Origin of the sequence: Nitrosospira briensis C-128, from assembly GCF_000619905.2 — a bacterium.
GTDB classification, from domain to species: Bacteria; Pseudomonadota; Gammaproteobacteria; order Burkholderiales; family Nitrosomonadaceae; genus Nitrosospira; species Nitrosospira briensis.
This window is the reverse complement of the sequence record NZ_CP012371.1, coordinates 173,014-288,356: the sequence shown is the minus strand read 5'-3', so window position 1 is coordinate 288,356 and position 115,343 is coordinate 173,014. Positions and strand designations below refer to the sequence as shown.

Here is a 115,343-nt window from a genome sequence, read left to right as displayed (position 1 = left end):
ATCGCTGGCGACGAGCTATTGAAACAACTCAGCGGCGTACTGCAAACCAAGCTCCGTAGGAACGACACCCTGGCGCGCCTTGGAGGAGACGAATTCGGCGTATTACTGGAGAGTTGCCCCACGAAGCCCGCATTGATTTTGGCTGACCAGCTGAGGCAGACAGTGCGGGACTTTCGTTTTATTTGGGAAGACAGGATATTCCGGCTTGGTGCCAGTATCGGGCTGGTTACATTCAGTGATGGCGAGGAAACGATTACAGACATTCTACGCATGGCTGATTCAGCCTGCTTTCTTGCCAAGGACAACGGACGCAACAAGATCCAGCTCTATACTTCCGAAGATGAAGGCCTTGAGAAACGCCGAGGCGAGATGGGGTGGGTTGGGCGTATTCATAAAGCACTGGAAGAACAACGATTTGTGCTGTACTCGCAAAAAATACTACGGCTCTCGGACAGTTCCGGAAATGGTAGTCACTATGAAATGCTGTTGCGCATGAAGGACGAAGACGGGATGTTGGTACCACCCATGGCATTTATCCCGGCTGCCGAACGCTACGGGGTCATGAATCAACTCGACAGGTGGGTAATCTCTACTGCCTTTGCACAATATGCGAAACAGCATCCCTCCGGCACTGCGGCCAGCATATGCTTTATTAATCTCTCCGGCGTATCCATCTGCGACGAGCTTTTATATGAATATATGGTGGAGCAATTCAATCTATATCAGATTCCACCTGGCGGAATTTGTTTCGAAATCACGGAAAGTGCGGCAATTGCAAACTTGACGCAAGCCGCCGTGTTGATTCGCAAATTAAAGGCGCTGGGGTGCCGTTTTTCTCTCGACGATTTTGGAAGCGGAATGTCCTCCTTTAATTATCTCAAGCACTTGCCGGTTGATTATTTAAAAATTGATGGTGGGTTCGTGAAAGATATGACCGAAGATCCCATCGACCATGCCATGGTCAGGGCGATAAACAACATCGGACATGTCATGCATATAGAGACAATCGCCGAGTCGGTAGAGAACGATTCGATCCTTGGGGCACTACGAAAGATGGGCGTCGACTTCGCACAGGGGTATGGAATTGAAAGACCGCATTTGAGCAGTTTATGATGTTCTTTCATTGAAGTGGTAGCAAGAGCGTAGCGTAATGGGGAGCGGAGCCTTAGAAGCAGGAACGGGAGATGGAGCACGTGGACAAACCACGCGTTCAAACGGATGAACGAGATCCTGAGTCGGGTCGGGGAAGCGCCGAGATTTCCGTTCTGGTCTCCATTCCAGCTTCCATTTTATAAAGCCAGGCGAGCAGTTCCGCTACCGCGCGGTAGAGCTGCGGTGGGATATACTGGTCCAGATCTACCTGCATCAGCAGGGATACCAGGTCGGCCGACTCGTGCACATAAATACCATGGGCTCGCGCTTCGCTGATGATGGTTTCGGCGATGAGCCCACGGCCTTTTGCGACAATTTGCGGCGCCGCCCGCCCGGCGCGATAAGCCAGCGCCACTGCCACCCCCTGCACCTTGGAAGGATCGGGTTTATTCATCCAGTTCGACCCCCATTCCGCGCAGACTGATGCCGGCGGAATCCAGCCCGTTCGCGAGCGGCGTCGCACCCGCTCGTAGCATGAACGCCGTAACAGGGCTCGTCGTGGTAAGCCGTATTTCGACTCCACGCGCGTCAAAGCGCAGGTTGGCCGAGACTCGACCCAAATTAGGCATGGTCAGATTCAGGCAGGTTTGCCAGGCAGCGTGGGCATTGCCGGATTCATCGGATTCATCAAACTCGCCGGGTTCGCCGGTATCCGCGGGTTTTTCCTCGAAAATCTCCCATTCGATCTTCTGGCCGGGCCAGGCCACGCCCTGCCAGGTGATATGGCGTGTTTCGAAAACTTCCAGTTGCTGCCGTACCAGGGCTAAAGTATCGGGATGAACCGGCACATTCGCTTCGGCGGCATTATCGCGTGTCATACCGGTCATTATGGATGCGTTGGATTGGGCGGCTGGCCCAGGCAAACGTGCTCTCAACCCGAATAGTGGCGCCTGCGGCTCCAGCAGCAATTCTTCCAGTGGCCTTTCCCCGGCTATCCATTGAGCCTGATGGGATTCGTAGAATAGACCGCTTTGGCCCAGCGTGCGAGCCAGAATCGCGGCCAATTGAACACCGTCTGCGGGCGGCGCCGCAAGTAGCGGAGCAGTGCCGGATAACGTTGTAAGGCTGCCTGAATGGGTCGAGCGGCTTAACAGATCGCTGATGAAACGACCGGTCTCACTGAGCGGCGCGGAAACCGCGGCTGAAGAAGGCTCGGCCATGAGCATGAACGTGGGCCGGGGATTCCGTGAGACGAAAACCAGGTTCAGCGCATCACCCGGGCGTATATCCGCAGGCAACCTCATGTGTAATAGTTGGGCATCCGTCATGTCTTTTGCACCTACCGTTACCAGAAACTCGCCGTTCGGAAGACGGGATTGCACTGAAGCTCGCAGATGCCGCCCTGCTTCGAGTCCCGCCAGGAATGCGGTATACCCTGGCTGCCTGTGGAAGGATGAACCACTGGCGTGGACTTGAACCACTTCGTTAAGCGGATTAATTGCGGACATATCGAGGTTTTCTCCCCTGGCCTTTATTTTTTATGTCTCTATATATGATCTGGCAGAGGTAGGTCGGGCCCTGCCCGACGATTAAATTGTATCGGGTAGGTCGGGCTTTGCCCGACGATCGTAAAAATGATGTCGGGCAGAGCCCGACCTACTGGAGCAACGCATGACCATCATCGAGCCTTTTCTTGGTCCATATCTTGACCATCTCCATAAACGCTGCGGTATCTCTGTAAAGGTCGGGTACTATTCTCATCCTTTCGTGAAAGAGGTGGCGGCAATCTGGAGCATGTTCAATTCCAGCGTGCATACTCCAACCACCGGGCCTGGCCGTCTCTACGTATGCGTGTCGTACGCTTGATGTACCCGCCGGGCCATTCCGGCGTTGCCAAGCAAAGTCTGAACGCTTTTCATCCAGGGCTCGGTGTGCGTTCGTATCTCCGCATCGTCGGCCAGTATCTTGTGGATCAGCTCTACTTTTTGTTGTTGCATATCGGCTGTAAACCGAACCGGCGGCGCCGCTCGGAGTTGCGTCACTACGGCGGCGCAGCGATGCTCCAGCATTTCCAGTTTTTCCCAGTCGCTGGCGCGGGCAGCTTTCACCATTTCGCCGGTAAGATTGGAAATCGATTGATACGCGGCGATTTTTTCTGCGCTGTTCATCACGCTTGACCGAAATCGGTGGCGGCTCCGAAACTTGGCGGAACTGAGGGATTGATCTGGTCGGCGCTCTCATCGGGCGGTATGCGCGAACCAATCGCTTCCCAAGCCTCACTCAACTCGCCAAGGAGGCGGGCCACTTCTTCGATGTATTCAGGTTTGTTATGCAGATTGGCCTCCAACAGGCGGCGGCTCATATACTCATACAGCGCATTTAGCTGTTGGGCCAGTTCGCCGCCGGCTTCAATATCGAGGCTGGCTTGCAGGCCGGAACTGATAATAGCGATTGCCTTGGAAACGGCCTCTCCCTTGGCAGTGATCTGGCCGGTTTTCATATGCGCAAGGGCAGAAGACAATGCAACGTGCGCGCCCTGAAACAGCATCAGGATGAGTTTGTGCGGATTGGCTGCGATGACTCCGGTCTCGAGGCCAACGCGGGCATAGGCATTTACGCCGCAGCGGGATGCTGGATACATATCGAATGCCTCCTTCGGCAATTATTTTTCGTTCAGGAATTGTTTTTTGGCAAAGTGGCCAGTTGCTGGGTTAGAAACTGGCTGGTCTGATTCAGGCTGCTAAGCATCGTATCCAGCGCAGTAAATTGCGCCCGGTAACGCGCCTCGATTGCATCCAGGCGCCGAAGGAACGTTTCCTGGCGGCGATCAATAGTCTTGATGCTTTCGGTGAGCCCATCGACACGGCTCGCAAGGATGCCGTCGGTGGTCAGCAGATCTCCCGCAAGCTTGTTCAAGCGGTCGGCGGAACCGCGTGAGAAATCCACTATTCCACGCGCGCCCAACAGGCCGCCTTTGATGATGAGGCTCAAGCCTTCCGACGCCGTGCCGGCTGTTGCCGTGAGTGTCTGCCCTGTTCCAAGAGCGGCCACGCCATTGATGGTGCCGGCTACATCCGCGCCTACTGTGGTTATCGGACTTGCGCCCAGAAGATTGCCGGCGCCATTGCCGCCGGTGACAGTGACACTGGATGCGGAACCGTAGCGTGCCGAAGAAATGGCAAGCACGCCGCCGGATTGCGAAACTACAACCGAGCTGCCTGCCGCTGTCAGGCTGGTGGCGCCATTCAACTTGCTTTGCACCTCGGCCGCCAGCGCATCGGCCGACGCGTAAATTCCCGCCGCAAGCGTGACGCTGGCAGCCACTCCATCGACTGTGATATCGATTCGATCATTGGCGCCGGCTGTAATGGTCAGCCCTGCTGACTGGCTGCCGGTGAGGCTGCCCATGGTAGCCAGCTGGGCGATTGTTACGGCATAATTTCCGGCGGATGTCTTGGCGGTTGCGCCACTGTATGCGATCAGGCTATCGGTCGATTTGCCATTTGCGGCGAAGAGGCTGGCGATCTGGTCGAAACCGGCATCCATTGCAGTCTGGAGCCGGGTGGAATCCAGCGCCAGGCTGCCGTCTTTCTGGAAGGCGACGCCGATTTGCGACAACGAGGTAAAACTGCCTGCTGCACCGCTCGTGCTTCCCGTTGCGGCCGATACCGTGGCGCGGAGCCAACGCTGGATGGACAATGCCGCCGAATCTCCCTGCAACACCCCGCCCTTTTTGGCCACCGTGTTATACGTACTGAGGTCTGCGAGCGTCTGATTAACGGCATTGAACGATTTGACGAATGCCTCCACCGATGCCTTGACGCCCGTTGTATTGCGCGCCACATCAAGTATGGTTGGGGTGCCTGCATTGCTCTTGAGCAGGTTGAGTGTCACACCCTCGATCGCATCGGTAATCGTGTTCGAGTTCTTGCTGATGGCGATTCCGTCGATTTGGAACTTGGCGTCCTGCGCCGCCTGGACTTGTGTGAGATTCTTTCCGGTGCCGGCTGCAGCGGTCGGATCGAAAGCAAGCTGAGACAGACCGGCATTATCCAGATCCACACCATCGTCGTCGCTCGCGATGATCCTGATGCTGCTGGCTGCGCCGGCGTCCTTGGCCGTCAACACCAGCCGGTTACTGCTGCCGTCGTTGATGATTGTCGCGCTAATGCCGATATTGGCTGCATTGATCGCATCGCGCACCCCCGAAAGCGTATTGTTGGCGGGGTCGATGGTCAGCGTCTGCGCGGGTTTTGCGTTATTCAGCGTAAAAGTGTTCAGGCCGCTATCATAGTCGCCATACTGAATGGTCAGGGTGCCGCTGCCAACTGTACTGTTGGTGCTGGCAAATCCTTCCGAGCGGATTTTCTGTTGTTGCGCCAATTGCTGCACTTCTATCGAGTAACTGCCTGGTACAGCCTTACCCGTGCTACTGGTGGTAGCAGTCAGTATGGAAGTATCTGCCACACTGGCTGTGGCAGCCCGGAATCTGGCCGGATCAGCGAGCCCTTGCATTGCGGTCTGGAATGCAGCCAATGCACCCTTCAGCGTTCCATAGGCTGACAGCTTGGCCTGATAATCGGCTTCACGGCGGTCCAGCAGCGCAAGGGGTTGCCGTTCGACCGCCATCAATTGGCTGACAATGCTGTTCACATCCAGATTCGAGCCCATGCCTGGTGCGGTGATGCCCATATCTGCCTCCCGTTTTGTGCTGTTAGTCAAATTCTGGCCTCGGAGGCCGGTTAAACTTTCGTGTTCAACAGCAGGCCTTTTAAACGGCCCAGTGCCTTGGCCAGGGCCAGCATCTCCTCCATGGGGATCTGCCGCACTAGTTCCCGTGTTGTGCTATCGATGATCTTTACCACCACCTTGTCGCTCTCGGCGTCAATGCTGAATTCCAGCGTCGAGATGGCTGGCTGGCCGATTTCCTGCGCCATTTCCTTTACCGGTTGCACATTTGCCGGCGATAGCGCACGGTCCAGGCGGTTTTGTACATCGCCGGACGCTGGCATCGGGTTGCGTTCCAGCGAATTTACGGAGACAACCGCGGCTTGACTGCCAGTTCCAATGTGCTTGATTTCCATGGGGGATTCCGAAAGGGATTGAAAAAGGAAACCCGGGGCGGGGCCCCGGATTCCTTCGCAACAAACTTTGAGTCAATTTTGCTTATCGAAAATCCGATAATTCCTGTTAGCCTCTCAGCAGCGCAAGCACGCTCTGCGGAAGTGCATTGGCCTGGGCAAGCATCGCCGTGCCTGCTTGTTGCAATACCTGGTTCCGCGAAAGAGTAGCGGTTTCGGCGGCAAAATCGGTATCGACGATACGGCTGCGGGAGGCAGCCAGATTCTCCGCGGTGGTTTGCAGGTTCGAGACTGCCGACGAGAAGCGGTTCTGATACGCACCCAGGTCGGCACGTGCTGCGTTAAGCGCGCTCAGTGCCGAATCCATCGAGGAAATGGCATTTTGAGCCCCCGCAGTGGTGCTGATGTTCACTCCCGCAAAACCAACGACGCTGGCGGTCGTGACTGCCGTAGTTGCGGCTGTCAGGCCGGTCCGCGCCGTGGTGGCTGTGCCGGTCATGGTCACAATTGTGGTGCTACCTGAAGTGTTGGTCAGCGTCACCAGGCCAGCAGCATCGGCTGTGGCGGTAACGTTGCTTGTACCCGACACCAGGTTGATGGCCGCCGCGACGGCTGCTCCCTGAGCGGGAGCGCCACCACCGGCGGTAATGGCGCCTACGCTTACACCGTTGATTTTGAGGTCGCCCGCGACGATGTTATCCGCTGGAGCCGTGAACGCGGTTGCGGCAATGCCGGTTACATTGGCGGTGGTAGTGGTGCTGGTACCCAGGGACGAGCTTTGTGCATTGACCAGGCTGGTGATGGAAATGGTTTCACCCACGTTGGCACCGACCTGGAATGCCTGATTGGTAAACGTGCCATCGAGCAGTTTGATGCCGTTGAACGCGGTCGTTGAAGCTACCCGGTCGATTTCGGATTTGAGCTGCTGCACTTCATTGTTGAGCGCTGTGCGGTCGCTTACGCTGTTGCTCGCATTGCTCGATTGCACGGCCAGCTCGCGGATGCGTTGCAGGTTATTGCCGATCTCGCCCAGTGCGCCTTCGGCGGTCTGCGACATCGAGATACCGTCGTTGGCATTGCGGACAGCCTGGTTCAGGCCACGGATCTGCGACGTCATGCGCTCGGAAATCGCCAGTCCTGCGGCATCGTCCTTGGCGCTGTTGATACGCAGGCCCGAGGACAAACGTTGCAGCGTCGTGGCAAGCGCGTTTTGTGAACTGTTAAGATTGCGTTGCGCATTCAATGCAATCACGTTGGTGTTGATAATTGCAGCCATGTGAATCTCCTTGACTAGACTATGTTATGGATTACGCCGTATGGCGTTAACTTTGGTTTGCCTCGCTTACACGAGGCTGATCAACCGCTGTTATGCTTATTAACGGAGGGTCACGAAAAACATTTAGCCGGTTCGTCAAGTTTTTCTTGGCGCGATATTTTTATTCCTGTGGATAGATTTGGAGTGAAAAAATGGATAGCCATTTTTCCCCGGGCAAGTCATTACGATCAAGGAGCGAGCAAGTCTTTCGGTATAGTCTTTCGCAAGCAGGAATCCACTGCCGAATTACACATGATAAGTGGAGGAGAGCGTGCGCGATTCGCCGATCAACGGCTGATCTATGTCTTATATCGAAACTTTACCCTGCGAGTGCAGTGTTCGGGGCGCTATAAGTCCTGATACGATGGGAGCGAGGAGTCCCTATGATAAATAGACTGGCAGATAGATGGGACAGGTGGGCCGGAAGAAATATATCTCCTGAATCCGGCCCGGATTCAGGCCAGGCCGTTCTTGATTGCGTAGTGGGTCAACTCGGCGTTGTTCTTGAGCTTCATCTTTTCCAGCAGACGGCTGCGATACACGCTGACAGTCTTGACAGACAGGCACATTTCATCAGCCGTATCGGTAAGGCTTTTACCCGAGGCGATCAGGCATAGCGTCTGATATTCCCTGTCGGACAATGCTTCATGAGGCGGCCGGTCGTGGTCGGCGCCGAGGTTGTCCGCCATCGCCTCGGCCAGGCTTGTCGTAAGATATTTGCGACCCCTCGAGACCTGGTGAATAGCAGCCATCAACTCGCTCGGGGCGCTTTGCTTGGTGATATAGCCGGATGCACCCGCTTTTAGCGCCCGAATGGCATATAAACCTTCCTCATGCATGCTGAGCATGAGCACGCGAATTCCAGGATGTTCCTTCTTGATGTGCTTCAGGACTTCGATGCCATTCCTGTCCGGCAGCGATATATCCAGCACGACAACGTTCCAGTCGCCCTCGCGTACTTGCCGCATGGCTTCCGACCCGCAATCCGCTTCCCCGATAAGCATGACCTTGCCGCTCTCCAGCAGGATCTGCCTCAGACCCTGACGTACGATGGCATGGTCATCGACGATCAGTACATTCATGACCGCCGCGCCTTCGATATCGGGATGACTGATTCCGTAACCGGGTCGCCGGGTCCCGGCACGAGCGGAATTGATAAAAGCACCGTTGTGCCTTGTTTCTGCCCCCGCCGACGGTCAGTTTTCCGTCGAGAAGGCGGGCACGCTCGATCATGCCGCGAATGCCGAACGAATCAAGCTTCATGCGATCCGGCAGCATAATGCCGCAACCGTTATCGCGCACCTCCAGTTCCAGTTGCCCCTGAGCTGCATGCAGGTTTACCCAGACACATGAAGCATGCGCATGCTTGCTGATATTGGTGAGGGCTTCCTGAAAAATACGGAACACGGCAACCGCGATATCCGGCTCCAGGTCGATATCCTGTTCAGCGCACACCACCTCGCACGGGATGCCGAGCCGTTTGGCAAATTCGCCCGATTCCCACTCGATCGCTGCAACAATGCCGAAATCCATGATACCGGGGCGCAAATCACGGCAGATGCGCTGTATCGAATGCATCGTACGATCCACCATGTGAGATACGGTACGGACTTTTGCCTGCAAGGCCGCACCTTCCTTCCTGCCGTCACTGCCGCCCTCCCCTGCATGCCGTGCCAGCCAGTCGAGGTCGATCTTGATCGCCGTGAGATTGCCGCCCAGGTCATCATGAATTTCACGGGCGATGCGGATGCGCTCGTGTTCCCGAGCCGCCATGACGTGGGATGATACTTCCTTCAGGCGTTCGTGCGATTCCTTGAGCTCCGTCTCCCTGCGCCTGCTTTGGGTAACGTTGATGATGATTCCTTCCCAAATTACACCGACTCCCGGTTCCCGGCGCGGGCTGGCTCGCAGGCTGACCCATTTTGTATCACGGTACGACTCAATCCACAGGCGGCCTTCCCAGTTCCATGTCGTCAGGCTGACGGCTGAGTGCGCCCTTGATTGGCGCAGGCTCTCGCGGTCCTCGCCCGGCAGCACAAGATCCAGCAGCAGCGCGGGGTTCGCTTGCAATTCCTTGACTGCGATATCAAGCAGATTCACACACTGGTCGCTGACGAATGGCATTGAGTGATTGCCATCCTCATGCAGAACATATTGGAATACCATGCCTGGGGCATTTGAAATGACAGCCGGCGGATACGCTTCTCCCCTTCCTGCCTGCCCCGATCCCTCTGGCTTCTTCCCTTGTACAACCTGACCGCTGATTTCGCCAGTGAAGTGCCTGGTGATATCGTTGGCAAGCATGATAAGCAACGATTTGCCGGCGCCTTGCCATAAGTGCAAACGTACCGCTACCGGAAAAGTAGCGCCGTCCTTGCGCCTGAAGTATGTCTTGCCCTTCACCTCTCGCTTTTCCCCTGTAAGCAACGGAGACTGCATGGACCATAGGCTTTCTGCTGCGAAGCCCGGGACATCATCGCGCGGCATGAGTTCGCATAATTCAGCCATCGAATATTGCAAATCTCGTTGGGCCGCTACATTGGCGTATTCGCACCTGAGCGTATCGGCATCGAGCAGATACACCGCGGCGTCGAGATGGGAAAACCGGGAAATGGGAGGACTCATGCTTGAATCAGGTTTTGAAACAGGAAGAGTGTTTAGCTGAATTATTCAAACATTATGGGAGCTTATCACTATGTGGAAAGGAAAAAAATGGAAGATATGCCGCCACAAGCTTCGGGTAGGATGGATGAAGCGTAGCGCAACCCATCAAAATGGAGTAACCATTGGTATTTTTTAGATTGAGCCGAACTGTAAGCTTACAGCATTTATCAACATTGATGGGTTGTGCTACCCAATACAGCTTGCTCCCTATCTAAATAACAATGTTACTCCCTGTCGGGGTGCGGATGACCGGGTGCACCCAGGAAAGCAGGCTTCACGATACCTTATCCAGCAGCCTGTCGGACTTAAAGGAAATCGGCTGCAAAACCCTTTAGCTGGCTCATATTTCGCCGCTTTTTCGTCCAATAGAATATTGGCCTTCAAAATCCTCAAAATCTGCCCTCACCCAGTCACTTTTTCGCTGCGATTCTTCAAGTCCGACAGGCTGCCAGCTCATCCAGGGCTTTGCTGATCGCGACAGAATCGACAGGCCGAACCAGGCGGGCGATCTCCTTCCCGTGGTGCAGAAAGATCAAAGTTGGCCAGAATTTTACTCTAAAGGAACGCCCAAGCGGACGACCCTTGCCATCTTCGATCTTGATATGACGTATGGAAGGATGGTTGGAAAAGGCCGAAGCAATCAGCGGTTGGGCGGCACGGCAGTATCTGCACCACGGAGTGCCAAACTCCATGAGAACGGGCGCTTCGAGTGAATCGATCTCGGCACGCGGCGGCTCAATGGCTGCATAGGCGTTGTTCATGCCCAAATTATAGTCCGCTTCAGGTGCACAGGCCGTCTGCCGCGCCGGATGATGCTCGGTCATCGCTACGACAATGGCAGCTCATATATCATGAATCGAATGTACAAGCACGGCATATCAATCGTGCCTGATCTTCTGCATTCCTGTGGGTGTAATTTGGCATGAATTCTTAACCTTGCATAAATTCTTCACACGATAATGACAATTTTATCACGCTCGGCATGCTAGATTACAACTGAGTAATTCCGCTGCCACCGTTTCAAGTTTCAGCATTTCTTAAACCACCCAAGGATCAGACATTAACGCCGACAATTATAAAATTCAAGCCGCAGCGAGTTTTCCAGTGCAACCGGGTCCTTTCCGGTGAGCTAGGCCAGGCAAAAGGAGGGTCCGGGGTTTCCATCCACTACACTACTGTGGAGGTTCATATGCTTACCGAGACCCGTCACTTGCAACCACATTCGTTGGAAATCGCGGCAGGAAGGAGGCGGCGGCACCCGCCGCTACACGGTAGTGAAGGTGGCGAGGGTTGCAAAGGCAGCGGTCATGCTCTTGCGCAAGAGCATCGTCATGGCGCGAAATTCAATTTGCTGCGTGCAGCTCGCTCCCGAGTCAAGCATCATTATCACTTGGGACGCACGAACCCATCCATCCTGTCCGTTCGCTCTATCGAACCTCGGCTCGAGATTTCGAGGGGGGGTGGCCGTGTCGCTTTCCGGTTGCCCCAAGCGTCGCCGACGCGCACTAACGATGCGCTTTCTATTTGCCCCTCCCCGCATAACCGCCCTGGTGTCAATGAACTGCTGATCAAGGGCATCCGTCGAGATGGTTCGACCTTTCGCCCCAGCGACTGGGCTGAACGGTTATGCGGCGTAGCAGCGATACTGCACTCGGACGCGATAACGCCCTCTCGCGAGCATTTTGCCGCCCGCCCCCGTTTTGACTGTTCTCTCCTTGTTCGGCCCGCTATCATTTCCGGCATCCTTTGCGTGATCGTCGACCTGAGCTTGCGCAGCCTCGAGCCTTGCGCCTGGGATTTCGTCCGATGTTTCGCGTGTGATAACGAGCTTATCACGCTGGACAGGTTTTCGAGTTGTCGAGGGGGGGTGAATTTGAAAAAAATAAAAGAGGGAGAGACCTGAGAAAGCGCTGGCGCTCAAAAACCAAGTGCAACATTCTGGAGAGAGAACGCTGCATGGGTCAGCAATCGGACAGGTGATCCGCGGTCGGATCCAGTATGCGAAGCATCAGTCTCCGTTCAAGCGCTCAACGAGCCTGCGCCACCATTGCTCCGTATAATACAGCTCACAATCCGCGAACCAGGATCGCGAGATTACCGGAAAGGTACCCTGCAACGTCGATTTCCAAATCGAGCCGCCCAAGGGGATTAGCCAGAACCGCCCTCACTTCCGCAGGAATATCCGCACCGCAGTGCAACCCATGAAGAATGATTCTGGGTGCGCCATTTTGTGGAAATACGGCCGCCAGCACGTTGAATACCTCGTACAGATTCGCAGCCAGGTCCTCATCAAGGCATTTTGCCTTGATGCATTCGTTCACCCGCGCTACCGGCACCACCATCAGCGCCGCCCCGAGGCTGCCGCCCAACGCCAAATCGCAGCGGATCACGACCTGCAGGCCCTGGCATTCTCCAACATATGCGGCAGCGATCTGGGTACCGGGTGCGACGGGATTGGCCGGCACCACTTTCGCTTGCACCTCTCGCCCGATCAGTTCGCCGAGCATGCGGGCGACGGCCTGCGCGGGCGGGAGTCGCATGGATAAATTTGGTGATTCTATTGGCATTATTGATTCTTCCTGTGAGCCGGACGGCGGTGTTCCTGTCACGCCTAACAGCCTATAGGACTTTAAAGGAAATCGGCTGCAAAAGCGTCTGGCTGGTTCATATTTCGCTGCTTTTTCGACCAATAGAATAACTATTGGTCTTCAAAATCCTCAAAATCTGTCCTCAGCCAGTCACTTTTTCGCTACGATTCTTCAAGTCCGACAGGCTGTTAACGGTGTCAACAAACGTATCGTTCGAGAACTTCCCTGAATGTATCTTCGTTAAACGGTTTGGCGATCAGAAACAGCGCACCTTCGGCACCCGATATTTTGCGCATCTGTGGCGTGGATTCCGATGTAACGAAGCCGAACTTCACTTTGCAACCGGCGGCGTTGATTCCCCTGAGAAGATCGATGCCCGAAAGCTTCGGCATGTTCCAGTCGGACAGCACGAGATCCGGCGGATCGGCGGTAATGGCTGCAAGTGCTTCGTCACCATCGCTCGCTTCCAGAAACGTGTGACCACGAAAACCCGCGAGCCTGAGCGTCCGTATCACGATCATTCGCATCGCTCTGCTGTCGTCTACAACCATAATTCGCATGACCACCCCATCGTTCTACAGTTTTGGTTGCATCTGCAATTCGTACCGCGGCTCAAGCAGTCCAAGCAACAGGCCATTCACTTCATCGCTACCTTAACGGTTGCCTGCAGCCCAACTTTAGATGAGCGGCGTCAATTCGTTGGCCCACACCGCAATCAGTCCGTATTCGGTACCGTAGATACTTCACAAAACCGCGTCTTATTTTCGGATTGGCGGTTGGTAGAGCGAGACCATTGCTGCCATTGGACAGTTGGCGTCACATGGTCGGGTGCATCGACGTTACGAATGTGCGACGGTGCCCACCACAATCGTCACAACGGGTCTTTATCAGCGCATCGGCAGAGTCGCCTGTAGCCGGCAAGACGACGAACCGCCGAGTCTGGCCGTTCTCTTCAAGTTTCGCCAGAGTTGACCGTAGAACACGCGACGGACTGAAATCACGGCCTGAACTGTTTGTAATAAGGAGTGTTAAGTGGGAACAGACTACGACAATGCGGCTGTAGTCAACGTGCGGTCATTCGTGCTGCGATATATGCAGGCGCATGGCGCGGAGACGAGCGGCGTGCGTGCTGAACTCGATCAACTCCAGGCAATACTGAGCGAGGCGGTGACCCGCCTGATGTCGAGCTTTGAAGCAATTCGTGCATATTCCGCACGTCACTTGCAGCCTGCGGCTGACGACGTATTCGACAGCGCGAAGACCGCCCCTGCTGCCGCGCTCGGCGCTACTCACGCAGGTCAGTGCAAACCGGCTGGGTTCACCGCAGATATTGAAGACAGTATCAACGAGGCGATGACGGCGCTACAGTTTCACGACATTGCATCACAGATTCTCGCGCACACGCGGCGGCGCATCGAATTTCTCGAGCGAATGGCTGAGCAGCTCGAACAATTGCCCGACACCACGATAAAGGACCTGGATCATGCAATACGGAAAGCTTGTACCGACCGGGGCCATAACCCGGTGGGCCAGGCAGTAATGACAGTCGGCGCGGTGGAACTTTTCTAGGCCCAAGGAGTAAAAGGGATGGCAAAAACGATACTCGCCGTGGATGACTCGGCATCGATCCGGAAAATGGTCTTGTTCACCCTACGAGGCGGGGGTTACGACGTGGTCGAGGCAGTGGATGGCCAGGACGGATTGGAGAAAGCGCTCAAGTACCAGGTGAACCTCGTGCTCACCGACCAAAACATGCCGCGCATGGACGGACTCGCGCTTATCCATTCCCTGCGCGAGTTGGCAAACTATCAGACGGTGCCAATTCTAATGCTCACCACAGAGTCGAGCGACGAAATGAAATCGAAGGGACGCGCCGCCGGTGCGACGGGATGGCTGGTAAAGCCCTTTGACCCCACCCGATTGCTCGATGTAGTACGAAAGGTCATAGGGTAGCCCATGGACGATCTCTCCGAGTTTCATGATGTGTTCTTCGACGAGGCTACCGAGCACCTTGACGGAATGGAGTCATTGCTGCTCGGCATCAATGCGAACGCACCCGACACAGAGCAATTGAATGCTGTCTTTCGCGCTGCCCACTCGATCAAGGGCGGCGCGGCGATGTTCGGCTTCAAGGACATTACGGAACTCACCCACGAAATGGAGACGGTTTTTGACCGGGTGCGCAAGGGCCAGATGCCGCTGTCCAAAGAATTGGTCGATGTTTTTCTCACTTCCGGCGATTTGCTGCGGATGATGCTGGCGGTGCGCAAGGGTGAGCGTGACGATGTACCCCAAGTAGAAGTGGCTGGTCTTTGCGTGAAGCTGCGGCTGTTTCTGGAAGTGAAAGCCCCCACTGCCGATAAAATTCCCGCAAAGACCGCCGCAAGTCGTGCCAAGGCCAGCAGTATTGAAGCCACGCCTGCAGCATCGATTGCACCATCCCAGGCAGAGGAGAAGATCAGCGCCGCGTTGCCGGAAACCGGGATCAGGAAACGCAAGACGAAAAAGAACGTCGAGAAGAATTCATCAGCCATTACCGCCGGGATTTCCATCCAGACGTCGGCGGGCCGGTTCCAGACCGGCGACAGCGAAGCTCCGCCAGCAGTATTGGTCCCGCCATCCTCGACGATGGAGGAAAATGATTTCGGCCTTTTTGTTCCTGCCGAGATGCTTCCGGCAAACCTGCCTGAAGCCGCAGCAGCGAGCTCAAGCGAAACAAAGGTCAGCGAATCGAAGAACGGAACCAGGCCCGAAGGCACTCACGCCGCGCCCGATGCCTCGTCGATTCGCGTCAGCGTGCAGAAGGTGGATCAGCTTATCAATCTCGTCGGGGAACTCGTCATCACGCAGGCGATGGTCGCGCAGGCCGCATCCCGCTCCGATCCGAGGCTCCATCAAGCGCTATCCCAGCTTGAACGTAATACCCGCGATTTGCAGGAATCGGCGATGTCGATCCGGATGCTGCCGATGTCGTTCGTCTTCGGGCGTTTTCCGCGCGTGGTTCGCGATCTTGCGGACAAGCTCGGCAAGCAGGTGGAATTGAAAACCGAGGGCGAGGGAACCGAACTCGACAAGGGACTGATCGAGCGCATTGTAGATCCGCTTACGCACCTTGTGCGCAACAGCCTGGACCATGGCATCGAACTGCCTGCGGCACGCGAAGCCGTCGGCAAGCCGGCAAAGGGAACGATCACGTTACGCGCGTTTCATCGAGGTGGAAGTGTCATGATCGAGGTCAGCGATGATGGCGCCGGACTCGATCGGGAGCGCCTGCTTTCGAAGGCGCGCGAGCGTGGCGCGAGCGCATCCGACTCGATGACCGACCAGGAAGTTTTTCAATTGATTTTCGATGCCGGCTTTTCAACGGCGGAAAAAATCACCGATGTTTCCGGACGCGGGGTCGGCATGGATGTTGTGCGCCGTAATATCCGCGAGATGAGCGGAAACGTGGAAATCAATTCCAGGCTGGGCGCCGGAACCTGCATTTCAATCCGCCTGCCGCTGACGCTCGCCATACTTGACGGCATGTCGGTGGCAGTGGGGAAGGAAGTGTTCATTATTCCCCTGGCCTACATCATCGAATCGTTGCGGCCAACAGCCGCCGATGTCAAGACTGTCGGTGGCAAAGGGAAGGTGGTCCGGGTACGCGGCGAATACCTGCCGCTGCTCTCGCTGCATGAAGTATTCAACCTGCGGCCGGAGGCAGCCGACGTGCATCAGGGCATGGTCGTGATTCTTGAAAACGAGGGGCGAAAATCGGCAATGTTTGTCGATGCGCTGGTAGGCCAGCATCAAGTCGTCATCAAAAGCCTCGAGAGCAACTTTCGCAAGGTACAGGGCGTATCAGGGGCCACCATCATGGGCGACGGCAAAGTGGCGCTGATACTCGACGTCGCGGCCCTCGTCGGCTTTACGGCAAAATAATACGCCAGCACTGCTGAAGTGCCAGCCTGGTGTAACCGTAAGACCATTAATCAATCCAACAACGGGAGTATGAAAAAATGCCGAAACCGCCAACCGAAGCACCCATAAAGCCGGACGGCGCAAGCGCCGGCCGGATGGCCAACGAATTTCTCACCTTCCGGCTCGGCAAAGAAGAATACGGTATCGAGATACTCAAGGTGCAGGAGATCCGCGGTTATGACGCCGTCACCCACATCGCCAATGCGCCCGAGTTCATCAAGGGTGTCGTCAATCTACGTGGCATCATCGTGCCGATCATCGACATGCGCATTAAATTCAATCTTGGCACCGTTGAATACAACGAGTTCACGGTGGTGATCATACTGAACGTATCGGGGCGGGTGATGGGGATCGTGGTCGACGGCGTTTCAGACGTGATCACGCTTGCCGCCGAACAGATCAAGCCGGCACCGGACTTTGCCGCCAATCTGGATACCGATTACATCATCGGCCTGGGAACAGTCGATGAACGCATGCTCATCCTGATGGATATCGAGGCGCTCATGTGCAGCGCTGAAATCGGCCTGACCGACCAAAATATTATTCACTAATTCACCAACAGACTCCATTCAACTTTTCTCGAGAGCATCTCATGTTCAAGAATATGACGATTAAATTACAACTGATTATTATCTCAAGTGTTGCATCGTTGCTGCTCATTGCAATCGGCAGCTATGGTCTCTATGGGATCGGTCAATCGAACAGCAGGTTGCAAAGCGTCTACCTCGATCGTACTGAGCCGCTGGCGGACATAGCGACGATACTGGATCGTATGCAGCGTTCACGCCTCAACGCAGTGATGGCCACCACTTACGAGAGTATCGAGGAAGCGAAAAAGCGTACTGCGATGACTGCGGAGCGGGATTCGGAAATACGCGAGAGCATGAAGAAATACCTGACGACGAAGATCACACCTGAAGAGAGGGTACTTATCGATCGTTTCGAGGCGCAATGGAAGCCTTATCAAGCGATACGAGATACGGTTCTCGGCCTGGCAGTCCAGGGAAATTTTGCAAGCGCAAAGGAAATGACGACGAAAGAGGCCACGCCAAAATTCGAGGCGGCGCACGATACCATCTTCCAGTTGATCGAATTGCAGGCAAAGGTTGCCGCCGAAGAATACGCACTTGCACAAAGTGACTCCACAACCCTTTCCTCCGTAACGATTACCGTAATCGTACTGGGTGTTTTATTCATTATCGCCCTGAGCACGCTACTGATCAGAAGCATCATGCGCTCGATAGGTTCCTCCGTTAAAACGATGGAGCAGGTTGCAGCCGGTAATCTGGACACCAAAATCGATCTCACAGGTAACGATGAATTGTCGGCCTTGACCCGATCGATGCAAAAGACGATTACAACACTGAAAGAATTCATTGGCGAGGAACATAAAATGCAGCAGCAGCATAACGCCGGAATGATCAGTTACCGTATTCCGGTTGACAAATTTTCAGGAAGTTATGCCGACGCGGCCAAAACCGCCAATGACCTGGTTGCAGAGCATATTGCAGTCAATACGCAAGTGGTGGACGTGGTTACGCGCTACGCCCTTGGCGATTTGTCCGTGGACATGGAGCGTCTGCCGGGAGATAAAGCCAGGATTACACAGGCCATAGACGGGGTCAAAGCCAGTTTGCAGGCGATCAGCGGAGACATCAAACTCCTGGTGGATGGGGCGGTTGCCGGCGACTTTACCCGGCGCGGCGATGCAACGAGGTATCAGTATGAATTCAAGCATATGATCGATGAACTGAACCAGTTGATGCAGGTCAACGAAACCGCCCTGGGCGACGTGGTTCGGGTGCTGGATGCATTATCGACAGGAGATCTGACGGAAAAGATCACCAACGACTATAGAGGCATGTTCGGGCGGTTGAAAGACGATACGAACAAGACGGTCATGCAACTTCATCAGATCATCGGGCAGATCAACGAAGCGACAGAATCGATCGCCACCGCATCGAAAGAAATCGCGCAAGGCAACACCGATCTGTCGCAGCGCACTGAAGAGCAGGCATCCAGCCTGCAGGAGACAGCGAGTTCCATGGAACAGCTGACCAGCACGGTGCAGCAAAATGCGGAGAACGCAAAGCAAGCCAACCAACTCGCAGCGTCGGCTTCCGAAGTTGCGGTCAAGGGTGGCTTGGTGGTGGATCAAGTGGTGGACACGATGGGTTCGATCAACGAGGCTTCGAAGAAGATCGTCGACATCATCAGTGTCATTGACGGCATTGCGTTCCAGACTAATATCCTGGCGTTGAACGCGGCCGTTGAGGCGGCCCGCGCCGGGGAACAGGGTCGGGGTTTTGCGGTGGTGGCGTCGGAAGTGAGAAATCTCGCACAAAGAAGCGCGGAAGCGGCCAAAGAGATCAAGACGTTGATCAGCAATTCGGTGGAGAAAGTCGATTCGGGCACCAAGCTGGTTGACCAGGCAGGCAAGACGATGGAAGAAATCGTCGGTTCGATCAAGCGTGTGACCGATATTATGTCGGAGATCACTGCGGCGAGCCAGGAACAGAGCGTCGGCATCAAGCAGGTCAACCAGGCGATTACCCAGATGGACGAAGTGACGCAGCAGAATGCGGCATTAGTCGAAGAAGCAGCGGCAGCGGCCGAATCGCTACAGGAGCAGACGCAATCCCTGAGCGGTGCAGTAGGCATTTTCCGGCTGGATCACGCGCAATCACCGGTTGCGGTAGAGCGGCGCGGGCCGAACCGTGCCGATAATGTCGAACGGTTGGCGAGTGCCAGAGCGCCTGTCAAAGTCCGTGAACGGCACGCGCTTCCCAAGGCGCCGGCTACGCGCAAGGCCAAGACCGGCACCGACGACGATTGGACCGAGTTTTAATCTCCTCGGGTTTAATTCCCCGCCTCTTGGGGCGAAGGTTGGCTGAAGCCAGCGAATTGTAAGAGCGCAGTTAATACCTCGCTGCTTGTGGCGGGGTGCCTCATCGGCTTTCCTGCACGGGGCGGGTGACGAACACACTGTTCGAATTTTTCCACTAAAGCCCCATGCGGTCGCCATTCGAAAGAAGTCTTGGACACCAGGCACAAACGATATGGCTAATTTGAACGCCGTAGAACGCAAGGTCCGCGAATACAGTTTCACCGATCGTGATTTCGAGCGCGTCAGAAAATTGATCCACGAGCGGGCCGGCATCTCGCTATCCGCAAGCAAGCAGGACATGGTTTACAGCCGGCTCGCCCGGCGCCTGCGCGAAAAGGGCCTGACGACGTTTGCCGATTACCTGCGGCAACTGGAAGCGGGTGATGCCCACGAGTGGCAGGCGTTTACCAATGCGCTTACCACCAACCTTACGTCGTTCTACCGCGAAGCGCACCATTTTCCAATACTCGCCAAACATCTGGCGCAGCGACGGCGCGTGTGCCGCGAGCCGTTCACGGTCTGGTGCTGTGCCGCGTCGACCGGCGAGGAACCCTATACCATCGCCATGACCGTTGTTGAAGCGCTGAATGACGACGCGCCATCGGCACGTATTCTTGCCACCGACGTGGATACCAACGTGCTGGCCACGGCGGACGCGGGCATCTACGACCTCGAGCGGATCGAATCGCTGACGCCGGAGCGCACACGGCGCTTTTTTCTGCGCGGTGATGGCAACCACGCCGGCAACGTCAAGGTGCGTCCCGCATTGCGCAAGCTGATCACGTTTCGGCAGTTGAATCTGCTCGATGCGCAATGGCCCGTGCGCGGTCCATTCGATGCGATCATGTGCCGCAATGTGATGATCTATTTTGACAAGGATACGCAACGCCGGATACTCGAGAAATTCGCGCCGCTATTGAGGAGTGATGGTTTGCTGTTTGTCGGCCACTCGGAAAGTCTCCTCAAGCATACCGACCTGTTCAAGCTGCGCGGCAAGACCGTATACGAGCTGGCAGCAAGAACACAGGTGCGGCATGGATGAAAGAAGCAACGCAGCGCTGGCTACCCATCTGTATTTCGACCGGAAATATGAGACTGAAGCAGCCAGGGTATTGCCTGGCGAATACTACGCAACGGACCAGAACATGCTGCTGGCAACGGTGCTGGGTTCGTGCGTGACTGCCTGCATACGCGACAGGCAAAATGGTATCGGGGGCATGAACCACTTTATGCTGCCGGATGGCCGCATAGACGAAAACGACCCGTCAAGCATGTCGGCCCGCTACGGGATCTACGCGATGGAAATACTGATCAATCACATCATCAAGATAGGCGCGCGGCGAGCCAATCTCGAAGCTAAAGTTTTCGGCGGGGGCAACGTAATGCCGGGGCTGATCGAGGCAAACGTGGGCGAACGCAACGCCGAGTTCGTACTCGGGTTTCTGGAAACGGAAAACATTCCCATCGTCGCACGCGATCTGGTGGATATCTATCCACGCAAGGTTCACTACTTCCCGAGCACCGGCAAAGTGTTAGTCAAGAAGCTGCGCGATCTCCCCGACAGTGCGATCATCGAGCGTGAAAAGAACTATAGTTTGCGCCTGCCAAAAGCAAGCATCGGCGGAGTTATCGAGCTGTTTAGTTGATTCAGGTCTAATTGACATGGCTGAGGCAAGCGGTATATCAACCTCCAATAGGCATCAACAAATACCATGAAACCAATCGAGGTTTTGATCATAGACGATTCGGCGCTGGTCCGGAAAATGCTGACCAGGATTATCGACAGTCAATCGGACATGCGCGTCGTGGGAACCGCCGGGGATCCCATCGCTGCGCGCGAGATGATTCGCAGCCTCGAACCCGACGTATTGACGCTCGATGTCGAGATGCCAAAAATGGATGGTCTCGATTTCCTGGAGCGGCTGATGCGGCTGCGGCCAATGCCGGTCATCATGGTGTCGACATTGACCCACCAGGGCTCGGATGCGGCATTGCGCGCGCTTGAGCTCGGCGCGGTCGACTTCGTCTCGAAGCCCCAGCTCGACATCGTGGCAGGGTTACAGGATTACGCACTTGAAATTACCGGTAAAATCCGCGCCGCATCCATCGCCCGCATTCAAAAGCGCCCGACGTGCGCAATCATGCCGAAGCAGAACACCGGGGCGCTGCTGCCGAAGCCGTCCAGCCGCATGGTGCTGACGGATAAGCTGATCATCATTGGCGCCTCGACAGGCGGTACCGAAGCGATCAAGGAGGTGCTGATGCAGATGCCGCCCGACTGCCCGGCGATTCTGATCACCCAACACATGCCCGAGGGGTTCACCAAATTGTTCGCAGCGCGGCTCGACAGCCTGTGCCGGATCCACGTCAAGGAGGCTGAGCACGGTGAGCGAGCGATCCTGGGGCACGCCTACATTGCTCCAGGTAATCGGCACCTTTCGGTGCGCAAGAGCGGTGCGAAGTATGTCGTCATGCTCTCCGACGAGCCTCCGGTGAACCACCACCGTCCTTCGGTCGAGGTGCTGTTTCGCTCTGCCGCGCAATATGTGGGCGTCAACGCCATCGGTATCATGCTGACCGGCATGGGCAAGGATGGCGCGACAGCAATGCTCGAGATGAAGCACGCGGGCGCGCGAAACATTGCGCAGGACGAAGCGACGTGTGTCGTATACGGTATGCCGAAGGAAGCAATTGCCGCCGGTGGCGTTCACGAAGAGCTGCCGTTAGGCGCCATCGCCGGCCGCGTGCTCACGTTGCTGGGCATCGGCGCGGCGGCGCGGCGGCGTAGTAACGCAGCTTCATAAACCTTGGTTGCCTCTTCAAAGTAAAGAAAATCAGTGGCAAAAACTTGTGAGGTTCGCAACCGATGCGCAACAACGCTGAATGCGACCGCGCAGAGCGGAGCCGTGCTTTTCGCAGAACGGTGCAGCCTTGCCCGCGCAAGCTGGGGTTTAGGGCGCAATGGAACGTAAAACCCGGTTAAGGCACTTTGGTATCCTGCAGAGGACGCAGACCCGGTAGCGGGATGGACGTTGAATAGTCTGGAGGCATCTGAGCTTAGCGTGCTTTAAAGCGCGAATCATGTCTTTACCTCCATTAGGCTAGGAAAATTCCGGCCATTGCGGCCGCTGCCATCAGCTTAACGTACTTTGCGTTTTCTGAGACGACCTCCACCAGCGCATCTTGACTAAGGCTTGAGTCGCTAAAATGGTGTGTTGGCGCCGTCGGCTGCTCTCTGGCAGATCATGGACAGGCGTAAGGATTGGGGTCTCCTCGTTTTCAGTGCAATAAGTGACGGCACGCAAAGCCAGCAACGACGCGGGGGTGACTCGGTAAGGTATTGATAATGCAGGCTTGCTGTTTATTCTGTAATGCGAATTTTAGGGCATAAATACGTGGTCTATCTCAGCTAACGACAGTAGTTTCCTTCTCGAAACTCATATTCAGCTTGAATATTTATAAAAATTATTTCGAGAAAAGACCTCTGTACAATTGAACTGAGGATTTTGATTCTTCAGATACATATTCCTCTTCTACCAACTTCCTGATGATCTCCACCAGACGTCTCGCCCCGGGACCGGCAAAGTCCGGATTGGCCAGAACCAAGTAGAGCGGTACCTCGCGCGTCCCACCTTCCCGCAACGGCAGTGGCCGGAGCATCCCTGTTCGCAATTCCTCGTGAATATGCTCCTCCGGCAGCCAGGCAAAGCCATATCCCATGCAGACTGCCTGAATCGACGTGGCGACCTGACCCACCGTCCAGCGCTGATCCACCTCGACGGTTACCGCACGTTGATCGCGCTTGGCACCCGAATCCCGTACTACCAGATGGCGATAGGCGCGCAGGTCCCGATAGGTCAATTCCCGGCCATGATGATGCAAGGGATGATCGGCATGAGCCACTGCGAGCAATCGTATCCGCATCAAGAGATCGCCAAGAAATCCGGGTGGCAGCTGCGGCAGAATCGCCAGATCCGCCTCCCCCTTGAGTAGCGCATCCGAAGTGCCGCCAATCACGGATTCGATCAGCTCGACCCGCGTACGGGGGCTTTCCTGGCCAAAACGCTCTAGACAAGCCAATAACAGGCGAGAGGGAAAGAGGATTTCAGCGGCGATGTGTATGACCGCTTCCCAGCCGGCCGACAGCGTGTGGGCCGCCCGCTCCAGATCATTTGCCTCATCCACCAGCGCCAGTGCACGCCGGTAGAGCATCTGTCCGGTCGGCGTGAGGATCGCCTTGCGCCCTTGAATCTCGAACGCCTTCACCCCAAGCAGGGATTCTATTTTTTGCACCGCATAGGTAACGGCGGATTGACTTTTGAACAGCGTTTCCGCCGCTTGGGCGTATCCGCCAGCGTCCACGACCGCGATCAATGATCGCCATTGCTCCAGGGTGATATGAGGCGCCATCGTAACCTATCTAATAAATAGATGATCTATACCAGATTATTGTACTTTTTTATCTGATCGATAAGAAGTTAAATATCATTACTTTCATTGATGGCAAGCGCAGCGCTGATACATTCAGATTATCAATGTAGAAATCATAGATTGTTCCGGTAATGTCATGTTTATAAATATTATATCTACCACTGATTGCTTCGGAACGCGCCGGGACTGGTGACGGGTACCGATCGGCATGACGTATCGGTGGTGGACCAGAAGTAACGGATGCGAAGGTTACATATTGAAGGGGATGCAACCTGCTCCCTATAACTGAACCAAGAGAGGGTGGAATTTCATGCTTAATCAATCCCGTTTTGATGATATAGGTAAGCTGATCGTGCGCATGATGGTCGGCGTCCTGATACTGCTTCATGGTGTACACAAGATTCTGAATCCTGGATCTCTCGACTCAATCCGCAACATGCTCGTATCCATCAGCTTGCCGTCATTGCTGGCCTATGGCGTTTATTTTGGCGAAGTAGTGGGCGCCATGATGATTATCCTTGGTGTCTATTCGCGGGTTGGAGGCTTGCTCATTGCCGGCAATATGCTATTTGCGCTTGCGTTGGCTCATCGCGCCGAACTGTTCACGCTAACAGCAATGGGTGGCTGGGCATTGGAGTTGCAGGGATTTTTCCTTTTTTCAGGGCTTGCAATCATATTTTTTGGCAGCGGCCGGTTCGCCTTGAAACCAGACTAACCGAGCGCTGACTGAGATACGCCCCATCAGGGACATCGGTCTCGAACAGGAATCGGCAAGCCAAGAAAACCGTCATCACCTGTTCGAAATGGAATAATATTAGGCCTCGGTTGAGGTATCCAATATGCTTATAGCGAGCGTGATTTGATAGGCGATTGTTCTGACTCTACCCCAAAAGGCGCATTCATGACAAAGCCGAATATCAAGCGAAGACAATGCCTACTTGGAGCGTGCGGTTTAGGTCTGGGGATGGCCCTTAATGTGGGAGCTGAAGCGCCATCATCTAAATCAATCGGCAAAGAACCTTATCCACGTAATGTCGATGAGGCACTGGCACGATTGAAAGCGGGCAACCAGCGGTTTATGGATGATAAACCACTACATGATCGCCAGGAGTCTTCCTGGCGCAGCCTCCTTGTCGAGACCCAGAAACCATTCGCCACCATTCTGGGTTGCGCCGATTCGCGGGTGCCGCCCGAACTCATCTTCGATGTTGGATTTGGCGAACTTTTCACAATTCGTGTCGCCGGCAATGTTATTGCGGAAGATGTGGTCGGCTCGTTGCAATATGCCGTGCGCCATCTGCACACTCCTTTAATTGTCGTGTTGGGTCATGAAAAATGTGGCGCCGTCTCTGCAACTGTGGAGGAAATGATTAACAAGCCCACTGAACCCGAGCACATCGGTGCGCTGATCCAGTTGATCAAGCCCGGCCTGACCAACCTCAATCTGAAAGCGGACAAGGAGACATTGATCAGTTCCGCGGTGGAAGCAAATGTCCGATGGTCCTTGCATCAACTCGTCACGCTACCCGCAGCGGCGCGGGCTATGCGAGAAGGACGCGTGACCCATGTGGGAGGTATTTATGAATTGAGCACGGGGCGCGTTCGTTTCATATAAGCTTATTGGCTTCAGGGCCTTCAAATCGTTTGAATGGCGCTATCCACCGGGCGACATCATTTCCGATACCCTGAAAAAAAGCGAATCCCTATCGCTGGTAGGCTTTGGTACGTTCGAGGTGCGCAGTCGTGTGGCGCGCACCGGTCGCAATCCCAAGACAGGTGAAGAACTGAAGATTGGGGCTTCCAAGGGGTGCCGGCGTTCAAGGCGGGTGCCACACTCAAAGCAGCGGTGAATGGCGGCAAGAAGTGAACTTCCGCGTGAGATTTTCCGTTCCATGAGCTGATCCGTTTAGACTGCGAGTTCTTTGTCTAATTTATGTATCTTCTTTGATCATCAGAGGGAAAAATGCACATAGAATTTGCACATGTGAACGAAAAATACATCAAGAACAGCGTAAAGAATGGCTACTACCGCAGCGAAGCGGAAGCTGTCAGGGATGCGGTGCGCAGGATGCGGGAGCAGGAAGAGGCAAACGCACGCGCCTGCTGGATGCCTTGCAACAGGGGGTAGATGTCATTGAAGCGGGCCGGGTAACTCCCTATACCTCAGACTTTCTTGAGCAATGCGAGGTCCGTGCCCGGCAAAACCTGGCTGCGGGTAAAAAACCGAATCCTGATGTCATGCCCTGAATTTCATCTGGTATTTGCTGCACTTGCCCAACGCGACACGGATGACATTCTGGCCCATACCATCGAACACTGGGGCGCGACGCAGCTTGAGAAATACAGTTTTGCCGGTTGAGAGAAGTCCATAGCCTGGTCTATGCACGCCGCGCAGGTAGCAAAAATGGCGGCGAAAATGGCCGCAAACTGACCGCCAGCACTCGCATAGGCTCGCAGAGCCGCCTAATGAATTATCCGGGTTAAAACTACCGAATATAATCGAACAGCGACAACCCCTGCACTTTCAAGAATGCTTTCTGCGTCGCCTCCAGATAGGTCTGCTGCTGGGTCAAATCGCTGATGACCTTGGCGTAATCGACCCCCCGCAGGTCGGATAGCTGTTGTTTGTACTGAATATCCAACTCCTCGCCGCTGTTGTTGAGCGTATCCACCTCTTTCATGCGCGTGCCTACCGATGCGTGGACTCGCAGCACATTGTCCAGCGCGTTAGAGAGGTTGCTTTGGGCGGTGCTCAAGCCGTTGGCGAGCGCGGTCTTGCTGGCGTCATCGGTCACGGGGGTTTCAAGCACATCGATCAGATCGGAGAGTGTCTTGAACATGCTCTGGTACCCTCCTCCGTCGGCCGGAATCCGCTCGAATACTTCTCGCCCCGATTCGTTCACGGCAAGCTGTCGGGATGAGCTGGCCTGGATCATGCGGAGGCCTTCGTCACCGTGATATTGTATGCCGCTGCCCGTGTCGGTGAATGGCTTGGTCGCGCCCTGGAAGCCTGAAAACAGGTATTGCCCGTTCCCGTCGGTGCGATTTGCAAGGCCCTGCAGTTCTTCAAGATTCCCGCGTAATTCCGTTGCGATGGCGCTGCGTCCGCTGTCGGTAAGCGTGCCGTTAACCGCATACACGGCCAATCCCTGCGCGTTCTGCAATAAACTCGTTACATCTCCGAGTGTGGCTTCCAGCATCCCGAAACTGGCGGCGGCGTTCTGCCGGTTTATTGCGTATTGCATATTGGCTGAATCGGCCTGGGATACTTCAAGCGCCCGGACATAGGCTGCGGGATTCTCGGAAGGCGTCAGTGCGCGCTGTCCGCTGCTTATCTGTTGCAGGGCTTTTACCTGCGCGGCCTGCTGCCGGTTGAGGGCGGCAATGCCGAGTTCATAGCTGGTATTACTGCTGATACGCATGAGGACTCCTTTTTGGTGATTCTATCTCTATCCGGCCTTATCGCAGGTTATCCATCAGTCCGATGGCGCATGCCTGCATCCGCTCGTTACCTTGTAATATCAAGCAGTGCGTCGAACATCTGGTTGGCCGTCTGTATCACCTTGCTGGCGGCGAGATACGCCTGCTGGTAGCGCATCAGATTGGCGGCTTCTTCATCCAGATTCACGCCCGATTCGGATTGCTGCAAAGCTTGCGCCTGGCTCAGGAGTGCCGACTGGGCGCTACTGGTGACGTCCAGTTCACGGGTCTTGTTACCTATCAGGCTGACCACCTGACTATAGGCGCCCTGATAATTCGCCGTACCACCCGCCAAAGTGCGGCTACTCTGCAATGCACCCAGCAGCAACCCATTGCGATTGTCCGTCGTTCCGTTGTCATTGGGCCCAATGCTGAACGTATCTCCCGGCTTGGGTATTCCCGTGAGGGTCACGGTCCATCCGTTGAAACTGATCGGGCTGCCGGAAGTGAACGTCATGCCGCTCGGGTTACCGGTTCCGTTCCCGCTCACGTCGAAGGTCGTGGCGCTAGTGAAGGTAAAGGTGACCGGTTCTTTCAGATTGGGGTTGGGGGGTGGCGGGGCATCGACACTGCCGGCGCTGATGCGCCCGGTGCCGGTGTTGGCAAGCGGCGCGTCGGTCCGGATCGGCGCGGCCACGGCGATCAGATCGGTATCCTGGATGGCTACCTCAATTTGCCCCGCGCCATTTATCGTGGGCCGGATCAGAAATTCGTCGCCTGCGGCAGCGGTGCCGGAAGCAATATTCAAACGTACGCCATCCACAGTCTGCGGGAGTGTTGCAAAGGTTTGCGCGACGCCGTCGTTAAGCCGCGTGAGGGTGTAATTGGCGCCATCGTACCGCAGCCGATAATCGCTGGTGGTAAGGGCGCTGTAGCCCGTGATATCAGCGGCAACGACCGCGCTGCCGGTATTCTTTGCCGACGCCGCGACCAACGGGCTCGGTATCGTAAAGAATTCGCCGCCCAGGTTGCCGTGCAAATCCTGCCCCAGCCGGTGCTGGTCGTTGAATGTGCCCGCCAGACCGATAGCAACACGCCCCAGACCGTTGCGGGCGGCATTGAGTTCGCCATTGCGAAATTGCAGCAGCCCGCCCAGCTTGCCGCCATCCAGGCTCGATTCCTTGATTGGTAAAGTATTACCACCGGTAACATAACCTATTTCGAGGCGTTGCGGATCCGCCGGAGAAGCTGTCGTAGCGAGCTGGAAGGCGGTTGAACCCACGACCAGGGACTGGCCCGTGCCGATGAAGATGCTGTAACTGCCATCGCTCTGTTCAACGACCTTGGCGCGAACTTCATTGTTGAGTTGCATGACCAGTTCGTCGCGCTGGTCTCGCAAGTCATTTGCCGGTTGGCCGCCTGCGCTGCCTTCGGCCAGGCTGATGGTTGCATTCAGCTCGCCAATTTTCGCACCCAGCGTATTGATGAGCGAGACGCTATTCTCGATCTGTGCGTTCACCCCGTCCTGGATCTTGTCCAGGCTGTCGTTCAACGACTGGAAACGCCGTACCAGCACCTCGGCGTTGGACAGCATGGATTGCCGGGAGGCTACGTCGGATGGATTGGTGGCAACGTCTTGCACGCCACCGAAAAAATCTTGCAGCGCCGGTGCCAGGCCCAGCCGGCCGGTTGGGTCCGCCAGTAGCGCATCTATCTGGCTCATCTGCGCAAAATAGGTGTCGAGCTGGGCCGATTCCGTTTTTGCCTGTGCAACCTGGCTGACCAGCAACTGGTTATACACGCGCTTTACCGTATCGACCTGCACGCCCCGGCCGATGAATCCGCTACCGGTGGCTTGCGCGCCGCTGGCCGACTGTACGATTTGCTGGCGAGTGTAGCCGGGCGTGGCCGCATTGCTGACGTTGTGGCCGGAAACAAGCAATCCTTGTTGAGCCGCGTTGAGCGCACTGAGACCGATACCAAAAATGCCGTTAGCCATATTGTCTCCAAATCTTCCTATCGGTATGCATGCGATATTAACGGTTCAGGATAAAAAATATTTAATCCGGCCCGGCAGTATGCAGGGCAGCGAGGGGAAATATCGGCGGTGGCGCTTACAGTGGTGCTTCGCCGGACCACTGGGTGGTCCTGATGATCTGGCTCAGTTTGTCCGCATAACCCGGGTCGGTCGCATATCCCGCCTGTTGCAGGCCTTGCGCGAAACTTTCCGCATCAAGGCCTTGCACCGCCTGTGCCAGCACTTGCGCATAGCGCGGGTTGCTGCGCAGCAGGTTTGCATAGTCGCCGAAGGCATCCGCATAAGAACTGTAAGCGCGGAATTTTTCCACGCTCTTGCGAGCCACCCCGTTGACGTATTCCGTCGTTACGGATTCCACTACAGGGCCTTTCCAATTGGCGCCGGCCTTTACGCCGAACAGGTTATAGCTGGGTGCGCCATCCGGCCCGCGAAGCTCGCGTTTGCCCCATCCGCTTTCCAGCGCAGCCTGTCCCAGCATGAATAGCGCGGGTATGCCAGTCGCCTGGCTGGCCTGCTGCGCGTACGGCATAAGCCTGGCCTGAAACTCCATTACATGTGAATGCGCTCCGGGGTGAGGCACTACCGGAGTGAGCGATTCCGCTCGAGGATTTGCCGACGGTGCCAATAGACCCGATGGACTCGATAATCGCGGTTCGGCTGCGGAGGCAGGTGGCTGCGCACGCTGCGGGGTAAGCAGATGAGGTTGCAATCGCGCCAAGGGCGGAAAGCTCCCGACAGACTGCTGACCAGTGACAGCGGAAGCCAAGGCAGGTGTTTCCTGTTCCGGTTCCGGCGGCAATCCGCCACGCAATTGCCGTATCATGACATCGGCCAAACCCACGCCACGGGAAGCCATGCTCTGCGAAAGCTGCTGGTCGAGCATCGACGTGTATAGGCGGCTCTGCTCGCTGTCCATCAAATCATCCTGGGGCGTGGCATCGCGCATGGCCTTCAGCATCATGTTCATGAACAGGGCTTCAAACTGCCGGGCTGCGGCTTCAAGACCGGCCTGACCGTCTTTTTTCGACGCAATGCGTAACCCGTTGACCGCCTGTACATCCAGGGCGAATTTGGTGGACAGATCAGCCGAAGCAACCATCAGATGACCTCCAGTTCCGCCCTTAGCGCGCCAGCCGACTTCATCGCCTGAAGAATCGACAGCAGGTCTTGCGGCGTCGCGCCGATAGCATTCAATGCCTTCACCACTTCGGCCAGCGATGCACCTTCAACCATTGTCAGCATCCCCGACTCCTGCTTGATCTCGATCGTCGAGCGCTGCGCCTGTACGGTCTGCCCGCTGGAAAACGGTCCGGGCTGGCTGATCACCGGTTCGGTGCTGATGACTACCGATAAATTCCCGTGGGCAATGGCGCAGGCGTCAACCGTGGCCGACTGGTTCATGACCACCGAGCCGGTACGGCTGTTGACGATAACCCTCGCCTGAGCCGGCGTGGTGCTGATATTCATGCTTTCCACTTCCGCGATAAATGCCACGCGCTGATCGCTGGCTTCTGGTGCGCGCACCTGGATTGCGCGGCCATCCAGCGCGGAAGCGGTACCCTCGCCGAAGCGGGCGTTGATCGCTTCCACTATTCGCCGGGTATTGGAAAAATCGGAGGTGTTGAGGTCGAGCCGTATGCCATTGCCCTGGGTCAGCACCACGGGTACCGCCCGTTCGACCGTTGCACCCCCAGCGATACGTCCGGCATTCAAATGGTTTACCTGTACCTTGCTGCCGCTGGCGGCGGCACCGATTCCACCCACCAGCAAGTTACCCTGAGCCATTCCATAGACTTCGCCGTCAGCACCCTTGAGCGGCGTCATCAGCAATGTACCGCCGCGCAGGCTTCTGGCATTGCCCATGCTGGAAACCGTCACGTCGATAATCTGGCCGGGCTGAGCAAACGACGGCAGCACGGCCGTTACCATTACGGCAGCCACGTTTCTCAAGCGCATGTTGGTGCCGGGCGGGACATTGATGCCCATCTGCATCAGCATGCTGTTGAGCGTCTGTATGGTAAAAGGCGTCTGGATAGTCTGATCGCCGGTGCCATCCAGTCCCACAACCAGTCCGTAGCCGACAAGCTGGTTTGTGCGCATGCCCTGGACCGAGGCAAGATCCTTGATGCGCTCGGCGTGTGCCGGGCCCGCCATGGCGCAGCATCCGATCCACAGAATAGACAGTAAGTGAACGACAGACTTGAAGAATGGAGGGATCATGGAATCGCTGGGACCACGGTAATCATTCAATTTTTGGCGCAATAATTCATGCGTTTATTAAAACGGTGAGACGGTCAGGAAAAAGCGCGAGAGCCAGCCCATGGTCTGTGCCTCATCGATGTAGCCGTTGGCCTTGTACTCGATTTTTGCGTCAGCCACCTGCACGGACGAAACCATGTTATTGATGACGGTCTCGGGACGGACTACGCCGGAGAAACGGATGTACTCGGTGCCCTGCGTCATGGACAGTTGTTTTTCGCCACTTACCACGAGGTTGCGGTTCGGCAGCACTTCAAGCACGGTAACGGTAATCGTGCCGGTAAAATTGTTGGCGGAAGCCGCTTCGCCTTTACCCGCGAAATCATTGGCGGTAGAGGCGCCCATATCCACTTTTTTAGTGATGGGAACGCCAAATACAATAGGCGGGATACCCACATTTACCTCGCCGTTCTTATTGACACTACTATTGGATTTCTTGCTTGCGTTGGTTTTTTCGTTGAGGACGATCACTATCGTATCGCCCACCTGGCGCGCGCGGCGATCTTCAAATAACGGCCGATGCTGAATGCCCGCCTGATAAATCGCGCCATTAGCGGGCGGTATCCCTGCCTGCGCCGCGCGGGAAGACAGCGGCTGCTGCACGATCGATGCGGGGGCCGGAAGGGTTATGCACCCTGACAGCCCGAACAGAATGGCAACCATAAACACGAGGGATGCCGCCAACCGTTCGCTTCGCGCGGCGAAAATATTTGCAGTCATCGGACTGCCCGCATGCTCACGGCATATTGCCGCTCGCCAGTCATCGTTTCTATAATTTGCCACATTACATTTGCGACAGGCGCTGCAGCATCTGATCCGAAGTCTGGATCGCCTTGCTGTTAATTTCGTAAGCACGCTGGGTCTGTATCATATTGACCAGTTCCTCCACTACGTTGACGTTGGAAGTTTCCACGTAGCCCTGGTTCAGCAATCCGGTGCCATCCGCACCAGGCGTGTTGAGGTTGGGGGTGCCGCTGGAACCGGTTTCGATAAAGAGATTCTCACCGACGGCCTGCAAACCCACCGGATTGATGAAAGTAACAAGCTGTAACGAACCTACCTGGGCCGGGAGAGGAGAATTCTGCTGGGTTATGGTGACAACGCCATCGCGGCCAATGGTAACGCTCTGAGCATTGGGAGGAATAGTGATGGCGGGCTGAATCTGATATCCGCTCGACGTGACGAGCTGTCCCTCGGCGTCAATCTGAAATGAGCCATCACGCGTATAGGCTGTCGAACCATCCGGCCGCAATACCTGGAAGAATCCCTGGCCGTTAATCGCCACGTCCTTCCAGTTGCCGGTCTGCTGCAGGTTGCCCTGGGTATACACGCGCTCGGTGGCGACCGGCCTTACGCCGGTACCGATCTGCAGGCCGGACGGCAATTGCGTCTGCTGCGATGATTGCGCGCCAGGCTGGCGCAACGTCTGGTATATCAGGTCCTCGAACACGGCGCGCGAGCGCTTGAACCCATTAGTGCTGACATTTGCCAGATTGTTGGCGATGACATCCATCTGGGTCTGTTGTGCATCCAGACCGGTCTTTGAAATCCAGAGTGAGCGAATCAAGTGTTTCTCCTGAAGGTTGAGCGGTAAGGGCCTGTGCAGCCGTTGGCTGCGGTGGCGATATTTGCGACATCGTATAACAGCGCCGAGATGGCCAGCGCGTGGAAAAGAGGGTCAATTCCGTGTTTCTTCCCGGTTTCATCTTGATTCGATACGACGAAATTGTTCTGTGGATAACGCAAATTGATCGATGTTGGATTAGGCGTAATGCGCTATGCGCAAGTAGGTCGGGCTCCGCCCAACAATCAAAAACGATGTCGGGCGGAGCCCGACCTACATGTGGATGACGCAAGGATTACAGCGGAGTCTGGTGTTCGGATATCAGCCGTTTACAGACAAGAGGACACTGGCGCGCTGGGCATTACCCTCGGCATTCTTCAGCATCTTCATGTGCATTTCAAACTGGCGGGAAAGCGAGATCATGTCGACCAAAGCCTCGACCACATTGACATTGCTGCCCTCCAGCGCGCCGCTGCTGAGCGTGACCTCGACGTCGGCCTCGGCCTCGCCGCCGGCCGCCAGCCGGAATAGTCCATCCAGGCCGCGCGTGAGTTGGGCCTCGGGAGGATTGACCAGCTTGATGCGGCCAATTGTCGAGGAGATACTCGGTTCGTTCGCGCCGGCTCCTGCCGGCACTGTAGAGACTGTCCCGTCCCTACCGATGGTGACGACAGTATTTGGTGGAATGGAAATCGGCCCGCCGTCGCCCCGTATATTCAGGCCGTTGCGAGTCTGCAAGATCCCGTTGGAGCTGATATGCAGGCTGCCATTGCGTGTGTACGCTTCGCTCCCATCTTCCAGTTGCACGGCGATCCATCCCGATCCCTGTACTGCTACGTCGAGTTCACGTCCGGTATGCTGCTCGGTACCGGGGCGGAAATCCGCGCCAGCGCTGGAATCCACCACGAATGCCCGTGTTGCCAGCGTATTACCGAGGATCGGCACGGCCCGTAATACACTGGTCTCGGCACGGTAGCCAGTCGTGTTTGCGTTCGCGAGATTGTGCGACATGGCGGCTTGCTGCCCCAGCGTATGTTTTGCGCCGGTCATGGAAACATAGATCATTCGATCCATGGTTACTCCTGTGATAGTGGATATTTTAAATCGGGGTTGAGAGATTCATGCAACAGGTTGAACGGTCTCTGGAACATGCCTCGATTGCGGATATCGCCGCGCATCACGTTCTTACAACGGTTAAATACGAAATCGAGGTCTAGCAGCCTGTCGGGGTTTAAAGGAAATCGGCTGCAAAAGCGTCTGGCCATATTTCGCTGCTTTTTCGACCAATAGAATAACTATTGGCCTTCAAAATCCGCAAAATCTACCCTCACCCAGTCAGCTTTTCGCTGCGATTCTTCAAGCCCGACAGGCTGCTAGCAGTTGCGGTTTCTTATGTTTTCATGCTTTCCATCACTTCAGGTTCACTATCGTCTGTAATAGCTGATCTTGTGTCTTGATGGTCTGGGCATTGGCCTGGTAGATGCGCTGTGCAGTAATCATATTGACGAGCTCCGAGGTAAGCTCCACGTTCGAATCCTCAACTGCGCCGGATTGCAATACACCTAACCCTCCGGTGTTGGGCACGCCCACCAATGCGGCGCCAGAGGCGGCGCTTTCTTTCCAGGTATTATTACCGTGCGGTTCCAAACCCTGGGGATTGGCGAAATTGGCCAACGCCACTTGGCCCAGGGTTAAGAATTTTCCGCTCGAATAGCTGCCACGGATTATGCCGTCAGCGCCGACGGCAAACCCGGTGAGTCGACCTGAGGTATAACCGTCCTGCTCCAGCGCGTTGATACTGAAGCTGGATCCAAACTGGGTGGTGCCGGTGAAATCAAGATTAAAGGCCAGAGGATTGGCGCCGGTGCCGACCGGAGCCGCTACACTGAATATGTTGGAACTTAGCGGGTCGAGCGCGCCGTTGGACAAGAAATTCAACGCGCCTACCGATGCGCCACCATTGAGCAGAGTGCCATCATTGGCCGCAAAAACATCCCAACTATTGGTGCCTGTCTTGAGGAAATAGGCCGACAGTGTGCTCGGGTTGCCCAGGCTGTCGTGAATCGGTAAAAAGGTTGAACCATGGTACGTTGTCGGATCAGCCAGGTTGAAGGCAGCGGAACTGAGTGCCGGTTCGCGTGAATCCAGGTTAACGAGGGCGCTCACCAGCGTGGTTGCCGCGGGTGGCAGGTCGGCCGTCGAGATCTGTAGATCGGTGGGCGCGGCGGTACTGACCACACCGGCTGCGTTCGCCGTATATCCGGTGAGTCGCTGGCCGCTGCTGTTAACGATGAACCCATCCTTATCCGGATGGAATTGACCGTTGCGCGAATAGCTGACGGTGCCCTGATCGCTTAGGCGAAAAAAGCCGCCGCCGTTGATTGCAACATCGAGCGGATTACTGGATGCAGTAATGCTGCCCTGATTGAACTGTTGCGCGATTGCGGCAACCTTGACGCCGATGCCGGACTGAACGCTACTGCCGCCCGAAAGTGAATTGGCAAACACATCCGCAAACTGGGCCTGAGACTGCTTGAACCCCACCGTATTGGCATTGGCCACGTTGTTGCCGATCACGTCGAGATTTTTCGACGCTGCGTTCAAACCACTCAAGCCTTGCTGAAAACTCATGATAACTCCTTGGATAGCGCCTCATCCATGAGGCGGAATACTCGATAATGCCCGGTTTAAAAAATCTGTTTGATGTCGGTCAACCCTACCATTCCAAGTGTTCCGACATTCAGCCGCACACCTTCATTTCCCTGGGAAACGCTCTGAACAGAGCCGAAGGCCAACGGTTGCGCATCGACCTTCTGGTCACCACGCGACGCTGCGATACTGAAGCTGTACGTACCATCGGCAGCCTGGACACCCTCGGTGGTCTTGCCGTCCCACGCCAGTGCCAGGGGACCCGCCGGTAGCGCATCCAGATCCATAACCCGGATTGCGCGGCCTGAGGCATCGTGTATCGTTACTTTCACCTGATCCGCCGCTTGCGCCAGTTCCACGCCGAATATTCCGCCGCCGCCCGACAACCTTAGATCGGACCCGGGCACGAGCACGTCTTTACCGATCATGGTGGCAGCCTGTAGAGATTGCCCCGCGTTAATATTGCTCGCCATGGCCTGGATAGTGGCGTTAAGCTTTTCGATACCGTTGACCGTACTGATTTGCGCGAGCTGCGAAGTCACTTGAGCGTTATCAAGTGGATTGAGAGGATCCTGATTCTTCATCTGCGTAACCAGCAGTTTGAGAAACCGGTCCTGGGGATCCTCAGCAGCGGGTTTGGCCGTATTTTTTGCGCCATACGTTGCAAAAAGATTGGAGGCTGATTGCGTATCCTGGATTGTGCTCATGGTTTTTCCTTGTTGTTGCGATGTTTATTGTCCGATGCTTAGAGTCTTCAGCAGCAGGGTCTTCGCGGTATTCATCATATCCACGTTGTTCTGATACGAACGTGAGGCCGAGATCATATCGACCATTTCTTCCACCACATTCACATTCGGCATGGTTACGAAGCCTTCCTCGTTCGCCATCGGATGGGTGGGTTCGTATATCAGCTTCATTGGTGATTGATCCTCGACTACTCCCGACACTTTTACCCCACTGGATGCATTGTTGGGATCGGTGCCGGCTGCTGACGGGATACTCATGAACAGCACCTGTTTGGCCCTGTATGGCTGGCCATTGGAACTCACCGCGCTATCGGCGTTGGCGAGGTTGCTCGCCACCACGTTCAGGCGTTGATTCTGGGCTGTCATCGCCGAACCGGCGACGGTAAAAATATTGAACAGGGACATGATGCAAGCTCTCCTTAACCTTGAATAGCAGACCGCATGATTTTGATCTGGTCGCTGATGAATGTGAGGTTGGCTTCGTAGTGGATAGCGTTGTCGGCAAACTGACTGCGCTCGATATCCATATCTACCGTATTGCCATCCACGCTTCCCTGTATGGCGGCGCGATACATCAACGGCGCGCCGGCTGCGGCTGCCCCGCCGCCACTGCCTGGCGACGCAATATGATTCGGAACATTTGTTGCCAGTTTGACGACCTTGTTGCCGCCGGTATTCTCCAGCGCGTCCTTGAAACTGATATCGCGCGCCTTGAAGTTCGGCGTATCCACGTTGGCGATGTTGGACGCGATCAATTGCTGGCGATGGGCCCGCAGATTGGCTGCATCCTCGTAAAAGCGAAATGTCGCATCAAGTTTGTTTATCATGAATTCTCCTCAAGTACATGCTTCCGATACCGGTATTGATTGGAAATTGCGCTGCTGCCATAGTATTTCACTCCTGATCGGTCCAAAAGAAAGATCAGCAGGGTTAAAACCCTTTATCTTCGGGTTTAAGCGATCTTTCGCTTCCTGAGTCCTTTCCAGTAATGGGTCTTCCCCTGTGATGCGAGGCTGCCTCGCCAACTATTCCGCAGCCACAGGACCACAGGTCCAGTCTGCTTGCCGAAAGGAAGAAATGGGAGGAGGCAATCAATGCCGTTTTCCTGCAGCATCAAAAGGTCCGGATCAGGTTGATTGCGGCAAACATGATGCGTTGTCATGCATGCGGGCAATTCATCAAATAACGGCCCAAACCCGCCTCAGTTCGACATGCTGCCAAGGCGGCCCGCAGACTAGAATTGCGGCCAACCCCGGTTCACCCTGATCTAGGACATTTTTTTCGAGGAATCCGCCATGCCCATCGTGTCTCGCCATGTACTTTCCTGCGGCCTGAGCTTTGTCGCCCTTCTCTCCCTGTCCGCTGCGGCATCGGCATCGGCATCGGCGAACGCGAGGCAGGATCCGCGTCTTGTCCAGGATATCGTCTTGAACTTCCTGCATACCCAGTCGGCCGGTCTGCCCGGTCAGCCTGAAATCACGCTGGGTGCAATCGATCCCCGGATCAACCTGCCCGCCTGCGCCGCACTTGAGCCGTCCTTGCCGCCCGGCAGCCGGCCGTGGGGCAATACAACTGTGATAGTACGTTGCACCGTGCCGTATCAATGGACGATTTACATACGCGCCACGGTAAAAGTCATTGCGGATTATGTTGTCAGCGCCAAGCCTCTGACGCAGGGACATATGCTCACCGCGGCGGATCTGGCCACCCGCAGCGGCGATCTGGCGCAGCTTCCGCCGGGCGTTGTCACTGACCCGAATCTGGCTTTGGGTAGAACGCTCTCCGGCAGCATTTCTTTCGGAAGCCCGTTACGCCAGGACATGCTGCGCGCACGAGCGGCAGTGATGCAGAATCAAAATGTGAAACTGGTCTCCAGCGGACGTGGATTCAGCGTAACGGCGGATGGTAGAGCGCTCAATAACGCCGCTGAGGGACAACTGGTGCAGGTTCGTATTGCGTCGGGCTCGGTGGTGAGCGGGACCGCCCGAGCCGGAGCAATAGTGGAAGTAAGTTATTAATGGGTCGTAGCAGCAGAGCGCAACCCATCGGATGCATTTGCCCTATATGGCAAACCATCGCTGGGCCGATAATGCAATTTATCACGGCTAGAAAATTGCTTTCATGAAACGAACGTGATGGGTTACGCGCTGCTCCACCCATCGTGTGAACTATTGATGGATCGTAGAACTGCAATGAGGATTTGGTCAAATGTGTGATGGTTTTTGCCACTGATATAAAAGGCTTTTCAGGTTGAACCTGTTGTGCCACAGATTCTGGCGAAAAAGCTCAAGTTTCTTCCGAGACCTCCGTTACACTGCTTACAATCAATTGTAGGAGCAGATCCGTGCAGATAGAAAATAACATCAAAACCAACGCTACCAAGCCCATCGGCGAGGCGAGCGCTGGCAAACCCGGGCAAATGGCAGTGGGCAGCGTGCCTTCAAAAAGCCAGAATGCTTCAGTGGGCGGAAAAGATAGCGTTCAACTGAGCATACAATTGCAAAGCATCGAAAAAAAATTGGGGAATGTCGAAGTTTTCGACGCCGTCAGGGTGGAGGAGATCAAACGGGCAATCAGCGAGGGCCACTTCACCGTAAACCCCGGCAAGGTCGCCGATGGTTTGCTCGACACGGTGCGCGACCTGATCCATAGGGGGAAGGGTTAACTTGACTAACAGTATTTTCGATCCCGTTGCCTGCATCAGCCGCGAGCGCGACGCGACGCGGGATTTCATCGATATTTTGCGCCGGGAGCAAGCTGCATTACAGCAGCCGGGCACATCCCTGCTGCTGTCAATCGCCAACGAAAAAGCGCACCAGGCCCAACAATTGGCTCAACTGTCGGATGCGCGCAACTACTGGTTGAGAAAGCTCGGCTATACTCAAGACCATATCGGCATGGAACGCGGTTTACGCGATTGCCCCGCTGCTGTCGATGCGTGGGAGGAACTGCTTCAATTGGCGGAAACAGCCAGTCAGCTCAACAAGATCAACGGCATCCTTGTCGGTCAGCGCCTGCGCTACATTCAGCAGGCGATATCGGTATTGCAGACCTCGACCCATGGCGGGCAAAACGCGAGACTGTATTGTTCGGATGGCCAACCCCAGTCGTTTTTCGGTGGTCGCCAGCTTGGCGAGGGCTGAGTCGATCAGTAAGCTTTCCGATACGGCGCAGTGTGCCAGGCCAACGTACCCAATCAGGTATCGATCAAGGTAGCAGGTACGGTATCGGATAGGCCAGGTATCGCATCAGGTGAAGCCCCGGTTGAAGTGTCGGATGAACCCTCAGATGAATTCCCGGATAAAATCCCGGCTGAGATATCGGGAAGGCTGGACAGGATCATGATTGTGACTCGCCGGTTTCGCATACGGCCCTCCTCCGTATCGTTCGGTCCGACAGGGCGATTTTCGCCATATCCCGCTGCCGTAAGCCGCGTGGCATCCACGCCATTGCCGATCATCAACCTCACCACGCTGCTGGCACGCACGGCCGACAGTTCCCAGTTGGAGGGAAATTTTTCGGTGATGATCGGTATATTGTCGGTATGGCCTTCAACCTGAATCGCATGTCTGTCGTTCTTCAACACCTGCGCCACTGCCTCGATCACTCTGCTCGACTCCTGCCGCAATAGCGCCTGGCCGGGTGAGAATAATACGCTGGCATTGATCTCCACGCCCAGGCCCAGGTTGCTGTGAATTACCCTTACCCGTCCATCGTCCACCAGCGAACCGAATGCAGCCATGATTTCGCGGGCGATGATATCCATCTGGTCCTTCTGCTGGCGTTGCACTTCCACAAGTCGACGTGCTTTTTTTACCGTGAGCTCATCATCCGCCGTTGGGAGGTTCGAAGCGATAATCGGAGCCGTTTTCCGCGTGCGCTTCGGCAATATGATGTCAGGTGTAAGGGCTATCTTATCGCGCCCTTCCGGTTGCGCACCGAACGCACTGACAAATGATCCCGCCAACACTTGGTCATACTGGCCGTTATTCAAGCGGGAAGCTGCATACATCACGACAAACAGTGCAAGCAGCAGGGTAATGAAGTCGGCGTAGGATACGAGCCACCGCTCATGATTTTCATGCTCTTCCGGTCTGTGTCTGCGCGGCATTTTAGTTCAAATAGGGGTTATGGATGAGCAGCTTTTTGTTATATGAAAATATGCATTACCCTGCATATCAGCCTTCTTCGACGGCAATATTCATTCATATTTTTGGTCACGCCATATACCCGTTGAGGCGTCCGGTAATCAGTCTCGGGTTCTCGCCTTTGGCAATGCCGACCAACCCGTCCACCAGCATTTCTCGCATCAGTACCTGACGGCCAATGAGCGTTTTCAGTTTATTGGCGATGGGCAGGAAAGCCAGATTTGCGAGCCCCACGCCATAGATGGTCGCCACGAACGCCACGGCTATTCCGTTACCCAAATGTGCCGGATCCGACAAGTTCTCCATGACCTGTATAAGACCTATCACCGCGCCCAGAATACCGATGGTCGGCGCGTAGCCGCCCGCCGCTTCCCATACTCTTGCACCCTGCCGATGAAAATCTTCGAATGTATCGATCTCTACTTCCAGCACGCGCTTCAATACCAGCGGATCCGTGCCGTCCAGCACCAGTTGCAATCCTTTTTTTACGAAAGGATCATCAATACCTTCCACGTGCGTGTCGAGCGACAGTAAGCCCTCCTTGCGGACAGTGGTGCTCCATATGGCGATATGCTCCACCAATGTACCCGCGTCAAGTAGCGGCGGAACAAATACCCAGCGGCTCATCTTCATGCCGAGTACGAACTGGCGCACCGGGCTTTGCAACAGTACCGCTCCCAATGTACCCCCCAGCACGATAAGAAGCGGGGTAAACTGGATAAGGGAGCCGAGATGGCCGCCTTCCAGCGCCTGCCCGCCAAAGATGGCGATCAAAGCAATGGCAATACCGATTATGCTGTTGAAGTCCATGCGCATTCCTTGAGTTTGGCGCGTAACCGCGCAACGGCCTGGCTATGTATCTGACATACCCTGGATTCGGATACCCCGAGAACTGCGCCGATCTCCTTGAAATTCAGCTCCTGCTCATAGTAGAGCCCCATCAATGTTTTTTCCCGATCGGGCAAGCCGCCTATGGCGCCGATCAGTGCTTGCCTCAGGTCGCCGTTCAACAGGCTCGCCAGTGGATCGCTGCTAGCGTCGACGCAGTTGCGTTCCAGGAAATCGTCATTTTCGCTATCGGAGAAATCTTCATAATGGATCAGCTGCGCACCCCGCGCATCGAGCAGCATCTCGTGGTAACCTTCGATTGGCACGTCGAGTTCCTGGGCTATTTCCAGTTCCGCGGGTGCACGGCCCAGGCGTTGCTGCAGCGCATTGATTGCCGTTTCGATTTGACGCATATTCCTGCGCGCCCCCCGCGGCAGCCAATCCATCTGGCGTAATTCGTCCAGCATGGCGCCGCGTATGCGCTGCTGCGCATATGTCGCAAACTGGGCTCCCGGTATTTCCTGGTAGCGATTCAGCGCATCCATCAAACCGATCATGCCGACCTGGATCAGGTCATCCGCTTCCACGCTGCCCGGCAGCCTGGACATCATGTGATGCGCGATGCGTTTGACGAGTGGGGCAAACTCGGCGAGATGCTGTTGTTTATCGATTACGCCGGCTGAGGTATACATCGTCTGGCTCATCTCGCACCTGCGGCGGTGGCGGCGGCGTCGGCACTATTGTTCCGGCTGCTTAGCAACAGGGATTTCATGAAGCGTTCCACGCCTCTCTCCTCATCATCCGGGCAGGGCCAATCGGCCAACGATTCCGCTATCCGGCGGAACGCGGCTGCTGAAGCAGTGGCGGGAATTGTGCCGGTTACACGCCGGCCCAGACAAAGCTTGCCGTCTTGCGGCACAAAACCCATGAAATCGAGTGAAACCGCAAGATGGCGCTTGGCTACGTCAGCCATGTTGTCGAAAATCATCTTCGCCTGGGTCTCGGCTCCAGCCTTGTTGACCACTATGTGAAAATGTTGCTTATCCTCATGATGGCCACAGATATGCTTGATCAACGCATAGGCCGTGGTAATCGAAGCCGGATCAGGGGAAACGACCACCACGATTTCATGAGTGGAAAGGGCAAGCGTAAGCATCTGGCTGGATCGGCCTGGTGCGGCATCGATGAGTATTACGTCAATCGGTTGAGCAAGGTGTTCGAAACAGCCGATCACATGAGCCTGGTCGTCCGCGCTCAACTTTCCCAGAACACGCATACCGCGCCCGGCCGGCAGGATGAAAAACCCTTCGGGGCCAGGAATGATCACTTCATCCAGCGTCTTGTCTCGCCGGATTACATCGAGCAAATCACGGTGGGCGCTGATACCCAGCGTAGCGCTGACGTTATTGGCGCCCGCATTCTCATCGATTACCAGTACGTGCTTGCCGCTGTGTGCAAGGGCTGCCGCCAGACTGATAACTGTGGTTGTCTTGCCTGTGTCCGTGCCACCGGAAGTGATGGTGAAAACACTCAGAAAATTCTGTACCAGCAAGCGGCGAAGTCCCTCTGCCTGGTCATGGATAGGCTCAGCCAAGGTGAACCTCGCTCATGTCCGGGTTGCCCGCGCCGATATTGCGATCTGTCAGGATCAAAGGGAAAGCATCCTCCGGCATGATGCAGGAAGATTCGGCAGGTGGATTATCCAGCGCGCGATTCACCAGAGCCCGCGAGTCAGCCATTTCCAGATCTTCCGGAACCCGCTGGCCGCCCGCTACATAATAAAGCGGCAAGCGATGCCGGATTGCGGTGTCGAGCGCGCAGCCAATGGTGACCGCTTCATCCAGTTTGGTGATGATTGCGCCCGCCAGGCCGTCCCCCTGGTAGGCGTGAGCCACCTCGTCGAGTGTATGCCGGTTGGAAGCGGCATTGAGCAGCAGCAGCCGTTTGACGGGAGTGCCGCAACCCGCCAGCATCGCAACCTGTTCGGCTACCATCTGATCGCGCTGACCCATGCCCACGGTGTCGATCAGAACCATATGCTTGCCCCGCAACTCAGCCAAGGCGAGGCTCAGGTCCTGCGCGTCCCTTACGGCAAGCACGGTAACCCCAAGGATCTTGCCATAAATCCGTAATTGCTCATGCCCGCCAATGCGGTAACTGTCGGTAGTGAGCAGCGCAAGCTTATCCGCGCCGTGGCGCACCACGCAGCGCGCCGCCAGCTTTGCGGTAGTCGTTGTCTTGCCCACCCCGGTAGGGCCCACCAGTGCATAAACACCTCCCTTCTCCAGAATTTCGCGCTCGTCGCCAATGCTCTGGAGATTGGAAGTCAGCACGTTTTTTATCCAGTTCATCGTGTCTTTTTCGCCTTTTCCGGCATTTTCCGCAGGCAGTTGTTCCAGCAGACTATGCGCAAGGGAACGGCTGAAGCCTGCCGCCAATACCTGGCGCAGCAGTCCTCCGTGGACCGGGTCGCGTTTTTCCTGATTGTTCCAGTTCAGCGCGGAGAATTGCTGTTCCATAGTGCCGCGCAGCGACCTGATCTCTTTGAGCACACTCGCGGCCACCGCGTCGGCCATTTGAAGGGGATCGATTGCAGGCGGATTCTTTTTGCTGGAAATTTCATCATCGGGAATTGCCTTGCCGGGTGCCTTGCGGGTATTTCGGCTCCGTTTTGCGGAACCGGAAACGGAAACATCCGGCACGGCGGCCTCATTCGTCACGCGTGCCGGCTGGCCGGAATTAATTGTAAAGCGGTTTGTTTTTCTGCCGATTGCCGGGTCCGGCATTGGTTGTGCTACCGGTGCCGTCATTTGAGGGGTTTCAGCAGCCGGAACCGGGGTTACCCTGTCGTTTGCAATTGCCGCCGCGCCTGCCCATTGCGCTTGTTTTTCATTAGAAAGACCCGTGTCCGGTCGAGCGAGGTTTTTGAAGTCCGTATCAGCTTCTAGCGCATACTTCAGGGCGTTTTTCTTGGCGGAAGGAAGAAGCGCCTGCTTGTGATACCAGGATTCGTCCGCCTCCTGTTCCTGATGCATCGATTCTGCTTTTTCAGACTCGGGCGGCGGTATCAGGGCTGTCATGTCGTTATTGCTCAGGGCCAATATCTCGACGCCGCCATCCGCCGCACGGTTGGATAGAATTACCCCGTCGGAACCAAGTGCATCGCGAACTTTGCGCAATGCCTCACTGGTCGTTTTACCAAAAAATCGTTTGATGCTCATGCTCGGGCTCCCAGAATAGACGTGACTTTAATGTTGCTGGAATCGGGTACTTCGGCGTGTGACAATATCTTGAGCTGCGGAACGGTACGGCGCAGGAACCGGGCCAGCAGTGTTCGCAGCGGTGCGGGCACCAGCAGTACCGGCACGAGGCCTACCTGTTCCTGGCGACGGCTTGCGCCGGAGGCTTCGCGCAACAGCGTATCGGCCAGCCCCGGCTCTATGCCGGCTCCGTTCGGGCTGGCTTGCAGGGCCTGTGTCAGCAGCCTTTCCAGTCCGGAATCCAGCGCGATGACCTGCAAATCGCCCGGTTGCGGCCAAATCTGCTGAACGATTGCGCGACCTAAGGCGATGCGAACCAGCGCGGTCAGTTCGTGCGGGTCCTGAACCCGGACGGCGTGCTCCGCCAGCGCGTCGACGATAGTCCGCATGTCGCGGATGTGTACATTCTCTTCGAGCAGGTTCTGCAGGATTTTCTGAAGGGTGGAGAGCGGCAGCAGCTTCGGGATTAGATCCTCCACCAGCTTGGGCGAATCCTTCGCGAGGCGGTCCAGCAATTGCTGCACTTCCATGCGGCCCAGCAATTCCGCCGAATGGCTATGTACCAGATGGTTGAGATGCGTTGCCACGACTGTGCCAGCGTCGACTACGGTATAACCCAGGGTCTGGGCATACTCGCGCTGACTGGCGTCCACCCAGACCGAGGGCAATCCAAATGCGGGATCGCTGGTCAGGACACCAGGCAAACTGGCGGATACCGTACCCGGATTGATCGCCAGGTATTGACCGACGTTGACTTCGCCCGCGCCGATCACGACGCCTTTGAGCGTGAGCCGGTAACCGTTGGGCCGTAGTTCCAGATTGTCGCGAATGTGTACCGGGGGCGGGAGGTACCCGATTTCCTGGGCGAATTTCTTGCGTACGCCCTTGATCCGCCGCAGCAGTTCGCCATCCTGCGATTTGTCCACCAGCGGAATCAATCGATATCCTACTTCAAGTCCTAGGATGTCGACCGGCATTACGTCATCCCAACTCGCATCCTGGACTTCCGGTTGCGCAGCAGGCGCAGCCGCTGAGGGAGCCGCCGCCCGCCTGTTGCGTTGAGTCAGCAGATAGGCTCCGCCACCCAGCACAGCCGCCAGCAGCAGAAAGGCAATGTGGGGCATACCGGGTATCATGCCCATCAGGCCGATAATCGCCGCCGTCAGGATCAGCACCTGCGGTCTTGAAAAGAGCTGGCCCGCCAGTTGGCTGCTGATATTCTCGTCGGTACCCACGCGGCTTACCACTAGGCCCGCCGCCGTGGAGATGATGAGCGCGGGAATTTGTGCGACCAACCCGTCTCCGATGGCGAGCAGGGTATAGTTCTTAGCCGCGGTAGCAAGATCCAGGTCGTGCTGCAGCGTGCCGATGATCAGTCCACCGATCACGTTGATAATCAGGATCAGGATGCCTGCGATTGCATCTCCCCTCACGAATTTGCTCGCGCCGTCCATCGAACCATAGAATTCCGCTTCCTGGGCGATGGTAGTGCGACGCTTGCCGGCTTCTTCCTCGCCGATGAGGCCGGCATTCAGATCCGCGTCGATCGCCATTTGCTTGCCGGGCATGGCGTCCAGGGTGAAACGTGCGGCCACTTCGGCGATGCGCCCTGCCCCCTTGGTAATCACGATAAAATTGATCACCACGAGAATGATGAACACCACGATGCCCACCGTGTAGTTGCCGCCGACCAGATAGTGGCCAAATGCTTCGATTACCTTTCCCGCCGCATCGGGTCCGGTATGGCCTTCCATCAAGACGATACGGGTGGATGCCACGTTGAGCGACAGCCTCAATAACGTTGAAAGCAGCAAAACCGTGGGAAATACCGCGAAATCAAGCGGCTTGAGCGTATGGATGCTGACCAGCAATACCATGATGGAAAGCGCGATGTTGAAGGTAAACATCATGTCCAGCAGGAAGGCAGGCAGGGGCAGCACCATCATGCCGAGAATCATTAATATCAGCAGTGGCCCGGCCAGGCTGTGCACGTTTGCGCCACTAAAGAGGTAAGTCAGTTTTTTAATCGAGTTCATGGGTTATTCGCGTTTTTCTCATGTTTCTGCGAGGCGGCGTTTTCCGGGTCCATTTCAGCGGGTACCGGCAGCACATCGGGCGGGAGCGGCGCCTTGCCGCCCGATTGGCCGTTTTCATGGTGGCGGCGCAACTGGTAGATATAGGCCAGCACCTCGGCAACGGCGTTATAAAGGGCCTGGGGAATCTCATCGCCCAGCTCGGCGTGATGATATAAAGCGCGGGCCAGTGGCGGCGCTTCGAGTACCGGCACATGATGCTGCTCGCCGATTTCGCGGATTTTCCGGGCCAGCAGGTGCGCGCCCTTGGCAACGACTTTCGGCGCGCGCATCTTGCCGTCTTCGTACCTCAGCGCAACCGCGTAGTGAGTCGGATTCGTCACGATCACGTCAGCCTTGGGGATCTCGCTCATCATTCGTTTTCTGGCCATGGCGTGTTGCTGGGCACGGATGCGGGCTTTGACGTGCGGGTCGCCTTCGGTTTCCTTGTTTTCCTGGCGCAGCTCTTCCTTGGTCATCTTGAGCTTGCGGTAGTGATCCCAGAGCTTGAACGGCACGTCTACCGCCGCGATCAGCACCATGGTTCCCGCGATGGCCATAAAACTCATGATGGTCAGTTCGGCGATGTGGCCGGCGCTTGCCGCAAGCGGCGCTGAAATCAGCGACAGCACTGCTTCTTTTTGATGCCAGACGGTCCAGATCGCCATCGTGCCGATCAACGTGGCTTTAAGGAGCGCCTTGACCAGTTCGACCAGACTGTTCAGCGAAAACATGCGAGCCAGGCCTTTCAGGGGATTAAGCCGGCTGATATCGGGGGTAAGGGATTTCCAGGTAAAAAGCCAGCCGGAAAGCAGCATGGGCGCGAGCAGCGCCACGAGGAACATCAGGATCAGAAATGGGGATAATGCAAAGAGGGCGTGCAAAGACTGGTCGAGCATACGCTCGGTGAGCAAGCCGGAATTGAAACCGATCTCGGGCGGCACCATCATCCCGCCTTTCATCAGGCTTGAGAGTTCCCGCCCAAGGTGACCGCCCATCAACAACAGGCCAGCGCCGGCGGCGATCAAGGCCATGAATGTGGACAATTCCGTGGAGCGCGGTACCTGTCCATCGTCGCGGGCTTTCTCAAGCCGCTTCTGCGACGCAGGTTCCGTCCGTTCAAGATCGCTATCTTCGCTCACCGCTGACTCCCTGAGGCACATCCATAATCGTGCATATGCCAATTATCGGGTGCTTCAGGAATAGGTCATCGGCGGAAAAGAGCGAGCTTCCGCCCGCAATTCCGTTTTAACCTGATCCACGTGGAGGCTGGATTCAGATTAAAGCATTCGGCTGATTTCTATTGGCGTCGGGCCCGGAGGATAATTTATCGGATTATGCCGAGGTAGGTCGGGCGCAGCCCGACCTACTAGCGTAACCATCATCGAGCCTTTTCTTGAAAGAGCGATTAACTACCGGATTCAGGTTTAACTGCTGGCAACCAGGCGTAGCGCTTGCGAATTCAATACCGTGCCGCTTTTGATTTTTTTGGTTTCACCACCTTCCTTGTCAAGAGCCGCCGCGGCTTTTTTACTCATTACAATAATGCTGATGCGGCGGTTGATGGGATTAACGGGGTCATCCTTATCGAAAAGCGCAGCGGAACTTAAACCGACCACCCGCATGATCTTTTGCTCGCTCATGCCGCCCGCGACAAGTTCACGCCGCGAGGCATTGGCCCGGTCCGCCGACAGTTCCCAATTGCTGTAGTACTTCTCGCCGCTCGCATAGGGGGTTGCATCCGTATGACCCGAGAGGCTGACCTTGTTCGGCATCTCATTCAGCACGTCGCCGAGCTTTTGCAGGATATCCCTGGTATGAGGTTCCAGTTCAGCTCTGGCGAGCGCGAACATCGGGCGGTTTCGGTCGTCAACAATCTGAATACGCAGCCCTTCAGTGGTAATGTCGACCAGCAGCTGCTTCCTGAATTGGCGCATGGTCGCGTTGGATTCTATCAACCGTTCCAGCCGGTCCTTCAAATCTTCGAGCCTGCGCGCATCGAGACGCTCCAGTTCGGCCTGCGCCGTCTTGAGACTGAGAGGCTTCGCGTCAGCATCTGAATTGTGTTTCCTGAGTTGCCCCCTGTGCTGCGCCAGGTCCTGGCCGCCACCCTGAATTATGCTTGTGCCATTGTGGGTGCCAGCACCCTTCGAGGGCATGATCTGCAGTGGCGTCTGAAAATATTCGGAAATGCCTTGCAGTTCGGCTTTGCTGGAGGAGCTCAGTAGCCACATGAGCAGGAAGAATGCCATCATTGCGGTAACGAAGTCCGCATAGGCGATTTTCCATTGCCCGCTGTGATGGCGGCTGGGTCTCCTGATTTTACGAATTATGATGGGACGGCGTTGGTCGGCCATGACCGCTTCCTGTTATTTGTTTCTGGTTTGCCTGACACAATCTTCCAGCTCGCTGAAGCTGGGCCGTTCGGTCGAGTAGAGTACCTTGCGGCCAAACTCGACCGCCAGCGCTGGTGCATAGCCGTTAATACTCGAAAGTAGCGTCACCCGGATACATTGCAATATCTTGGTGGACTCCCCGAGTTTCTGCTCCAGCACGCCGGCAAGCGGACCTACCAAGCCGTAGCCAAGCAGGATGCCGAGAAAGGTGCCAACCAACGCCTGGGCAATCAATATGCCCAATTCCGACGGGGGAAGGCCCACCGAGGCCATGGTATGCACTACACCCATCACTGCCGCGATGATCCCGAAGGCGGGCATGCTGTCGGCTATCTTGTTGATGCACTGTACTGGTATTTCGCCTTCCTGATGATGGGTCTCGATCTCGTTATCCATCAGGTTTTCAAGCTCGAATGCGTTAAGATTACCGCCCACCATCAGGCGCAGATAATCTGTCATGAACTCCAGCACCTGCTTATCCGCCAGGATATTCGGATAGTTCGCAAAAATCGCGCTTTCGTGGGGTTCATCTACATCGTGTTCTATTGACATCAACCCTTCCTTGCGCGCCCGGGCAAGAAGATCGTAGAGCAGACCCATGAGATCCATATACATGGCTTTGGTGTACTTCGGGCGCTCCACGATTTTCGGCAGCGCCTTGAGCGTGGCTTTCTGCGCCTTGCCTGTATTGCCCAGTACAAAGGCGCCCAATGCGGCGCCACCGATAATCAGCAGTTCGACCGGCTGGAACAGCGCGGCAAGGTGTCCGCCCGCAAGAGCATAGCCGCCGAATACGGATCCGAGAACGACGAGAGTTCCGATTATTATTAGCATATTCCCCTACACTTCTCCAGTTCGAATTGTTGTGCTGATTGCATAATCAGCGCTGCCGGTGTCGGCAGCCATTGCCCAGCCATTGCCGGTTATTGCGTGCAGTACGTGGCCTGATTCACCGGCATTGGAGCAAAGGCAGTCACACTGAAATACTCCACCTTTGTAACGGCCGGAACCCGGTAAACTTTAGGAGAGGAAATAGCGAAAAACCGGAAGAGAAGTGAGAGAGAAGCGCGGGGAAAGAAAAGATTTCAACCAGAGGAGAAAAGGAACCTCCCGGATCGATGACGCCGGGAGGTTGGTTGCCAGCAGCCTGTCGAACTTACAGGAAATCGGCTGGCCAGTTCATTTTTTGCTGCGATTCTTCAAGCCCGGCAGAATGCTAGGCGAGCACCGCAGTGAACGTTTGTGCCCGTGGTTTATTGGTTTTACCGGCGCGTGACGGCGTGTTGCATAATCCGCACACGTAGCGGTGATGAAGGTCATTGGCATGTACGACGAAGTGTCCGCCGCACTGTACGCACGGTGCGGTTTGCAGAATCTTGCCCTCGAAGAAGCGCACCAGTGTCCAGGCACGAGTCAGGCTCAACACCGGTTCCATTTCGCTTATCTCGCAATGCTCCAGGTAGAGTTTGTAGCTTTTGATGATGGCTTTGATACCACGGCAATCAGCGTGCGTGATCAGGTAGCGGTAAATATCGGCAAATACCGAAGAATGAATGTTGGGCTGCCAGGTCAGAAACCAGTCGGCGGAAAAGGGCAGCATCCCTTTAGGAGGGGAAACGCCTTTCAATTCCTTGTAGAGCTTGATAAGACGCTCCCGGCTCAGGCTGGTTTCGCTCTCCAGCAATTGCAGGCGGGCACCCAGGTCGATCATCTCGATTGAGGCCTGAATCTCGCGGGCTTCCGATACGACGCTCTTTTTACGCATGATGACGCTCCAATGTCCAGTATCCGGTAATTCGGGAAATATCTTCGATCGGGGAATTTTCCTGATGCCAGGAATTGACCCGATGTCAGGAAATTTCTTCTACAGGCTGACCCGCCAACAGAATCGTCGCATGGGACTGGGCCATGGTCTTGCCTTTACTGTAATTGGCGAGCATGCCAAAGATCAGGCTGTCATCGAAACGTATACGGCACAGCATCATATTGGAATTGGAGAGCTTGAGTATCTGTCCGGGTGTCAAAACCTCCAGTATTTCAGCGATATCCTTGCTTATCCCCAACCGGAAGATCGCCATATCCTTATCCGCGATGACCATCTGCTGGGCCAGCATCAGGTAGGTCAGGTTGAGCTCCTTGATTTCGGACGTCAGTTCGTAAGCTTTCATTTTTCCTCCATCGTTGTAATGCATGAATTGTGCAGGGTTGCACGATGTGGAAAAACCCGAATCCATCCGATTTGCATGTAGGAAACTGCTGAGGATTCATGTAGGAAATTTTCCTACATGAATCCTTTTCCTACATGAATCCTTGAGAGAGGAATGATCAGTATTCAGGCTGAATGGAACAGAAACAGTTGTCAAATCTCCGCGATGCCATACCACTTAATAGTTACATAACGTGCATCTCAGACAGATCTTTAGACGCAAACAAAAATATTTTTTGCGCTTGTAAAGCTTGCTAGGATAGCGCAGGTAGCGAAGACGGATCGTAAAATAAAATACTAAGATTTTGGTAGAACTTCGTTCTTTACACCAAAAATCATTTCAAATACCGACAAAAGCACGGAATGCAATTTACATAACAATAAAACGATATGTTTAACCTCTGCGGGTTTAAGTCCCCACCCCTTGGGGCGAAGGCTGGCTGAAGGCCAGCGGATTGTAAGAGCGCAGTTAATACCCCGCTGCTTGCGGCGGGGTGCTTTATTTCGTGACTAAATTCTCCTGGAGCAAGCGGCAAAACGTGCGGAATTGACTTCCTAAGGAACTCTCCGGACTGTCGCGATAACACCGCATTTTACATGTTTCTGACAGAACCCATATCACAGGATCAGCATATCGTTGGCAGCGTCCCGATCGGAAAATTATGGCTAAGCCATAATCTTTACTGATATACAGCTCGCTAATTATTGAGGTGGAAGATAAATATCTACACACATCGCCTCTCTGTCGAACAGACTCTTTCACGTCCCACGATAGCTGCTCTGACGTTTGCGTTTTTCTTGGCACTTACCTTGGCAAGTTGGTTGGTTGTGAAAGATCTACAGGAGAAAAATGCGAATAATCGATTTGACGCGGCCTTGACCCAGGCAACCGCAAAAATCAAGCACCATTTTTCCGGCTATGAACAGGTTTTGAAAGGTGGCTTGGGATTGCTGCGTGTCTCCCACTCCGTTTCGCGCGATGATTGGCGTATATATGTGGAAACCCTGCGGATAGATGAGAATTATCCAGGAATCCATGGAGTGGGCTTCGCCGAACATATCCTCCCTTCAAGGCTCCCTGACCATACTGCTGCAATACGCTCGCAGGGGTTCCCTGAATATCAGGTCTGGCCATCCGATCCTCGGGAGGAGTATACAGCTATCATATATCTGGAACCGTTCGTGGGAACGAATTTGCGCGCCATGGGTTATGACATGTATACGAATCCTGTTCGGCGCAAAGCTATGTCGCATGCGCGGGATTCCGGCGAAGCCACTCTCTCGGGCAAGATAACACTCGTCCAGGAAACGAGTGAGGATATTCAGGCCGGTGTGCTTATGTATATTCCCTATTACGGAGTGGAACAACTCCCGGACATGCTGGAACAAAGACGTTCATCTCTTGTCGGTTATGTCTATGCGCCATTCAGGATGAAGGATTTCATATGTGCCGTTCTCGGCACTGACCTTGAAATCTTCCATTTGAAGATTTTTGATGGCAAAGAACTGATCGAGAGTTCTCTCCTTTTCGATAGTGACGAAAAGTCGGGACAGGTTACCTCAAGCCGTTTCCGAAGAATAATCCCTGTATCTGTTTATGGACAGACCTGGACGCTCGAAGCGGCTTCACGTCCGGTCTTTGAAAAAGCCATAGACAGTTATGAAGCGCTTTTTGTTTTGCTTGGCGGAATTACGGTTAGCTTTCTGGCGGCTATCGTATCTTTTATTCTTTCGGTAAATAAAGAAAAGGCTGCTGCGCTGGGGAGAGCAAATAAAAAACTGTTGTCCGCTATCGAGGAGCAACAGGCGGTAACACTTGAGCTCTCAAACTCGAAGCTTGGGACAGAAAGGATACTGGAAAGCATTACCGATGCTTTTTACACGCTCGACCGAGAATGGCGATTTACATACGTAAACAAGGAAGCGGAAAATCTGCTACGGCGTGCCCGCTCCGATCTTCTGGGCAAAGTAATTTGGGAAGAATTCAAGGAGGCAACCGGTACGATTTTCGATCGCGAGTTTCATCGGGCGATGATTGAAAATTCTACGGGGACATTTGAGGATTTCTACGTACCGCTCGGCAAATGGTTCGAAGTCCACGCCTACCCTTCCGAGAAAGGCCTGGCTATCTATTTCCGTGATATTACTGCGCGAAAACGAGCTAAACAGGCACGGTTGGAAGCTGACGCGCGTATTCGCCAGCTGGCGTCCCTGCTTGACAAAGCAACAGACGCCATTATTGTCTGTGGGATCGATCATCGTATTCAGTTTTGGAATCAAGGCGCTCAGCGGCTGTATGGATGGACGTCGGAAGAAGTGGTCGGCAAATCAATAGCGGAGGTATCACATGACCATGATATTGAGTTCTTTGAAGCGATCGAATCAGTGCTGAATGCGGGGGAATGGAGGGGCGAAATTACACAGCGGTGCAAGGATGGCAGTGTGTTGATAGCTGAAGCCCACTGGACTTTGGTTAGAGACGATAAAGGACAATCGCAGTCGATCCTGGCGATCAACACCGATATCACGCAACGCAAGATAGCGGAGAATGAAATCCAGTATCTCGCCTTCTACGATTCCTTGACCGGTCTACCCAACAGACAATTGCTACTCGACCGATTGCGGCAAGCTCTGGCGGCCAGCGCCCGCACCCGGCGCATGGGGGCGCTGCTGTTCATCGACCTGGACAACTTTAAATTGCTCAATGACACCCTCGGCCATGACATGGGTGATGTGCTGCTACAGCAGGTCGGCCCCCGCCTGATCTCTTGTGTACGAGAAAGCGACACTGTAGCTCGCCTGGGTGGCGACGAGTTTGTAGTCGTGCTGGTGGCTGACTTTAGTAAAAATCACAACGAAGCCGTTGCTCAAATAAAAACCATTTCCGAAAGAATTCTTGCTGCGTTCAATCGGCCTTTTAATTTGGGTGCCTCCAAACACCACAGCACACCAAGCATCGGCATTGCGTTGTTCAATGATCAGTCGTTGACAACGGATCAGCTGCTGAAACATGCGGATCTGGCAATGTATCAGGCCAAGGCATCAGGTCGCAACACCATGTGTTTTTTTGATCCTTGTATGCAAGCGGTAATGGATGCTCGCGTCGTGCTGGAATCGGACCTGCACAAAAGCTGGGAAAGAAATGAGTTTGTGCTCCACTATCAACCCCAGGTGGACTGCTATGGAGTAATAGGTGTAGAAGCACTCATACGATGGCAGCACCCCCGGCGCGGTCTGTTGCCTCCGGCTGAATTCATTCCTCAAACCGAGGAAAACGGCTTGATTCTTCCCTTGGGGAATTGGATTCTGGAAACCGCGTGTACTCAATTGGCGACTTGGTCGGCCCGGCCCGAGACAGCCGGGCTCCATCTTGCGGTGAATATCAGCCCGCGGCAATTTTGCCAACCGGATTTTGTCGAACTGGTAATCTTGATGCTCGATCGAACCGGCGCAAATCCCCAGAGGCTAAAGCTTGAGCTTACCGAAAACATATTGGTACATAATATGGATGACGCCATTGCTAAAATGACGACGCTCAAAGCCAAGGGCGTGGGTTTTGCGCTGGATGACTTCGGCGTTGGTTATTCCTCGCTCTACTATCTGAAACACCTCCCCCTGGATTGGGTAAAGCTAGACCAGTCTTTCGTGAGAGACGTGTTGACCGATGCGAATAGCGCAACCATTGTTCGCGCCATCCTGCTTCTTACGAAAAGTATGGGGTTGTCGGTGATTGCAGAGGGGGTTGAAACCGGAGCACAGCAAGATTTCCTCGCTAAACATGGCTGCACTGCTTATCAGGGTTACCTGTTCAGTCCACCGCTGCCGCTGAATCAGTTCGATGAATTTATGCAGCGGCAATAGGCGGAACAATAGCAGGGAAGCAACCAGAATGTACTCAGTTGGCAGCGAGGTTTAGGGAGACACGGGCGCCGCTGGTTGGCCATCTCGGTTGCTTCATCCCTTTGTGCCTATCCAATTGAAGATTCATAAATACTCGTCCGATGAAAGGCTAACGAAATCTTCTATCCAACGCATTGTAAAAAGATTTGATCTGTTCTTTTATGCTTCTTGCTCCACTTTGATCTTCGTTGGCCAAATCATCCACCAAGGCCTCGATATCAGAGCGTTTTTCCTTGAACTCGGCCACGACCACGGAAATATCCGCCGGCTTGTAAAAATTGTTATCGAAACTGGGCAATTCCGGAGGAGAATTATCCAACTTCACCCAAGCGGCCAAATCATAGTCATAAGGAAAAACGATCCATTTATGGTCGGTTTCGACAACTTTAATATTCCAGAGGCTACCGGAGTCATCGGAATCATCACGAGAAATACGCAAATGCCAATCGTAATTCCCGACCAGCGCCTGGAACAACATGATACGGATGATAGCTTTGGGATCAATAGGATCGATCACCAAACCGGCGGCGCGCGCATCTCTTGGAGCATCGACAATGCTTGTGAAAATATATAGCTTGTCCGTATCCTTAAAGCGGGAGTCTGCAGACCGAATTTCCTTCCCATCCGCATACTTCACAAAAGTATTGATATTCTCCAGAAAAAAAGCGGGCATCGGGCGATTTACGGCAAATCCGCTGGGCTGCGGCTCAACCGGCCCCTTACCGGTGTTGCGGTCGATATAGCTGAAGGTTGTCGCTGAAGCTTGATAACCCGGAATGGAAAGGAGTTCCTGTACTTTATATACCAGGGCTTCCCGATGCGGCGACTGGCCTCCCCAAACGCGGCGAAATCGCACTGAAGCGCCGGGTTTGCCGCCACAATGGGTACCTATTCCGATAGATTTCAGACCATCGAACAGCGTCCCTTTCGAGACTCTTTCGTCTGTCGCCTGATCTTTTTCAAAATTCAGGGTCATCTTCGGAAATGGACATTGCAATTCGGACTGGCTGGTATTGCCTCGCAATTGCACGAGTACCGGAAGATCATGCTTGCCGGTCCTGTCTTCCCAAGTGAGACGTCCAGGCGTTTCAAACTCTTTTATTTCCTCTGGTACTTCCGCGTTGGCGGGTGCGCGGTGCTTCCATAAATCAACAAAGTCCGTTTCCAGATTAAAGACGATTTTTTCCTTGTTTGAAAAAATCGGGGCCTTGCTATGGCCGATAGCTGAATTCGCAGCCGTATCGGCCAGTGCCGGATAAGAAGACCAAACGGCTAAAGCGGCGAACATAACCCAGTTGATGAGATATTTTTTCATGCAACCTCCCCGGAAATATTAGCCAAAAACGGTAAAGAGCCAGCTATTGCGGAACTCGCCGACAACGGCAAGGTCAACTGCCGATTCATAGGTGGCCGATTGCTCAGTCGCCTTGGTTGAGCGGTTGGGATCCGAACACGCGGTGCAAGCGTAAGACTGATAGAAGAAATATAGACGAGAATTACAAGAGATGCTTCAACAGGAGAAAATGCCGGCGAGAATTACAACAAATCGTTTATTCCCAATTTTGATCCGACGCAAAGTCCTGACGGTTTACAGCCCGGTATACATCTATTGGGCGGTAAATTATTCGGCAAATGGAAAATAATTTTGCCGAAAAGATAAAAAAACGGATGGGGAGATAAAGCCATCGGGTATCGCTGGTTGCACCGGCGGCATCTAGTTCGGCAATCTCGAGTAAGTGCCCGCATGAAATAGTATGCTCCATAGGCCTTGGGTACGATAATTGCTTGATGCTTATCGCAAAGACAGTCTGCTTCTGTGCTGGAAAATTCAAAAAGGAGTGATAAAAGGAGCGATATTAAGGATGGTTTTGAGGCGGCAATGGATGGCCTTTAGCAATTCCCTATTTTTTAGAAGCAGCCGATATGCCCGCCTATTCCTGAGCTCGGTGCGTGGTTTATGCGATGTAACGCACAGATGCAATTGGGAAAAATCAAAATGATGACGTTTTGATCGACCTCAGAAGGAGGGGCAGACCATGGAGAAGAAAAATCAAAATAATGACGTTTTGATCGACCTTCAGAAGAACGGACAGACCATGGAGAAGAAAGAGGGGCAGACCGTGGAGAAGATTTTATTATTTTGTTACAACTCTGTTCTTTTATACTGGACTGGTTGGGTAGCATACGGACTGGCAACCAATCTGGCAACCTATCTGGGACCTTAAAAAACAGTACAAGCAGGGCAATAAAAGCCCGAGGAAGTCGGTTTCTGGATTGGCCATCAGAGGTGTGTAATACGCTTTAGCTATAGCAAAGTTTTAATGTAAGGTGTTTCCCGGTTTCCTGCGTTAATTCATTGGGCCTTGCTGAGCCCAACGCTAATAACGCTTGCCGCGTGGCTGGCCATATGACGGGATGGTCAAGTGCCGGGCGCATCATCTCCTTCAGAAACAACCTCCACGAAAAGCAGAGAGCGCCGGCCAGATTAAGAAACATCCCCACGGGCGTGGGGAAGACGAGCTGATATCCTTGAAACTACTATTGAGTCCGGAAACATCCCCATGGGCGTGAGCTTCGAAGACAATGCCTATTGGACTTTGATACACCTGTCAGACTAGGTGTGTAAGGATAATGTCGACTTGCGAGCTAAACTGACGGAGTAGGAGGCTTGGTATTGCTATTGCGCGAGGTAAGCGCAAGGTAAGGATCTAATTCATACTCAAGGTAACCGACAAAATCAACACTTGAAATGGTAGCCGAGAGGATCATTTTCTGGATGTAGTTTAAGCAAACCCAGCCAATACAATGATTTTTGGGTGTGATAAAATCAACCCCGTTTTCAGCTGAAGACTTTACTTTTGTATCGCTTTATTGCCGGACACAGGGAAGTTCACCCGAACTTTGTCTGAAAATAATGAATAAGATCAATTGCCCGGATGGTGAAATTGGTAGACACAAGGGACTTAAAATCCCTCGGGCTTAATCGCCCATGCCGGTTCGATTCCGGCTCCGGGCACCAATAAAAACAATAGCTTAGATTACTTTTCTTCTGCCTGGTTTTGGCGCTACTGATTTGACTAGCGCGCATTTTTTTGCCACAGGAAGGCGTAAAACAAGCTCTTTGACGCGCTCGGGGTACAGGTGGGAATATCGCTCTGTGGATTGCGCGGATTTGTGATTAAGCGCCCTCCCCACCTCGGCTAAAGATGCTCCATTGGACAGAAGAGCTGATGCGAACGAGTGACGCTCATCATGTATTCTCAGATGATCAAGGCCGGCTGCAGACCTGGCTTTCCACCAGCGAGCGTAATAGTAGGAGTTCTTCCACTTGAACGGTATGTACGCAAGTGCCCAGGCGGCGTTCGGATGTATCGGTATCATGTGTGGGGCGCCGTTCTTGGTGTCGGGTAGGCTGATCCACTTCTGCCGCTTTGCTGTGACTATTTGATCGGGTTTTAGAATGAGTATTTCTGATCTCCACCTAGGCCGGTATAGAATGCCAGGGTAAAAATAGCCTTGGCCTCATCGTCTTCGCAGTGCGTAAGAAGATTCTCGTGCAATTCGTCCTGTTTGATGTAGACGTGCCGTTTATTATTGACTCCCGGCATAATCATCTTATCCGTGTAGTCTCGATCGCCGATATCATGATTTTTGTATGCGTACCGCACAGCAGCTTTAAGATAGGCCAAGCGGTTGTGCAGCGTTGCCGGAGCTAGATGGGGATGATCTTCTCTATCACAAGCATAAGGGGCGTCATCCAGAAGCGCCTTGATGGACAACCCTGCTGCGCAACCCAACTTGAGCATTTTTTCATCAGGCTCAACCGGCACCAATTTCCAATTCTCTGGAATCATCATCAGCCTTTCATCCTGTGAACCAATACGCCCGTCTTTGATTCTGGTAACCGATGAGAGGCGGTATCCTCCGGAAAGGACTGGGCCTATTCCAGCGCCTCGTCTTTCGTGTTGATCGTTACCGTGTCTCTCTTCGTGCATGACAGCAGGAAGCAGGGCAGAAAGACGATGAAGAGTATCCCGGTAAAGAACGTCCACCACGCGCTATCGTGACTCACATAGATGCACAGCAAGAGCATGGAAAATACGAACAGCGTGCCGATCAGACGGTGTACCAGCGACGCTTGTTTAACGACGATTGTTTTATGGAAGCGAAATTGCTGGTGGCGCGGAAGTTGGTACTACTTGGCTACGAAGAGATTAAATCGACGGACAAGCTCACGCTCGGCCTTGATCCGTGGCACTCGGATCAATCGACCGAGGGGGCTTTTAGACAGAGAGCGGTGGAAGTAATTGATGAAGTACGCGGGAAATGGTTGCCCGCGTACGAGGAACAACAGAGGCGGAAGGAAGAATTCTTCCGTCGGTTTTCAGAGGAGATGGCTCGTTCGGAAACGCCTAGGTTTGTAGAGGGAATCCCGTAACCAACATCTTAAGCAGTTTCGCGTCTTTCGCTTTAACCGGGTCGAGTGTGCGCAAATGCTGCTCACAGATTGAAAAAAATTCTCCTCTATCTAATACGCCTTTTGCCTCAAGTGCGTTAGCTACCACACGAAAACACATAGCAACTTCAGAATATAAATCGTCGATCTCTTTCATAGGACTCCCTCTTGTTAAGTTTATTGATGTGGAAATCAAATCTTAACATGCAGGGGTTCCTTTTTTTGTCTACCCCGTTGGCCTTGCGCATGAGCTAATAAGTCAGAGTGCCGGTTTGGTTATTATTAACCCGGAAACGCTTCAGGCCCAGATCCGCTAATGTTGGCGGCAGGAAGGCATAAAAAAACCCGCTCGGGGCGGGTTGAGGAGGTTAAGATGGTGACGCTAGAAAGGCTTCAACAACAGCTTGAAGTTGTCAAGTTAATGAGGAAACAGAATTTAATAAAATCCGCCCTGGATCAGCGTGAAATTTGCACCTGCGTATTGTGTACGGCGAGAATCCGCACGGGTGAGTCAATAAGTATTTCACATTCTGGTGTTATTTCTGTTAACCCTTGCCAGTATTCAGTAGCCAATGTCATTAAATAAGGTATAGCGGGCGCTTTCTCGTAGGGGAAATTCAGGCAATTAATGGTGCTCATTGATGCAAGAAAATAGGAAGCATTTTCGTTTACCGGCTCAACCCGATAAATAATTCCAGTGAAATGATGCCTTGAAACATAATTGATGGCATGTTCCAGCGAGGGAGTAAGAAAAATGCAGTTGAGCCTACTTGGTTTATCGGAGAAATGTTTTAGACGAATAATTTCATAACATAATTCGCGGACAGCCAATGCATTCAAGTCCGCGGGCCGATACATTGTGATTACTCTGCCCCAGTTACCGGGCTTGATAATCGACCCCACTTCTAAAACCACGGAGCATACGTGAAAGAAAGTTTTTTTCATTATTGCTCCTCACAGTTGATGTGAAGATTTTACCGAATTCAGAAATGCCGCCCATTGGACCAAGGTACATCAGTGTGGGTATTTTAGACACGCTCAGACTGAAGGTTGATTGGTATAGAAGATTGCTTACTTATCAAATGTGTGTATAACTACACACATGAAGAGCAAAGACATAATCAAGAAATTGCAAAGCGAAGGCTGGAATCTGGATCGCATCACCAGTTCACGCATTTTGAAAAAGCGGGATTGGTAACAGTGAAACACCCCGATTCAGACATTACCAATCGGAACGCTACGCAATATCTACCGGCAAGCTGGATGGAAATGGAGGTAATAAATGAAATTTATATTGGCACTACATACGGACGATGGGATTAAGTACGGCGTGACTATCCCCGATCTTCCCGGTTGCCTCTCAGTTGGGGATACCCTGGATGAGGCTTTGGAGATGGCGAAAGAGGCCATTGATGCCCATTACGAGTTGATGGTGGAGAAAGGTATTGAAATACCTAAAGCAGGCACGTTAGCTGAGCATAAGGCCGATCCAGATCTCGCTGATGCCGTATGGGCTATCGTGGATGTGGATGTGGAAAAGTATTCCAAGGCTGTCAGGCTGAACATTTCGCTACCAGAGGGCCTAGTGCGTAACATTGATGAATACGCCAGTACTCACCATATGACCAGGTCAGGGTTTCTCGCCAAGGCGGCGCAGGAGGCTATGAAGGAAGAATAGAACGCGTCGGATGAGGGCGGGGGAAGGGGGTGTAAGGGGGCGCCTGTTGTGCCCCACCGTAGCTGTAACAGCTATGAAAATATTAGCTTAACAAATTACTATTTCTTCGTTAGGCCGTTGATCTTTTAAGTTAAAGTCGTGGCGGCAGAAGTTTTTGTGACAGTTTAACGATTAGAGATCAGGGGGTGTGCCATGAGTGATTTTCTTGTATTTTGGGGGATATATATTCTTGTGTTTGTCGCCGGTCTGGGAATGGTCGTCGCTAGTTGAAACGCAACAATTAAATGGCCCGGAGCTAGATCGCTACCGGGCCATTTTTATGGTGAGACAACATAAACTCGCCGAAGCGGGTTTACGAGGGTTGCATTGCTTTTTCCATTTCTAGCCCATACGATAATCGAACTCCTCCATAGCCGATCATGCTAAGCAACTCAGACGACCTCATCATAGCAAGGGGATAAAGCTCATTGGCAATTCTCGCAATCAATGGTTCTGTCAAGTCGCTCTCACTCAATTCTGTATCGGCGTCGTCTAAGCGGTAAAACCCCTCCATTTCAAAGGAAATTGAGAAGGGAGCAGCCTCATCACCGACAACACTTTTTCCGTTTAGGACTAAACTTAATAGGCCTATTACACCTTTCGCTCCCCTATTGCCCTCGGCAAAATAAACGTTGAGGTTCAATTCTGATTCGATTTTTCCGCGCGGAGCCGCAAATCTCGGAAGCCTGCGTTCTATGCTACATTTTTTTATCTCAACTGTTTGAAGCACTAACGACACGGGTGTCTTTACTGTATGAACCCGAGATTTGGTTTTTGAGATTTTTCTGACCATGCAGTACCTTCCTCGACATCGTATGAATCATGATTACTAATAATGTTTACGACATGGCTGTGATTGTGAATGACTGGCCCTGTAACCCTGCTTTCTGCTCCTACTTTTTCAGAAAGGGCTTCGTTTACTATTTCGTTAAGACTTACGTCCTTCCTTCTTGCCAAAAAGGCTAATTTCTTATGGAGGGTCGGATCAATTCTGACATTAAAGACCCCTTTATATGGCTTGCAGGGCTGATGCCCTTGCTCTTTGCAGAACTCAATATAATCGTCCACAGCGGCCCGAAAAGACTTTTCAAGCTCTTTAGGAGAATTTGCTTCATATGTAACTACATCATTGATATGCAGGATACGACCAAATAAACAGTTATCCTCGACGCTAATTTCAGCAGAACCCTGAAACTCATTATAAGACAGCAGTTCGCGAAATTTTGTCACTGTTGATCCTCCTCTTCTGGAATCAGACCATTTTCAATCAGAGTAGCAATAACCTCATCAATGACGTACCGCTTAACTACGTTTTCAGGATGAGGCTTATGAAATGCTAACTTATGGTCTGTAATACTATTTATGAACTTTCTGCTCGAACCACTTCCTGCTTTTTCGTGATAAGCAAAGTGCTTCAACAGGGACGTCAATTCTTCCCATGTAAAGTCCTTTGGCCGGCTTCGCAGGCGCGCAACTAGTTTGCTGTTTTTTGACAAAGTATTATGGTGAAATGTTCCATAATTTGCAACTGAAAATCAGTTTCAAATTTTAATAAGCGCTGACGCTATAAATTACTTCCTTAACTATAAAGTTACACAATCACAAATTATCGATGAGATTGTCACAGAACTCAGCAGTATTGGCTACTGTCCTGAGGTACACCAGAGCGTCAATGTGGGTAATTCACAGAGCTGAATTGGAGATAAAGAAGAGGCCCGTTTGGGAGGATGCGGGCCTTTAAAGAGGGATCGGCTATCTAATAGGGGAAAAAGACCCGCCGAAGCGGGTTGTGTGTGGTGGAGCGGTTCAGTTTGAAATTATTCGGTCAATTTCGGCCTTATCGCATCTCTTAATTCCTTGATTCTCCTTTTCCCCTCTTCTGCTGAAATTGCTTTTTTGGGTAAATTTCCTTTAGATTTTGATCTTGAATGACTTAACGCTAGTTGAACTGAGAAGCCCTTATCAAATGATGTTTTGGCGCAATCCTCTACCCCTCGTATATCGCATTGATCTATTTCTTCTGACGCCAACGCCTCGGCAAGCCCAATGGCTGCTATTGATGACCTTTTTGCGTGGTCCCGAATATTTACCTTCTTAGGTAAATCAGGGTTTTTTTCTCGTATATCCTTTTCAATCTCTGCCTTGTCTTTATTAAAAAGACCTTTGTATATTTTATTTGTGCAGATACCTATTTCATAATTTGGTTTTACGTCATGTTCTAGCAATGTATTAATGTAAATTTTACGAGTATCTAAATGATGCTCTCTATCTGCTATCCATTTTTCATCACGCCCCTGGCGCTCCCATCTTTTTACAGCCCTTGCTCTGCTTCTGTTTATTCCTAGCTCTGGATCTGCCGTTTCTTCCAGTCTTTCTTTGAATATTTGATTAACAATCAGATGCAATTCTGGCGAAAGATATTGCGCGTAAGATAATGCGAGTTGCCAATGTGCCCATGTTCCGCCGCCCATCCCGCGCTTAGTTTTTAAAACGGGGGATTTTCCCCCATTAATTGATTCTATTATGTTTTTTGTACTGGGAAGCTTAACCCATTCCTTTGGCGCTTTCCCTCTAACCGTCCCCGAGAGTTCATGTAATTTATTCAAATTAACCATGTTTCCATCGGCAATATCAATTAGAAACTTTTCCCCGTTGTATGAAATTTCAATGCGAGACGGCGTCACAAAACCTCCAGATGTTTATTAATTTTTTTGCTTTTAATTTGATTTAACTGATTCAACCCCTTTCCTTAGCCCACCGCATTCGAATGATCCCCTGGCGCTATGGCATATTTCTTTGTTGCTGTCATGGGGCTCGCCTCAACTCCTTCAATTCCCCCTCCAACTCCTTAATCCCCCTCTTCGGCTCATCACATTCTGCATTGCAAAATCACTGTAAAACGCTGTAACCTCGACCACGCATATCACTTCTTTTCATTCATCCGCACAACTATCCTGACCAGTCGGGCCAGCAAGACGGTGAGAGCGCCAATAGCGTAGGTGAGGAAGTTTTTCAGTCTTAATCCCTCTTTAAACGATGTGATCGGTCCAATGGTTCTCTGCGATAATTGCGAGTGGCACTCCTGATTCCCTATAGCTCACGGCCTTTGCAATCTTTAGCCCAAAACTGGTGTGTTTCCATACCTCTGATCCTACATTTCCAATCACCAAATAGTGTAGTTTCTTGGTTACACCTTTTATAGGAATACCCCCATGTCTCACCACAGCCTCTTGGCATTCAGCACGGGAACCGAAGTCAAAAACACCTGTAAGGCAAAAATTGCGGCCTTCAAAGATGATGTCTGGCACTGGATCATCAATGGGTAATGAAGACGGAATAACAGAGCCATCAATTGCGCGCGGACTCGCTACTCTCATAATTAGAGTCAGCAGATCAGCTTGTTCATCAGAATCCAAAGCACCGTCTGCCAAGATACGTCTCAGTCGATCATATAGTACGTTAGCAGGCCATGTGTCTAGGCAGGCTTTATGATTGTTTAACCAACCCAGAATTGCCTCTGCTTCGGATTGATCAACATGTCCGTCTTGTAGGGCGAATTCGCAGATTCCGGTTAACTGATCTATATCTCTATTAATCAGCCGGTTTGCGTGAATCTTGAGAAGACGAGGATCTTCTGGGTCGTTAATTTTGTTATCCTCGCTGCTTCGCGAACCAAACAAATTCCTAAACCAGCTCATCTCTACGCTTTCCCCTGCTTTCTGATAACGCTCTTAATTAGATGATCTAAAAGCATAACTACCATTCCAATCGCGAATGTTGGGCTTTTGTAGGCCTCCCCCGCTGTGTTCACGGTGTAATTCCCATGTCTGTACATCGCGGTAATTGCGAAACCAATGCAATCTCCACTCTCCGCATCTGCCACGATGGTTTTGGCGGGTTGGACGGTGTCGTGCGATATTTTGTTCTGAACAAGCTTAAATGGAGTTTCCATCTTTTTTCCTTTTCTCCGTAGAATAATTGTCCGGAAGTAGGTCGCCGCTCCTTATCGTTTCGCCCATGCCATACCCTTGCGCGCGCGCCTTGGGGCCCTTCCCCGGCCCCAGTGCGACGCTCAGGCGTCTTCAATTCTGATAGCCGAGCTGGAATAGTGTCAACGGTGTTGGAAATAGGGTTAACCGATGCGAGGAATGTACCGATGGCTATCCAATTTTCCCTGGCCCCATCTTCCATGTGCTCGGCTATCTGGAGGATTCTCACCTGACCTTGGGTCAACATTTTTTTCTTAACCCCTTTTCCTTCATACAGAAACCTCGCTTTCATATCTCCGAGGGATAACCCCCTCTTCCAGTCGTAAATAGCCTGAACGGTAACCCCTACCCTCTTAGCTAATGCAGGCACCGGCAGGTTTGTTGCCTCAATTGCCTCCAAGACTCGTTCTTCTAATGTACTCATAACCGTAATCATACGACTGATCCATTAAAGCGTACTTGACACCTAGAATTAAAGCATACTTTAATTCTGCCTATGAAAACTACTTTTGCCATTTCACTCTTTGGGAGCGTTGCTGAGTTAGCCGCTGCACTCGGTATAACTGTACAGGCCGTGTATCTGTGGGGCGACGAAGTTCCCAAGCTTCGTCAGTACGAAATTCGCGAGCTTCGCCCCGAAGCATTCATCAAAGCAAGAGATTTGGTAGATGACCTCATTGAACTCGCGGAGGAGGGAGAAGTGTATTTCGACAAAACCAGATATCAATATTCGCTTGATGACATCGAGAAAAGCGCCGTTAAGGCGCATCCCGAATTTTCCGCGTTTATGGCGACCACGCTGGCCATGGGGAAGGCTGCCCTGTAGCCAAGTTACAGCCACCTCTAGCCTGACGGGGCGAAAAGCGGAAACCTTCACCGCCTGGGGTGGCATCCTTATTGAAGGATACGCTTCGAAGGAGCGCTATGAAATACCCACATTGGGCGCCTGCGACTGTAGCGCAAATACATTCAGAATTATGTAAATCAAGGAATAATTTCCAGCCACAAGACCATGCTAAAAGCGATCTGGAGAGATATGCAAAAAAGGAGGGTTACCGATGCTGGGCAGATTTTGAAAAATCTTTAACACTATAAATCAACATTCTCGAAAGAATTTTGGTTCGTCGGGAAATGATATCCGTTTGGGAATGGATAGAGGAACAAAATTACCCAACCCCAATCGCAGCTCGAGGGGGGATTATCGGTAATTTCTTGATGGATATTCAAAACTGGGATAAATCATCAAAATCCGCCTCTGCGGACAGGTATGAAGACTTTAAAGAAATCGTAAACCACGCAAAAAAGCTTTCCCGGTTGCTACAGAAATACCAAGGGGAAAAGAGACAAGCTTTTAATTATTACAGCGCGTTAATTCCCAGAGAATACGATCTAGAGTTGAAGAGATTCTTACATCCTGATTTAAAAGCAAGAATAGAAACTAGATCAGAAATTCTCCGATCAATATGGCATCAATTATTACCGCCAATTGAAGAAATAATCAGTGGTATTGCTCGTTCCCTAGATGAAGATGATAGTAAATTAACCCGCGATTTTCCGAGAAAGATGGCGGCCCCTATTTTACCCGTCATGGTCTCTGAGCTCTTATCCGCTATTGAAATCCGCAACGCGAAATCAGGGGACAAGCCGCAAGTTGCGCGATGGAAACGGTTTAAACCCGCTGGTGCAAGGCCGATGCGGCCCGTGCCGTGGGGGGTGTTTACCGTATCATTGTCGAGGTCCTGCAAAAAGGGCAATTCCCTCTCGCTGCTGGGATTCGGCACCTTCGAAGTGCGCAGCTGCGCCGCGCGCATCGGCCGTAATCCAAAGACCGGCGAAGAACTGAAGATTGCCGCAGCAAAAGTGCCGGATTCAAGCCAGGCGCCGCGCTTAAAGCAGCTGTCAATGGTGGATAAAATGGATCGCTTCTCTTCCTCGCCCGTCCCTGCGCCTGGGTATTATTAGCGGTGCTTCCTTTCCCCTACGTCATTCTTGACCTGGAAACCACGGGCACCACGCCCCTGCATGACCGCATTATCGAAATTGCGCTCATCCGCTTCGAAGAGGGAATGGAAAGCGACCGCTGGGAAACGCTGGTCAATCCAGGCATGCCCATTCCACCTTTCATCACTCGCCTAACCGGCATCAGCAATGGAATGGTGCAGGATGCACCGTCATTTGAAGAAGTCGCGCACAAACTCTACAGTTTTCTTGAGGGGGCGGTGCTGGCCGCGCATAACGTCCGCTTCGACTACGGTTTCCTCAAGAACGAATACCGGCGCATGGGCGCCCTGCTCCAGCATCGGGTATTATGCACCGTCCGGCTCTCGCGCAAGCTCTATCCCCAACACAAGGGTCACGGGCTGGATGCCATTGTGCAGCGTCATGGGCTCCATACCGATGTGCGCCACCGGGCGATGGGTGATGTGGAACTGGTGGTGGCCTATTTGGAGGTAGCCCGGCGCGAACTGGGTTCAAGGCAGTTGCTTGACGCGGCCAGTGCGTTGCTGAAAGATCCCAGCCTACCCGCAAGACTGGATGCGGCGATGGTTGACCGTATTCCCGACAGCCCCGGCGTCTATTTCTTCTACGGTAAAAATGACCTTCCCCTCTATATCGGCAAGAGCGTTACGCTAAGATCCCGGGTGATGTCCCATTTCAGCAATGATCATGCCTCTTCCGGCGATATGCGCATTGCTCAGGAGGTCGAGCGGGTCGAATGGACGGAAACAGCCGGAGAGCTGGGGGCCCTTCTCCTGGAATCAAGATTGATCAAGGAACACCAGCCGATACACAACAAACGGCTGCGACGTTCCTGCACGCTCTTTTCCCTGGCGGTGGCCGATGGGCCGGGCAAGATCCCGCTGGTCAATATCGTAACGGAAGAGGACATCCGCCCCGAAGTGTTCGAACATTTATATGGGCTGTTCCGCTCGAAAACGAAGGCGGTCGATGCGCTGCGCGAAATGATCCGAGAAAACAGGCTGTGTCCCCGGCTCGTGGGCCTGGAAAAAGGGCATGGGGCCTGTTTTTCCCATCAGCTCAAACGCTGCAACGGAGTCTGCGCCGGTAGAGAAGCGCCTGAGCTGCATTTTCTGCGGCTGAAACAGGCGCTGATTTCGCTCAGGCTCAAGTCATGGCCTTATCCGGGACAGATCGGCATTCGCGAATACTGCAAATCGTCCGGACGCGCACAACTGCATGTCTTTAACTACTGGTGCCACCTGGGAACAGTGGACAACGAATGCGATCTGGATGAGATGCTGAATGTCCGCTCCGCCATGAAGTTCGATCTGGATACCTACAAATTGCTGCTAAAGACCCTGGGGAAGCAAGTCAGCGTCATTTTGCTTGGGCCGCAAGCAAATTAATTCATGAGTTAGAGATATTTACATTTTACGGAGGTGAAGATTCGACCCGGCAAAACTTTATGACCTCATGGAAAGGATGGGCCGAGCCCGACTGTTTCTGCAGACGATACAAGCACGCGAATCTCGGACTCCCAGTCTTTGAGTTTCTTCATGGCATGTTTTCGCTGTGCTGCGGTCGTCGCGTTATGGAGATTTGCCACAAATGCGCAGTTATAAACCCACACTTGCTCTGCGTACTTCCTGTAGTCATCACTCGGCGAGCTATAAATACGTTCCACATAAGCCCGGAGCGCCATTTGTGCCTTATCCTGGCTCGACTTATCCGCGTTCAACCGCCGCAGTAGCTGCACAAGATCCTGCTGGCGCCGATGGCGCTCGGTATTCCAGATATTGACTTCATAGGGTGAGAGTGTCACCCACCGCGTAATAAGCTCTTGTTGCGCGTTGTCGAGGTTGCCGTAGAAGAATTCAGCTCGCTCAGCTGTGCGCTTGATTGATTTCTTGAGACGCCGCGACGCATCGCCCTGAAGGTGTTCGTCGTGAAACTCCTCATTAATTTCGGCGTATCGCAGCTCTATATTCTGTATCTGCTGTGGCGTCAGCGTTAACATTATTTCAGCCGTCATTGGCAGGGCGCGATCGAAAGCGCTGTCCATAAATCCGCGCAAGTCAGTCCACAAACCACATGTACGCTCGGCCGTAATATCTTCCAGTACGAGATTCTGCGAGTTTGCAAGTAAATCGGCGTACCTAGGCAAGTGCGCACGCCGATGCCAGGCAAACCATTTCGCGAGTGCTTCACGGGCTCGCGGTTTCTGCATATCGTTGAAATCGACAAACCGGTCAAGCCACCAGTAAGTCAAATGATTTGCCTGGTTATAACCAAAACGGACTACGCTGCATCCCGCAAACGTGGATAGCACCAAAATCAGCACGGCGATAACCGGCAACTTCAAAGAAGATGTAGTCATGGCACGCGGCATTCGAGGCTCTTATCCAATAAGCATTTTGACACTACGCTGGAGCAAGCATCGGAAATAGTCCACGTAATCCGGTGGCCATCATTTCTATGGCCATCGCCGCAAGGATGAATCCGCCGACGCGCTGTATTACATCCAAAGTGGATTGGCGAATCTTCTTTTCCGCCTGACAAGCCATATAAAAAGTTATCCAGCACACGATGCCTACGATAAGGATAGGCACCACCACATGAATCAGATCGGCAGAGGTATGCCATGCACTATTTCCCATGACATAGCTGAATGCCGCCGGACCGGCCAGCAGTGGCACAGCCAGAGGAACGATTGCGGCTTCCTGAACCCCATCTTCATTAGCAATACTGGGCGATCCCTTGAAGGTTGATTCTTTCCCAAGAACCATTGCTATTGCCAGCAACAAGACAATAACTCCGCCGCCAACCTGCATCGCCCCCAGCGATACGCCGAGCAATCCTAAAATAGGCATCCCCAGAAATGTTGCCACCAGCAACGCCACCGTGACGCTCAACCCGATAGTTCTGGCAAAGCGGCCCTTGCTGCGTAAATCAAAACCCTCCGTAGCGGCGAGAAAAACCGGGATCATGGAAACAGGCCCCATCAGCACGAACAGCGTGATGGTTTTCTTGATGGTTAGAGCCAAAATTGAAAGCATTATCTAGTGGGGATAGGTGAAATATGTGCGTTCATACAAATGCGGAATGGGTGGTTTATTCTTCTCGAAGCGGGCGCTCAATGTTGATATTAGCGTATGAGTTGGGATTCTCTATTTGCTTCTGTTCTCCGTTTTATCGCATTGTACGCTTCCACTGCCCCAAGGGTTTTAGGAACCCAGCAATATTGAATAGTGTTCCAAGGCACGCCACACCGGGTCGTGTAAGATTTCTCTCGGACGACGAACGCCACTGCTTATTAAAAGCCTGCAGGAATCCAGTAATCTCTAATTGGTCGAGCTGGCGCAATGCCACCCGACAAGGACCAATATCGTAGACGAGCATGAAGTCAGGCTTGATGATGCAAAAAAAACAAGGGGCACGAAGGCCCCCTGTCAGTATGTTGCTGAAGTACGAGTTCGGGTCAAGCACGACGGCGCCGTGCGACCGCACTTATTATGGCAAGACCGGCAAGTAGCATCGCATAGGTCTCGGGTTCGGGTACGGGCGCAAGGAAACCGCGTATCTCGCCCATTGGAAACATGGTGCTATGGATATTTGAATAGGCGCCGCCGGTATTCAGCCCTGTCAGCAGCGCACTGAATGCACCATCAACGTTATTTCCATTGGCCGCGACGAAAGCAGGGTTATAATTCGATGCATCTTTCATATCAAAGGTATGGTCATAGACGCCCTCCCTCACACCAGACGGAAAATCCGGAAATGTGGGGATTGCGGTTGCCACGCCTGCGGTGCCGCTGTTTGGTGCAGTGGTGCAGCAATGGATATGTGAAACTGTGGTATCTGCCATGAGCCCACTGAAGCTTTCATGAATGTGCATTGTGCGAAGATCGGTGTCTATGCTGACCATTGCCATGCCGGTACCGGGAGAAGCATTAGGCGGAGCCTCGCTGGGGCCATCAAGCCTGGCTTGGTAAAATACCTGATCAGCGGCAGCGGGAACGGCTATTGTCGCCGCCAGAAGACCTCCTGCAAATAAGGTTTTGAGTTTCATGATTGTTACCTCCTTTAAGACGATTGAACTGCGAGGCGTTACGGATACCGCAATAGAAAGGGCGAATGTCTACGAACATGACTGTGTATCGAGGTGCGAAGAGCTAATGGAATTGTACATATCGGCAATCGTCGCTCAATAGGCCGTGTGGTAGGGGTGACGGTTGATGGACAGCTACAGCTTGAGTCGGTGCAAGCCGATTAATGGGCTATTTAAACGATGTCAGAGATTTGGAGGCTATTCTGCTTTTTTATCAAAATAATAATTTTTTAGCTCTACTCGGCCCCGTCGTTATCACTGAACAACGAGGCATTTGTTAAATTAAATTAAAAGATATTTTTCACTTTCGGCTCATACAGGTAATATCAAAGACTTCGGGACAAGACCAAAGTCTTTGGTACATGACGAAAGATAAGATGTTTTCCTTTTTGAGTAATCCGGGTCAATATGTTTAAGAACCTGACCATCAAATCGCGCTTGATCTTCATTCTTTCCTTCCTGCTGATCTTTGTATTAGGAATTCAAGTGGTCGGCTTGTTTGGTATGAGCAGCGCGATAGACGGCCTGAAAACCGTTTATCATGACAGGGCCATTCCTCTGAGCCAGGTGACGCATATCGAGTCGCTTCTGCTGCACAATCGGCTCGCCATCACGTCGGCTCTGGTCATGCCGACGCCCGAGATCATCAAGACCAAAACGGCAATGGTCGAGAAAAATATTGGGACGATTACGAGAACTTGGGAGGCTTATATTGCGACAAACTTGACCCCGATGGAAAGTAAGCTGGCCAATAAATTCACTTTAGACCACAAGAAATATGTCTCCGAAGGCATCTTGCCGGCAGTAGCCGCTTTACGTGCAAATAAAATCGGTGAAGCGAACCGGATTCTGGTCGAAAAAATCCGCCCTCTCTATCCATCTGTAGGCGAAACCATTGACGCACTTGTCTTGCTGCAAATTGATGAGACCAAAATAAAATATACGCAGGAACAAAAACGCTACGAAACCATTCGCAATATCCTCATTGCATCGATAGTCCTGGCCCTGGTGCTGGCTGCATTGTTCAGCCTCGTTTTCATCCGCGCCATTTTCCGGCCACTGGAAGATGTAGTAAGCATTGCGCGGAGTGTGGCCGCAGGCAACTTAAGGCAGGAAATCCAGGTCCGGTCGAAAGATGAAATCGGTCAGCTCATGCAGGCGCTGAAGGAGATGCGGGACAGCCTGGTAGATACCATCGGTCAGGTTCGTGACAGCGAAGCCCATACCCGCGCCTTACTGAACAACCTGATCGTCGGCGTTACATCGGTTGATGAACAGGGCGTGATCAGAACCTTCAATCCCGCCGCTGAGAGGATTTTTGGTTACCCGGAGAGCGAGATTATCGGGCAAAATATCGAGCTGCTATTCCCACAACAGGATCAGAGTCAAGGTAGGCATATCGATTATCTTGAAAATTACTTGAAAACAGGCTCCAGAGCGCTTGGTGTGACTACTGAAGTAGCAGGGCTGCGCAGGAATGGCGCAACGTTCCCATTGGACATTGCCGTAGTCGAAATGCAGGGGGGGGAGCGCCGCATGTTCGTGGTTATTTTGCGCGACATCAGCGAGCGCAAGCTCGTGGAGGAGCAAAAAGCCAGTTTAATGGCCGACCTGGAAAGCGCTAATGAAGAACTGAAAAGCTTCGCCTACGTAGTCTCTCACGATCTAAAGGCGCCGCTGCGGGCCATAGGTGCATTGGCGGATTGGCTTTCCACCGATTATGTGGACAAATTCGATGACGAAGGCAGAGAGCATATGCGCCTTCTTGTCAGCAGAGTACACCGCATGGGAAACTTGATCGATGGCATTTTGCAATATTCTCGCGTAGGCCGGGTAAGAGAGACACCGGTCGCGGTGGATGTCGGTGAGGTAGTGGAAGATGTGATCGAGCTTCTTGCCCCCCCGCCAAATATCAATATTACCGTGGAAAATCACTTGCCCACCGTAGTCATAGAGCCGACCCGTATACAGCAAATACTTCAAAACCTGATTTCAAACGCCATTAAATACATGGATAAGCCCCGGGGTGAGATTCGCATCACTTGTATTGCTGAAGGCGAGCAGTGGAAATTCAGCGTCGTCGACAATGGCCCCGGTATCGAGTCACGCCATTTCGAAAGGATCTTTCAACTATTCCAGACGCTCGCACCTCGGGATCGTATAGAAAGCACCGGCGTCGGCTTGGCCCTGGTAAAAAAAATTGTGGAAATGTATGGCGGTAGCGTCTGGGTAGAGTCCACAATGGGTAAGGGCAGCACATTTTTCTTCACCTTACCCCAAACTTCATCAATTGATAACTCAACTAAAGGAACAGCAGCGTGAAAGTAACTAACAAACCCATTCTCCTGGTGGAAGACGATCAAGTGGACACCATGACGGTTATACGCGCGCTCAAGGAAATCCACGTAACGAATCGGCTCGTACATGTGGAGAACGGTGAGGAAGCGGTAAGCTATCTTCGAGATCCGGAAAGCGAAAAACCCTGCATCATCTTGCTTGACCTGAACATGCCTATCATGAACGGGATTGAGTTTCTGCACGTGGTGAAAAGTGATGACTATTTAAGGCGTATTCCGGTAGTGGTATTGACTACATCGGAGGAACAACAGGATAAAGTGAACAGCTTCAACATGGGGGTGGCAGGCTATATGGCCAAGCCGGTCGATTATCGGCAATTCGTCGAAGTCATGCGTTCGATCGATGCCTACTGGACCATAAGCGAGATGCCATGATAAGGACTTCGGTGAAAGATTTCCAGATTTTCACCATCAGCTGATTATTCTATGATCAAACCGCTGATTCGCGTACTCCTCGTCGAAGACGACGCCGTGGATCGCATGGCCTGTCGCCGCGCCCTTGCGCGAAACCCGGACTATGATTTCGTGCTTTCCGAAGCCGAATCAGGTCGCGAGGGGCTCCAGCTTGCCCATGAGCAAAAGCCGGATTGCGTTTTGCTCGACTACCACTTGCCGGACCTGAATGGTTTGGAATTTCTGGCTGCCCTGACCGACGAGGCGGGCGACGTTGCCATCCCCGTCATGATGCTTACCGGCACGGACAATGCCGCTATCGCGGTCGAGGCCATGAAACGTGGCGCCAGGGATTATCTCATCAAGGATATGGAGCACCAGTACCTGGAATTGCTGCCTGCCATCATCCAACGCGTACTGAGCGAGCGGCGGATGAGGATGGAAAAGAAGCTGGCTGAAGACAAGCTGGCCCAGGCGGAAGCCAAATATCGCTCGCTGGTGGAGACAATTCCGGCAATCGTATATATCGCTACGCTGGATGGCACTAATCGCTTTCTTTACGTTAGCTCCCGGATTAAAACACTGGGATTTCCTTCGGACGAATGGCTGAACGATCCGGACATACTTCTTGCCCGAACTTACGCGGAGGATCGGCGGCATATGCTCGACGAACGCGCAAGAAGTCGCGCTACCGGCGCGCCCTTGCGCTGCGAATACCGCCTGCTTTCCCGTGATGGATCAGTTTTATGGTTTCGCGATGAAGCAAGCGTGGTTCGGGATGAGTCGGGACGTTCGTTATTCCTCCAGGGTATTCTGGTCGATATTACAGAGAGCAAACTGGCGGAAGCTGAACTGCGGCAACATCGTTATCGTCTCGAAGAATTGGTGGCGAAGCGGACAGATGAATTAGCAAGGCTTAACGAAGAATTACGCCGTGATATTGCCCAACGGAAGCTGATTGAAACGGAACTGACCAAAGCCAAGACTGATGCGGAAAAAGCCAATCTCGCCAAATCGGATTTCCTCTCCAGCATGAGCCATGAGTTGCGATCTCCGCTCAATGTCATGCTCGGCTTTGCGCAATTGATGGAATCCAGTTCGCCACCACCAACGTTCACCCAGATGACCATGCTCAAGGAGATCAATGCTGCGGGATGGTACTTGCTGGAGTTGATCAATAAAATCCTTGATCTGGCCACAATTGAATCGGGCAAACTCGTGGTTTCCCAAGAACCCATGTGTATGGGGGATGTCATGGTCGAATGCCGGACCATGGTGGAACCGCAAGCGCAGGAGCGCAATATCCAACTGATATTTCCGCCGGCGGATATGCATTTCTTTGTGAGAGCGGATCGAACGCGGGTAAAGCAGGTGCTGATTAACCTTCTGTCCAATGCAATCAAATATAACCGCGAGGGTGGAACGGTTGAAGTAAAGTGTAATGCGACTGCGCCGCACCGTATCCGTATCAGCGTCAAAGATACCGGCGCCGGATTGCCGCCCGAAAAGTTGACGCAGCTTTTCCAGCAATTCAATCGACTTGGCCAGGAGGACGGTTCGGTTGAAGGTACAGGCATCGGCCTCGTCGTGACCAAGCAATTGATCGAGCTGATGGGAGGCGAAATCGGTGTGGAAAGTACGGTCGGTGAAGGCAGCGTGTTCTGGTTCGAACTGACTGCGGACGATGTGCCCAAAAATTTGCAGGGAACATTGTAAGACGAGGCGTTCCGGGCTTGAACAACGCTTGTATTCATTACTTCAGCATGGTTATCTGTAACGACGGCGTGCCGGGCTCATAGTATTTTACCTCCAGTCCAAACTCTGATTCATCCGGCCTTATATCTTAATCCTGCTATATCCCCTATATCTTGCCTATCGGCAATGTCAGCAGCGGCGGTATCGCTTAATCCAATCCACCATTTTTTATTGCCTTCTCCAAAATCTATAAGCTTTTTAGATTTATTTGATCTATAAAGTTATTTCCTGGCAAATAAATTTATAAGCCACTGGCCCTGCTATATGAAGGCTACTTCAGGAAATTCGTTGCATCCCGCGGAGCGGGCGGGTAACACAATCGAAGCCCTGCGTAAAGCGGCATTGGACTGTCGCGCTTGCCCACTTTGGGAGCATGCAACCCAAACCGTTTTTGGCGAAGGTCCTTCGCATGCATCGATCATGCTCGTAGGCGAGCAGCCTGGCGACCGGGAAGATCTGACAGGCCACCCGTTCGTGGGTCCAGCCGGCCAGCTTCTGGCACGAGCGTTGGCAACGGTCGAGATACCGCATGAAGATGTTTATATTACCAACGCTGTTAAGCACTTCAAATTCGAGGTTCGCGGGAAGCGTCGTATGCATAAAAAACCCGCCGATGCAGAAATTGCCGCGTGTTACGAGTGGCTCAGGCGCGAAATCGAGCTGGTCGCCCCTCGCCTTCTTATTGCATTGGGTGCGACAGCTACACGCTCACTGCTGGGCCGCGCAACACCGATTACGATTAATCGGGGAAAACTACATGAATATGCACCAGGTATATCGCTGCTGATTACGGTTCATCCCTCGTTCTTGTTGCGCGTGCCCGAGCGAGACAGGGATGAGGAATATGACCGCTTTGTCGACGACCTCAAACTGGCAAGGCCTTTTCTGCGCTGACATTCCAACAGAATCAGGTGCAGGGGGTTTGATCCAGCATACTGATGAGTATGCGGGGCGTGATCTCTTTCTCTAAAGTGCGCGAAACCGTGTCACTTTCCGGCTGTCCAATTTTTTCTTTGACGCAGGAAGCGCAGATGAAAATGAAGAACCTAACATTCGAAAGGGGGTTTCGTGTGGTCTTTGGCAACGAGGGTTCTCAGGCAGCGGAGATGGTTCTGCCGCCCGGTGATGCGGAAGGCGGCCCGGAAAATCGTCATCGTGGCGCTGATCAATGGCTGTACGTACTGTCGGGAACCGGTATTGCGACAGTAAACGGCAAGCGCCATGAACTGGGCCAAGGACTGGGCCAAGGCGTGCTCATGCTCATTGAGCGCGGCGATGAGCATGAAATCCGCAATACCGGTGACGACTTGCTGCGGACGCTCAATTTCTACGTGCCGCCGGCTTATACCATCAGCGGTGAAGAACTGCCGCGCGGGCAGGACGCCTAGTACCGTGAGCGGGACATTTGTCGGGATTTCCGGTTGGCGCTACCCGCCATGGCGAGGAGTTTTCTATCCTTCTGGCCTTCCGCAGGATCGAGAGCTCGAATATGCTTCCAGAGCACTGCCGACCATAGAGATAAACGGATCGTTTTACTCGTTACAGAAACCGGAGAGCTTCCAGCATTGGTATGAAGCCACCCCTCCGGGTTTCATCTTCAGTGTCAAGGGGCCGCGCTACGTTACTCATGTGCGACGCCTCCGCGATGTTCATGGCCCACTCGCCAACTTCTTTGCTTCCGGATTATTCAACCTTCGAGAAAAACTCGGACCTATCCTCTGGCAGTTCCCGCCAAGCTTTCGCTACGATCCCGAAAGAATGAAACTTTTTTTTGAGATTTTGCCGCACGATACCCAACAGGCGCTGAGCCTTGCTCGCCGTCGTGAGCACCGCATGACAGGTCGCGCACGGCTGGCCGTCGATGCCACCCGTACCGTTCGGCACGCTATCGAGATTCGGCACGAAAGTTTCATCGACGAATCCTTTATCCAAATGCTGCGCGAGCACAACATTGCATTCGTCGTTGCCGACACCGCCGGAAAATGGCCCTATCGGGAAGACGTTACCGCGGATTTTCTCTATCTCCGCTTGCACGGCGACAAGGAACTGTATGCGAGCGGGTACACCGATGAGGCGCTGGCACGCTGGGCAGCGAGGATTCGCGCCTGGCGCGCCGGGTCCCAGCCGGACGACGCGCACCTCATCTCGGCGCAATCTTCGTTACAACTTCATACGCGTGATGTTTATTGCTACTTTGATAATGATATCAAAGTCAGGGCGCCGTTTGATGCCAAGGCCCTGATGGCGAAACTGTAAGGAATAAAGCCACAGTTGACTCGCCGTCCATGATTTGATCGTACAAATTCAACCGATGGCATTCCAGACTGGAGTCAATCCGCTGGGTAACTGTGCGGGGTGCTCCAAAAAATAGAAGAAGAGCAGACAAAAATATTCTCCAAAATCAAAAAACGGATCTCAAGGAAATTGCTCTAAAAGAAACTGACGCGAGAAGACACCGGAGAACGATATTGATGTGTAGCAGCTGTAGTCGAGACTACTACACATCAATAAAAGTTGAAGAGCAAAGACAAACTGACCCTCATCACGCTGGGCCACTATTTATTTTTATGGCTTTGGCTACCGGCTTTGGCATGTTGCTCTGATGTTCCACCACGGGTTGAATGAGAGGAGCTCTTATCATCCGAGCTGCCTTTTCCACGCGATTCTCCACCTTTCCGGCCAGCTTCGCGAGCTTCCTTCGAATCAAACTCATGCGCCGTACCCTTGTCATGAGCCGCCTTGCCACCTTTGCTGCCGGCTTCACGAGCCTCCGCCGAATCAAACTCGTGTGCCGTGCCCTTCTCATGAGCCGCTTTGCCACCCTTCCTGCCAGCTTCGCGAGCTTCTTCTGAATCAAACTCGTGTGCGGTACCCTTTTCATGAGCGGCTTTACCACCCTGGCTGGCTATTTCGCGTTGTCTAGCTTCATCCATGGAAGCAAAACCGCGCTTGCTTTCGCGGCCGCTGCTTCGGTCGTCACTTTTTACTTTATCTGAAGCCATCATGAATCTCCTATTATCGATATCTCAAAAGTTTCCCTCTGACATGCAATCCCTCAAACCCAATGTCTTCGGGGTTCTTGTCTCTGTTAATCGAGTTAAACACAACAGAGAGTGACTGCATCCTAATAGGGAAAATCGCTTCACTCTGTTCGGAAGCATACATAACCTGAGCTGTGGATATCGGATGAGATATGGCTAATTCGGGAACGCTAAGCTGCCACGAACCGCGGCGATCTGCCGATCAAGCAGTTGATCAGCCAATAACCGCTGCGTATACATGCCGAGCCGGTTTTTGCCACCCTCGCTGCCATCCTTACTTGCGGCTTGACCACATTCATGAGGATGAGCCTGGCGCCGTGGAGGACGTGAGATAAGGGGAGTATCAGGAGATTTTTTAGGTCTGCAGGGTCTGCCTCAAGGCTTGAGGGAGTCTGCCAAGGCTCAGGGAAGTCTACCCTAAGGGTTGAGCCACTACCGGTTAAGCCACTACCGGTCACTACCAAGATATCCTAAAAAGAAGCCGGTGCGCCGGACAGCACAGGCGTCACATGAGCACCGGCTCGTTGAGTATTAGCCCTGAATTCTGTATGTTGTAATCAGACAATATTCCTTTTTCAGTAGCTCTACTCAAGTATCTAATGGGTTTTATTCTTTCCGTCCGCCGTCCTTAGTCATAAAGAACCAAACAGCAACGGCACCTATACCTACTATGAGAATTGCCATTTCCATGATAACCTCCTTTAAAAATTAAGATGATTCAAGAGTTGACAACTTGACGGCCGAGTACCACAGTGCACTTCTCCCGGTTTTCGTCAGCAAGCACCTTCAGAAACATCCTGCAGTTAAAGAACTCTATCCGCGAATGAAACTCGTCGTACCATCCGCCAACTTTCGACTTAAGTACAAATAAAAAGTTCTGGCTTCAAGCATCAAAAATCGTCTCCGAAGCCATAATAATCCTACTCGCTTTGTGGACAAAAGATATGTGCGGTTTCGCACGTTAGGAGGCTTTCGGTATTTTTTTATTAGGATCCAGGCTGTGTCTCGGTCATGTCCACTGTATGAAATATAAGCGTGGCACCGGCCGCAACGTCGGCAGTAAGCAAAGGCTTGGAGCCCGTGACTTAAGGTCTGTCTGCGCGCCACTGCGCCCTTTTTAAAAAAGGGTGGAGTCTCGACCTGCGTCCAGCCAGCGGATACAATTTCTATCATCAGTTTTTGAAACATCGGATAGAAATATCGCTTATGCGATTATTTGCAATCGCCTATGCAATATCTTTTTGTATCACAATTGCGATAATGAAAAGACTTAAAGCAGTCGGCTGACGCGCAAGCCCAGGAGGCTGATGCAGAAAGATGTTACTGCTCGCGCAGGTCTCTTACAGAAACAGTTTTAATCCATGATCCGCACGGATGATCTCAACGGGCAACGATGCCAGTTGGTGATCAAGAGCATGGAAACGATAATAGGAGTGCTGAATGGGGCTGAATGACAAGACCAGTCATTAGAAAGGTAGAGCATGAGCAACGAAGATGATAAGCGGCAACGCGATGACGTTAAGTTCGATAATAATAAAATTTCAGACCTTTGGTCCAGCGAACTTAAGCGATCTCATTTCATTCTTGAGGGTGTTATGGCTTTGCTGTCTCCCTGCGCCCGGCAGGAACTTTCAGCGATACTGGAAATTCTAGCTGTAGACGGTGATTCCCAAGAATTGCATCCCATTCGGCAGCAAGCGCTACAGCTTGTAACCGAGGTTTGCAGGCAAGATGTCCCTGACGAAATTACGCAATATGGATCTGAGCGAAGAACAGGCGATAGACGGCAGCGTGATAGGAGACAGCAGTCCCGCAATCATGGCAGTCCATGGTCAACCGAAGATATTAGAATCCTGCAAACGCTCGCTGAGCAAAATGTTCCGGTGAGGCGAATCGCGCTAAAACTAGGTAGAACTTCAACTGCAGTCGAAAGCAAGGCCAAAGAGATTGGTGTCCCGCTAAGACTCATAAAAATACTGAGATCTTGACCTGCCACCTACCGCTTCAACAGTAATATTTCGATTCAATTTCCCATCACTTTCCTTGGCTTGAACGATAGCGTTGGACAAGTCTCTACCGCCTTGTTTAGCGGCAGCACGACGCTTGATGAGGATTCTACAGGGAACGGGTGCCGGGAAGTTCGGTAAGTTCTTGTGATGTCCCGGGTGTGTGTGGCGTCAGCGATAGAGATACCTTCTACACTTCCGGCGGTTCGAGACTCAGGCCCGACATTACCATGATCTCCATTGGCGCGAAATGGCTCAGGTTGGATGCTCTTGCTATCACATCCTGTTCCTGCAAAAGCTGGTACTGAAACACTTCCTCGTACATATCCTGGATCAGAAGATTCACGACCCTTTTTGGCCACCCTATCATCCACCGGTTTGCGATCTCGATCCCGATTTCCCCCGATTGCAATATCATTTCCCGGATTTGATCCGGGTATATATCCGGGTTGTACAGTAACTGCATTTTTGTTCTCCTGATTCGTTTCAGGTGTTTTAACATACTGTGTCGATTCTTGCTTAATCAGACCCTCTTCACGCTCCACCATCGCTACTTCCACCGGGCTAGCCTCAACGGATCCATTCTCGCCCGCCACAGCAACCGCAGTTCATTCAACTTCTGGTCTTCCATCGGTAACCCATCCGAGGCGGTTCAGTTCCAATACCGAGCAATTTCAAGCTCTCGCCTGATATGGTTCCCGTCATGATCAGCCATTGGATGATTTCGAGATATTACCGGCGCGCCCTGACTGAGATATGAAAGGATGATCTGAGGTTCCGTGACCTATGTCATGCTTACGGATCGTGCCGGCACCGGCTACGCGTTTCGTGAAGGCCATGCATCCGCCTTGTTCTGGATTATCCAGCTCCTCGTTGAACTCGACAAAGCCCGGTAACGAATCCTCCTTTGGCTTGCTATGCAGTTGTATAGCCGCCATCAACAGTCAAAGACTGTCCAGTTATGAATGTAGCGTCGTCCGAAAATAAGAACGCAACCACTGCAGCAATCTCTTCCGGCTTGCCAACACGTCCGAGTGGATGCATTTTTGCAAAGCCTGCTTTCATTTGATCATCATGGCCCACGAACCGATCAAGCATCTCTGTTTCAACTGCGGCTGGAGAAACGGCATTGACTCGAATGTTGTCCTTGGCTAATTCCAGAGCCGCTGATTTGGTCAAGCCAAGCACCGCATGTTTGCTGGCAACGTAGATGCTGAAATCTGCGAGTCCGACCAGTCCTGCGATCGAGCTTGTATTCACAATGACTCCACCGTCAGCCTTGCGTATCAAAGGCACCTCGTGTTTTATCGACAACAATACGCCTTTAACGTTGGTATCCATGACTCGGTTGTATTCCTCACCAGTCGCTTTTTCTATACTGCAAGCGTCTGACTCGACGCCAGCGTTGTTGAAAGCAAAATGCAGCTGCCCGAACTCCTTTTCAACCAGGCTGAATAAATCAACGAGGTTGTCTTCACGCGTCACATCCGTGACTTTGAAGATCGCTTTTATGCCTTTTTTCGCAACGCGGTCCTGAATTTCCGCACCTCTGTCTGCTCGGCGTCCAGCCAACACTAAATTGACTCCTTCTTCTGCAAGTCTCAAGGCTGTAGCCAAGCCGATTCCAGACGTTGCTCCGGTAATTACCGCAACCTTGTTCTGTAAACCGTTCATAAAAATTTCCTCGCATTTTATGGTCATGAGCAGTGACCGCTTATTTGGCGTAGTTGCTCATAGACGCCTCCTCTCTACTTACTCCAAAAGAACATCATGGGAAACGATTTTTTGAACGAGGCGAGCCCTGATCGCCGAGATGCGCGCCTCGCCCTCCCTTATTGGGACATTATTATTCTCCGAAATTGTGTGGGTTATGCGGTGATTGATCCTTAATTTGAGATCACAGAAGAGCGATGGTCAAGCGGCCTCCCATCCAAAGTTATGTTCATAGGGTAAACCCAACATACGCACCACCAAGGGCAACTGATCTTTTTATAGCACAAGAATTATTTTTTACATTTAATTCTCGGTATTCCAAAGATCGGGGACCAGCCTAGTGGCACGTGCCTTTTACCCTTGATAACCTACTTTATCAATAATATAAGATCGTTAACTTATTGCCCCAATTCGTCACGCCTCGCAACCTTGTAATTTTCTGTTTCTACTCTACAAATAGAAAAAAGAGCTGGAATTCAGATCGTGAAATTCCGCATGAAGTAACGGTGGGATCATCCATCCGAAGATAATCAGTCGAAACTTCAGCCTCCTTGAAGGCGAGACCCAGGGACACTTTGCGGCATCCAAACCAACCAACTTTGCCGTAACCAAGAGAGAGCATTCTTTATGATTGATAAGGCGATTATCGACACAGAAAAGCCTATCGTGACACTCCCGAAGGAATCCGGCGGCAAGCTGATTGTGCTGGTTGGGCCATGGACTCTGCGCACACTAGCGAAAGACCTGGCACTTCGCCAGGCCATTAAAAAGCTCGCCGCTGACATGGATAAACAATGGGATATCAGCCGAATCGAACGGCTGGACAGTGCCGCGGCTTTTCTGCTCTGGCAGGCCTGGGGCGAAAAACTGCCGGCGGATCTGATCATGCGCCCGGAGCAGCGGCGCTTATTCAAATACTGCCACGATCGTAGAGTTCCGACGCTCCATCCCATGCTACCCGATTTTGCCACGGTGCTGCGCTATGGGCGGGTGCCGCTTCAGGGATTTTATCAACACATGCGCGCCTGGCTGACCTTGTTCGGCAGGTTGACTGCTGATTTTGTTTATTTGTTTCGGCATCCCCACGCCATACCTTATAAGGAAATCTCGTTAACGATTTATAAGGCCGGTGTCAGCGCCCTGGGTGTTACGGCGTGGGTCGGCTTCCTGGTCGGCATTTCGATGAGTTATCTGTCTTCATTGCAACTGCAACGGTTTGGCGCGGAAATTTACATTATCGACCTGCTCGGGCTCAGCATCATACGGGAACTGGGGCCGATGCTTACGGCTATTCTGGTCGCTGGCCGCTCCGGTTCGGCCATGACCGCCGAAATCGGCATCATGCGCGTTACTCAGGAGCTCGACGCTTTGGCGGCGTTGGGTATTTCTCATTCCTTGCGGCTGGTTGTGCCGAAAGTGATCGCGCTGTCCATAGCCATGCCGTTGCTGATCGTCTGGACCGATGCGATGGCCTTGATCGGCGGCATGGTCTCGGCGCAATTGACGCTGGATATCGGTTACCGGCAATTTCTCGATCACCTGCCCAAGGCGGTGCCCATCGTTAATTTTTATATCGGTCTAACCAAGGGGGTTACGTTTGGCATGATGATCGCCATGATCGCCTGTTATTACGGCTTTCTGATCAAGCCCAACACAGAGAGTTTGGGAGATGAAACCACGCATTCCGTAGTAGCGACAATCACTGTGGTGATTGTGATGGATGCCATATTTTCCATTCTATTCAAAAATGTAGGGTTTCCGTGAAAAAATCTTGCGCCGTGGAGCTTGAGCACATTTGGACTTATTTCGGCGAACAATTGATTCATCGGGATATCAGTTTTCGTCTTGAAAACGGCGAAATACTCGGACTGGTGGGTGCATCCGGTAGCGGTAAAACCACCTTGCTGCGTGAAATAATTGGTCTGGAAACACCCAGCCGGGGCAGCCTCAAAGTATTGGGTGAGTCGGTTCAGGAAGCTTGCGCTATCGAATGCAGTCAGCGGCGCAATCATACCGGCGTATTATTTCAGAACGGGGCATTGTTCAGCGCTTTGAACGTTTTTGACAATATCGCATTTCCGCTGCGGGAACTGGATATCGACGACGAGGAACTGGTCTCGCAAATGGTGTACATGAAGCTGGCGATGGTAGGACTGAATGCCCGTGACGCCATGCTCAAACCGTCCGAATTGTCCGGTGGCATGGTCAAACGTGCAGCCTTGGCCCGGGCGCTGATTCTGGAGCCGGAATTATTATTGTTGGACGAGCCGACTTCAGGACTCGATCCCCTGGCCAGCGAGGCTTTCGTCACCTTGTTGCGGCAACTGCATCAAGAGCTTGATTTCACAGTGGTCATGATCACGCACGACTTGGATATTTTGCGGGATTTATGCCTCAAAATAGGGGTATTGGCAGAACATCGGCTGGTCGCGTTCGACACGCTGAATAAGGTACTCGCCTGCGATCATCCTTTTGTCCGGGAATTCTTTCATAACAATCGCGCACAACGGATATTCAGTTCATTGGAGGCAGGTCATGGGTAAAGACAGCTATGCTTTAGCGACCGGATTGTTCATGGCAGCGCTGATCGCCAGCATCGTCATCATTATCTTCTGGCTCGGCGATGTCGAGCGTCAAACGCAAACCTATGTGGCCATGACCCGCGACTCGGTGACCGGGCTCAAGGCCGGTTCCATCGTTTATTATCGTGGCATCGACGTCGGCAAGGTGAGCGCCGTACGTTTCGACACAAATGACCCCAGCGTGATCGTCGTACCAATGGAAGTGGATGACATGGTGCGATTAAACCGCGGCGTTTATGCGACATTGGAGCTTCAGGGCGTGACCGGATTGACGCAAATAGCCCTCAAAGATAGCGGCGACAATCCTGAACCGCTGCCGAGCGGCGGTTCTCCGGACACCCGCATTCCGATCAAGCCCTCCTTTATCGATCGATTGTCGGTTGCTGGTGAAGATACGGTCAAAGAAACCCATGAACTCGTACTCAGGCTGAATCAGCTCCTCGACAAAAACAATGTCCAGCAAATGAAACAGATCCTGATCAATATCGAAGCCGCCACGGGCCGGTTCAGCACATTGCAGACCAGCGCCGACAAAGCCTTGGCCCAAGTGCCGGCGTTAACGGCGGACGCGCGGCGGGCGCTGTCCGAGGTAAATGGACTGACCGATGAATTCAAGCAATTGAGCCGACAAATGCGACAAGAACTGACAGCGCTTTCCAAACAATCGGGCGACCTGATGCAAACTGGCGCTTCCGTAGGTCAGCAACTGCTGCAAACAACCATGCCGAGAGCCAATATCCTCATGCTGCAGATGCAGGCCACCATACATCGTTTCGATCGCGTGGCGACCATGCTTGAAACCGATCCGCAAGCGTTTTTGCTGGGGGCCGAACCCTTGTCGCCAGCACCCGGCGAGCCGGGTTTCAAGGCATCGCAATGAAACGATCACTTGGCTTGATAGCGATAACATTGATGGCAACGGTTTCCGGTTGCAGCATCGGTGCCAACCACGGCTTGCCGGTAAGTCACGATCTGGGTCCGATTGCAACATCTACCGTGCAAGATGCCGCGGTTACGCTCGATGCGCCAGTCTGGCTGTGGGATGAGCGGATACGCTACCGCTTGCTTTACGAAGACGCAACCGCCATCCGCTATTACAATTTGGATCGCTGGGAAGCGCCGTTCCCGGTTTTATTGGAACGTCGCTTGGCTATAAACGGTAAACGGCCGTTCACGGTACAGATAAATCTGACGCAGTTAGAACAACAATTTGAAACATCGGATCAGGCGCGCGTGGTCATGAGCCTGATGGTTAGCGTCTTCGCAGTGAGAGACTATCGGCTGATCGCCAACCGCTCGTTTAATCTGTCACAAAACACTGCTTCACCGGATGCGACCGGGGCAATCGCGGGCTTCATCACATTGACCGAACAGGCTAAAACTGATATTCAAGCCTGGCTGGAGACTTTGTCCGATGCAGAGAGGGCTGCACAGCAGCTTTGACCCGACTTGTGTAATAGGGGGCTTGACAAACCAGCACTCTTCCCTTGATCGGACTGACTATGCGCTACAGATACCGAATTGCCTTTCAATCAGGTGAATTTCTCCTGTGAGACATTGGCCCTATTTCCATATGTCCAATTGCCCTTTTTTGAACATCCGCATGAGCTCGAAACTTAATCACACCCACGCAGGACTTCCGCCGCTCGTGGACGGCGTCGAGAAAGTCGGAATTGGCGATGGCCCACCAATACAGAGCCACGACGGGTTCATGAAGATGGCGTCCCGCGGTCGTCGGCTGATACTCGGTCTTCGGTGGAACGACCGTCGCAAAACTTGGAGGCGTAGTCATCGCGCATAGCAATCGGTAGCCTGGAAGTGACATGGGAATGGGGTTTCCAGTTGCCTCCCGCCGTCTGTTCCGTAATATTGTGCTTGCGGCAATGTCGCGGATGACCGCTCCATCTGCTTCGCCTTCACGCAAAATACCAATAATCTGCTCTTCACTAAATCGCTTCTTCATGTTCGCCTCCATGTCAAAATTAACATGAAGACTCACTCAGCAGGTAGCTACAATATTCTTAGCAGATCAAGCTATTATTTGACCAGAATCCCCTGCAAGAATATCGCCTAAGCTACGCTGAGTTGGCTGTGCCATTTGCTTCCTTTAGAAATGAAAAAACCGCCCGGAGGCGGTTGGTTGTGGTTCTTGTTGGGGCGATAAAAAACCCGCCGAAGCGGGTTTGCTAGCTTGCATATAAATGCTTATTTAGCCGACGTTAGTTAACGATAGGCGTTTCTACTTAACTTAAAAAAGCTTAAGGTAACGATCAAAAACGTAGAGACGATCTCGCATCTGCCCAGTAGTTTCCTTCAAAATGTTTAGACGCTCTAGATCTAAGACAAGTGCATGGGCCGTGGGTTTAGATATAGATAACTCGCGTTCCAAATCCTTTGCGGTGATTATGGGGCGACGGTAAAGCAAACCTAAGGCAGCGCGCGCATTTGGGATCCGTCTATCTAACGATAAAACGCGCCGCTCGGCCTCTGTACGCAAAGTTAGTACCTCCCGGAACACATCTCGCCCCCTGGACGCAGTTTCCGTCACGCCTTGTAAAAAAAATCGGACCCAATGAATTATATTGTTACCAACACGCACCTCCATTAACGCGTCATAGTAGCTAGCACGGTTACGTTCAAAAAAAATCCGACAAATATAGTGAGGGTTTGGCTAATAACCCGTGCCCCACTAGATACAATGGAACGAGCAGACGCCCAATGCGGCCATTTCCGTCTAAAAAGGGATGAATTGTTTCAAACTGATAATGGCTAATAGCGATACGAATCAAATGCGGGACTGTAATTTGCTGATTGTGCCAGAACTATTCTAGATCGCCCATCAGGTGCGGGACACCTTCATGATGAGGCGGGACAAAGGCGGCATCAGTTAAGCTTGAGCCCCCAATCCAGTTTTGGCTACTACGGAACTCACCTGGCTGCTCGTTCTCGCAGCGCACGCCCTGCATCAAGACCGCATGAGTCTGCTTGAGTAAACGGTTGGACAAAGGCAGCTGCTCCAGCTCGGCAATAGCTTTATTAATTGCATTTACGTAGTTATGAACCTCGTGCCAATCATTGCGTTTTTCAGGGAGAATATGTTCCTCTGATAGAAGGGCTTCGCCGATACCTGTCTGAGTGCCCTCAATACGGCTCGACGTCTGCGCTTCTTTAACTACGTTATCTGAATGAACAAGTCCACATCAGGTACGATGAGGGAAAAGGCGTTGAGCTCTCCTAAAGCCCGATTGGCGGATTCCAATAAAAGATGAATAGTTGGGTCCTGCCATGTCCAGTCATGGTTAACGAGTGCTGGTTCAAAGCTTTTATATTGATAGCGTTGGCGCCATTGCCCAGCTTTAAAGGTTTCAAACTTCATTAGCACAACTCGAACTCAATATTAAAATACTCCTCATCTTAGAAATAAGACACAAGGCCACCTTGTTTTGGTGGCCTGTTTGGATGCTGATTTTTCTTTGTGTCGGGAGAATATGCCTTCTAAGTGGCCTCGCCGTACAAGTGCACTTGACCGGTTGAGAACTTGTTCCAATATTTCGGATCGTGAGCCGCCGCTGCTTGATATAAGGGATTGGATGAGTATTCCGCGACGCATTGAAGCCTCACCAACTCGCGCTTCTCGTTCCACGCCGCTATCTGCGATGCGCTGAAACGCTGCCCGGTTAAGGGGCACTCCCAATCGATTGAGGACTTCGCCTCGACTGAAATCGTATTTTGCATTTTTGGCGAAAAAGTTCTAAAAATAGCGAAAAACTTTTTTCTCCGTCATCACCTAAATTCATGATTTAATTGGAGGCGGGGGTCGGAATCGAACCGGCGTCCACGGCTTTGCAGGCCGCTGCATGACCACTCTGCCACCCCGCCATTGCTGCGTAACGTGAATTGGTTACGTTGCACCGTTGCAGTGCGATAGGGAAAACTAAAAAGGGAAAACGGATTTCAGCAAGGGCGCGGAATATGCAAACGATGCCTCATGCAGATGAATCCATTTTCCCACTGACTGGAGCGGGAAACGAGGCTCGAACTCGCGACCCCAACCTTGGCAAGGTTGTGCTCTACCACTGAGCTATTCCCGCAAAAAAACAATCTGGCATTATAAGGATGCTGCTGTCTTTGTCAAGAAAAGGCGATACAAGAGCAGGGTTGAGACGTTTCAGCCATGCTTCAACGCCTGGGGTATCGCGACTTTAAGGTAGTAGGCCATGGACCATAATGTCAGTACTGCCGCCAGATAGATCAGCCATGTGCCCACTTCCTGCGGGTTGAAGTTTTCACCTATTTTTTCGTGATACAACAGCAGTGGGATGGCTGCCATTTGTGAGGTGGTTTTCAGTTTCCCTAAAAAGGAAACCGCCAGATTTTTTCCTTTACCAATTTGCGCCATCCACTCGCGCAGCGCTGAAATGGTAATTTCACGACCGATAATGATGAAGGCGATAAGTGCATCAAGCCTGCTCAGGTAGACCAGAACGATCAACGCCGCCGCCACCATCAACTTATCCGCTACCGGGTCAAGAAATGCACCGAAAGCCGAAGTCTGGCGGAGCACTCTCGCAAGGTAACCATCCAGCCAATCGGTGATGGCGGCCACGGTAAAAATAATGGTGGAGATGAGGTTCTGCTCTGACGGGGACAACCACGTCGAGGGAAAGTAGAATATGCCTACGAACAGCGGAATCGCCAGGATACGCATCCACGTAAGTACGTTGGGCAGGTTAAGAGGCATAAGGATCAGTATATGCCATTAAGGTGCTGTTCTGATGAACCCGGGTTGCAAACCTTCGATTCAAATTGTATTGTTACCCTGCCTCGTCGCGACACTACTCTTTGCTCAAATAAATATTCCCTCTCATATCAGTCTATGGGGGGTCAACATTTTTGGATTACGCCTCAGCGGCAATAAGCTGTCCCAAACTCGGGACGTTTATATGACTGGAACTGAAACAAGCCCTTTGTAATCAGTGCAATTCCCTGTAAATTTTCTCCGCCAGCGCACGGCTGATGCCATCTGCTTGCTGCAATTCTTCAATACTTGCGGTCTGCACGCCTTTCAGCCCGCCAAACCGTGCCAGCAAGCTTTGACGACGCTTGGCGCCGATACCATCAATTTTCTGTAAACTTGAGCTGGTGCGTAATTTACCAAGCTTGGCGCGGTGGCCGTAAATTGCAAAACGATGAGCTTCATCCCGAATCTGCTGAATCAGATGTAATCCGGGATGGTCCCTTGGCAATTGTAGCGGCTTTTCCGCTCCCGGGAAAATCAATTGTTCCAGTCCGGGCTTGCGCGCCTCACCTTTAGCTACGCCCAAAAGATTCGCGCCATTCAACCCAAGCTCGACCAGTACATCTCGTGCAACGCTGACCTGGCCTCTGCCACCATCGATCAGAATCAGATCAGGAAGACTTCCCTCGCCTTCGGCAACTTTATGATAGCGCCGGGAAAGGACATCGCGCATTGCGGCGTAATCATCCCCTGGCGTAATGCCGGTAATGTTGTAGCGGCGATATTCGCTGTTGCGCATGGCGAAGTTGTCATAAACCACGCAGGACGCGATGGTCGCTTCCCCCAGCGTATGGCTGATGTCAAAACATTCGATGCGGCCAAGGCCGGGCATATCCAGGGCCTGTTGCAAGGCTTGCAGGCGCTCTTCCTGGCTGGCCTGCCGGCTCAGCATCTGCTCCAGCGCCAGGCGCGCATTTTCCGCCGCCATATCCAGCCATATACGCCGTTCGCCGATCGGATTACAGTTGATGACTACCTTATGGCCGGATTGCTCGGCGAGCGCCGCTTGAAGGATGTCCCGCTGAATTTTCTCACCGACGATGATAAGATTCGGCACGCTCCGATTGAAATAATGCTGGGTCAGAAAAGCCTCCACCATTTCGGGCGGGTCGTACCCTTCCGCATTTTGTGGAAAAAAACTCTTGTCTCCCAAGTGGCGCCCTCCCCTTACCATGGCAAGATTGACGCAGGCCCTTCCCCCGCCGTTAGTTTCGACAACGCAGGCAACCACATCGGCATCCAGCGCCTTGCCGCTATCGACGAACTGTTTTTCCCGAATTTTTCGCAGTGACTGAATCTGGTCGCGAAACAAGGCAGCCTGCTCATACTCCTGCAAATCCGCGGCTTCCCGCATTTTTCCGGCGATGCTTTCCAGAACCTCGGTCTGCTTGCCCTGCAAGAAAAGCTCAGCGTCTCTGGCATCCTCTTTATATGCCTGCGCTGTGATCAGATCGACGCAAGGCCCGCTGCAACGCTTGATCTGATAGAGAAGACAAGGCCGGGTGCGGTTGCTGAATACGCTATCCTCGCAAGTGCGAATCCGGAATACCTTTTGCAGAAGCTGTATGCTCTCTCTCACCATTCCCGCATTTGGAAACGGTCCAAAATAATGATGGTTCTTATCCAGTGCGCCGCGGTGAAACCCAAGCCGGGGAAAACGATGACCGCTCAATATCACGTACGGATACGATTTATCATCTCTAAACAGGATGTTAAAGCGAGGAGTTAAATTTTTTATTAAGTTGTTTTCGAGCAACAGCGCTTCCGCTTCAGAACGGGTCACTGTGGTTTCTATGCCCGTGATTTGGGAAACCATCAATTGCATGCGGGGCCCCAGGCCGCTTTTCTGAAAATACGATGAAACACGTTTTCGGAGATCGATAGCCTTGCCGACATAAATCACCTGGCCTGCCGCATTCATCATGCGATAGACTCCCGGCTGCGATGGCAGGCTCGAGTAAAATGCCTTGGGGTCGAAAGTAGACTCTACCGCCAAGGCGATCAGTCCCCCTCACCCAGCAGTTTGCCCCCGATGGCCCAACTTTCGTGAGGCAGTTCATCGAAAGCAATATAGGTATAGGATTTCGGCTTGTGCGCGACTCGCTCGAGCGTATCGGTTATTTCCTGAGCAATCTGTTTCTTCTGCTCGCGGCTGAGGGTGCCGGCAATGCGTATATTGACGTAGGGCATGGGTTAGTTAGTCTCCAGTTTGCTGATGAAAAGCCAGGTCGCTGCAAATTTTCGCGAATACCTGTTCGAACATCTCTGCAGTCAGACGCCGAGTCTGGGTATTGTAACGGCTGCAATGGTAGCTGTCATATAGTGTCAGGCTGTTGGGTTTCAAGCTATCGGATGCCGGCCCGGCAGTTAATTCATGGATGGCGCCATGGCCGAATGGATAAGCTTTTTGCTTGAGCCCCAGTGCCATGAGCACTGCCCGATGAGCAACCCCACCGAGAGCGAGCAGCGCGGTGCCGCCGTCTTTTGCGAAACCAGCGATCTCGGCCGCCAGGTATCCATTACATTGTCTGATCTCGCTTGGTTCAGGTTTGTTTTCGGGGGGAAGGCATTTGACGGCGTTGGTAATGCGGCAATGCGTGAGCTGCAAATTATCTTCCACCGAAGCTGAACCTTCATGGTTGGCGAAGCCGAATTTATATAAGGTCCGGTACAACAAAACCCCGGCAAAATCACCGGTAAAGGGGCGGCCGGTACGATTTGCGCCGTGCATTCCGGGAGCGAGACCGACAATGAGCAGCTTGGGCGTTACATCACCAAAAGCCGGCACAGGACGGGCGTGATAATCCGGATAACGAATTTTTACCTCGTCCAGGAATCGGGCCAATCGGTGGCACTGGCGGCAATCCGCCGAGAACATTGATTGCATGGGGTTATCGAGAGCTTTTTATAGTAAGATGCGCGTTTTCTTGATTCACTGGAACAATAATGGCTAAAGTTCTTGCAACGGAAATCCGCGTCGGCAACCTGATCGAATGGGACAAGCGCATCTGGCGCGTCCTGAAATGTTACCACGTTCATGTTGGAGGCCGAGGTGGGGCATTCATGCAGGTAGAGATGAAGGATATCGAAGCAGGCACCAAGACCAACCAGCGCATCCGTACCGACGACAAAGTGGAACGCGCTTTCGTCGAGCCGCGCGACATGACTTTTCTCTACCAGGAAGGTGAGAATTATATTTTCATGGATAAGGAAAACTACGAGCAATTGGGCCTGTCGCAGGAATTTCTTGAGGGTCAGTATGAATACCTGCTGCCGAATACGGACGTGCAAGTCAATTTCCACCATGATCGCGCAATTGGCGTACAGCTTCCCTCCAGCGTAGTGCTGACCATCACAGACACCGAACCCAATTTGAAAGGGGCCACCGCCACCAGTTCTTACAAGCCCGCCACGATGGAGACCGGCCTTGTTGTCATGGTTCCGCCATTCGTCCTCCAGGGCGAAAAGATCAAAATCAATACGGACAGCGGCGAATATATCGAACGGATGTAACAAGGCAACTCATCCCCGCTTCTCGCCCTGATCAAAAACTTAGCTGGGTACGGAAGGAAATAACGGAAGGGCTGTCCGTACGGTTTGGCGTGCCGGCGCCGGCGTTTCCGAGTTCCGCTTCGGTAAGATAATAATTAAGCATTAATCGTACCCCTTCCCGAACATACCAGTTAACGCCCAGCGTGAGTACCTGGACCTGGCATTTGGTTGTGCCGGTGCCGCAGGGATTCTCGGCCAGGCTTTGATCCTTGTTCTCGACTGCGTCATAACGCGCAGCCAGTTCGATTGCCCCCCATTTCCTGATCGGCTTGGGCTTGCCGAAAGCGCCGCGCTCCTTCCGGTAGATTGTTCTTTCACCGGTGACAAACCAGCTAGCCTGTACATAGTATGCCTGTATGTGAGAATCCTTCTGCGCCCCCGCCAATAGATGGGTATTGTCGAGTTTTACAGCGGCGTATTCTCCTTGCAGGTTGACAGGCCCAATCGCATAAGCTGCTTCCAGTGCCCACGTGGTCTCGCTATGATGGCCGGATAAGCCCGCAGCGGCACCGGCGGAACCGAAGGATTGGCTAAAACCGCGCCGTCCACCATAAATATCAACTACCTTTGCAGAAAGTGATCCGGCAGCTTCCGTATCGATACTGTATGAGAAACCAAAGTGGAGGGTATCACCTTCCTGCGAGCGGGGCACCCAAAATAGCCGGCCGCCATAGCTTGAACCCTTGATAGGCATACCGGTGTGCGTCAGGCTCATAATATTGACAGCATAACCGAGCTGGTCCGCAAAAATACCCTTGTAACCGACCCCCATCAGCCACTGCCGCCCCGCATAAATGCCGGTGGACGAGGTCGAGGGACGCTCCATCATCGTGGTTTCATTTGAGCTGGTCAGTTCTTCCATGCCACGATAAGCCTTGAACTGGCCGATCGTGAGTTGACCCGGGCCGATTTTGGCGGCGACCCAGGCTTCCCGAAGGCTGCCGGGAAATGTTCCGGCCGCAAAATCGTTCTGAAATTTGAAGCTGAGGTCGTAGAACCGGGCGGTCACATCGGTATAGCCGCGGCGAAAATTGAAACCACTGCGCGGCTGACCATCGGCTACCTGGCTTCCAAAAGCGGGATAGGCGGGATCAGGTTTATCGTTGTCAAACGAGTGTACGTCGAGATGAGCGCGAGCACCGAAAACCATTTCAAAATTGCCATCATTTGTCTTGATTTTAGGGCTACCTTTAGTATCAATGACAAACGGATGGGTCCAGCCGACGTTCGCGCTTATCGACACAACCAGGGCGCAACATTTCAAGACGTTATTTATCGATTCGGCTGTGAATTTAATTGGATGGCCCCGGTTTGCTTTGTCTCTTTGTCTTTGTGGTGCTGATCGCATAATTCGTATATATGCGACCCGGCCTTGGAACGCCTGCCTGCCACAGGCCCATCATATTACTTGGGTGTAAGTGTAATGAATAATAGAGGCTGGACGATGGCGCACTGAACGTTCGAGATGCGCCGTCCAATGTCGCCATGTCAGATCCATACGGCGCCCGGCATAAGAACAGTTCCCTCAACTTTTTCCAATATTATCAGTAAAAACATTGGCATTGAATTGGTGCACCGGCTTCCAGCGCAGCGAGTATCGTATGATGCCCGGTTATCATGGAATGGAGAGCGTTTTTGGTGTGGTACCGCACTGAAGCGTTGCGAGACGGCACGTAACCTTTCAAACACAGCAATATTGCTGGATAAACAAGAAGGAACAGCCATGAAATTATTCTCTATATCATCTCTTTTAACCTTGGCCAGCGCGGCGATATTCAGCATCGCGGGTATAGCGCAGGCTCAATACGGCGGTAGCACATCCGGCCAGGGAAGTTCAGCCGGACAGAGCGGTTCTACGGGTAGCAGCAGCGCTTCTGGCCAGGGTAAGTCCCGATCCACTCAAGGTGGGACTACCAACGATGGAATGGATATGGGATATGTGGATCAGCAAAAAAGAGAGGAACGGAGCAAAGATGCAGGATCGCCGAGCAAAGATACCCACGTCCCCGACTTCCCTGTGGATAAGGAAGGAAAGCCGAAAAAAGACCCAAAGTATGAACAAGGTGGATCTATAGGGCCAAATTAATCCGACGATATGGCTAAAAATCACCGTGGAATTTTCAGACGTGGATACCCTGATTGCTGCGGCCGAGTGAATTCGGGCCGCAGCGCTATTCTGCAACTCAGACTGCTTCCTGGCTGGACGTCAGCCTTGAGGTCTAAAGGTTGACGGACTCATAATTCTTATTGGTCAAGCGGTTAAGGCCCTGGAGCGATAAGCGTGCTCGTTGTCAGCCACTGATTTTCACACCCTGGCTATTCAGTTAAGAAAAAGTGAAAAAATTAATTTATATTTTTCTGACAGGGTTCAGCCTCCTTCCAAACGCATCTTTGCTTGCCGAGGAAGGTACTGCGGCCAGTGCCGTTATTATTCGCGTCGGCAGTACCGACGACAACGTGGATAACGCATCGCTGGAATTGGTCCGAAAAACGATCGGCAACGCCATTGCCTCCGATACTGTCGATACTTTCGATGTTTATTATCCCAGAGTGGGTGGCCCGACATCAACCAGGGTGGGTTTATCCGCTTGTGCGGAAGCAGGCCTTAGCTCAACACCGCGTGAATTTCGCAATTTCGTCGAGCAACTGCGTTCTATTCGTCCGAAACCCGGAACTTTTGTCAAAGTGGAATTAACGGACCGCTGCAAAGAAATTGAACCCATCGAACCATTGGACTGTGGCGGACTTCTGGGAACGTTATGCCCCGATGCGCAATACTGCGAGGTCGGTGCCGGGCAATGCAAAATTCGCGATGCGCAGGGAACGTGCAAGGCCATACCCAGCACCTGTACCAATGAGCACAGACCTGTTTGCGGTTGCGACGGCAAGACCTACGGAAACGCGTGTGAAGCGGCACGCGCAGGTGTGTCTGTGGAGCATCACCAGAAATGTGAGCTTGAAGAATTGGTGCGATGACGTTGCAGCGAGCAGATGCGATGAAACTAAAGGCAAGAGTGAATGCAGCAGCTCGTTTATAAGTTCGCTGTCATTCATACGCCGTCGCATTTACTGATTGGCTTGGAAGCGCCGACAGACTGGCGTAATTTTGCAGCCATTATACCGGCGGCCACTATCAAGCCCATGCCGAGCAGCGCCATGCCCGTCACCGGGTCGCTGAATAGCAGCACTCCATATACGTAGGACCACGCAATACTCAGGTATTGGAGGCTGGCATTGACGAGTATGCGGCCGGTAGCATAGGCGCGCGTCATCAGCAGTTGTGCGAATGTTGCCAGCAAACCGACAGCGAGCAACATGCCCAGGCTTTTGAGAGTATGGGCGTGCCAGCCGCCAGCCAGCGGCACGACTGCGGCACCGGCGCAGATACTGCACAGCGAGAAATAAAACACGACACGGGCTTCCGGTTCGCCGGCCCTGCCGAGAGCGACCACCTGCAGGTAAGCAAGCGCGGTAAGCAGACCCGAGAGCAGGCCCATCAGGCCCGCCCTTAGCTGATCCCCCGCCATTGTTGGCTGGAGGATACAGATCACACCGGCGAAACCGGCAAGCACTGTGCATATCAAACGACTATCAACCTTGCTCCCTCCACTAAGAGCGGTCCTGACGAGAAGCAGCAGCGTCATCCAGATAGGCGACATGTAGTTCAATGTCACCGCCGTGGAAAGCGGTAAAGCGCTGATTGCATAAAACCAGAGACCGAGCGCACACACGCCTGCCAGGCTCCTCCCGAAGTGCATCGCCGGCAGACGGGTGCGAAGCGTTTGGCCATGTGCGCGCGTAAGCAGCATCATGGTGGCTGCCCCTATGACGCCACGGTAGAACACGATTTCGGCCGTACTATAGTCCGCGGAAGCGAACTTCACACACATACCCATCGTTGCAAAAAGCAACGTTGCGGCAATCATCAGCATGGGCGACGACATTCTTCCTTCCTCTTCGGAGATGCGTGTTTTGACCCTCACCGCGCCGTAAACGCGGTTGGTATCGGCTAGCAGCCTGTCGGACTTAAAGAATCGCAGCGAAAAAGAGACTGGTTGAGGGCAGATTTTGCTGATTTTGAAGGCCAATAGTTATTCTATTGGTCGAAAAAGCGGCGAAATATGAACCAGCCAGACGCTTTTGCAGCCGATTTCCTTTAAGTCCGACAGGCTGCTAGCCTGTAAGATATTACAGCTATTCATACCGGCTAATCCCGAGTTAAATGGCCGTCATTGTGGAAACCGTTCACAAGTTGCAACCATTGTGGAGGTATAGTGAAGGCGGATAAGCAAGGGAATCCCCTGCGCGCTACCGCGGCCTCGAGGAATTCTCCGCAAAATGCGGGGGATGTCCCTGCGGCGCATCATCCTGGACCTGTCACCAAACGGAACAATCCAGTAGTGATGCATTATGCGGGAAAGAAACGCGCTGAAAACGAAACACTTCTGGAAGAAGCGCTGCTACTGCGGAAACAGCGGGGCGGGTGCGATCTCGATATAGCAGCCAGCCTGAGCAATCTGGCCGAGATTCACCACGCGCAGGGAAACCTTGAGCTGGCTGCGCCACTTTTTCTCCGTGCATTGAATATTCGGGAAAAGGCCCTGGAGCCGAATCATCCCGAGATTGCTATGAGCCTGCATAACCTGGCTACGCTCTACCGCGATCAAAAGTGCTATGCGCAAGCCGAGCATCTCCTTCAGCGGGCGCTGGAGATTTCGGAAAGCAGGTTCGGCCCCAATAATCCGGTGGTAGCGATCTGCCTGAACAACCTGGCTGAGATGCAGCGCGAATTGGGGCAGCTTCAAAACGCAGCAACCCTTCTTGCACGCGCATTGCAAATTGGTGAGAAAATCTTGGGCCGGCACCATCCCGATGTTGCCACGAATTTAAATAATCTTGCATTGCTGCATCTCGCGCAGCGGCAGTATGCCCAGGCCGAGCCGCTTCTTAAGCGCGCGTTGAAGATTTCAAGGAAAACCCTGGGTCCGCATCATCCCGATGTTGCCACTACCCTGCACAATCGGGGTGCGCTTTATGCTGGTCAAGCTCGATATACGCAAGCAGAGCGGCTTTATAAGCGGGCGCTGAGGATAAATGAAAAGCGCTTCGGCCCAAACCATTTGAGTGTAGCCATCACGCTGAAGAGTCTGGCCACACTATATCGGCGTACACATCAGCCAGAAAAAGCGGAGTCTTTCGAAAAGCGGGCATCGGCTATTTCATCGATACGAAGATACCCAGTTAGATAATGGCACGAATCTTCCATAAGCCGGCCGGATTTAGGTTCATGCGTCAGGAGGCGGTATCGATTCTCAGGCTATCCGTATAAAATTGTTGGTATGAATGCAATTTTGCCATCATTTATTGATTTTTCCGCCCCGTCCGTTGATGTGGCTCGGTCTCTGATAGGCGCAACCTTACTCCTCGATGGCGTCGGGGGACGCATTGTGGAGACGGAAGCATATGATCACGAAGATCCTGCGTCGCACAGTTTTGGCGGTCCCACCAAGCGTAATAGTGTGATGTTCGGCCCGCCCTGTCGAGCCTACATCTATCGCTCCTACGGAATTCACTGGTGCCTCAATTTCGTTTGCCGCACGGAAGGACATGGCGCGGGTGTCCTGATTCGCGCGATCGAACCGCTCGCAGGGCTGGAGACCATGCGGGCGCGGCGCGGTCTCAATGATGTGCGCCTCCTTTGCTCCGGACCGGGGCGTGTCTGCCAGGCGCTCGGTATAACGAGTGAGCATGGCGGTATGCCCATCGACGCACTACCATTTCAACTTACACTCCCCAATTCCGGGGAACAGATTCCAATCGTGACAGGCCCGCGCATCGGTATTTCAAAAGCCGTGGATGTGCCTTGGCGGTTCGGTCTTGCCGGGTCCCGCTTTCTGAGCCGTCCGTTTCGTTGACCGATCATGACTGCCTATCTCCCTATCTCAGGTAGTGGGAAATTCATCATCACAAAAAATCCCCTTCTAATCGCCGCTTTCTTCTCTTTTTTCTAATTGCTGGCGTTTTGGCTTAAATACTCCCCGCTTTCTGCTTGAAGTCGTGAACCTGCGCTGATAATCGCAGACTGAACAGAACCTGCCTGAATCGTGTCCTTGTCAGCCTCTTTGGCCCAATGGTAGCGATTGCGTATTGCCTCACGATACATCCGTTTCTCACGTTTACCCATGTCGATACCACCTCGATCCGTTACCGGCATTTTGCGGCAACGTATCCTCTTGGGACATTCCTTTTTTATTGAGGTAACACACTACCTGGCTTGCTATTTTAATTCTGTGATCTATAAAAAAAGGAAGGATGTTTTATACCCTTTGAAAATATAAACATGTAGTCGAAGGCGCGTGCCTGCTTGCTCCGATAGTAAAAGTAAATTTTTAACACGCCGATCAACGAGGAATCAGCCATGGCAACCAAGTACCTCAGCAATTATTACAGCTACAAAGTCGTCCCGCAGGTTTTCGGCTTCCAGGTGGCGGAAGTTGATCCGAAACTGGCGCTGGAAAAACAGGTGCAAGGGCATCTCGCGAACGGACATCGTTATTTTTTCCAGGACGAGTTCCAGAACGCCCTGAGTGAGTATCAGACAGCCTACTCCCTGTTGCACAAGTTCCTTCATCCCTATTTCCCCGTCAACGTCACTGTAATCGCTACTTCGGCGCTCAAGCAGATGCAACTGACCGACGCAATGGTCAGCGCTGCTGCTCAGGTTGCAAGATACCGCTCTGCCGTCGCAGACCGCCCGATAGTAGCGCCCGGTAATCCCCCGCGGGAAATCTCGTCCATCGTGCAGAAGTTCGGTGGCATGGGCAGCACTGTGGTGGCATCGCCAGCGGCCATCCTTTATGAACAAGCTTCTACGTATCTTCAGGCCGGGGCTACTGCTGAAGCCCGGCCCATCATTCGGCAGGCGCTCGAACTCAATGGGGGACGCGACCGTGAACTGGAATCGAATCTCCTGGTGGCCTCCGGCATAGCAGCCGTGCAGCAAAGCGAATTCGATAACGCGCGTGACAGTTTCACGAAAGCATTCCAGCTTGCGCAGCGCACGGGCGCGGGTATTGGGCCGGCGAACATACCCGGGGTACCCGGCGCGGTGGTCGCACCCGGCGCGCCTGGCGCAGCCGCAGCCGTGGCGGGACAATCGCTGCAAACCCCGGAACTCGGGGCAATCAGCAACAACCTCGGGGTGGTAGCGGCATTGACCGGGGATGCGCGCAGCTCCGGCGCCGCTTTCCAGGCGGCGGGCGACTCCGTTCCCCTGTCGTTCGGGCGCACGCTTTCGCAGCCGCTCAACCCTGGTACGGCTACCGCAATGCAGAGGCCGATGGGCAGTGAGGGACTCGGCTTCATCCTTAATTCACCGTCAGGTTCCAGCCAATATCTGGACGTATCACCCGCAGTTTCGCTCGCCAGCGGCGCTCAGCAATTCGGAGTGTTCAAAGGTGACCAGATTGTCAGCGTCGATCTTCAGGCCAATGCGGCTGCAAACCTGACGGCAAGCATCTACCAGCCGCGAATCAGCGCTAGCACACTCGCGGCACTCGCTACTTTCGAGATCATCGACACCAATTTCATCGCCTATATCCCGCACACCTACGGTTTCACCATTCCGTTGAGCCTTGGCGATTGTCATCTGGAGCTGGGCGATTATGAAGAAGCCATCAGCTGGTACGAAAAGGCCCGCGACTATCAATACCTGAACCAGGCCATTGAAGCCCCGATGATCTGGTTGAAGCTGGCCAATGCTTACACCAGGTGGGGTAATTTCCTGTTCGAATCCAGTGAGAAGGCCGAAGCCAGAACAAGGTATGAACAGATTGTCCGCCTGACCGATCCCATCCTGGATCCGGCTTCGGCGCTCTACAAGTCGCCGGTGTTCGATGGACTTACGGCGCAGGTACAGGCCATTCTCGCCGCGCCGCAGCCCTTGGATGCCAACGTGCACAACCCGTCCATCGCAGCGGTGGTATTGCTCGCCAAACTTAATATTCAGAACATCGAAGATGGGATCGATTTTCCATTGCTCAGCCTGGCGCGCGAGCAGATCCCGGTGTTTCGTTTCGACTACTTGCAAAATACCGCGCGTTATTTCGCCGAGCATGCGATTCAGGCGGAGCGGACTTACATCAATTTCAAGACCAGTGCTGAGCAGGAGCAGTTCCAGCGGTCGATGCTGGAGAATGCGGTCGACCTGGAGGCTGCGAACGAACAACTCGAGATCAAGAAGGTAGAGATAGCAAAAGAACAGAAGGAAGCGATCGAGGCGAACCAGGCTTATGCGAATACACAACTCGAAAACGCCAAAAATCTGAAAACGGAATATGCGGACGTGAGTCTCGAAGAGATGGCTTTGGACTCCGAGATCACGTATGTCGGTGCCCCTACGACCGAGTACGATTTCTCGGGCTATGAAGGATACGGAATCTCGAATGGAACCCACCGTGTCGACGAAGTGCTCCGTACGCTGACACGCCGGCGCAGCGAGATCTCACGCGAGTTCGAGCTCAATAACATGGATCGCCGGATCAGCGAGCTGGAGGCTGCGAAGAAAGTCGCGGATGAGCAGGTGGACATTGCGACCAAACAGAAGGAGGCCGCTGATATCCAGAAGAATATCGCCACGCTGCGCAAGCAGCAGGCCGAGCAGCAACTGGCGCTGTTCGACTCACAGGAGTTTACGCCTGACCTTTGGAACCGCCTGGCGAACGAGATTCGCCAGATCTCCAAGTCATATCTCAGCCAGGCTATCGTGATAGCCCGGCTGATGGAGCAGGCTTACGAGTATGAGGTGGGCAAGGCGGTGAATATCATCAAACCCGCATATAACCGGAACGATCTGGCGGGTCTTCTAGGCGGCGATTTTCTGCTCCGCGACATTGATTCGTTCACTTTCATGCGGATTATCCTGGGCGAGAAAAAACAGCCGATGAAGGAAATCATCTCTCTGGCGGATCGCTACCCGGTCCAGTTCCTCCGCGATTTTCAGCGGACGGGAACCATGGGTTTCCGTACCGAGCTGAGCGATTTCGACCGGAACTACCCTGGTGCCTACCTGCAGCGCATCAAGCGCGCCGAGGTGATTGTCGAAGGGTTGATCGGCCGCGGCGGAATACATGCGAGCCTGACCAATACCGGACTTTGCCTGTCGCGAATGCGTAACGGAGGCATCAAGATGCGGCTGCTACAGCCGGAAACGCTGCTGGTGTCGCAATACCGCATTGCTGCAGACGCCGTAATCTTCACGCCGGATGTGGAGATGCTGGCGATCTTCGAAAACAGCCCGGTCTCGACCTCATGGGTATTCGAGCTCAATCCTGCGGCAAACGACATCATCCTGAACTATATTACCGACATAAAGCTCGTGCTCTATTATGAGTCGTTTTTCGATCCGAACCTGAAGCCGAAGGTGCTGGAAGAACTCGCGGTCGAGCAGATGAATGCCGGACGCCGCACCGTCGCGCTCCGGTACGAGCTTTTCGATGAGTTCTTCGCGTTCCAGGATACCGGCGACGTGACGTTCACGCTTCGATCGACCATGCTGCCTTTCTATCATCTGGATCCGCACGTACGCGAACTTACCTTCCTGATTGAAACGGACGAGGGCGCATCACCCGAAAATCTGGTCGTCAAAGTATCCGCTGCCGATGGCACTACTGCCACCCAGACCACGACTGCGGATGGCGCGCTTTCGACGGGTGGGTCAAACTCGCTCAATGCGTTCATCGGCAAGCCGTGGTTGAAGGAGTGGAAGATTGTGATTCCGATGGCGGAGAACCAGGCGCGGTTCGATGCCGGTTTCGAGTGGTCGCAAGTTCAGAACATCATAATGACTACGGAGTACGAGTTCACCCCCCGCCGCATCCCCGGCCAGCCTTACCTGTTGCTGCTGGATCGCTTCGATGCGGACACGCTTGCGGATTTCGACATTGTCGACGATCCACAGGCCACGGTATCCGCACCGTCGGAATGGGTCTTCAATGCTGAAGCGCGTCGAATCGATCAGCTGTCGGATATACACGGGGGTGCGTTCGGAACCGGTGCGACCGGACCCGATAAGCCCGGTACCTACCTCGTTCGGAAAACAACGACCGCACTGCCAGCAGTCCAGAATTGCATCGTGGTCGTCGACGTCAGCTCGGAAGACAACGACGGTATCGGTGTCGTGTTCCGCTGGCAGGACGTGGACAATTTCTATTACTTCCTGATGGATCAGCAGCGCAACTATCGGCGGATGGGGAAGAAAGTCGCCGGCGTATTCCAGGAACTCGATACCGCCGCACTCGATGCAACTCATGGATACGAGGCTGGTATAAGCTACTCGTTGAAGATACGCATCAGTGGGACACAGTTGAACGCGTACCTGAATGACGAACTGGTATTGTCGGGGCAGGATGCGTCGTTACCCGGCGCAGGGCGTGCCGGGCTTTTCTGCTGGGGCAGCGCGGGAGCACACTTCGACAACTTCCGCATCGTCGATCTCTGACATAAGAGGATACCCTGTGGCCAACAAATCGCCTGTCAATCGTCAATCTGCGTCCAATCCGGCCGGCGGCGGCGACGTTCGCGGTCTCGGCGAGACGTTTCAGCCGGACCTGAATTCCGGTGTCGGCAACTATCGGGTTCCGCTCGATCTATTGCCGGGCATACGGAATTTCCAGCCCAGCCTGGCTCTCGGCTACAGTACAGGCGCCGGGAACGGTACCTGGGGCTTGGGTTGGTCGCTGCCTTTTGCCGCCATCAGCCGCCGTACGTTTCGAGGTACACCCGCCTACACGGATGACGACACATTCCTGTTCGCCGGACAAACGGAACTCCTCCCCGTAGGTTCCGGCAACTTCAGGGCATCAATCGAGAACGGATTCGAGCAGTTCAGCCGCACGGCGTCCGGGTGGCAGGTCACTGAGAAGTCCGGCATGCGCCACACCTTCGGGACCACGGCCGAGAGCAGGATCGAATTCGACGATAATGGGACGACTCGGGAGTTCGCATGGCTTATCGAACGCACAGAGGACACCGCGGGCAACACTATTACCTACCGGTATCGAACAGAACAAGGCCAGCGATATATCGAGGAGATACGCTACGCCGTCTATGCGGTCCGGTTCGAATATGAAGCTCGCCCCGACCCGTTCTCGGATTTTCGCAGCGGCTTTGAAATGCGCACCGCCCTGCGCTGCTCACGTATCACGCTTCACGTCGAGCCGCTGGGTCCGGCCGCTGTGCGGACATGGGCGCTGGCGTACGATACGGAGCCCTTCTCCGATTTATCGCTTCTTCGGTCGGTCACTTTTTCAGGCAACGATCCGGAAACGGGGGAGTCGGCGTCACTTCCGCCGCTGGAATTTTCCTATACTGAATTCGCTCCCTCCAGTCGCCGCCTGAGGAAGTTCCTGGCTCAGGCCGGCGCAGCACCGCCCGGCCTCGATCAGCCGAACCTGGAGTTGATCGATCTTGAGGGTCGCGGTCTCCCCGGCATTCTGTCGATTGAAAACGGCGTGGCGCGATACTGGTCCAATACGGGTGAACTCAGGTGGGGACCACCCCGTTCCTTGCCGCAGTTCCCGGCTGTTTTCTCCACAGCTGAAGATCGCGTGCAATTTGCCGACATGGACGGAAACGGCGCGGCGGATGTGCTGGTCGGCAGCGGAACGCTGAGTGGTTTCTACCGCAATGAGGGAACCGGCGCTTTCGCCGATTTCAACCAGTACGTCCGGCAACCTCAGCTCGCTTTTGAAACCGGTGGTCTGCAGTTAATGGATGTCAATGGCGATGGCCTCGTTGACGCGGTGCATGACGGCCGCACCGGTCTTCAGGTATACGACAATCTGGGGTCCGCAGGGTGGAAACCCCCGAGACTGCTGCCCAAGGACGACCTGCCGACGCCGGTTCCCAACCTATCTTCCGGCGATCCCCGCGTCCGTGTTGCCGACATCAATGGCGACGGACTTGCGGATGTGGTGTTATTCAGCAGCGGGTATTTCGAATACTGGCCCTCGCGCGGCGGAGGCCACTTCTCCGAATCGCGCAAGATGACCGCCGCGCCGAGATTCCCCTATCCGTTCGATCCGGCGCGAGTGTTCATTGTCGATATCAACGGGGATGGCCTGGCCGATGTCGTTTTTGTCGGCTATGACGAAGTAACGTACTGGATCAATCAGTCGGGGAACTCGTTCAGCGCTCCGCAGACGATTCGCTACACCCCGCCAACCTCGCACGCCGATACCTTGCGAATCGCCGACATGAGCGGAACCGGAACGGCGGGGATCTTGTGGACGAGTCCGTATCCGGACTATCGCTACCTCGACTTCACCGGCGACGTGAAGCCCGGTCTGCTCTCGCGCATCGATAACGGACTTGGTCGCATCACGACCATCGAATACACCACCTCGACCGAGGAGGCAAGGCGTGACCGCGAACAAAGGGAACCATGGGCGTCATTTCTTCCGTTTCCTGTGCAGGTGGTTTCCGCCGTTACGGTCGATGATTCGATCAGCGGCCTGCACAACGTGACCCGCTACCGCTATCATGAAGGCCACTACGACGGACATCGACGGGAATTCGACGGATTCGGCCGATCCGAGCAGATTGAAGAAGGCGATGACTCGATTCCTTCGTGTCGCACCGTCTTTCATTATCACACTGAAGCTTCCGGACGGCCGACCGTTCCCGATCCCGAGCTTCGGCGCAGCCTGAAACGCAAACTTTTTCGGGTAGAGGTATTCGGAGAGGACGGCGGTCCGCTGGCAGCGACCCCATACCGGGTGGAGGAGAGCCGATGGATCGTACGTGTCGAGCAGACGCTGCCGGATAGCCGGCGAGTTCTGTTCCCCTTCATTGAGGAGACCACCACGTCGACGTTCGAGCGCACGTCCGAGGCGCGTATCGAGCGGCGCCTGCTCACGTTCGATATATCCGGAAATGTGACAAGCGAAGAGCGTCGTGGAGAAGGAGGGGCAGGCGCACCTATCGCTATCGTTGTAACGACCCACGCCGAGTACGCGCTGGGCCCGGCAGGGCGCGTTCGCGACCGTGTCTCCCGCATTGTCCAGCGTGACGGCGACGGCAATTTGCTCAACGAAGTGCGCCAATACTATGACGGTGCTGCATTCCAGGGCCTGGCGCTCGGCCAGGTCACAAATGGACTGCTCACCCGCACCGAAAAGGTCGCGCTGCACAAGGATGTGGCCACGTCCACATACGGTGCCCATGAGCCTGACTTGTCCGCGTTGGGGTATCACGACGGAGAGGATCAGGATGGCAAGCCCGCCTGGTTGTACGATCATAGACGGGTCAGCCTTGATGAGCGCGGCAACGTTCTGGTCAGCCGGGATGCACGCGGGAACGACACGATCTACACCTTCGACGAGTTCGGTCTATTTGCTACGTCGATCACTGATGCAAAAGGTTTTGTTGCGACGGTCGAGCACGATCTTAGGGTAGCGAGGCCCCGGCGGATGGTGAATCCCAACGGCGGCGTGACCGAGTCGCGCTACGATCCCTTGTCACGTATCGCCGTGGTAGTGGCGCCCGGCGATACGCTCGCCATCCCCACCGTCACCTATTCATATGAGACAGCGACGCTGCCCGCGCTTCGTGCTGCCCATTATCGCGTCGTTTCAGGTGATACTCGTACCATCTCCGTCAACGAATATCTCGATGGAACCGGCGCCCTGTTCCAGCGCCGGACCGAGCATGACGGCAACATGGTATCCGTCAGCGGACAGGTCGTCCCCAACGCTCGAGGAAAAACAGCCGAAAAATTTGAATCCTTCTATGCCGAGGGATTGGGGTTCGAGCCGTATTCGGCTGATCCCTCCGCGCCACGGCGCAGCTTCTTCTTCGACCCATTGGGCCGCGCGATCCGTACCTTGCATCCCGATGGCGGCCAATCCGGCGCGGAATATGGAACATTCGACACGCTGTTTTCTGATGCAGGGGATAATGACCCTGCCCTGGCGGATTCGTTCGGGACACCACGACGCGAGATCTATGACACGTGGTATCGCCTGGTGGCAGTGGAAGAGCGCGACCAGGCATCGGTCCGCACCACCCGCTACGAACTTGACGCCACCGGCCGTTTGCGGCAGATCACCGATCCCCGCGGGGTGGTCCTTAGCCGCATCACTCACGATCTGACGGGACAGGAGATCTCGATCGATCACGTGGATGGGGGGCGTCGTCTGCTGGCTTATGATGCCGCCGGCAACCTCGCGTTACAGGTGGATGGAGCTGGCGAGCCGATTAATCGCCGCTACGATGAACTGAATCGCATCATCGGGACGGCTTATGGGGGAGCCGAGCCGGAAACATATTTCTACGATGCCGGGACAGGCGCAAATCTGACGGGCCGGTTGGCACGCTCGATCGATCCCGCCGGCGAGACCACCTACAGCTACGATTCCCGTGGCAATGTAGTCGAGCGCTCGCGCATGGCGCCGGGCCAGACCGAAGCCCTGGCGCTGACCTATTCATTCGACCGCATCGGCCGCATGATCCGGCTGACCTACCCCGATGAAGCCGCTGTCGATTTCGAGTATTACTCGGGATTTCTGCTTCGGGGTATCCCGGGATTTGTGGACGCAATCGAATACACGGCCGCCGGTGTGCGAACGGGGATGGATTATCAAAACGGCGTCCGCACTAAATACGGCTATGACCCGGCTTCTCTTCGCCTGCGCGAAATCCGGACGTTCCGGCCCGATACTGGAGCCGTGTACTTTCATACCCGTTACGACATCAATACGGTCGGGAACGTTGCGTCAATCGAGGATCTGAGACCCGGTACCCCGGGATTTGTGCGGACGCAGAGCTTCGGATACGATGCATTCCACAATCTGCTGGAGGCTTCCAGTCCCGATCCAGCGGCAGGGTACTCGCATGTCTATGAATATGATGCGGCGGCAAATTTTATTCGCAATCCGCTGATCAGCCCCAACCCGCTCTTTTATGAAAGTGGCGGCAACAGCAACCGGCTGAGCGGCCACCTGGACAACGGCGGCATCAATCCCGTCAGCTTGTTCGGGTACGACCTGAACGGCAATGTCGTGTCCATGCCGGGGCGCACCCTGACGTTTGACGCGAAGCAGCAGCTCGCGCGGGTGCAACTGGACAGCGGCGCCGATGTCGCTTTTTTCTACGACCATAAAGGTGTGCTGAGCCGGCGCGAAGCGACCGAAGCCGGCTCGACGGAGGTGACGCACTACGTTGACAACCTGTTCGAGTCGCGCGATGGTTCAGATATGCGCTGGGTGATGGCGGGAGACCTGCCGGTTGCCCGTATCTCCGGCGGGACGACCGTATTCATACACAATGACCATCTGGGCAGTGCAGTCATCTATACCGACGCGGATGGTAACCTTCTGACCGAGACCGCGTTCCACCCATTCGGGAGCGTGCTCATTGCACCGTCCGGTACGCTGCCCCCCGCGTTCGCGACGAAAAGACTGGATGCGGATATCGGCCTGTACTACTTCAACGCACGCTGGTACTCGCCGACGATGGGTCGCTTCATTTCACCGGACCCGCTCTACCTGTACCAGCCGGAACAAGGGCTTCAGGAACCGAGGCGCCTGAACCCTTACGCGTACGCCGGCAATAACCCGGTGCGCTATGTCGACCCGAGCGGCCTCGGCTTCTGGGATGTGCTGGGCGCAATCGTCATTGCCATTGCCGTGGTGGTAGCCGTCGTTGCCGTTTCGGTGCTGACCTTCGGCGTCGGGACCGCAATCGGGTTCGGCACGCTCCTGGCCTATGCGGCCGTTGCGGGACTTGCGGGCGCCGCAATTGGGGCTGTCGTGGGCGGCATTGCCTACGGTAGCTGGGAAGGCGCATTGCGCGGCGCGTTGATAGGATTTACCGCGGGTGCCAATGCCATGATCGGCGGCATGATCTTCGGGCCGATCATCGGCGCCGCGCTTGGCGTCATCACCTTCCTGTCGGTCATTCCGCCGGTGGCAAAGAGCGATGTCTACCAGGGTATACTCGGCTGGACCAGCTATCTGATGCCGATGAGCTGGCCGGGCCATGCGATTGGCCTTACCCTGTTCGCGCTGAATGTCATCGGTTACCTGGTCACGTTCGGGCAGGTGGATGCGCTGCGGATTCGCGACATGCAGGTCGACTGGAAAACAGGAAACATTTTCACGGTGGGCGGATGGGTCGGCCAGTTGGACGGAAGAGCGTTCAACTTCGGCGCATTCAGTTTCGTGAATACATCCCGCTATGTCGGCGGGGAAATCATACCGGCCACGTTCGAGCATGAGTCGGGCCATATGCTGAGTAACGCGGCATTCGGTTTCTTCCAGGCAACGCGCGTGTTTGAAGGAAACGGGCTGGACAGCTTCTGGGAGCGCATCGCCGAAAGTAATGTGCCGCCGGGGCTGCGCGGCAGCGACCCCGTCACGCCGGAACCCGATCGTCCCAAGATTCCGCAATGGGGTTGATTCGAGGCATCCGGGCCGTGCGCTAAGCTCAAGTGTTGGGTGCTGGGTCAGAGTCGGTTGGGGATTCTTCACTCTGACCATGAAGTTTCGGCGTCAGCGCTTGTAATACCAACGCGGATACCGTACTGATAAACTTCTCTTTTATGATGCCGATTCCATGCGAATGCCGTCATAAGAGGCATTTGCAAAGTGGTTATCATTGTTCTTTTTTTCAAAATACATGGCCTCGTCGGCATGTCTGAGAAGCTGGTGCGCCTCCTCTCCATGATCGGGGTAGAGTGCGATCCCGATGCTCGGCAGTATGCAGAGGCTGCAGCCTTCTATTTTTATGGGTTGGCTGATAACACTGCGGATTTTTTTGGCTACATTCGAGGCGTGCTCGGGCAACTCGATGTTTTCGAGCAGCACCACAAACTCATCGCCGCCCATGCGCGCGACGGTATCCAAATCGCGTACGCACTGCTGCAGGCGAATGGCGATCACCTGCAGCAGTTCATCCCCTGCAACATGACCCAAAGAGTCGTTGACTTGTTTGAAATTGTTCAAGTCCAGGTAGAGCAGGGACATTTGTCCTTGTTCCCGTCGTGTTCTTGCCAGCGCCATTTTCAGACGATCATATAAAAGTCCTCGGTTGGGCAGCCCCGTCAACCCGTCGTATTGCGCCATGTGCTTCAGTCGAGCGTGTAACTGTTTGCGCTCGATAGCGGTGGCAACCTGAGTGGAGACAAATTGCAGCAGTTCCTTGTCCTTTTCGGTGTAGCACGCACCGTTCGAGTTGCTTTTCAAAATCAGGGCCCCGATAGTGCCCTTGTGTGAGTTGAGCGGAACGACCAGCCAGCCCACCACATTGCCTTCGTTGACAGATCGTAATTCCTCGGGAAGGCTAGCCAGCGACTCAGGCCCCAGCAGCAAGGGCTGCCTAGTGCGAATGACTTCTGCGCAGAGGGTTCTTACGGCTGTTTGCTGCAGTTCGGACGCCTCGTCATAGCCGCAGGTGTAGTAGGGAAAGCTCAACTGATCATTATTCTCATCGTACATTGCCACGGAAAAATGAGTGGCTGACAGCAGCTTGCCGATTATTTGATGAATTAGCTGAAATAAAGAGAGTAGATCCTCTGCGGTATGCGCAGCTTCGGAAATGGCATAGAGCGCTGCCTGCATCGATTCGGCCTGCTTGCGCTCGGTGATGTCTCGTGCAACGGCAATCCTCAGTTGATCGGCTTCGGACCAGCGGGCGGACCACATGATGTGCACCACTCGCCCATCCTTGCGGATATAGCGGTTCTCAAAATCAAGTGTAGGATGCCCTGATATGATTTCATTGGCCGCCTGGAGAGTTCTCGCTCGATCCTCAGGTACCACCATCTCCAACATAACCTTGCCGATCATTTCTTTCGGCGTGTAGCCAAAAATACGTTCGCATGCTGCACTGACAAAGATAAAACGCCCCTCTCCATCAACAACGCAAATAGCGTCAAGCAGTTGATCTATAAATCTAGCCAAAGGTGCGTAAGTTTCTGTATTCATATGTGAAGGACACTAGCCAGGGTTTGACCAGCCTGGCTTTTTATAGACAACTCCAGAGTTACCCCCGGCTGATGGCTCCGAATCATACTGGATATATCGAATCATGACTGAAGGTCTGAAGGTGCTTAAGAGTGATAAACGCGCAATTTTCACAACGGCCAACCAAGCCCGCAAGGCATACCGCTATCACGGATTTAGGCAAAGCCACCAAAGCGAACAGAAAGCCGTTTAAAAAAGGCTGAATACCGTACTGTTTATAGTACAGTCCGCTTAAGGACAGTAACGGATGAACAAGAAGATCACCGCGTGATTTTATCATACAGAGCCCGGTGCTAGCCCCGGCTGGATTAATTCGAGACGTCCGGGCCGCGCGCCAAGCTCGAGTGTTGGGTGTTGGGTCAGAGTCGGTTGGGGATTCTTCGCTCTGACCCTGAAGTTTCGGCGTCAGCGCTTGTAATATCAAAACCACCACCTACTGAAAGTAGGTGGGTTAGCGCAGCTTTGATGCAGACGACTAAAGTCGTCTAACCACATCAAGCTAAGCGAGCATGAGTCAACATACTTTAACCAAATCTATTGAAATAAAAGGGGAAATAGATTAAACTTAGTATCTCCTGAACGAAATTCAGGAATCAAGATTCAGGAATCAAGACGATCAGATAGAAGGATGACAAGCATCGAAGCCAACCAGTTATCCGCAATCTCGCGGCTTTTCTCGTCGGGCGTCATCCGAGAAATGGCCCGCAAAGGAAAGTCGCCGCTTTTTGCGCGACTGTCGAATGAAGCACTTCTGTTTCAAAAAGTAACACCATCTGATCGCGTGCATGATCTTTTCGATGTCGCCTTCTCAATCCTCCAGAAAAAGGCTCATCGACACGAGTACGTTTATAAGGCGGCACTCACTCATAAAATATTGCTTGGTGCGCATTCGCTTCAAACAGCTTCCATGCTGACTGAATTTCGGGTCGGTGAATGCAAAGCTGATCTAGCAATCTTCAACGGCACAGCAACGGTCTATGAAATCAAATCCGAACGCGATTCTCTCGGCAGATTGGAGCGACAAATTCGCGCCTACAGACACGTGTTCGCGAAAGTTTACGTGATTGCTGGCGAAAACCATGTAGATGCTGTTTTTGACGCAGTGTCCACAGATGTCGGCGTGATGCGACTTTCGGGTCGTCATCAGATTTCTACCTTGAGAGAGGCCATAGATCAGCCGGAACGCACAAGTTGTGCCGCTATATTCGACTCAATTCGTCTAAACGAAGCAAAGCAGATTCTTGCGCGAAACGGTCTGTGTCTTCCAAACGTGCCCAACACCGAGTTGCATTCAGCGCTTCGCGACCAGTTCATCAAACTGACCCCACAAGCGGCGCATTCTGGAATGGTACATGTGCTGAAAAAGACGCGGAACTTGATGCCACTCGCCGATCTGGTCGGCCAACTTCCAGGCTCCTTGCAATCTGCTGTGCTTTCGATTCCGCTCAGAAGGATTGATCATGAACGCCTATTGCATGCAGTGAATGCGCGTCTAAGCGACGCCATAAAGTGGATATAGGGAACATGTATCATCCCTATTTTCGCGGTAAACAAAACGAGTTGATTACTATTCGTGAGACGGCTCACATATTGGCCGTGTCAGGGTTTGTCCCGATCATCGAACCCGTCAAGGAGGCGCTGAACGGGTTGAAACGAACGCTTGATGCCGTGGTCGAGGCTGGCGGGAAAGCAGTCGTCATCACTAATCCGTTTCACGGCGATTTTTCGAGTGATGGCGAGGATATCTCCATGCTCATGGCCGAGCATTTTGCCGAGGCGGAAGGCATATCGGTGGGCATTTTACTGAAGGGCAACATGACCACTACAGATGTTCAGGCGTGCTGTGACTCTCATGCGAGCCACTCACTTTCTCTTATTCACGCCGGATTTTCTGATGCCAAAGGACTAGCAGACGCTCTAGGCGAGCAGGCGCAAAGCATGCGCCATGTGTTTTTCGAGCCAGACAGTGGAAAGTTACATCAGAAGCACTTCAAAAATAACCAACGGGTACTAATCCGCGACGGTTTCCAGCGTCGAAAAAACAGAGAGCACCCTGAGGTCGAGTTATTCTCAGACCTCCATGCAACTTTCAAAGACGAAGGGATGGATGGGTTTGGCGATTTTCTCATAGTCGGCGACGACTACTCCGAGACTGGCGGCCCTGCTTACGCGATAGCGATTCATTTAACATACATCGACGACGACAAAGACGAAGCGATGTATGTTTATCACTTTGTATCTACCAGACAGGACACGCCTAAAGACCCCGCAGGAAAGTTTGCGGAGGCATTGGAAAAAATGATTCAGACGCTAGATAAGTCCGGATCAAAAGTGCTGGAATCGAAAGCAGTGCAGGAGTTCCGCAAGCTTCATGCCCGGCGCCACTTTCCCGGACTTGGCTATATTAAGAAGCTGTCGATGCAACATCACATCGAAACACTGCATACATATTTCAAGAAGTAGAATCCGCGATGAAGTGCTGCGCAAGTTGCTTCGGAGATCGAGGATTACGAAAGGAAATATCGTTTCGATCGACTGAAATGGGAACCTGTGACTATTGCCGTACTGAACAGGAAATCCTGATCGACCCATGTCAACTTTCCGACATGTTCGGTGTCCTAGTGAACGTTTACCAGTTCGACGACGATGGAAAGTCGCTAGTCCAATGGCTTAAAGAAGATTGGGCTTTGTTCATTCATCCCAAGATGGATGACGCCCACGCCAAGGAGTTACTCGGTGATATTCTCGATGACGGCCAAATTGTCCGCAGAAGCTTTATACCGTCCAAGCAGTATGAGTTTGATAGGCTTGGCCAATGGGAAGAGCTTCGCAAGGAGTTGATGCATGAGAATCGCTTTTTTCCGAAAGCGCAGATTGATTTCGACAGGCTCAAACTTCTTCTTGAGCGATTGATGCTCGACGCGAACGAAATCCCGAGCACTTGGTATCGCGCTCGAGTCCAAAGGGGTGACACGGTATTCCCAATCGCAGAAATGCAAGCGCCTCCTGCAAAGATCGCGCCACATGGGCGCGCAAATCCAGCAGGGATTCCATACTTATACTTGGGTTCTGAAACTGTGACCGCAGTTTCAGAAATCCGTCCGCATACTGGTGAGATTGTTTATGTGGCGGACTTTACCATGACGAATGACCTAAAACTTGTAGACCTTCGCACCCCCCGGCGAACGGTTTCGCCATTTCTGCTCGCGGACGAAGTAGACGTTGGTCAGATGCGTTTCGATATCACGTTTTTGGAGCGGCTTGGAGAAGAACTGATCCGTCCAGTTTTCCCCCATGCCGCAGCGTTCGATTATACCCCAAGCCAATATCTTTGCGAATTTATTAAGAAATGCGGCTACGATGGCGTCATTTATCGTAGCTCTG

109 protein-coding genes, 3 tRNA genes and 2 pseudogenes (2 of these 114 only partly in view) are annotated in these 115,343 nt (G+C 53.3%); 47 read left to right on the top strand and 67 right to left on the bottom strand.

Features of this window, described 5'->3' with window-relative positions; translation table 11 throughout:
* Nucleotides 1-1,113 carry the 3' end of a bifunctional diguanylate cyclase/phosphodiesterase gene (locus F822_RS14705; RefSeq protein ID WP_025039711.1) on the top strand. Its footprint begins 1,725 nt before the window's first position, so only the last 1,113 of its 2,838 coding nucleotides appear in the window; its start codon lies off the left edge, out of view; its stop codon occupies nt 1,111-1,113.
* 97 nt (nt 1,114-1,210) lie between these two features.
* On the opposite strand, the gene F822_RS01345 is transcribed toward F822_RS14705, so the two are convergent.
* The 10 genes from F822_RS01345 to F822_RS01300 form a co-directional block, all read right to left on the bottom strand.
* On the bottom strand, nt 1,211-1,546 hold the full coding sequence (locus F822_RS01345) for an EscU/YscU/HrcU family type III secretion system export apparatus switch protein (RefSeq protein WP_025039712.1): 336 nt from the start codon (nt 1,544-1,546) through the stop codon (nt 1,211-1,213).
* The gene (gene fliK / locus F822_RS01340; RefSeq protein WP_025039713.1) at nt 1,539-2,600 is read right to left on the bottom strand and encodes a flagellar hook-length control protein FliK; all 1,062 of its coding nucleotides are present in this window, start codon (nt 2,598-2,600) and stop codon (nt 1,539-1,541) included. Before fliK ends, F822_RS01345 begins: the two co-directional genes overlap by 8 nt.
* Nucleotides 2,601-2,933: 333 nt before the next feature.
* Nucleotides 2,934-3,260: a flagellar protein FliT gene (locus F822_RS01335; RefSeq protein ID WP_025039714.1), complete on the bottom strand. Its 327-nt coding sequence runs from the start codon at nt 3,258-3,260 to the stop codon at nt 2,934-2,936.
* The gene (gene fliS, locus F822_RS01330) at nt 3,260-3,733 is read right to left on the bottom strand and encodes a flagellar export chaperone FliS (protein WP_025039715.1); all 474 of its coding nucleotides are present in this window, start codon (nt 3,731-3,733) and stop codon (nt 3,260-3,262) included. Before fliS ends, F822_RS01335 begins: the two co-directional genes overlap by 1 nt.
* Nucleotides 3,734-3,765: 32 nt before the next feature.
* Nucleotides 3,766-5,784, bottom strand: coding sequence for a flagellar filament capping protein FliD (fliD, locus tag F822_RS01325; protein ID WP_025039716.1), 2,019 nt, complete (start codon nt 5,782-5,784; stop codon nt 3,766-3,768).
* A 50-nt stretch (nt 5,785-5,834) separates the two neighbouring features.
* Nucleotides 5,835-6,176, bottom strand: coding sequence for a flagellar protein FlaG (locus tag F822_RS01320; RefSeq protein WP_025039717.1), 342 nt, complete (start codon nt 6,174-6,176; stop codon nt 5,835-5,837).
* A gap of 106 nt (nt 6,177-6,282) precedes the next feature.
* Nucleotides 6,283-7,449: a flagellin gene (locus tag F822_RS01315; protein ID WP_025039718.1), complete on the bottom strand. Its 1,167-nt coding sequence runs from the start codon at nt 7,447-7,449 to the stop codon at nt 6,283-6,285.
* Nucleotides 7,450-7,943: 494 nt separating this feature from the next.
* Nucleotides 7,944-8,570, bottom strand: a complete 627-nt coding sequence (locus F822_RS01310) for a response regulator (protein ID WP_025039719.1) — start codon at nt 8,568-8,570, stop codon at nt 7,944-7,946.
* Nucleotides 8,548-10,113: a sensor histidine kinase gene (locus F822_RS01305; protein WP_156304315.1), complete on the bottom strand. Its 1,566-nt coding sequence runs from the start codon at nt 10,111-10,113 to the stop codon at nt 8,548-8,550. Before F822_RS01305 ends, F822_RS01310 begins: the two co-directional genes overlap by 23 nt.
* Nucleotides 10,114-10,583: 470 nt before the next feature.
* The gene (locus F822_RS01300; protein ID WP_331458269.1) at nt 10,584-10,976 is read right to left on the bottom strand and encodes a thioredoxin family protein; all 393 of its coding nucleotides are present in this window, start codon (nt 10,974-10,976) and stop codon (nt 10,584-10,586) included.
* A 365-nt stretch (nt 10,977-11,341) separates the two neighbouring features.
* Between F822_RS01300 and F822_RS14700 the strand changes: the two genes are divergently transcribed.
* A complete protein-coding gene (locus F822_RS14700; RefSeq protein WP_082204572.1) occupies nt 11,342-12,055 on the top strand; it encodes a DUF3579 domain-containing protein in 714 nt (237 codons plus the stop codon).
* 163 nt (nt 12,056-12,218) lie between these two features.
* Here the strand turns inward: F822_RS14700 and F822_RS01285 are convergent, their stop codons facing one another.
* Nucleotides 12,219-12,719, bottom strand: a complete 501-nt coding sequence (locus tag F822_RS01285) for a hypothetical protein (protein WP_025039723.1) — start codon at nt 12,717-12,719, stop codon at nt 12,219-12,221.
* A gap of 218 nt (nt 12,720-12,937) precedes the next feature.
* A complete protein-coding gene (locus F822_RS01280) occupies nt 12,938-13,300 on the bottom strand; it encodes a response regulator (RefSeq protein ID WP_025039724.1) in 363 nt (120 codons plus the stop codon).
* A gap of 472 nt (nt 13,301-13,772) precedes the next feature.
* On the opposite strand from F822_RS01280, the gene F822_RS01275 reads away from it, so the two are divergent.
* The 8 genes from F822_RS01275 (at nt 13,773) to F822_RS01240 (ending at nt 22,394) form a co-directional block, all read left to right on the top strand.
* On the top strand, nt 13,773-14,309 hold the full coding sequence (locus tag F822_RS01275) for a hypothetical protein (RefSeq protein ID WP_025039725.1): 537 nt from the start codon (nt 13,773-13,775) through the stop codon (nt 14,307-14,309).
* An 18-nt stretch (nt 14,310-14,327) separates the two neighbouring features.
* Complete coding sequence (locus tag F822_RS01270) at nt 14,328-14,693, top strand: response regulator (RefSeq protein WP_025039726.1); 366 nt, start codon at nt 14,328-14,330, stop codon at nt 14,691-14,693.
* A gap of 3 nt (nt 14,694-14,696) precedes the next feature.
* Nucleotides 14,697-16,664, top strand: a complete 1,968-nt coding sequence (locus F822_RS01265) for a chemotaxis protein CheW (RefSeq protein WP_025039727.1) — start codon at nt 14,697-14,699, stop codon at nt 16,662-16,664.
* Between the two features lie 77 nt (nt 16,665-16,741).
* The gene (locus F822_RS01260; protein WP_025039728.1) at nt 16,742-17,254 is read left to right on the top strand and encodes a chemotaxis protein CheW; all 513 of its coding nucleotides are present in this window, start codon (nt 16,742-16,744) and stop codon (nt 17,252-17,254) included.
* Between the two features lie 41 nt (nt 17,255-17,295).
* On the top strand, nt 17,296-19,551 hold the full coding sequence (locus F822_RS01255) for a methyl-accepting chemotaxis protein (RefSeq protein ID WP_025039729.1): 2,256 nt from the start codon (nt 17,296-17,298) through the stop codon (nt 19,549-19,551).
* A gap of 211 nt (nt 19,552-19,762) precedes the next feature.
* Nucleotides 19,763-20,632 (top strand): CheR family methyltransferase, encoded by an 870-nt coding sequence (locus F822_RS01250; RefSeq protein ID WP_025039730.1) that lies wholly within the window; start codon nt 19,763-19,765, stop codon nt 20,630-20,632.
* Nucleotides 20,625-21,236 (top strand): chemoreceptor glutamine deamidase CheD, encoded by a 612-nt coding sequence (gene cheD, locus F822_RS01245; protein ID WP_025039731.1) that lies wholly within the window; start codon nt 20,625-20,627, stop codon nt 21,234-21,236. Before F822_RS01250 ends, cheD begins: the two co-directional genes overlap by 8 nt.
* Before the next feature lie 66 nt (nt 21,237-21,302).
* Nucleotides 21,303-22,394: a protein-glutamate methylesterase/protein-glutamine glutaminase gene (locus F822_RS01240; RefSeq protein ID WP_025039732.1), complete on the top strand. Its 1,092-nt coding sequence runs from the start codon at nt 21,303-21,305 to the stop codon at nt 22,392-22,394.
* Between the two features lie 661 nt (nt 22,395-23,055).
* Here the strand turns inward: F822_RS01240 and F822_RS01235 are convergent.
* Complete coding sequence (locus F822_RS01235) at nt 23,056-24,000, bottom strand: LysR family transcriptional regulator (RefSeq protein ID WP_025039733.1); 945 nt, start codon at nt 23,998-24,000, stop codon at nt 23,056-23,058.
* A gap of 331 nt (nt 24,001-24,331) precedes the next feature.
* On the opposite strand from F822_RS01235, the gene F822_RS01230 reads away from it, so the two are divergent.
* The 5 genes and pseudogenes from F822_RS01230 to F822_RS15065 all read left to right on the top strand — a co-directional run bounded on the left by F822_RS01230 (nt 24,332) and on the right by F822_RS15065 (nt 26,380).
* Entirely contained in the window at nt 24,332-24,736 is a 405-nt protein-coding gene (locus F822_RS01230) for a DoxX family protein (RefSeq protein WP_025039734.1), read from the top strand.
* Between the two features lie 186 nt (nt 24,737-24,922).
* On the top strand, nt 24,923-25,636 hold the full coding sequence (locus tag F822_RS01225) for a carbonic anhydrase (protein WP_036574395.1): 714 nt from the start codon (nt 24,923-24,925) through the stop codon (nt 25,634-25,636).
* A gap of 58 nt (nt 25,637-25,694) precedes the next feature.
* Nucleotides 25,695-25,888, top strand: a pseudogene (locus F822_RS14695) (HU family DNA-binding protein); the annotation flags it as partial.
* A 96-nt stretch (nt 25,889-25,984) separates the two neighbouring features.
* Nucleotides 25,985-26,149 carry a ribbon-helix-helix domain-containing protein gene (locus F822_RS15070; RefSeq protein WP_156304314.1) on the top strand — a complete coding sequence of 55 codons (165 nt, stop codon included), beginning with the start codon at nt 25,985-25,987 and terminating at the stop codon, nt 26,147-26,149.
* 45 nt (nt 26,150-26,194) lie between these two features.
* Nucleotides 26,195-26,380 carry a hypothetical protein gene (locus tag F822_RS15065; RefSeq protein WP_156304313.1) on the top strand — a complete coding sequence of 62 codons (186 nt, stop codon included), beginning with the start codon at nt 26,195-26,197 and terminating at the stop codon, nt 26,378-26,380.
* Between the two features lie 127 nt (nt 26,381-26,507).
* Here F822_RS15065 and flgL read toward each other — a convergent pair whose 3' ends face one another.
* From flgL to flgB, 11 genes are all read right to left on the bottom strand, one after another.
* Complete coding sequence (flgL, locus tag F822_RS01220) at nt 26,508-27,443, bottom strand: flagellar hook-associated protein FlgL (RefSeq protein ID WP_025039736.1); 936 nt, start codon at nt 27,441-27,443, stop codon at nt 26,508-26,510.
* Between the two features lie 86 nt (nt 27,444-27,529).
* A complete protein-coding gene (gene flgK / locus F822_RS01215) occupies nt 27,530-29,440 on the bottom strand; it encodes a flagellar hook-associated protein FlgK (protein WP_025039737.1) in 1,911 nt (636 codons plus the stop codon).
* A 115-nt stretch (nt 29,441-29,555) separates the two neighbouring features.
* Nucleotides 29,556-30,578: a flagellar assembly peptidoglycan hydrolase FlgJ gene (gene flgJ / locus F822_RS01210; protein WP_025039738.1), complete on the bottom strand. Its 1,023-nt coding sequence runs from the start codon at nt 30,576-30,578 to the stop codon at nt 29,556-29,558.
* Nucleotides 30,578-31,633, bottom strand: a complete 1,056-nt coding sequence (locus F822_RS01205; protein ID WP_025039739.1) for a flagellar basal body P-ring protein FlgI — start codon at nt 31,631-31,633, stop codon at nt 30,578-30,580. The genes flgJ and F822_RS01205 overlap by 1 nt, the downstream gene beginning before the upstream one ends.
* 123 nt (nt 31,634-31,756) lie before the next feature.
* Nucleotides 31,757-32,521: a flagellar basal body L-ring protein FlgH gene (locus tag F822_RS01200; protein ID WP_331458268.1), complete on the bottom strand. Its 765-nt coding sequence runs from the start codon at nt 32,519-32,521 to the stop codon at nt 31,757-31,759.
* A gap of 1 nt (nt 32,522) precedes the next feature.
* Nucleotides 32,523-33,305 (bottom strand): flagellar basal-body rod protein FlgG, encoded by a 783-nt coding sequence (gene flgG / locus F822_RS01195; protein WP_025039741.1) that lies wholly within the window; start codon nt 33,303-33,305, stop codon nt 32,523-32,525.
* Between the two features lie 318 nt (nt 33,306-33,623).
* On the bottom strand, nt 33,624-34,376 hold the full coding sequence (locus tag F822_RS01190; RefSeq protein ID WP_025039742.1) for a flagellar basal body rod protein FlgF: 753 nt from the start codon (nt 34,374-34,376) through the stop codon (nt 33,624-33,626).
* A 336-nt stretch (nt 34,377-34,712) separates the two neighbouring features.
* Nucleotides 34,713-35,933: a flagellar hook protein FlgE gene (gene flgE / locus F822_RS01185; RefSeq protein WP_025039743.1), complete on the bottom strand. Its 1,221-nt coding sequence runs from the start codon at nt 35,931-35,933 to the stop codon at nt 34,713-34,715.
* Between the two features lie 56 nt (nt 35,934-35,989).
* Nucleotides 35,990-36,658 carry a flagellar hook assembly protein FlgD gene (gene flgD / locus F822_RS01180; RefSeq protein WP_025039744.1) on the bottom strand — a complete coding sequence of 223 codons (669 nt, stop codon included), beginning with the start codon at nt 36,656-36,658 and terminating at the stop codon, nt 35,990-35,992.
* A 24-nt stretch (nt 36,659-36,682) separates the two neighbouring features.
* Nucleotides 36,683-37,102, bottom strand: coding sequence for a flagellar basal body rod protein FlgC (gene flgC, locus F822_RS01175; protein ID WP_025039745.1), 420 nt, complete (start codon nt 37,100-37,102; stop codon nt 36,683-36,685).
* Nucleotides 37,103-37,116: 14 nt separating this feature from the next.
* Nucleotides 37,117-37,524 (bottom strand): flagellar basal body rod protein FlgB, encoded by a 408-nt coding sequence (flgB, locus tag F822_RS01170; protein ID WP_025039746.1) that lies wholly within the window; start codon nt 37,522-37,524, stop codon nt 37,117-37,119.
* A gap of 468 nt (nt 37,525-37,992) precedes the next feature.
* Between flgB and flgA the strand changes: the two genes are divergently transcribed.
* The 3 genes from flgA (at nt 37,993) to F822_RS01155 (ending at nt 39,840) form a co-directional block, all read left to right on the top strand.
* Nucleotides 37,993-38,715 (top strand): flagellar basal body P-ring formation chaperone FlgA, encoded by a 723-nt coding sequence (gene flgA, locus F822_RS01165; RefSeq protein WP_051536549.1) that lies wholly within the window; start codon nt 37,993-37,995, stop codon nt 38,713-38,715.
* A gap of 326 nt (nt 38,716-39,041) precedes the next feature.
* On the top strand, nt 39,042-39,362 hold the full coding sequence (gene flgM, locus F822_RS01160) for a flagellar biosynthesis anti-sigma factor FlgM (protein ID WP_025039748.1): 321 nt from the start codon (nt 39,042-39,044) through the stop codon (nt 39,360-39,362).
* Nucleotide 39,363: 1 nt separating this feature from the next.
* Entirely contained in the window at nt 39,364-39,840 is a 477-nt protein-coding gene (locus F822_RS01155; RefSeq protein WP_025039749.1) for a flagella synthesis protein FlgN, read from the top strand.
* Nucleotides 39,841-39,893: 53 nt separating this feature from the next.
* Here F822_RS01155 and motD read toward each other — a convergent pair whose 3' ends face one another.
* The 11 genes from motD to flhD form a co-directional block, all read right to left on the bottom strand.
* A complete protein-coding gene (motD, locus tag F822_RS01150; RefSeq protein ID WP_025039750.1) occupies nt 39,894-40,808 on the bottom strand; it encodes a flagellar motor protein MotD in 915 nt (304 codons plus the stop codon).
* Between the two features lie 106 nt (nt 40,809-40,914).
* On the bottom strand, nt 40,915-41,655 hold the full coding sequence (locus tag F822_RS01145; protein ID WP_025039751.1) for a flagellar motor protein: 741 nt from the start codon (nt 41,653-41,655) through the stop codon (nt 40,915-40,917).
* Nucleotides 41,637-42,365 (bottom strand): RNA polymerase sigma factor FliA, encoded by a 729-nt coding sequence (locus tag F822_RS01140; protein WP_025039752.1) that lies wholly within the window; start codon nt 42,363-42,365, stop codon nt 41,637-41,639. The genes F822_RS01145 and F822_RS01140 overlap by 19 nt, the downstream gene beginning before the upstream one ends.
* An 8-nt stretch (nt 42,366-42,373) precedes the next feature.
* Nucleotides 42,374-43,267 (bottom strand): MinD/ParA family ATP-binding protein, encoded by an 894-nt coding sequence (locus tag F822_RS01135; protein ID WP_025039753.1) that lies wholly within the window; start codon nt 43,265-43,267, stop codon nt 42,374-42,376.
* Nucleotides 43,260-44,894: a flagellar biosynthesis GTPase FlhF gene (flhF, locus tag F822_RS01130; RefSeq protein ID WP_025039754.1), complete on the bottom strand. Its 1,635-nt coding sequence runs from the start codon at nt 44,892-44,894 to the stop codon at nt 43,260-43,262. The genes F822_RS01135 and flhF overlap by 8 nt, the downstream gene beginning before the upstream one ends.
* A complete protein-coding gene (gene flhA, locus F822_RS01125; protein ID WP_025039755.1) occupies nt 44,891-46,969 on the bottom strand; it encodes a flagellar biosynthesis protein FlhA in 2,079 nt (692 codons plus the stop codon). Before flhA ends, flhF begins: the two co-directional genes overlap by 4 nt.
* A complete protein-coding gene (gene flhB / locus F822_RS01120) occupies nt 46,966-48,147 on the bottom strand; it encodes a flagellar biosynthesis protein FlhB (RefSeq protein ID WP_025039756.1) in 1,182 nt (393 codons plus the stop codon). Before flhB ends, flhA begins: the two co-directional genes overlap by 4 nt.
* Before the next feature lie 285 nt (nt 48,148-48,432).
* Complete coding sequence (gene motB / locus F822_RS01115) at nt 48,433-49,362, bottom strand: flagellar motor protein MotB (RefSeq protein WP_025039757.1); 930 nt, start codon at nt 49,360-49,362, stop codon at nt 48,433-48,435.
* A 12-nt stretch (nt 49,363-49,374) separates the two neighbouring features.
* On the bottom strand, nt 49,375-50,235 hold the full coding sequence (gene motA / locus F822_RS01110) for a flagellar motor stator protein MotA (protein WP_025039758.1): 861 nt from the start codon (nt 50,233-50,235) through the stop codon (nt 49,375-49,377).
* Nucleotides 50,236-50,617: 382 nt separating this feature from the next.
* The gene (gene flhC, locus F822_RS01105; protein ID WP_025039759.1) at nt 50,618-51,166 is read right to left on the bottom strand and encodes a flagellar transcriptional regulator FlhC; all 549 of its coding nucleotides are present in this window, start codon (nt 51,164-51,166) and stop codon (nt 50,618-50,620) included.
* An 85-nt stretch (nt 51,167-51,251) separates the two neighbouring features.
* Nucleotides 51,252-51,569, bottom strand: coding sequence for a flagellar transcriptional regulator FlhD (flhD, locus tag F822_RS01100; protein WP_025039760.1), 318 nt, complete (start codon nt 51,567-51,569; stop codon nt 51,252-51,254).
* A gap of 848 nt (nt 51,570-52,417) precedes the next feature.
* On the opposite strand from flhD, the gene F822_RS01095 reads away from it, so the two are divergent.
* Nucleotides 52,418-55,468 carry a bifunctional diguanylate cyclase/phosphodiesterase gene (locus tag F822_RS01095; protein WP_197272859.1) on the top strand — a complete coding sequence of 1,017 codons (3,051 nt, stop codon included), beginning with the start codon at nt 52,418-52,420 and terminating at the stop codon, nt 55,466-55,468.
* Between the two features lie 148 nt (nt 55,469-55,616).
* Here F822_RS01095 and F822_RS01090 read toward each other — a convergent pair whose 3' ends face one another.
* Nucleotides 55,617-56,822: a hypothetical protein gene (locus F822_RS01090; RefSeq protein WP_025039762.1), complete on the bottom strand. Its 1,206-nt coding sequence runs from the start codon at nt 56,820-56,822 to the stop codon at nt 55,617-55,619.
* Between the two features lie 721 nt (nt 56,823-57,543).
* Here F822_RS01090 and F822_RS01080 point away from each other — a divergent pair.
* Nucleotides 57,544-57,732 (top strand): hypothetical protein, encoded by a 189-nt coding sequence (locus tag F822_RS01080; RefSeq protein WP_025039764.1) that lies wholly within the window; start codon nt 57,544-57,546, stop codon nt 57,730-57,732.
* A gap of 705 nt (nt 57,733-58,437) precedes the next feature.
* Nucleotides 58,438-58,526: transfer RNA gene (locus F822_RS01075), tRNA-Leu, on the top strand.
* A gap of 14 nt (nt 58,527-58,540) precedes the next feature.
* On the opposite strand, the gene F822_RS15970 is transcribed toward F822_RS01075, so the two are convergent.
* Nucleotides 58,541-58,888: a tyrosine-type recombinase/integrase gene (locus F822_RS15970; RefSeq protein ID WP_082204570.1), complete on the bottom strand. Its 348-nt coding sequence runs from the start codon at nt 58,886-58,888 to the stop codon at nt 58,541-58,543.
* Between the two features lie 74 nt (nt 58,889-58,962).
* Complete coding sequence (locus tag F822_RS01070) at nt 58,963-59,559, bottom strand: site-specific integrase (RefSeq protein ID WP_156304312.1); 597 nt, start codon at nt 59,557-59,559, stop codon at nt 58,963-58,965.
* An 11-nt stretch (nt 59,560-59,570) separates the two neighbouring features.
* Between F822_RS01070 and F822_RS01065 the strand changes: the two genes are divergently transcribed.
* Nucleotides 59,571-59,945, top strand: a complete 375-nt coding sequence (locus tag F822_RS01065) for a hypothetical protein (protein WP_025039766.1) — start codon at nt 59,571-59,573, stop codon at nt 59,943-59,945.
* On the opposite strand, the gene F822_RS15060 is transcribed toward F822_RS01065, so the two are convergent.
* Together F822_RS15060 and F822_RS01060 are read right to left on the bottom strand one after the other, a co-directional pair.
* Nucleotides 59,920-60,120, bottom strand: a complete 201-nt coding sequence (locus F822_RS15060) for a hypothetical protein (protein WP_156304311.1) — start codon at nt 60,118-60,120, stop codon at nt 59,920-59,922. The two genes, F822_RS01065 and F822_RS15060, sit on opposite strands and share 26 nt — an antisense overlap.
* A gap of 299 nt (nt 60,121-60,419) precedes the next feature.
* On the bottom strand, nt 60,420-60,908 hold the full coding sequence (locus F822_RS01060) for a DUF2441 domain-containing protein (RefSeq protein ID WP_025039767.1): 489 nt from the start codon (nt 60,906-60,908) through the stop codon (nt 60,420-60,422).
* A gap of 337 nt (nt 60,909-61,245) precedes the next feature.
* Here F822_RS01060 and F822_RS01055 point away from each other — a divergent pair, with 337 nt between their 5' ends.
* On the top strand, nt 61,246-61,641 hold the full coding sequence (locus F822_RS01055; protein WP_025039768.1) for a type II toxin-antitoxin system HicB family antitoxin: 396 nt from the start codon (nt 61,246-61,248) through the stop codon (nt 61,639-61,641).
* A gap of 352 nt (nt 61,642-61,993) precedes the next feature.
* Here F822_RS01055 and F822_RS01050 read toward each other — a convergent pair whose 3' ends face one another.
* The 6 genes from F822_RS01050 to F822_RS01025 form a co-directional block, all read right to left on the bottom strand.
* Entirely contained in the window at nt 61,994-62,473 is a 480-nt protein-coding gene (locus F822_RS01050) for a hypothetical protein (RefSeq protein WP_197272858.1), read from the bottom strand.
* Nucleotides 62,428-62,910, bottom strand: a complete 483-nt coding sequence (locus F822_RS01045; RefSeq protein ID WP_025039770.1) for a type II toxin-antitoxin system HicB family antitoxin — start codon at nt 62,908-62,910, stop codon at nt 62,428-62,430. The genes F822_RS01050 and F822_RS01045 overlap by 46 nt, the downstream gene beginning before the upstream one ends.
* Nucleotides 62,907-63,176, bottom strand: coding sequence for a type II toxin-antitoxin system HicA family toxin (locus F822_RS01040; RefSeq protein WP_025039771.1), 270 nt, complete (start codon nt 63,174-63,176; stop codon nt 62,907-62,909). Before F822_RS01040 ends, F822_RS01045 begins: the two co-directional genes overlap by 4 nt.
* Before the next feature lie 321 nt (nt 63,177-63,497).
* Nucleotides 63,498-64,364 (bottom strand): KilA-N domain-containing protein, encoded by an 867-nt coding sequence (locus F822_RS01035; protein WP_025039772.1) that lies wholly within the window; start codon nt 64,362-64,364, stop codon nt 63,498-63,500.
* A 345-nt stretch (nt 64,365-64,709) separates the two neighbouring features.
* Nucleotides 64,710-65,378 (bottom strand): BRCT domain-containing protein, encoded by a 669-nt coding sequence (locus F822_RS01030; protein WP_025039773.1) that lies wholly within the window; start codon nt 65,376-65,378, stop codon nt 64,710-64,712.
* Between the two features lie 109 nt (nt 65,379-65,487).
* Nucleotides 65,488-66,093: a hypothetical protein gene (locus tag F822_RS01025; protein ID WP_156304310.1), complete on the bottom strand. Its 606-nt coding sequence runs from the start codon at nt 66,091-66,093 to the stop codon at nt 65,488-65,490.
* Between the two features lie 72 nt (nt 66,094-66,165).
* Between F822_RS01025 and F822_RS01020 the strand changes: the two genes are divergently transcribed.
* The 3 genes from F822_RS01020 (at nt 66,166) to F822_RS01010 (ending at nt 69,037) form a co-directional block, all read left to right on the top strand.
* Complete coding sequence (locus F822_RS01020) at nt 66,166-66,495, top strand: Cro/CI family transcriptional regulator (protein ID WP_025039775.1); 330 nt, start codon at nt 66,166-66,168, stop codon at nt 66,493-66,495.
* A gap of 290 nt (nt 66,496-66,785) precedes the next feature.
* Complete coding sequence (locus F822_RS15850) at nt 66,786-67,631, top strand: HU family DNA-binding protein (protein WP_269430522.1); 846 nt, start codon at nt 66,786-66,788, stop codon at nt 67,629-67,631.
* A gap of 2 nt (nt 67,632-67,633) precedes the next feature.
* On the top strand, nt 67,634-69,037 hold the full coding sequence (locus F822_RS01010) for an exonuclease domain-containing protein (RefSeq protein ID WP_025039776.1): 1,404 nt from the start codon (nt 67,634-67,636) through the stop codon (nt 69,035-69,037).
* A 65-nt stretch (nt 69,038-69,102) separates the two neighbouring features.
* Here the strand turns inward: F822_RS01010 and F822_RS01005 are convergent, their stop codons facing one another.
* The 3 genes from F822_RS01005 to F822_RS15700 form a co-directional block, all read right to left on the bottom strand.
* Nucleotides 69,103-70,008: a DUF6279 family lipoprotein gene (locus F822_RS01005; protein WP_156304309.1), complete on the bottom strand. Its 906-nt coding sequence runs from the start codon at nt 70,006-70,008 to the stop codon at nt 69,103-69,105.
* A 43-nt stretch (nt 70,009-70,051) separates the two neighbouring features.
* A complete protein-coding gene (locus F822_RS01000; RefSeq protein WP_197272857.1) occupies nt 70,052-70,675 on the bottom strand; it encodes a MarC family protein in 624 nt (207 codons plus the stop codon).
* 434 nt (nt 70,676-71,109) lie between these two features.
* A complete protein-coding gene (locus F822_RS15700) occupies nt 71,110-71,700 on the bottom strand; it encodes a CHRD domain-containing protein (protein ID WP_082204569.1) in 591 nt (196 codons plus the stop codon).
* Between the two features lie 447 nt (nt 71,701-72,147).
* Here F822_RS15700 and F822_RS00990 point away from each other — a divergent pair, with 447 nt between their 5' ends.
* From F822_RS00990 to F822_RS00965, 6 genes are all read left to right on the top strand, one after another.
* Nucleotides 72,148-74,061 (top strand): Tar ligand binding domain-containing protein, encoded by a 1,914-nt coding sequence (locus F822_RS00990; RefSeq protein WP_025039780.1) that lies wholly within the window; start codon nt 72,148-72,150, stop codon nt 74,059-74,061.
* Complete coding sequence (locus F822_RS00985) at nt 74,058-74,471, top strand: response regulator (protein WP_025039781.1); 414 nt, start codon at nt 74,058-74,060, stop codon at nt 74,469-74,471. Before F822_RS00990 ends, F822_RS00985 begins: the two co-directional genes overlap by 4 nt.
* Before the next feature lie 51 nt (nt 74,472-74,522).
* On the top strand, nt 74,523-76,205 hold the full coding sequence (locus F822_RS00980; RefSeq protein ID WP_025039782.1) for a hybrid sensor histidine kinase/response regulator: 1,683 nt from the start codon (nt 74,523-74,525) through the stop codon (nt 76,203-76,205).
* A 303-nt stretch (nt 76,206-76,508) separates the two neighbouring features.
* Nucleotides 76,509-77,138, top strand: a complete 630-nt coding sequence (locus tag F822_RS00975) for a UdgX family uracil-DNA binding protein (protein WP_025039783.1) — start codon at nt 76,509-76,511, stop codon at nt 77,136-77,138.
* A 143-nt stretch (nt 77,139-77,281) separates the two neighbouring features.
* On the top strand, nt 77,282-77,632 hold the full coding sequence (locus F822_RS00970; protein WP_231623539.1) for a cupin domain-containing protein: 351 nt from the start codon (nt 77,282-77,284) through the stop codon (nt 77,630-77,632).
* 4 nt (nt 77,633-77,636) lie between these two features.
* Nucleotides 77,637-78,500 carry a DUF72 domain-containing protein gene (locus F822_RS00965; protein ID WP_025039785.1) on the top strand — a complete coding sequence of 288 codons (864 nt, stop codon included), beginning with the start codon at nt 77,637-77,639 and terminating at the stop codon, nt 78,498-78,500.
* A gap of 299 nt (nt 78,501-78,799) precedes the next feature.
* Here F822_RS00965 and F822_RS00960 read toward each other — a convergent pair whose 3' ends face one another.
* Entirely contained in the window at nt 78,800-79,249 is a 450-nt protein-coding gene (locus F822_RS00960; protein WP_231623538.1) for a KGG domain-containing protein, read from the bottom strand.
* A 1,517-nt stretch (nt 79,250-80,766) separates the two neighbouring features.
* On the opposite strand from F822_RS00960, the gene F822_RS00955 reads away from it, so the two are divergent.
* Nucleotides 80,767-81,273 (top strand): hypothetical protein, encoded by a 507-nt coding sequence (locus tag F822_RS00955; RefSeq protein ID WP_025039787.1) that lies wholly within the window; start codon nt 80,767-80,769, stop codon nt 81,271-81,273.
* A 208-nt stretch (nt 81,274-81,481) separates the two neighbouring features.
* Here F822_RS00955 and F822_RS00950 read toward each other — a convergent pair whose 3' ends face one another.
* Both F822_RS00950 and F822_RS00945 read right to left on the bottom strand, forming a co-directional pair.
* Entirely contained in the window at nt 81,482-81,757 is a 276-nt protein-coding gene (locus tag F822_RS00950; protein WP_025039788.1) for a hypothetical protein, read from the bottom strand.
* A gap of 449 nt (nt 81,758-82,206) precedes the next feature.
* The gene (locus F822_RS00945) at nt 82,207-82,965 is read right to left on the bottom strand and encodes an SDR family NAD(P)-dependent oxidoreductase (RefSeq protein WP_025039789.1); all 759 of its coding nucleotides are present in this window, start codon (nt 82,963-82,965) and stop codon (nt 82,207-82,209) included.
* A 666-nt stretch (nt 82,966-83,631) separates the two neighbouring features.
* Here F822_RS00945 and F822_RS00940 point away from each other — a divergent pair.
* Genes F822_RS00940 through F822_RS00925 form a run of 4 tightly spaced genes read left to right on the top strand, consistent with a single transcriptional unit; the run spans nt 83,632 to nt 87,029 of the window.
* The gene (locus tag F822_RS00940; protein WP_025039790.1) at nt 83,632-84,768 is read left to right on the top strand and encodes an MlaE family ABC transporter permease; all 1,137 of its coding nucleotides are present in this window, start codon (nt 83,632-83,634) and stop codon (nt 84,766-84,768) included.
* The gene (locus F822_RS00935) at nt 84,765-85,547 is read left to right on the top strand and encodes an ABC transporter ATP-binding protein (RefSeq protein ID WP_025039791.1); all 783 of its coding nucleotides are present in this window, start codon (nt 84,765-84,767) and stop codon (nt 85,545-85,547) included. Before F822_RS00940 ends, F822_RS00935 begins: the two co-directional genes overlap by 4 nt.
* Nucleotides 85,540-86,466 (top strand): MlaD family protein, encoded by a 927-nt coding sequence (locus F822_RS00930; protein WP_025039792.1) that lies wholly within the window; start codon nt 85,540-85,542, stop codon nt 86,464-86,466. Before F822_RS00935 ends, F822_RS00930 begins: the two co-directional genes overlap by 8 nt.
* A gap of 32 nt (nt 86,467-86,498) precedes the next feature.
* Nucleotides 86,499-87,029: a hypothetical protein gene (locus F822_RS00925; protein ID WP_156304308.1), complete on the top strand. Its 531-nt coding sequence runs from the start codon at nt 86,499-86,501 to the stop codon at nt 87,027-87,029.
* Between the two features lie 85 nt (nt 87,030-87,114).
* On the opposite strand, the gene F822_RS00920 is transcribed toward F822_RS00925, so the two are convergent.
* From F822_RS00920 to F822_RS00880, 11 genes and pseudogenes are all read right to left on the bottom strand, one after another.
* Nucleotides 87,115-87,549, bottom strand: coding sequence for a hypothetical protein (locus F822_RS00920; protein WP_025039794.1), 435 nt, complete (start codon nt 87,547-87,549; stop codon nt 87,115-87,117).
* Nucleotides 87,550-88,222: 673 nt separating this feature from the next.
* Nucleotides 88,223-88,375, bottom strand: coding sequence for a Fic family protein (locus F822_RS15695; protein WP_231623537.1), 153 nt, complete (start codon nt 88,373-88,375; stop codon nt 88,223-88,225).
* Nucleotides 88,376-88,408: 33 nt separating this feature from the next.
* Nucleotides 88,409-88,711, bottom strand: coding sequence for a Fic family protein (locus tag F822_RS15690; RefSeq protein WP_231623612.1), 303 nt, complete (start codon nt 88,709-88,711; stop codon nt 88,409-88,411).
* 47 nt (nt 88,712-88,758) lie between these two features.
* Nucleotides 88,759-88,962 (bottom strand): hypothetical protein, encoded by a 204-nt coding sequence (locus F822_RS15685; RefSeq protein WP_025039796.1) that lies wholly within the window; start codon nt 88,960-88,962, stop codon nt 88,759-88,761.
* Nucleotides 88,963-88,995: 33 nt separating this feature from the next.
* Nucleotides 88,996-89,313: pseudogene (locus F822_RS15965) on the bottom strand (hypothetical protein); the annotation flags it as partial.
* A gap of 78 nt (nt 89,314-89,391) precedes the next feature.
* A tRNA-Cys gene (locus F822_RS00905) sits at nt 89,392-89,465 on the bottom strand.
* Between the two features lie 137 nt (nt 89,466-89,602).
* Nucleotides 89,603-89,677: transfer RNA gene (locus F822_RS00900), tRNA-Gly, on the bottom strand.
* Nucleotides 89,678-89,754: 77 nt separating this feature from the next.
* Entirely contained in the window at nt 89,755-90,327 is a 573-nt protein-coding gene (gene pgsA / locus F822_RS00895) for a CDP-diacylglycerol--glycerol-3-phosphate 3-phosphatidyltransferase (RefSeq protein ID WP_025039798.1), read from the bottom strand.
* 232 nt (nt 90,328-90,559) lie between these two features.
* Complete coding sequence (gene uvrC / locus F822_RS00890; RefSeq protein ID WP_036574402.1) at nt 90,560-92,380, bottom strand: excinuclease ABC subunit UvrC; 1,821 nt, start codon at nt 92,378-92,380, stop codon at nt 90,560-90,562.
* A 5-nt stretch (nt 92,381-92,385) separates the two neighbouring features.
* Nucleotides 92,386-92,574 carry a tautomerase family protein gene (locus tag F822_RS00885; protein WP_025039800.1) on the bottom strand — a complete coding sequence of 63 codons (189 nt, stop codon included), beginning with the start codon at nt 92,572-92,574 and terminating at the stop codon, nt 92,386-92,388.
* Between the two features lie 7 nt (nt 92,575-92,581).
* Nucleotides 92,582-93,271 carry a uracil-DNA glycosylase gene (locus F822_RS00880; RefSeq protein WP_025039801.1) on the bottom strand — a complete coding sequence of 230 codons (690 nt, stop codon included), beginning with the start codon at nt 93,269-93,271 and terminating at the stop codon, nt 92,582-92,584.
* Nucleotides 93,272-93,330: 59 nt separating this feature from the next.
* Between F822_RS00880 and efp the strand changes: the two genes are divergently transcribed.
* Nucleotides 93,331-93,897, top strand: coding sequence for an elongation factor P (gene efp / locus F822_RS00875; RefSeq protein WP_025039802.1), 567 nt, complete (start codon nt 93,331-93,333; stop codon nt 93,895-93,897).
* A gap of 31 nt (nt 93,898-93,928) precedes the next feature.
* Here the strand turns inward: efp and F822_RS00870 are convergent, their stop codons facing one another.
* Nucleotides 93,929-95,086, bottom strand: a complete 1,158-nt coding sequence (locus F822_RS00870; RefSeq protein ID WP_231623536.1) for an OprO/OprP family phosphate-selective porin — start codon at nt 95,084-95,086, stop codon at nt 93,929-93,931.
* Nucleotides 95,087-95,401: 315 nt separating this feature from the next.
* Here F822_RS00870 and F822_RS15680 point away from each other — a divergent pair, with 315 nt between their 5' ends.
* Nucleotides 95,402-96,022 (top strand): hypothetical protein, encoded by a 621-nt coding sequence (locus F822_RS15680; RefSeq protein WP_231623535.1) that lies wholly within the window; start codon nt 95,402-95,404, stop codon nt 96,020-96,022.
* Nucleotides 96,023-96,270: 248 nt separating this feature from the next.
* Complete coding sequence (locus F822_RS15560; RefSeq protein ID WP_025039805.1) at nt 96,271-96,912, top strand: Kazal-type serine protease inhibitor domain-containing protein; 642 nt, start codon at nt 96,271-96,273, stop codon at nt 96,910-96,912.
* Between the two features lie 74 nt (nt 96,913-96,986).
* Here F822_RS15560 and F822_RS00855 read toward each other — a convergent pair whose 3' ends face one another.
* A complete protein-coding gene (locus F822_RS00855; RefSeq protein WP_025039806.1) occupies nt 96,987-97,880 on the bottom strand; it encodes a DMT family transporter in 894 nt (297 codons plus the stop codon).
* A 330-nt stretch (nt 97,881-98,210) separates the two neighbouring features.
* Here F822_RS00855 and F822_RS00850 point away from each other — a divergent pair, with 330 nt between their 5' ends.
* A complete protein-coding gene (locus F822_RS00850) occupies nt 98,211-99,185 on the top strand; it encodes a tetratricopeptide repeat protein (RefSeq protein ID WP_025039807.1) in 975 nt (324 codons plus the stop codon).
* Nucleotides 99,186-99,275: 90 nt separating this feature from the next.
* Complete coding sequence (locus tag F822_RS00845) at nt 99,276-99,851, top strand: DNA-3-methyladenine glycosylase (RefSeq protein ID WP_025039808.1); 576 nt, start codon at nt 99,276-99,278, stop codon at nt 99,849-99,851.
* Between the two features lie 92 nt (nt 99,852-99,943).
* Here F822_RS00845 and F822_RS00840 read toward each other — a convergent pair whose 3' ends face one another.
* On the bottom strand, nt 99,944-100,150 hold the full coding sequence (locus tag F822_RS00840) for a hypothetical protein (protein ID WP_025039809.1): 207 nt from the start codon (nt 100,148-100,150) through the stop codon (nt 99,944-99,946).
* Between the two features lie 204 nt (nt 100,151-100,354).
* Between F822_RS00840 and F822_RS00835 the strand changes: the two genes are divergently transcribed.
* Complete coding sequence (locus F822_RS00835; protein WP_025039810.1) at nt 100,355-104,434, top strand: Tc toxin subunit A-related protein; 4,080 nt, start codon at nt 100,355-100,357, stop codon at nt 104,432-104,434.
* A gap of 16 nt (nt 104,435-104,450) precedes the next feature.
* Nucleotides 104,451-110,393, top strand: coding sequence for a toxin TcdB middle/N-terminal domain-containing protein (locus F822_RS00830; protein WP_025039811.1), 5,943 nt, complete (start codon nt 104,451-104,453; stop codon nt 110,391-110,393).
* A 141-nt stretch (nt 110,394-110,534) separates the two neighbouring features.
* Here the strand turns inward: F822_RS00830 and F822_RS00825 are convergent, their stop codons facing one another.
* Entirely contained in the window at nt 110,535-111,920 is a 1,386-nt protein-coding gene (locus tag F822_RS00825) for a sensor domain-containing protein (protein WP_025039812.1), read from the bottom strand.
* A gap of 667 nt (nt 111,921-112,587) precedes the next feature.
* Here F822_RS00825 and F822_RS00820 point away from each other — a divergent pair.
* The 3 genes from F822_RS00820 to F822_RS00810 all read left to right on the top strand — a co-directional run.
* Nucleotides 112,588-113,478 carry a sce7726 family protein gene (locus tag F822_RS00820; protein ID WP_025039813.1) on the top strand — a complete coding sequence of 297 codons (891 nt, stop codon included), beginning with the start codon at nt 112,588-112,590 and terminating at the stop codon, nt 113,476-113,478.
* A gap of 5 nt (nt 113,479-113,483) precedes the next feature.
* The gene (locus F822_RS00815) at nt 113,484-114,422 is read left to right on the top strand and encodes a sce7725 family protein (RefSeq protein WP_025039814.1); all 939 of its coding nucleotides are present in this window, start codon (nt 113,484-113,486) and stop codon (nt 114,420-114,422) included.
* Between the two features lie 77 nt (nt 114,423-114,499).
* A protein-coding gene (locus tag F822_RS00810) for an RES family NAD+ phosphorylase (protein ID WP_197272855.1) crosses the window boundary here: on the top strand, nt 114,500-115,343 show its 5' portion. It continues 110 nt past the right edge of the window; only the first 844 of its 954 coding nucleotides appear in the window; it begins with the start codon at nt 114,500-114,502; the stop codon falls past the right edge of the window.

Coding starts and splice junctions, on each gene's coding strand:
- F822_RS01345 (WP_025039712.1), bottom strand. CDS start 1,546: ATGAATAAACCCGATCCTTCCAAGGTGCAGGGGGTGGCAGTGGCGCTG.
- fliK (WP_025039713.1), bottom strand. CDS start 2,600: ATGTCCGCAATTAATCCGCTTAACGAAGTGGTTCAAGTCCACGCCAGT.
- F822_RS01335 (WP_025039714.1), bottom strand. CDS start 3,260: ATGAACAGCGCAGAAAAAATCGCCGCGTATCAATCGATTTCCAATCTT.
- fliS (WP_025039715.1), bottom strand. CDS start 3,733: ATGTATCCAGCATCCCGCTGCGGCGTAAATGCCTATGCCCGCGTTGGC.
- fliD (WP_025039716.1), bottom strand. CDS start 5,784: ATGGGCATCACCGCACCAGGCATGGGCTCGAATCTGGATGTGAACAGC.
- F822_RS01320 (WP_025039717.1), bottom strand. CDS start 6,176: ATGGAAATCAAGCACATTGGAACTGGCAGTCAAGCCGCGGTTGTCTCC.
- F822_RS01315 (WP_025039718.1), bottom strand. CDS start 7,449: ATGGCTGCAATTATCAACACCAACGTGATTGCATTGAATGCGCAACGC.
- F822_RS01310 (WP_025039719.1), bottom strand. CDS start 8,570: ATGAATGTACTGATCGTCGATGACCATGCCATCGTACGTCAGGGTCTG.
- F822_RS01305 (WP_156304315.1), bottom strand. CDS start 10,113: ATGAGTCCTCCCATTTCCCGGTTTTCCCATCTCGACGCCGCGGTGTAT.
- F822_RS01300 (WP_331458269.1), bottom strand. CDS start 10,976: ATGACCGAGCATCATCCGGCGCGGCAGACGGCCTGTGCACCTGAAGCG.
- F822_RS14700 (WP_082204572.1), top strand. CDS start 11,342: ATGCTTACCGAGACCCGTCACTTGCAACCACATTCGTTGGAAATCGCG.
- F822_RS01285 (WP_025039723.1), bottom strand. CDS start 12,719: ATGCCAATAGAATCACCAAATTTATCCATGCGACTCCCGCCCGCGCAG.
- F822_RS01280 (WP_025039724.1), bottom strand. CDS start 13,300: ATGCGAATTATGGTTGTAGACGACAGCAGAGCGATGCGAATGATCGTG.
- F822_RS01270 (WP_025039726.1), top strand. CDS start 14,328: ATGGCAAAAACGATACTCGCCGTGGATGACTCGGCATCGATCCGGAAA.
- F822_RS01265 (WP_025039727.1), top strand. CDS start 14,697: ATGGACGATCTCTCCGAGTTTCATGATGTGTTCTTCGACGAGGCTACC.
- F822_RS01260 (WP_025039728.1), top strand. CDS start 16,742: ATGCCGAAACCGCCAACCGAAGCACCCATAAAGCCGGACGGCGCAAGC.
- F822_RS01255 (WP_025039729.1), top strand. CDS start 17,296: ATGTTCAAGAATATGACGATTAAATTACAACTGATTATTATCTCAAGT.
- F822_RS01250 (WP_025039730.1), top strand. CDS start 19,763: ATGGCTAATTTGAACGCCGTAGAACGCAAGGTCCGCGAATACAGTTTC.
- cheD (WP_025039731.1), top strand. CDS start 20,625: ATGGATGAAAGAAGCAACGCAGCGCTGGCTACCCATCTGTATTTCGAC.
- F822_RS01240 (WP_025039732.1), top strand. CDS start 21,303: ATGAAACCAATCGAGGTTTTGATCATAGACGATTCGGCGCTGGTCCGG.
- F822_RS01235 (WP_025039733.1), bottom strand. CDS start 24,000: ATGGCGCCTCATATCACCCTGGAGCAATGGCGATCATTGATCGCGGTC.
- F822_RS01230 (WP_025039734.1), top strand. CDS start 24,332: ATGCTTAATCAATCCCGTTTTGATGATATAGGTAAGCTGATCGTGCGC.
- F822_RS01225 (WP_036574395.1), top strand. CDS start 24,923: ATGACAAAGCCGAATATCAAGCGAAGACAATGCCTACTTGGAGCGTGC.
- F822_RS15070 (WP_156304314.1), top strand. CDS start 25,985: ATGCACATAGAATTTGCACATGTGAACGAAAAATACATCAAGAACAGC.
- flgL (WP_025039736.1), bottom strand. CDS start 27,443: ATGCGTATCAGCAGTAATACCAGCTATGAACTCGGCATTGCCGCCCTC.
- flgK (WP_025039737.1), bottom strand. CDS start 29,440: ATGGCTAACGGCATTTTTGGTATCGGTCTCAGTGCGCTCAACGCGGCT.
- flgJ (WP_025039738.1), bottom strand. CDS start 30,578: ATGGTTGCTTCGGCTGATCTGTCCACCAAATTCGCCCTGGATGTACAG.
- F822_RS01205 (WP_025039739.1), bottom strand. CDS start 31,633: ATGGCGGGCCCGGCACACGCCGAGCGCATCAAGGATCTTGCCTCGGTC.
- F822_RS01190 (WP_025039742.1), bottom strand. CDS start 34,376: ATGGATCGAATGATCTATGTTTCCATGACCGGCGCAAAACATACGCTG.
- flgE (WP_025039743.1), bottom strand. CDS start 35,933: ATGAGTTTTCAGCAAGGCTTGAGTGGTTTGAACGCAGCGTCGAAAAAT.
- flgD (WP_025039744.1), bottom strand. CDS start 36,658: ATGAGCACAATCCAGGATACGCAATCAGCCTCCAATCTTTTTGCAACG.
- flgC (WP_025039745.1), bottom strand. CDS start 37,102: ATGTCCCTGTTCAATATTTTTACCGTCGCCGGTTCGGCGATGACAGCC.
- flgB (WP_025039746.1), bottom strand. CDS start 37,524: ATGATAAACAAACTTGATGCGACATTTCGCTTTTACGAGGATGCAGCC.
- flgA (WP_051536549.1), top strand. CDS start 37,993: ATGCCCATCGTGTCTCGCCATGTACTTTCCTGCGGCCTGAGCTTTGTC.
- motD (WP_025039750.1), bottom strand. CDS start 40,808: ATGCCGCGCAGACACAGACCGGAAGAGCATGAAAATCATGAGCGGTGG.
- F822_RS01145 (WP_025039751.1), bottom strand. CDS start 41,655: ATGGACTTCAACAGCATAATCGGTATTGCCATTGCTTTGATCGCCATC.
- F822_RS01140 (WP_025039752.1), bottom strand. CDS start 42,365: ATGTATACCTCAGCCGGCGTAATCGATAAACAACAGCATCTCGCCGAG.
- flhF (WP_025039754.1), bottom strand. CDS start 44,894: ATGAGCATCAAACGATTTTTTGGTAAAACGACCAGTGAGGCATTGCGC.
- flhA (WP_025039755.1), bottom strand. CDS start 46,969: ATGAACTCGATTAAAAAACTGACTTACCTCTTTAGTGGCGCAAACGTG.
- motB (WP_025039757.1), bottom strand. CDS start 49,362: ATGGCCGACCAACGCCGTCCCATCATAATTCGTAAAATCAGGAGACCC.
- motA (WP_025039758.1), bottom strand. CDS start 50,235: ATGCTAATAATAATCGGAACTCTCGTCGTTCTCGGATCCGTATTCGGC.
- flhC (WP_025039759.1), bottom strand. CDS start 51,166: ATGCGTAAAAAGAGCGTCGTATCGGAAGCCCGCGAGATTCAGGCCTCA.
- flhD (WP_025039760.1), bottom strand. CDS start 51,569: ATGAAAGCTTACGAACTGACGTCCGAAATCAAGGAGCTCAACCTGACC.
- F822_RS01090 (WP_025039762.1), bottom strand. CDS start 56,822: ATGAAAAAATATCTCATCAACTGGGTTATGTTCGCCGCTTTAGCCGTT.
- F822_RS01080 (WP_025039764.1), top strand. CDS start 57,544: ATGGAGAAGAAAAATCAAAATAATGACGTTTTGATCGACCTTCAGAAG.
- F822_RS15970 (WP_082204570.1), bottom strand. CDS start 58,888: ATGATACCGATACATCCGAACGCCGCCTGGGCACTTGCGTACATACCG.
- F822_RS15060 (WP_156304311.1), bottom strand. CDS start 60,120: ATGAAAGAGATCGACGATTTATATTCTGAAGTTGCTATGTGTTTTCGT.
- F822_RS01060 (WP_025039767.1), bottom strand. CDS start 60,908: ATGAAAAAAACTTTCTTTCACGTATGCTCCGTGGTTTTAGAAGTGGGG.
- F822_RS01055 (WP_025039768.1), top strand. CDS start 61,246: ATGAAATTTATATTGGCACTACATACGGACGATGGGATTAAGTACGGC.
- F822_RS01050 (WP_197272858.1), bottom strand. CDS start 62,473: ATGGTCAGAAAAATCTCAAAAACCAAATCTCGGGTTCATACAGTAAAG.
- F822_RS01030 (WP_025039773.1), bottom strand. CDS start 65,378: ATGAGCTGGTTTAGGAATTTGTTTGGTTCGCGAAGCAGCGAGGATAAC.
- F822_RS01025 (WP_156304310.1), bottom strand. CDS start 66,093: ATGAGTACATTAGAAGAACGAGTCTTGGAGGCAATTGAGGCAACAAAC.
- F822_RS01020 (WP_025039775.1), top strand. CDS start 66,166: ATGAAAACTACTTTTGCCATTTCACTCTTTGGGAGCGTTGCTGAGTTA.
- F822_RS01005 (WP_156304309.1), bottom strand. CDS start 70,008: ATGACTACATCTTCTTTGAAGTTGCCGGTTATCGCCGTGCTGATTTTG.
- F822_RS15700 (WP_082204569.1), bottom strand. CDS start 71,700: ATGAAACTCAAAACCTTATTTGCAGGAGGTCTTCTGGCGGCGACAATA.
- F822_RS00990 (WP_025039780.1), top strand. CDS start 72,148: ATGTTTAAGAACCTGACCATCAAATCGCGCTTGATCTTCATTCTTTCC.
- F822_RS00980 (WP_025039782.1), top strand. CDS start 74,523: ATGATCAAACCGCTGATTCGCGTACTCCTCGTCGAAGACGACGCCGTG.
- F822_RS00975 (WP_025039783.1), top strand. CDS start 76,509: ATGAAGGCTACTTCAGGAAATTCGTTGCATCCCGCGGAGCGGGCGGGT.
- F822_RS00970 (WP_231623539.1), top strand. CDS start 77,282: ATGAAGAACCTAACATTCGAAAGGGGGTTTCGTGTGGTCTTTGGCAAC.
- F822_RS00960 (WP_231623538.1), bottom strand. CDS start 79,249: ATGATGGCTTCAGATAAAGTAAAAAGTGACGACCGAAGCAGCGGCCGC.
- F822_RS00955 (WP_025039787.1), top strand. CDS start 80,767: ATGAGCAACGAAGATGATAAGCGGCAACGCGATGACGTTAAGTTCGAT.
- F822_RS00950 (WP_025039788.1), bottom strand. CDS start 81,757: ATGCAGTTACTGTACAACCCGGATATATACCCGGATCAAATCCGGGAA.
- F822_RS00945 (WP_025039789.1), bottom strand. CDS start 82,965: ATGAACGGTTTACAGAACAAGGTTGCGGTAATTACCGGAGCAACGTCT.
- F822_RS00940 (WP_025039790.1), top strand. CDS start 83,632: ATGATTGATAAGGCGATTATCGACACAGAAAAGCCTATCGTGACACTC.
- F822_RS00930 (WP_025039792.1), top strand. CDS start 85,540: ATGGGTAAAGACAGCTATGCTTTAGCGACCGGATTGTTCATGGCAGCG.
- F822_RS00925 (WP_156304308.1), top strand. CDS start 86,499: ATGGCAACGGTTTCCGGTTGCAGCATCGGTGCCAACCACGGCTTGCCG.
- F822_RS00920 (WP_025039794.1), bottom strand. CDS start 87,549: ATGAAGAAGCGATTTAGTGAAGAGCAGATTATTGGTATTTTGCGTGAA.
- F822_RS15685 (WP_025039796.1), bottom strand. CDS start 88,962: ATGAAGTTTGAAACCTTTAAAGCTGGGCAATGGCGCCAACGCTATCAA.
- pgsA (WP_025039798.1), bottom strand. CDS start 90,327: ATGCCTCTTAACCTGCCCAACGTACTTACGTGGATGCGTATCCTGGCG.
- F822_RS00885 (WP_025039800.1), bottom strand. CDS start 92,574: ATGCCCTACGTCAATATACGCATTGCCGGCACCCTCAGCCGCGAGCAG.
- F822_RS00880 (WP_025039801.1), bottom strand. CDS start 93,271: ATGCAATCAATGTTCTCGGCGGATTGCCGCCAGTGCCACCGATTGGCC.
- efp (WP_025039802.1), top strand. CDS start 93,331: ATGGCTAAAGTTCTTGCAACGGAAATCCGCGTCGGCAACCTGATCGAA.
- F822_RS00870 (WP_231623536.1), bottom strand. CDS start 95,086: ATGGTTTTCGGTGCTCGCGCTCATCTCGACGTACACTCGTTTGACAAC.
- F822_RS15680 (WP_231623535.1), top strand. CDS start 95,402: ATGCGCCGTCCAATGTCGCCATGTCAGATCCATACGGCGCCCGGCATA.
- F822_RS00855 (WP_025039806.1), bottom strand. CDS start 97,880: ATGTCGTCGCCCATGCTGATGATTGCCGCAACGTTGCTTTTTGCAACG.
- F822_RS00845 (WP_025039808.1), top strand. CDS start 99,276: ATGAATGCAATTTTGCCATCATTTATTGATTTTTCCGCCCCGTCCGTT.
- F822_RS00840 (WP_025039809.1), bottom strand. CDS start 100,150: ATGCCGGTAACGGATCGAGGTGGTATCGACATGGGTAAACGTGAGAAA.
- F822_RS00835 (WP_025039810.1), top strand. CDS start 100,355: ATGGCAACCAAGTACCTCAGCAATTATTACAGCTACAAAGTCGTCCCG.
- F822_RS00825 (WP_025039812.1), bottom strand. CDS start 111,920: ATGAATACAGAAACTTACGCACCTTTGGCTAGATTTATAGATCAACTG.
- F822_RS00820 (WP_025039813.1), top strand. CDS start 112,588: ATGACAAGCATCGAAGCCAACCAGTTATCCGCAATCTCGCGGCTTTTC.
- F822_RS00815 (WP_025039814.1), top strand. CDS start 113,484: ATGTATCATCCCTATTTTCGCGGTAAACAAAACGAGTTGATTACTATT.